Annotated in this window: 93 protein-coding genes and 3 pseudogenes (1 of these 96 only partly in view); 48 read left to right on the top strand and 48 right to left on the bottom strand. The window is 71.6% G+C overall.

The window, feature by feature from the left end:
* Positions 1-448, bottom strand: a pseudogene (locus H180DRAFT_RS18790) (transcription termination factor Rho); the annotation flags it as partial.
* A gap of 378 nt (positions 449-826) precedes the next feature.
* Between H180DRAFT_RS18790 and H180DRAFT_RS18785 the strand changes: the two are divergent.
* The 4 genes from H180DRAFT_RS18785 (at position 827) to katG (ending at position 5,864) form a co-directional block, all read left to right on the top strand.
* Complete coding sequence (locus H180DRAFT_RS18785; protein ID WP_079100221.1) at positions 827-2,350, top strand: MFS transporter; 1,524 nt, start codon at positions 827-829, stop codon at positions 2,348-2,350.
* A gap of 70 nt (positions 2,351-2,420) precedes the next feature.
* Entirely contained in the window at positions 2,421-3,044 is a 624-nt protein-coding gene (locus H180DRAFT_RS18780) for a LysE family translocator (protein WP_055487237.1), read from the top strand.
* A gap of 149 nt (positions 3,045-3,193) precedes the next feature.
* On the top strand, positions 3,194-3,598 hold the full coding sequence (locus H180DRAFT_RS18775; protein WP_302622448.1) for a Fur family transcriptional regulator: 405 nt from the start codon (positions 3,194-3,196) through the stop codon (positions 3,596-3,598).
* Positions 3,599-3,626: 28 nt separating this feature from the next.
* Positions 3,627-5,864 (top strand): catalase/peroxidase HPI, encoded by a 2,238-nt coding sequence (gene katG / locus H180DRAFT_RS18770; protein ID WP_055487235.1) that lies wholly within the window; start codon positions 3,627-3,629, stop codon positions 5,862-5,864.
* 122 nt (positions 5,865-5,986) lie between these two features.
* Here katG and H180DRAFT_RS18765 read toward each other — a convergent pair whose 3' ends face one another.
* On the bottom strand, positions 5,987-6,961 hold the full coding sequence (locus H180DRAFT_RS18765) for a GNAT family N-acetyltransferase (RefSeq protein ID WP_055487268.1): 975 nt from the start codon (positions 6,959-6,961) through the stop codon (positions 5,987-5,989).
* Between the two features lie 413 nt (positions 6,962-7,374).
* Here H180DRAFT_RS18765 and H180DRAFT_RS18760 point away from each other — a divergent pair, with 413 nt between their 5' ends.
* Positions 7,375-7,953, top strand: coding sequence for a DUF1707 and FHA domain-containing protein (locus H180DRAFT_RS18760; protein WP_055487267.1), 579 nt, complete (start codon positions 7,375-7,377; stop codon positions 7,951-7,953).
* Here H180DRAFT_RS18760 and glgX read toward each other — a convergent pair.
* A complete protein-coding gene (gene glgX, locus H180DRAFT_RS18755; protein ID WP_055487234.1) occupies positions 7,901-10,147 on the bottom strand; it encodes a glycogen debranching protein GlgX in 2,247 nt (748 codons plus the stop codon). The two genes, H180DRAFT_RS18760 and glgX, sit on opposite strands and share 53 nt — an antisense overlap.
* 211 nt (positions 10,148-10,358) lie before the next feature.
* On the opposite strand from glgX, the gene H180DRAFT_RS18750 reads away from it, so the two are divergent.
* The 3 genes from H180DRAFT_RS18750 to H180DRAFT_RS18740 all read left to right on the top strand — a co-directional run bounded on the left by H180DRAFT_RS18750 (position 10,359) and on the right by H180DRAFT_RS18740 (position 13,822).
* Entirely contained in the window at positions 10,359-11,621 is a 1,263-nt protein-coding gene (locus H180DRAFT_RS18750; RefSeq protein WP_055487233.1) for an SAV2148 family HEPN domain-containing protein, read from the top strand.
* 72 nt (positions 11,622-11,693) lie between these two features.
* On the top strand, positions 11,694-12,221 hold the full coding sequence (locus H180DRAFT_RS18745; RefSeq protein ID WP_055487232.1) for a DUF1697 domain-containing protein: 528 nt from the start codon (positions 11,694-11,696) through the stop codon (positions 12,219-12,221).
* A gap of 365 nt (positions 12,222-12,586) precedes the next feature.
* On the top strand, positions 12,587-13,822 hold the full coding sequence (locus H180DRAFT_RS18740) for a S8 family peptidase (protein WP_055487231.1): 1,236 nt from the start codon (positions 12,587-12,589) through the stop codon (positions 13,820-13,822).
* A 261-nt stretch (positions 13,823-14,083) separates the two neighbouring features.
* Here the strand turns inward: H180DRAFT_RS18740 and H180DRAFT_RS18735 are convergent, their stop codons facing one another.
* From H180DRAFT_RS18735 to H180DRAFT_RS18680, 12 genes are all read right to left on the bottom strand, one after another.
* Entirely contained in the window at positions 14,084-14,848 is a 765-nt protein-coding gene (locus H180DRAFT_RS18735; protein WP_055487230.1) for a sirohydrochlorin chelatase, read from the bottom strand.
* 160 nt (positions 14,849-15,008) lie between these two features.
* Complete coding sequence (locus H180DRAFT_RS18730) at positions 15,009-15,941, bottom strand: ABC transporter permease (protein ID WP_055487229.1); 933 nt, start codon at positions 15,939-15,941, stop codon at positions 15,009-15,011.
* A complete protein-coding gene (locus H180DRAFT_RS18725; protein WP_055487266.1) occupies positions 15,928-16,686 on the bottom strand; it encodes an ABC transporter ATP-binding protein in 759 nt (252 codons plus the stop codon). The genes H180DRAFT_RS18730 and H180DRAFT_RS18725 overlap by 14 nt, the downstream gene beginning before the upstream one ends.
* Before the next feature lie 136 nt (positions 16,687-16,822).
* Positions 16,823-17,953 carry an aliphatic sulfonate ABC transporter substrate-binding protein gene (locus H180DRAFT_RS18720; RefSeq protein ID WP_055487228.1) on the bottom strand — a complete coding sequence of 377 codons (1,131 nt, stop codon included), beginning with the start codon at positions 17,951-17,953 and terminating at the stop codon, positions 16,823-16,825.
* 92 nt (positions 17,954-18,045) lie between these two features.
* Complete coding sequence (locus tag H180DRAFT_RS18715) at positions 18,046-19,446, bottom strand: sulfate adenylyltransferase subunit 1 (protein ID WP_055487227.1); 1,401 nt, start codon at positions 19,444-19,446, stop codon at positions 18,046-18,048.
* A gap of 2 nt (positions 19,447-19,448) precedes the next feature.
* A complete protein-coding gene (cysD, locus tag H180DRAFT_RS18710; protein ID WP_055487226.1) occupies positions 19,449-20,384 on the bottom strand; it encodes a sulfate adenylyltransferase subunit CysD in 936 nt (311 codons plus the stop codon).
* The gene (gene cysC / locus H180DRAFT_RS18705; RefSeq protein WP_055487225.1) at positions 20,381-20,938 is read right to left on the bottom strand and encodes an adenylyl-sulfate kinase; all 558 of its coding nucleotides are present in this window, start codon (positions 20,936-20,938) and stop codon (positions 20,381-20,383) included. Before cysC ends, cysD begins: the two co-directional genes overlap by 4 nt.
* A gap of 28 nt (positions 20,939-20,966) precedes the next feature.
* Entirely contained in the window at positions 20,967-21,677 is a 711-nt protein-coding gene (locus H180DRAFT_RS18700) for a phosphoadenylyl-sulfate reductase (RefSeq protein ID WP_055487224.1), read from the bottom strand.
* Entirely contained in the window at positions 21,674-21,946 is a 273-nt protein-coding gene (locus H180DRAFT_RS18695; RefSeq protein ID WP_055487223.1) for a hypothetical protein, read from the bottom strand. The genes H180DRAFT_RS18700 and H180DRAFT_RS18695 overlap by 4 nt, the downstream gene beginning before the upstream one ends.
* Positions 21,947-22,061: 115 nt before the next feature.
* A complete protein-coding gene (locus H180DRAFT_RS18690; RefSeq protein WP_055487222.1) occupies positions 22,062-23,759 on the bottom strand; it encodes a nitrite/sulfite reductase in 1,698 nt (565 codons plus the stop codon).
* A 484-nt stretch (positions 23,760-24,243) separates the two neighbouring features.
* Entirely contained in the window at positions 24,244-24,882 is a 639-nt protein-coding gene (locus H180DRAFT_RS18685) for a GNAT family N-acetyltransferase (RefSeq protein ID WP_055487221.1), read from the bottom strand.
* Between the two features lie 19 nt (positions 24,883-24,901).
* On the bottom strand, positions 24,902-26,791 hold the full coding sequence (locus tag H180DRAFT_RS18680) for an ABC-ATPase domain-containing protein (RefSeq protein WP_079100219.1): 1,890 nt from the start codon (positions 26,789-26,791) through the stop codon (positions 24,902-24,904).
* A gap of 312 nt (positions 26,792-27,103) precedes the next feature.
* Between H180DRAFT_RS18680 and H180DRAFT_RS18675 the strand changes: the two genes are divergently transcribed.
* Positions 27,104-28,081 carry a carbohydrate kinase family protein gene (locus H180DRAFT_RS18675; protein WP_055487220.1) on the top strand — a complete coding sequence of 326 codons (978 nt, stop codon included), beginning with the start codon at positions 27,104-27,106 and terminating at the stop codon, positions 28,079-28,081.
* A gap of 10 nt (positions 28,082-28,091) precedes the next feature.
* Here H180DRAFT_RS18675 and H180DRAFT_RS18670 read toward each other — a convergent pair.
* Positions 28,092-28,334, bottom strand: a pseudogene (locus H180DRAFT_RS18670) (Uma2 family endonuclease); the annotation flags it as partial.
* A gap of 196 nt (positions 28,335-28,530) precedes the next feature.
* Complete coding sequence (locus tag H180DRAFT_RS18665) at positions 28,531-29,976, bottom strand: NCS2 family permease (RefSeq protein ID WP_055487219.1); 1,446 nt, start codon at positions 29,974-29,976, stop codon at positions 28,531-28,533.
* Positions 29,977-30,235: 259 nt separating this feature from the next.
* Here H180DRAFT_RS18665 and H180DRAFT_RS18660 point away from each other — a divergent pair, with 259 nt between their 5' ends.
* Entirely contained in the window at positions 30,236-30,910 is a 675-nt protein-coding gene (locus H180DRAFT_RS18660) for a helix-turn-helix domain-containing protein (RefSeq protein ID WP_254666077.1), read from the top strand.
* An 81-nt stretch (positions 30,911-30,991) separates the two neighbouring features.
* Here H180DRAFT_RS18660 and H180DRAFT_RS18655 read toward each other — a convergent pair whose 3' ends face one another.
* A complete protein-coding gene (locus H180DRAFT_RS18655; RefSeq protein ID WP_055487218.1) occupies positions 30,992-32,692 on the bottom strand; it encodes an acyl-CoA dehydrogenase family protein in 1,701 nt (566 codons plus the stop codon).
* 18 nt (positions 32,693-32,710) lie between these two features.
* On the opposite strand from H180DRAFT_RS18655, the gene H180DRAFT_RS18650 reads away from it, so the two are divergent.
* From H180DRAFT_RS18650 to H180DRAFT_RS18630, 5 genes are all read left to right on the top strand, one after another.
* A complete protein-coding gene (locus H180DRAFT_RS18650) occupies positions 32,711-33,838 on the top strand; it encodes a YihY/virulence factor BrkB family protein (protein WP_055487217.1) in 1,128 nt (375 codons plus the stop codon).
* Positions 33,839-34,450: 612 nt separating this feature from the next.
* Positions 34,451-35,563 (top strand): ribosome small subunit-dependent GTPase A, encoded by a 1,113-nt coding sequence (rsgA, locus tag H180DRAFT_RS18645; RefSeq protein WP_055487263.1) that lies wholly within the window; start codon positions 34,451-34,453, stop codon positions 35,561-35,563.
* A 477-nt stretch (positions 35,564-36,040) separates the two neighbouring features.
* Complete coding sequence (locus tag H180DRAFT_RS18640) at positions 36,041-36,598, top strand: hypothetical protein (RefSeq protein ID WP_254666079.1); 558 nt, start codon at positions 36,041-36,043, stop codon at positions 36,596-36,598.
* A gap of 241 nt (positions 36,599-36,839) precedes the next feature.
* The gene (locus tag H180DRAFT_RS18635) at positions 36,840-38,210 is read left to right on the top strand and encodes an MFS transporter (RefSeq protein ID WP_055487216.1); all 1,371 of its coding nucleotides are present in this window, start codon (positions 36,840-36,842) and stop codon (positions 38,208-38,210) included.
* A gap of 91 nt (positions 38,211-38,301) precedes the next feature.
* A complete protein-coding gene (locus H180DRAFT_RS18630) occupies positions 38,302-39,906 on the top strand; it encodes a DNA-3-methyladenine glycosylase 2 family protein (RefSeq protein ID WP_079100218.1) in 1,605 nt (534 codons plus the stop codon).
* A 105-nt stretch (positions 39,907-40,011) separates the two neighbouring features.
* Here H180DRAFT_RS18630 and H180DRAFT_RS18625 read toward each other — a convergent pair whose 3' ends face one another.
* Complete coding sequence (locus H180DRAFT_RS18625; RefSeq protein ID WP_055487215.1) at positions 40,012-40,401, bottom strand: PPOX class F420-dependent oxidoreductase; 390 nt, start codon at positions 40,399-40,401, stop codon at positions 40,012-40,014.
* 148 nt (positions 40,402-40,549) lie between these two features.
* Between H180DRAFT_RS18625 and H180DRAFT_RS18620 the strand changes: the two genes are divergently transcribed.
* On the top strand, positions 40,550-42,307 hold the full coding sequence (locus H180DRAFT_RS18620; RefSeq protein WP_107097694.1) for a protein phosphatase 2C domain-containing protein: 1,758 nt from the start codon (positions 40,550-40,552) through the stop codon (positions 42,305-42,307).
* A 252-nt stretch (positions 42,308-42,559) separates the two neighbouring features.
* On the opposite strand, the gene H180DRAFT_RS18615 is transcribed toward H180DRAFT_RS18620, so the two are convergent.
* Together H180DRAFT_RS18615 and H180DRAFT_RS18610 are read right to left on the bottom strand one after the other, a co-directional pair.
* A complete protein-coding gene (locus H180DRAFT_RS18615) occupies positions 42,560-43,588 on the bottom strand; it encodes a DUF2637 domain-containing protein (RefSeq protein ID WP_055487213.1) in 1,029 nt (342 codons plus the stop codon).
* A gap of 160 nt (positions 43,589-43,748) precedes the next feature.
* Complete coding sequence (locus H180DRAFT_RS18610; protein WP_055487212.1) at positions 43,749-44,609, bottom strand: (2Fe-2S)-binding protein; 861 nt, start codon at positions 44,607-44,609, stop codon at positions 43,749-43,751.
* 114 nt (positions 44,610-44,723) lie between these two features.
* On the opposite strand from H180DRAFT_RS18610, the gene H180DRAFT_RS18605 reads away from it, so the two are divergent.
* Complete coding sequence (locus tag H180DRAFT_RS18605) at positions 44,724-45,617, top strand: GntR family transcriptional regulator (RefSeq protein ID WP_055487211.1); 894 nt, start codon at positions 44,724-44,726, stop codon at positions 45,615-45,617.
* A gap of 126 nt (positions 45,618-45,743) precedes the next feature.
* Here H180DRAFT_RS18605 and H180DRAFT_RS18600 read toward each other — a convergent pair whose 3' ends face one another.
* Positions 45,744-46,586: a hypothetical protein gene (locus H180DRAFT_RS18600; RefSeq protein WP_254666076.1), complete on the bottom strand. Its 843-nt coding sequence runs from the start codon at positions 46,584-46,586 to the stop codon at positions 45,744-45,746.
* 171 nt (positions 46,587-46,757) lie between these two features.
* Positions 46,758-47,336 carry an HhH-GPD-type base excision DNA repair protein gene (locus H180DRAFT_RS18595; protein WP_055487210.1) on the bottom strand — a complete coding sequence of 193 codons (579 nt, stop codon included), beginning with the start codon at positions 47,334-47,336 and terminating at the stop codon, positions 46,758-46,760.
* Between the two features lie 138 nt (positions 47,337-47,474).
* Here H180DRAFT_RS18595 and H180DRAFT_RS29895 point away from each other — a divergent pair, with 138 nt between their 5' ends.
* The 3 genes from H180DRAFT_RS29895 to H180DRAFT_RS18585 all read left to right on the top strand — a co-directional run bounded on the left by H180DRAFT_RS29895 (position 47,475) and on the right by H180DRAFT_RS18585 (position 49,629).
* The gene (locus tag H180DRAFT_RS29895) at positions 47,475-47,636 is read left to right on the top strand and encodes a hypothetical protein (RefSeq protein WP_159033588.1); all 162 of its coding nucleotides are present in this window, start codon (positions 47,475-47,477) and stop codon (positions 47,634-47,636) included.
* A 143-nt stretch (positions 47,637-47,779) separates the two neighbouring features.
* Positions 47,780-49,021 carry a 4-hydroxybenzoate 3-monooxygenase gene (locus tag H180DRAFT_RS18590; RefSeq protein ID WP_055487209.1) on the top strand — a complete coding sequence of 414 codons (1,242 nt, stop codon included), beginning with the start codon at positions 47,780-47,782 and terminating at the stop codon, positions 49,019-49,021.
* 170 nt (positions 49,022-49,191) lie between these two features.
* Entirely contained in the window at positions 49,192-49,629 is a 438-nt protein-coding gene (locus tag H180DRAFT_RS18585) for an SAM-dependent methyltransferase (protein WP_055487208.1), read from the top strand.
* Positions 49,630-49,745: 116 nt separating this feature from the next.
* On the opposite strand, the gene H180DRAFT_RS18580 is transcribed toward H180DRAFT_RS18585, so the two are convergent.
* Positions 49,746-50,324 carry a Uma2 family endonuclease gene (locus H180DRAFT_RS18580; RefSeq protein WP_079100225.1) on the bottom strand — a complete coding sequence of 193 codons (579 nt, stop codon included), beginning with the start codon at positions 50,322-50,324 and terminating at the stop codon, positions 49,746-49,748.
* Positions 50,325-50,441: 117 nt separating this feature from the next.
* Positions 50,442-52,220 (bottom strand): PucR family transcriptional regulator, encoded by a 1,779-nt coding sequence (locus H180DRAFT_RS18575; RefSeq protein ID WP_055487206.1) that lies wholly within the window; start codon positions 52,218-52,220, stop codon positions 50,442-50,444.
* 351 nt (positions 52,221-52,571) lie between these two features.
* Between H180DRAFT_RS18575 and H180DRAFT_RS18570 the strand changes: the two genes are divergently transcribed.
* The 5 genes from H180DRAFT_RS18570 to H180DRAFT_RS18550 all read left to right on the top strand — a co-directional run bounded on the left by H180DRAFT_RS18570 (position 52,572) and on the right by H180DRAFT_RS18550 (position 59,714).
* A complete protein-coding gene (locus tag H180DRAFT_RS18570) occupies positions 52,572-53,483 on the top strand; it encodes an FAD binding domain-containing protein (RefSeq protein WP_055487205.1) in 912 nt (303 codons plus the stop codon).
* On the top strand, positions 53,474-54,133 hold the full coding sequence (locus H180DRAFT_RS18565; protein ID WP_055487204.1) for a (2Fe-2S)-binding protein: 660 nt from the start codon (positions 53,474-53,476) through the stop codon (positions 54,131-54,133). Before H180DRAFT_RS18570 ends, H180DRAFT_RS18565 begins: the two co-directional genes overlap by 10 nt.
* A gap of 2 nt (positions 54,134-54,135) precedes the next feature.
* Positions 54,136-56,550 carry a xanthine dehydrogenase subunit D gene (pucD, locus tag H180DRAFT_RS18560; protein WP_055487203.1) on the top strand — a complete coding sequence of 805 codons (2,415 nt, stop codon included), beginning with the start codon at positions 54,136-54,138 and terminating at the stop codon, positions 56,548-56,550.
* Between the two features lie 325 nt (positions 56,551-56,875).
* Positions 56,876-58,366: an NCS2 family permease gene (locus H180DRAFT_RS18555; protein WP_055487202.1), complete on the top strand. Its 1,491-nt coding sequence runs from the start codon at positions 56,876-56,878 to the stop codon at positions 58,364-58,366.
* A gap of 127 nt (positions 58,367-58,493) precedes the next feature.
* Positions 58,494-59,714 carry an XdhC family protein gene (locus H180DRAFT_RS18550; RefSeq protein WP_055487201.1) on the top strand — a complete coding sequence of 407 codons (1,221 nt, stop codon included), beginning with the start codon at positions 58,494-58,496 and terminating at the stop codon, positions 59,712-59,714.
* Between the two features lie 89 nt (positions 59,715-59,803).
* On the opposite strand, the gene H180DRAFT_RS18545 is transcribed toward H180DRAFT_RS18550, so the two are convergent.
* The 3 genes from H180DRAFT_RS18545 to H180DRAFT_RS18535 form a co-directional block, all read right to left on the bottom strand.
* Entirely contained in the window at positions 59,804-60,247 is a 444-nt protein-coding gene (locus tag H180DRAFT_RS18545) for a hypothetical protein (protein WP_055487200.1), read from the bottom strand.
* 207 nt (positions 60,248-60,454) lie between these two features.
* Positions 60,455-61,543, bottom strand: coding sequence for an endonuclease/exonuclease/phosphatase family protein (locus H180DRAFT_RS18540; RefSeq protein WP_254666075.1), 1,089 nt, complete (start codon positions 61,541-61,543; stop codon positions 60,455-60,457).
* A 234-nt stretch (positions 61,544-61,777) separates the two neighbouring features.
* Positions 61,778-63,214: an MFS transporter gene (locus H180DRAFT_RS18535; protein WP_055487199.1), complete on the bottom strand. Its 1,437-nt coding sequence runs from the start codon at positions 63,212-63,214 to the stop codon at positions 61,778-61,780.
* A gap of 191 nt (positions 63,215-63,405) precedes the next feature.
* Here H180DRAFT_RS18535 and H180DRAFT_RS18530 point away from each other — a divergent pair, with 191 nt between their 5' ends.
* On the top strand, positions 63,406-65,094 hold the full coding sequence (locus tag H180DRAFT_RS18530; RefSeq protein ID WP_055487198.1) for an AMP-binding protein: 1,689 nt from the start codon (positions 63,406-63,408) through the stop codon (positions 65,092-65,094).
* 87 nt (positions 65,095-65,181) lie between these two features.
* On the opposite strand, the gene H180DRAFT_RS18525 is transcribed toward H180DRAFT_RS18530, so the two are convergent.
* Complete coding sequence (locus tag H180DRAFT_RS18525; protein WP_055487197.1) at positions 65,182-66,072, bottom strand: hypothetical protein; 891 nt, start codon at positions 66,070-66,072, stop codon at positions 65,182-65,184.
* 465 nt (positions 66,073-66,537) lie between these two features.
* Here H180DRAFT_RS18525 and H180DRAFT_RS18520 point away from each other — a divergent pair, with 465 nt between their 5' ends.
* Complete coding sequence (locus H180DRAFT_RS18520) at positions 66,538-68,184, top strand: BCCT family transporter (protein ID WP_055487196.1); 1,647 nt, start codon at positions 66,538-66,540, stop codon at positions 68,182-68,184.
* Between the two features lie 205 nt (positions 68,185-68,389).
* Here the strand turns inward: H180DRAFT_RS18520 and gcl are convergent, their stop codons facing one another.
* The 3 genes from gcl to H180DRAFT_RS18505 all read right to left on the bottom strand — a co-directional run bounded on the left by gcl (position 68,390) and on the right by H180DRAFT_RS18505 (position 72,017).
* On the bottom strand, positions 68,390-70,108 hold the full coding sequence (gene gcl, locus H180DRAFT_RS18515; protein ID WP_254666074.1) for a glyoxylate carboligase: 1,719 nt from the start codon (positions 70,106-70,108) through the stop codon (positions 68,390-68,392).
* Positions 70,109-70,111: 3 nt separating this feature from the next.
* Positions 70,112-71,017, bottom strand: coding sequence for a 2-hydroxy-3-oxopropionate reductase (locus tag H180DRAFT_RS18510; RefSeq protein WP_055487194.1), 906 nt, complete (start codon positions 71,015-71,017; stop codon positions 70,112-70,114).
* Positions 71,018-71,180: 163 nt separating this feature from the next.
* Entirely contained in the window at positions 71,181-72,017 is an 837-nt protein-coding gene (locus H180DRAFT_RS18505) for a TIM barrel protein (protein WP_055487260.1), read from the bottom strand.
* Between the two features lie 244 nt (positions 72,018-72,261).
* Between H180DRAFT_RS18505 and H180DRAFT_RS18500 the strand changes: the two genes are divergently transcribed.
* Positions 72,262-72,576 (top strand): YkoF family thiamine-binding protein, encoded by a 315-nt coding sequence (locus H180DRAFT_RS18500; RefSeq protein WP_074466866.1) that lies wholly within the window; start codon positions 72,262-72,264, stop codon positions 72,574-72,576.
* Positions 72,573-72,992: a helix-turn-helix domain-containing protein gene (locus H180DRAFT_RS18495; RefSeq protein WP_055487193.1), complete on the top strand. Its 420-nt coding sequence runs from the start codon at positions 72,573-72,575 to the stop codon at positions 72,990-72,992. Before H180DRAFT_RS18500 ends, H180DRAFT_RS18495 begins: the two co-directional genes overlap by 4 nt.
* A gap of 384 nt (positions 72,993-73,376) precedes the next feature.
* Here the strand turns inward: H180DRAFT_RS18495 and H180DRAFT_RS18490 are convergent, their stop codons facing one another.
* The gene (locus tag H180DRAFT_RS18490; protein ID WP_055487192.1) at positions 73,377-73,859 is read right to left on the bottom strand and encodes a MarR family winged helix-turn-helix transcriptional regulator; all 483 of its coding nucleotides are present in this window, start codon (positions 73,857-73,859) and stop codon (positions 73,377-73,379) included.
* A complete protein-coding gene (locus tag H180DRAFT_RS18485; protein WP_055487259.1) occupies positions 73,856-74,242 on the bottom strand; it encodes a nuclear transport factor 2 family protein in 387 nt (128 codons plus the stop codon). Before H180DRAFT_RS18485 ends, H180DRAFT_RS18490 begins: the two co-directional genes overlap by 4 nt.
* Before the next feature lie 283 nt (positions 74,243-74,525).
* On the opposite strand from H180DRAFT_RS18485, the gene uraD reads away from it, so the two are divergent.
* From uraD to H180DRAFT_RS18460, 5 genes are all read left to right on the top strand, one after another.
* Positions 74,526-75,128, top strand: coding sequence for a 2-oxo-4-hydroxy-4-carboxy-5-ureidoimidazoline decarboxylase (uraD, locus tag H180DRAFT_RS18480; RefSeq protein WP_079100216.1), 603 nt, complete (start codon positions 74,526-74,528; stop codon positions 75,126-75,128).
* Positions 75,118-75,528 carry a hydroxyisourate hydrolase gene (gene uraH / locus H180DRAFT_RS18475; RefSeq protein WP_055487191.1) on the top strand — a complete coding sequence of 137 codons (411 nt, stop codon included), beginning with the start codon at positions 75,118-75,120 and terminating at the stop codon, positions 75,526-75,528. The genes uraD and uraH overlap by 11 nt, the downstream gene beginning before the upstream one ends.
* A 6-nt stretch (positions 75,529-75,534) precedes the next feature.
* The gene (pucL, locus tag H180DRAFT_RS18470) at positions 75,535-76,455 is read left to right on the top strand and encodes a factor-independent urate hydroxylase (RefSeq protein ID WP_055487190.1); all 921 of its coding nucleotides are present in this window, start codon (positions 75,535-75,537) and stop codon (positions 76,453-76,455) included.
* A 211-nt stretch (positions 76,456-76,666) separates the two neighbouring features.
* Positions 76,667-78,061, top strand: coding sequence for an 8-oxoguanine deaminase (locus tag H180DRAFT_RS18465; RefSeq protein WP_055487189.1), 1,395 nt, complete (start codon positions 76,667-76,669; stop codon positions 78,059-78,061).
* Between the two features lie 314 nt (positions 78,062-78,375).
* Positions 78,376-79,803 carry a nucleobase:cation symporter-2 family protein gene (locus tag H180DRAFT_RS18460; RefSeq protein WP_055487258.1) on the top strand — a complete coding sequence of 476 codons (1,428 nt, stop codon included), beginning with the start codon at positions 78,376-78,378 and terminating at the stop codon, positions 79,801-79,803.
* A 90-nt stretch (positions 79,804-79,893) separates the two neighbouring features.
* Here the strand turns inward: H180DRAFT_RS18460 and H180DRAFT_RS18455 are convergent, their stop codons facing one another.
* The gene (locus tag H180DRAFT_RS18455) at positions 79,894-80,337 is read right to left on the bottom strand and encodes a DUF6174 domain-containing protein (RefSeq protein WP_139151408.1); all 444 of its coding nucleotides are present in this window, start codon (positions 80,335-80,337) and stop codon (positions 79,894-79,896) included.
* A 125-nt stretch (positions 80,338-80,462) separates the two neighbouring features.
* Between H180DRAFT_RS18455 and H180DRAFT_RS18450 the strand changes: the two genes are divergently transcribed.
* The 6 genes from H180DRAFT_RS18450 to H180DRAFT_RS18425 all read left to right on the top strand — a co-directional run bounded on the left by H180DRAFT_RS18450 (position 80,463) and on the right by H180DRAFT_RS18425 (position 85,495).
* A complete protein-coding gene (locus tag H180DRAFT_RS18450) occupies positions 80,463-80,966 on the top strand; it encodes a metallophosphoesterase family protein (RefSeq protein ID WP_055487257.1) in 504 nt (167 codons plus the stop codon).
* Between the two features lie 95 nt (positions 80,967-81,061).
* Complete coding sequence (locus tag H180DRAFT_RS18445) at positions 81,062-81,712, top strand: MOSC domain-containing protein (protein WP_055487187.1); 651 nt, start codon at positions 81,062-81,064, stop codon at positions 81,710-81,712.
* 441 nt (positions 81,713-82,153) lie between these two features.
* On the top strand, positions 82,154-83,020 hold the full coding sequence (locus H180DRAFT_RS18440; RefSeq protein ID WP_055487186.1) for a hypothetical protein: 867 nt from the start codon (positions 82,154-82,156) through the stop codon (positions 83,018-83,020).
* A gap of 175 nt (positions 83,021-83,195) precedes the next feature.
* Positions 83,196-83,777: a putative glycolipid-binding domain-containing protein gene (locus tag H180DRAFT_RS18435; RefSeq protein ID WP_055487185.1), complete on the top strand. Its 582-nt coding sequence runs from the start codon at positions 83,196-83,198 to the stop codon at positions 83,775-83,777.
* A 106-nt stretch (positions 83,778-83,883) separates the two neighbouring features.
* Positions 83,884-84,798, top strand: coding sequence for a helix-turn-helix domain-containing protein (locus H180DRAFT_RS18430; RefSeq protein ID WP_055487184.1), 915 nt, complete (start codon positions 83,884-83,886; stop codon positions 84,796-84,798).
* A 412-nt stretch (positions 84,799-85,210) separates the two neighbouring features.
* A complete protein-coding gene (locus tag H180DRAFT_RS18425; protein WP_055487183.1) occupies positions 85,211-85,495 on the top strand; it encodes a DUF1540 domain-containing protein in 285 nt (94 codons plus the stop codon).
* A 99-nt stretch (positions 85,496-85,594) separates the two neighbouring features.
* On the opposite strand, the gene H180DRAFT_RS18420 is transcribed toward H180DRAFT_RS18425, so the two are convergent.
* The 3 genes from H180DRAFT_RS18420 to H180DRAFT_RS18410 all read right to left on the bottom strand — a co-directional run bounded on the left by H180DRAFT_RS18420 (position 85,595) and on the right by H180DRAFT_RS18410 (position 86,866).
* Complete coding sequence (locus H180DRAFT_RS18420) at positions 85,595-85,783, bottom strand: DUF397 domain-containing protein (RefSeq protein WP_055487182.1); 189 nt, start codon at positions 85,781-85,783, stop codon at positions 85,595-85,597.
* A gap of 61 nt (positions 85,784-85,844) precedes the next feature.
* On the bottom strand, positions 85,845-86,033 hold the full coding sequence (locus H180DRAFT_RS18415; RefSeq protein ID WP_055487181.1) for a DUF397 domain-containing protein: 189 nt from the start codon (positions 86,031-86,033) through the stop codon (positions 85,845-85,847).
* Positions 86,030-86,866: a helix-turn-helix domain-containing protein gene (locus H180DRAFT_RS18410; protein WP_055487180.1), complete on the bottom strand. Its 837-nt coding sequence runs from the start codon at positions 86,864-86,866 to the stop codon at positions 86,030-86,032. Before H180DRAFT_RS18410 ends, H180DRAFT_RS18415 begins: the two co-directional genes overlap by 4 nt.
* A gap of 157 nt (positions 86,867-87,023) precedes the next feature.
* On the opposite strand from H180DRAFT_RS18410, the gene H180DRAFT_RS18405 reads away from it, so the two are divergent.
* The gene (locus H180DRAFT_RS18405; protein ID WP_055487179.1) at positions 87,024-87,470 is read left to right on the top strand and encodes an ATP-binding protein; all 447 of its coding nucleotides are present in this window, start codon (positions 87,024-87,026) and stop codon (positions 87,468-87,470) included.
* 72 nt (positions 87,471-87,542) lie between these two features.
* Here the strand turns inward: H180DRAFT_RS18405 and H180DRAFT_RS18400 are convergent, their stop codons facing one another.
* From H180DRAFT_RS18400 to H180DRAFT_RS18390, 3 genes are all read right to left on the bottom strand, one after another.
* Entirely contained in the window at positions 87,543-88,787 is a 1,245-nt protein-coding gene (locus H180DRAFT_RS18400; RefSeq protein WP_055487178.1) for a BtrH N-terminal domain-containing protein, read from the bottom strand.
* Between the two features lie 234 nt (positions 88,788-89,021).
* Entirely contained in the window at positions 89,022-90,650 is a 1,629-nt protein-coding gene (gene aceB, locus H180DRAFT_RS18395) for a malate synthase A (protein ID WP_055487177.1), read from the bottom strand.
* 431 nt (positions 90,651-91,081) lie between these two features.
* Positions 91,082-91,717, bottom strand: coding sequence for a nucleotidyltransferase family protein (locus H180DRAFT_RS18390; RefSeq protein WP_055487176.1), 636 nt, complete (start codon positions 91,715-91,717; stop codon positions 91,082-91,084).
* A 396-nt stretch (positions 91,718-92,113) separates the two neighbouring features.
* On the opposite strand from H180DRAFT_RS18390, the gene H180DRAFT_RS18385 reads away from it, so the two are divergent.
* Entirely contained in the window at positions 92,114-92,413 is a 300-nt protein-coding gene (locus H180DRAFT_RS18385) for a DUF5955 family protein (protein ID WP_254666073.1), read from the top strand.
* Positions 92,414-92,494: 81 nt separating this feature from the next.
* Here the strand turns inward: H180DRAFT_RS18385 and H180DRAFT_RS18380 are convergent, their stop codons facing one another.
* A complete protein-coding gene (locus tag H180DRAFT_RS18380) occupies positions 92,495-92,815 on the bottom strand; it encodes a hypothetical protein (protein WP_055487174.1) in 321 nt (106 codons plus the stop codon).
* Between the two features lie 533 nt (positions 92,816-93,348).
* Complete coding sequence (locus H180DRAFT_RS18375) at positions 93,349-94,167, bottom strand: IclR family transcriptional regulator (protein WP_055487173.1); 819 nt, start codon at positions 94,165-94,167, stop codon at positions 93,349-93,351.
* Between the two features lie 222 nt (positions 94,168-94,389).
* On the opposite strand from H180DRAFT_RS18375, the gene allB reads away from it, so the two are divergent.
* The 3 genes from allB to H180DRAFT_RS18360 all read left to right on the top strand — a co-directional run bounded on the left by allB (position 94,390) and on the right by H180DRAFT_RS18360 (position 97,549).
* Positions 94,390-95,829 carry an allantoinase AllB gene (gene allB, locus H180DRAFT_RS18370; protein WP_254666072.1) on the top strand — a complete coding sequence of 480 codons (1,440 nt, stop codon included), beginning with the start codon at positions 94,390-94,392 and terminating at the stop codon, positions 95,827-95,829.
* Complete coding sequence (gene alc / locus H180DRAFT_RS18365; RefSeq protein ID WP_079100213.1) at positions 95,826-97,058, top strand: allantoicase; 1,233 nt, start codon at positions 95,826-95,828, stop codon at positions 97,056-97,058. Before allB ends, alc begins: the two co-directional genes overlap by 4 nt.
* A gap of 62 nt (positions 97,059-97,120) precedes the next feature.
* The gene (locus H180DRAFT_RS18360; protein ID WP_055487172.1) at positions 97,121-97,549 is read left to right on the top strand and encodes a guanyl-specific ribonuclease; all 429 of its coding nucleotides are present in this window, start codon (positions 97,121-97,123) and stop codon (positions 97,547-97,549) included.
* Here the strand turns inward: H180DRAFT_RS18360 and H180DRAFT_RS30505 are convergent.
* The 5 genes and pseudogenes from H180DRAFT_RS30505 to H180DRAFT_RS18340 form a co-directional block, all read right to left on the bottom strand.
* Positions 97,513-97,840: pseudogene (locus H180DRAFT_RS30505) on the bottom strand (glycoside hydrolase family 30 beta sandwich domain-containing protein); the annotation flags it as partial. The gene H180DRAFT_RS18360 and the pseudogene H180DRAFT_RS30505 sit on opposite strands and share 37 nt — an antisense overlap.
* 133 nt (positions 97,841-97,973) lie before the next feature.
* Positions 97,974-99,311 (bottom strand): GH1 family beta-glucosidase, encoded by a 1,338-nt coding sequence (locus tag H180DRAFT_RS18355; RefSeq protein ID WP_055487256.1) that lies wholly within the window; start codon positions 99,309-99,311, stop codon positions 97,974-97,976.
* A 253-nt stretch (positions 99,312-99,564) separates the two neighbouring features.
* Positions 99,565-100,551, bottom strand: coding sequence for a carbohydrate ABC transporter permease (locus H180DRAFT_RS18350; protein ID WP_055487171.1), 987 nt, complete (start codon positions 100,549-100,551; stop codon positions 99,565-99,567).
* Complete coding sequence (locus tag H180DRAFT_RS18345; RefSeq protein ID WP_055487170.1) at positions 100,544-101,545, bottom strand: carbohydrate ABC transporter permease; 1,002 nt, start codon at positions 101,543-101,545, stop codon at positions 100,544-100,546. The genes H180DRAFT_RS18350 and H180DRAFT_RS18345 overlap by 8 nt, the downstream gene beginning before the upstream one ends.
* Positions 101,542-102,873 carry an ABC transporter substrate-binding protein gene (locus tag H180DRAFT_RS18340; protein WP_055487169.1) on the bottom strand — a complete coding sequence of 444 codons (1,332 nt, stop codon included), beginning with the start codon at positions 102,871-102,873 and terminating at the stop codon, positions 101,542-101,544. Before H180DRAFT_RS18340 ends, H180DRAFT_RS18345 begins: the two co-directional genes overlap by 4 nt.
* Before the next feature lie 139 nt (positions 102,874-103,012).
* Between H180DRAFT_RS18340 and H180DRAFT_RS18335 the strand changes: the two genes are divergently transcribed.
* From H180DRAFT_RS18335 to H180DRAFT_RS18325, 3 genes are all read left to right on the top strand, one after another.
* A complete protein-coding gene (locus H180DRAFT_RS18335) occupies positions 103,013-104,287 on the top strand; it encodes an ROK family transcriptional regulator (protein ID WP_055487168.1) in 1,275 nt (424 codons plus the stop codon).
* 95 nt (positions 104,288-104,382) lie between these two features.
* The gene (locus H180DRAFT_RS18330; protein WP_055487167.1) at positions 104,383-105,312 is read left to right on the top strand and encodes a sugar kinase; all 930 of its coding nucleotides are present in this window, start codon (positions 104,383-104,385) and stop codon (positions 105,310-105,312) included.
* Between the two features lie 169 nt (positions 105,313-105,481).
* Positions 105,482-106,090: the 5' portion of a bifunctional 4-hydroxy-2-oxoglutarate aldolase/2-dehydro-3-deoxy-phosphogluconate aldolase gene (locus H180DRAFT_RS18325; RefSeq protein WP_055487166.1), read on the top strand. 42 nt of this gene lie beyond the right edge of the window; only the first 609 of its 651 coding nucleotides appear in the window; its start codon is at positions 105,482-105,484; its stop codon lies beyond the right edge, outside the window.

The raw sequence follows: 106,090 nt of genomic DNA, 5'->3' as shown, positions 1-106,090 counted from the left end.
CGATCGGCGAGACCAGATCGATGATCCGCGAGGTGAGCTGGTTCGGCTCCGTCTCCAGCCGCAGCCGCTCCTGCGGATACAACGGCGTCAGCTTGTTGAACTCCGCCCGCGACCTGCCGCCCTCCGGCGAAGTGCCGTTGACCGAATCCAGCCGCACCAGAGCATTGAACTTCTCCCGCCGCTCCCCCTCACGCGGCTGCCGCACCGCACCCGTGACGTGATCACCCTTGCGCAGCCCGTTCTTGCGGACCTGCGCCAGCGACACATACACATCATTCGGCCCCGGCAGATACCCCGACGTCCGCACGAACGCATAGTTGTCGAGAATGTCCAGGATCCCGGCCACCGGAATCAGCACATCATCCTCAGCGATCTGCGGCTCGGCATCCTCACGCCCACCACGACGCCCACGACGATCCCGATACCGACCCCGACGACCACGACGGCCGTCACGCTTGGACTGCCGGCCCTGTTCGGCGCCTGGGTGGGCGGACGTTTCGGTGGTGTCGTTCTTCACAGAGGGCCTTCCGGACGGCGGATACGTACCTGCGTCCTCGCCTGCTGAAGCGGAGAAGACGGGAGCCTCTGCCGTGCCCCGCAAGGCGCTCCGGCGGTCCGGGCGGACGGGGAGACGGCCGCAGGCTCTGGACGGTGGACGGACCACACCGTCATGCGTGCACTTCCCCCGCTGGCCGCCGGGAAACACGGCCTTGCCCGCCTGCTCGCCCTTCCCACGGCCCGGAGCGGAACAACCGGGCAGGGTACGGCGGTTCGCTTGTACGTTACAAGTGACCCGAACAGCCGTCCGTCACGCAACGGAGTCCGCATGACCCATGCCCGCAGCGCCGCCTCGTCCTCCTCCGCCGAACCGCGTCCGCGGAGCCCCTGGACGGACGGCACCGGCGGCGGGACGGGCGCCGGTGCGGGGACGGCGGCCACCGGCCCGCCCGGAGAGGCAACCAAGGGCGCCGGCAGGGGAGTCGTGGCGGTACTGGCCTTCGCCGGTATCTCGGTCGCGGTCATGCAGACGCTGCTCGTCCCCGTCGTGGCCCGGCTGCCGCAGCTGCTGGGCGCCACCTCGCCCGACGCCGCCTGGGTCGTCACGGCGACGCTGCTCTCCGGTGCCGTCGCGACGCCCGTCATGGGACGGCTCGGCGACCTGTACGGCAAGCGCCGGCTCATCCTCGTCAGCCTCACGGCGATGGTGGCCGGTTCGCTGATGTGCGCGCTGACCTCGTCGCTCGTGCCGATGATCGCGGGGCGCGCGGTCCAGGGGTTCGCAATGGGCGCGATCCCGCTCGGGATCAGCATCATGCGGGACGAACTGCCTGCCGACAGGCTCGGTTCGGCCATGGCGTTCATGAGTTCGTCGCTCGGCGTCGGCGGTGCCCTCGCCATGCCCGCGGCCGCGTACATCGCCCAGCACGCCGACTGGCACGTGCTGTTCTTCGGGTCGGCCGGTCTCGGCGTCCTGGCAATGCTGCTGGTGGCCGCCGTCGTTCCGGAGTCCGCGCATCGCACGGGAGGCCGCTTCGACGTCCCCGGAGCGCTGGGGCTGACCGCCGGGCTCGTCCTGCTGCTGCTCGCGATATCGAAGGGCGGCGACTGGGGCTGGGGCAGCGGGACCACGCTGGGCCTCTTCGCCGCCGCGCCGGTGGTCTTCGTCCTGTGGGGGCTGATGGAGCTGCGCGTGCGCGAGCCGCTGGTCGACCTGCGCAGCACGGCCCGCCGCCAGGTGCTGCTGACCAACCTCGCCTCCATCACCGTCGGTCTGGCCTTCTACGCCGCGACGCTGGTGCTGCCGCAGCTGCTCCAGCTGCCGCGCTCGACCGGGTACGGCCTCGGGCAGACGATGGTCGTGGCGGGTGTGTGCGTGGCACCGATGGGCCTCGCCATGATGCTCGTCTCCTCGCTCTCGGCACGCATCTCCGAGACGCGCGGCCCGAAGGTCTCACTGATGACGGGCCTGGTGGTACTCGCCGTCGCCTATCTGGCCGGAACGGCACTGATGGATGCCGTGTGGCAGGTCGTGCTGACCGCCGTCCTGATCGGTGTGGGCATCGGCATCGCCTACTCGGCGATGCCCGCGCTGATCATCGGCGCCGTCCCGCAGTCGGAGTCGGGGGCGGCGAACGGGCTGAACACGCTGATGCGTTCGATCGGCACGTCCACCTCGAGCGCCGTCGTCGGCGTGGTGCTGGCACGCATGAGCATCCCGGCCGGCGGCACCGCCGTGCCCAGCCAGGAGGGCTTCCGCGTCTCGTTCCTCATCGCGGCGGGAGCCGCCCTGACCGGTCTGATCGTCGCCTCGTTCCTGCCGGGGAAGTCCGGACGCGACGCGCACGTCTGACCCGCGGACCTCGGCCGCGCCGGTTGAAATCCGTTCGCCAACTCCCGGACGTGCGGCCAGGATGACTCGCATGCACACGACTCTTCTGCCGTTTCTGGGCGCATGTCTCCTTATCGCCATGTCGCCGGGCCCCAGCACTGTGCTGATCATCCGCAATTCCCTGCGCAGCCGCCGCTCGGGGTTCATGACGGTGCTCGGGAACGAGACGGGGGTCTTCCTCTGGGGCCTCGTCGCCGCGTTCGGGCTGACCGCGCTGCTCGCGGCGTCCGAACTGGCCTACGGCGTACTGAGGTTCGGGGGAGCGGCCGTCCTCATCGTCTTCGGTGTGCAGGCGATCCGCGCGGCGCGCCGGGGCGGCAGCTTCGAGATGGCCGCGGCTTCCGGGCCGGCGCAGGAGGGCGTCGGGCGGTGCTACCGCGCCGGGCTGCTGCTGAATCTCGCGAATCCGAAGGCGGCAGTGTTCGCAATGTCCTTTCTGCCTCAATTTGTCCCGGAGGGTGCGCCGCAGTTGCCGCTGATGGTGACGCTGGCCGCGGTCTGGGCGGTCTTCGAGGTCGGCTACTACGGCATCTACGTGTGGTTCGTCGGGCGGATGCGGCGTGTGCTCTCCCGCGCGGGAGTACGGCGCAGGCTGGAGCAGATCTCGGGCGGTGTGCTGCTGGTGCTCGGCGTCCGGCTGGCGCTGGAGGGTTAGGGAGGAGCCGGGGTGTGTGGGGGCAGCCCGTGTGCCCGTCGGTCGGGCGGTTTCGCTTCGGGCGGCAGCCGATTCAGGTGTCTTTCTTGATTGATTCCAGTTTTTGCGGCAGGCTTCGGACCGTGCCTACCACCTCGGACGTCGAGCGCATGCTGCGCGAGGCCGAACTGCGAGTCACGCGGCCCCGTGTGGCAGTGCTGCACGCAGTGCACGAGCATCCGCACGCCGAGACCGAATCGATCACCGGTTTCGTGCGTGAGAATCTCGGCGCGGTCTCCCATCAGGCCGTCTACGACGTGCTGCGCGCGCTGACCGCCGCGGGTCTGGTGCGGCGCATCCAGCCGCCGGGCTCCTTGGCGCGCTACGAGGCGCGGGTCGGGGACAACCACCACCACGTGGTGTGCCGGTCGTGCGGCACCGTCGCCGACGTCGACTGCGCGACGGGTGAGGCCCCCTGCCTGACCGCGTCGGACGACCACGGCTTCGCGATCGACGAGGCCGAGGTCATCTACTGGGGCCTGTGCCCCGGCTGTTCCGCCGTACCAAGCTCCTGATCATCCTGATCCATGTGGAAGGAATTCCGTGTCTGAGAACCATGAAGCAGTCGTCGACGAGGCGAACACGGAGAGTGGAGGCTGCCCGGTCGCGCACGGCCGCGCCCCCCACCCGACCCAGGGCGGCGGGAACCGCGGCTGGTGGCCGAACCGCCTCAACCTGAAGGTCCTCGCCAAGAACCCCGCCGAGGCCAACCCCATGGGCAAGGACTTCGACTACGCCGAAGCCTTCAAGTCCCTCGACCTCGCGGACGTCAAGCGCGACATCGAGCAGGTGCTCACGGACTCGAAGGACTGGTGGCCTGCCGACTTCGGCCACTACGGCCCCTTCATGATCCGTATGGCCTGGCACAGCGCGGGCACCTACCGCATCAGCGACGGCCGCGGCGGCGCCGGCGCGGGCCAGCAGCGCTTCGCGCCCCTCAACAGCTGGCCGGACAACGGGAACCTCGACAAGGCCCGCCGGTTGCTGTGGCCGGTGAAGAAGAAGTACGGCAACAAGCTGTCCTGGGCCGACCTGATGGTCCTCACGGGCAACGTCGCCCTGGAGACCATGGGCTTCGAGACCTTCGGCTTCGCAGGCGGCCGCGAGGACGTCTGGGAGCCCGAGGAGGACGTCTACTGGGGCCCCGAGACCACGTGGCTCGGCGACGAGCGCTACAGCGGGGACCGGGAGCTGGAAAACCCCCTCGGCGCCGTCCAGATGGGCCTCATCTACGTCAACCCGGAGGGCCCCAACGGCAACCCGGACCCGATCGCCGCCGCCCGCGACATCCGCGAGACGTTCCGCCGCATGGCGATGAACGACGAGGAGACCGTCGCGCTGATCGCCGGTGGCCACACCTTCGGCAAGACCCACGGAGCGGCTCCCGACTCCCACCTCGGCCCCGAACCCGAGGCCGCCCCGCTGGAGTTGCAGGGCCTGGGCTGGAAGGGCAACCACGGCACCGGAGTCGGCGGTGACGCGATCACCAGCGGACTCGAGGGCACCTGGACGAACACCCCGACGACGTGGGACAACAGCTTCTTCGAGATTCTCTTCGGCTACGAGTGGGAGCTGACGCAGAGCCCCGCCGGTGCGCACCAGTGGCAGCCGAAGGACGGCGCCGGCGCGGGTACCGTCCCCGACGCCCACGACTCCTCGAAGAGCCACGCCCCGACGATGCTGACGACGGACCTCTCGCTGCGCATGGACCCGGTCTACGAGCCGATCTCGCGCCGCTTCCTCGAGCACCCCGAGGAGTTCGCGGACGCCTTTGCGCGGGCCTGGTTCAAGCTGACCCACCGTGACATGGGCCCGATCGAGCGCTACCTCGGTCCCGAGGTTCCGAGCGAGCGGCTGATCTGGCAGGACCCGGTTCCGGCCGTGGACCACGAGCTCGTCGGGGCGGACGACATCGCCGCCCTCAAGACCCGGATCCTCGAGTCGGGTCTGACGGTCTCCGAGCTGGTCTCCACCGCGTGGGCGTCGGCCGCGTCGTTCCGCGGCAGCGACAAGCGGGGCGGCGCCAACGGCGCGCGCATCCGCCTGGAGCCGCAGAACCGCTGGGAGGTCAACAACCCCGACCAGCTCTCCGCGGTCCTGCGCAAGCTGGAGGAGATCCAGGAGAGCTTCAACTCCGCCCAGACCAGGAACAAGAAGATCTCGCTGGCCGACCTGATCGTCCTCGGCGGCTGCGCGGGCGTCGAGCAGGCGGCCCGGAACGCCGGCCACCAGGTCGAGGTTCCCTTCACGCCCGGACGTACGGACGCCTCGGCCGAGCAGACCGACGTGGAGTCCTTCGAGGCGCTGGAGCCGACCGCGGACGGCTTCCGCAACTACCTCGGGAAGGGCAACCGGCTTCCGGCCGAGTACCTGCTCATCGACCGGGCGAACCTGCTCACGCTGAGCGCGCCCGAGATGACCGTGCTCATCGGCGGTCTCCGCGTGCTGGACACGAACTTCGACAAGTCGTCGCACGGCGTGCTCACCGACAACCCGGGCGCGCTGACCAACGACTTCTTCGTGAACCTGCTCGACATGGGCACGAAGTGGGAGCCGACGTCGCAGCCGTCGGAGACCTCCGAGACCTTCGAGGGCCGCGACACGGCCACGGGCAAGCTCAGGTGGACGGGCAGCCGTGTCGACCTGCTCTTCGGTTCGAACTCCGAACTGCGCGCTCTCGCCGAGGTCTACGCGTGCGACGACGCCGAGGACAAGCTCGTGCGCGACTTCGTCGCGGCGTGGGACAAGGTCATGAACCTCGACCGGTTCGACATCGCCTGATCGTCCGAGCACAACCGTACGGACCGGGCCACCGGTCCGGACGACCGGGCCGGGTGCCCGGGCTCCGCTGCGGAGCCCGGGCACCCGGCCCTTTTTATGCGTCCTCTTTCTGTGCGTCCTTTCTATGCCTCCTCCGGGCCGTGCGGCGGCGTCATGCAGAAGCGGTGCTGGATGACGCGGTATCCCGCCTTCGCGAACGCGGCGGCCATCGGCGCGTTGCCCAGATCCGTGGCGGCCGCGATCGAACGGGCGCCCTCGGCGGCGAGCAGGCGCGTGCACGCGACGAGCAGGTCGTGGGCGTAGCCGTTGCCGCGCTGCCCGGGCACCACGCCGATGAACCCGACCGCGTAGCCGCTGGGGATGAGCCCCGGCACGTGCAGACCGGCCAGCTCGCCGTCGGGCGTGTACGCCAGTCGCCACCACTCGCGCCCGCCGAACGTCGCCATCCACTGCAGGTGTTCCAGGTCCTCGCGGGCGGCCCGTTCGATGCCGGCGGCGGCCGTGTCCCCGGCGGCGAGGGCGTGCCGGGCGTGTGCGTCGAGTGTGCCGTGCTGCACCTGGCGCAGCACGTCGAGGATCACCTCGTCGTCCGGCTCGGGGCGGAAGTGGAGACGGCCGGGGCGCTCGGGCAGCCCCTCGGGGTCCTGCGCCGCCGGGGGAGTCCAGTCGTAGCGGAAGCGCTCGACGAGGGGGGTCCAGCCCGCCGCCGTGGCAGCGCTGATGCGTGCCTCGGCCGCTGCCCGCACGGCGGGGTCGGTCCGCCAGCCCGGCGGCAGTACGAGTTCGAACGCGACCTTGGGGGTGAGGGCGCGCAGCAGCCGCAGGGCGGCCTCGTCCTCACCGGGCTCGAAGTCGAACCAGTCGAGCAGAGCGGGCTGTTGGGCGCCCGGCCCTGCCCAGCACGCCGCCCGGGCGACGACGCGCCCGTCGCGCTCGGCGACCCACGTCCACTCGGGGCGGTACTCCCCGCCCTCGGCGACGGTGCTGTAGGGACGGCCGAGCAGGGGCCTGCCCACAAGGCCGGGGTCGTGCAGGGAGGTGAAGACGTCACGCGCCTCGGACTCCGCGAGAGTGCGGACGACGAGGTCTCCGGTCATGCCGGTCATGGTCAAGTGGTCCTTCCGGAAGGAGCGTTGCGCTCCCCGGAGGTACACCACCTACCTGTGCCGGTGCCTCCTCATGGACGAGGCGCCGCCGAGGGCGGGAGGCCCCCCGCGCGGGCAGGGCCCGGATCCAGGGGGTGGGGGTACCACCCGGGCCGCAAGGCCCGGGGGGAGGAGCGCGTGGGTGTGGGTGTGCCGCACATCGCCTCTCGCCTCCTCTCCTGTGCCGTCGGGCCCGCCGGCCGTGGGCCGGCTCGGTGAGGGCACCGTAGCGGCCGCTGCCGTGTCCGTCCACCGGGTTTCCGCCGGGGCGGTTCCGGAGGGCGCCCGGATGCGGATGTACTGGTTCGGCTACTGCTCAAGGGCAAGCCTGGACAGGGGGTTTGTGTGTACTCAGAATGCAGTGCATGACCTCACTGGAGTTCGGTGCCCACCCTCCGCGGCTTTCCGACGCGGACCGGGAGCGGGCTCTCGAGGTGCTGCGTGAGGGCGCGGCGGACGGACGCATCTCGCAGAACACGTTCGAACGGCGTATGGATGTGGTCCTCAAGGCGCAGTGGCACGGTGAGTTGCAGGAGGTGCTGCACGACCTGCCGACGCGACGGGCGCGCAAGCGGTGGTTCGCCGAAGGCATCGCCCGTCTCCACTCCTTCCACCGTGCGCTGCGGCACGCGTGGCAGTCCGAACGCCTGCCGGAGCTGCTGCTGCCGGGGCCCGGCTCGCACCCGTACTCGATAGGCCGCGCGCCGGGTTCGATGCTGCGGCTCAATCACTTCACCGTCTCCCGTACGCACGCGCAGCTGCGGGCGACCGGCGACGGCTGGAAGCTGCGCGACCTGGGCTCCAGCAACGGCACGTGGGTCAACGGAAGCAGGGTGACCGGTTCGGTGAGGGTGCGCCCCGGTGACGTCGTGAGATTCGGGCAGACCGGCTTCAGGCTCGCCGTGGCGCAGCCGCCCTCCCTCGAGCCGCCGCCCCGGGCCTGACGCACCGCAGCACGACGAGGCTGCGGTCCGCCAGCGTGATCCGGTCTCCCGTCCCGGCCTTGCGGATCTCCTGGGCCGACGGCGGCAGTTCGTCGGCCGTGTCCAGGACGAGCTGCCACTGCCCCCCGGAGTCCCACCCTTCGGGACCGTCCGGGACGGTGAAGTCCACCGGGATGTTCCGCGCGTTGAACAGCAGCAGGAACGAGTCGTCGGTGACGGGCTCGCCGCGGGTACCGGTCTCGGAGATGGCGCCGCCGTTGAGCAGCACCGCCAGCGAGTGGGAGTCCTCCTCGTGCCAGTCGTGCGGGCGCATGGCTTCGCCCCGCGGAGTGAACCAGGCGATGTCGGCGGACCGGTGGGCCTCCTCGCCGCTGCCCCCGGACGCGGGCCCCCGGAAGAAGCGACGCCGCCGCAGGACGGGATGTTTGCGGCGCAGCGCGGTCAACTCCGCGATGAACGCGCACAGTTCAGCTTCCGGGCCGAGTTCCTGCACGCCGGTCGCCGTCGTTGCGCCGGCCGGACCTTCCGCGGCCGTCGCTCCGCCCGCACCGTCCGGCCAGTGCACCCAGGCCAGTTCGCCGTCCTGGCAGTAGGCGTTGTTGTTGCCGTGCTGCGTGCGTGCGAACTCGTCGCCGTGGGAGATCATCGGCACGCCCTGCGAAAGCATCAGCGTCGCGAGGAAGTTGCGCATCTGCCGGCGCCGCAGCCGCAGCACGTCAGGGTCGTCCGTGGGGCCCTCGGTGCCGCAGTTCCACGAACGGTTGTGGTCCTCTCCGTCACGGTTGCCCTCGCCGTTGGCCTCGTTGTGCTTGCCGTCGTAGCTGACGAGGTCGTGCAGGGTGAAACCGTCGTGGCATGTCACGAAGTTGATGGAGGCCAGCGGACGTCTGCCGTCCCGGTACAGGTCCGAGGACCCCGTCAGCCGGCTGGCGAACTCCGCGAGCGTGCCCGGCTCGCCGCGCCACAGGTCCCGCACCGTGTCGCGGTAACGGCCGTTCCACTCCGTCCACAGCGGCGGGAAGTTGCCGACCTGGTAGCCGCCTTCACCCACGTCCCACGGTTCGGCGATCAGCTTGACGCGGCTGACGACCGGGTCCTGCTGCACCAGGTCGAAGAAGGACGAGAGACGGTCCACTTCGTGGAACTGCCGGGCCAGCGTGGCGGCCAGGTCGAAGCGGAAGCCGTCGACGTGCATCTCGGTCACCCAGTAGCGCAGCGAGTCCATGATGAGCTGCAGGACGTGGGGGCTGCGCATCAACAGTGAATTACCCGTGCCCGTTGTATCGGTGTAGTAGCGCGGGTCCTCGCTCAGCCGGTAGTACGAGGGATTGTCGAGCCCCCGGAAGGAGAGCGTGGGACCCAGGTGATTGCCTTCGGCGGTGTGGTTGTAGACGACGTCGAGGAGGACCTCGATGCCCGCCGCGTGCAGGGCGCGCACCGCCTGCTTGAACTCCAGCACCTGCTGGCCGCGGTCGCCCCACGAGGCGTAGGCGTTGTGCGGGGCGAAGAACCCCACGGTGTTGTAGCCCCAGTAGTTCGCCATCCCCGCGTCGGCCAGCCTGTGGTCGGTGACGTACTGGTGTACCGGCATCAACTCCAGTGCGGTGACGCCGAGTTGCGTCAGATGGTCGATGACTGCGGGATGCGCCAGCGCCGCGTAGGTGCCGCGGAGCTCGGGCGGCAGTCCGGGATGGAGCATCGTGAGGCCCTTCACGTGCGCCTCGTAGATGACGGTGCGGTCGTAGCCGGTGCGGGGCGGCCGGTCCTCGCCCCAGTCGAAGTACGGGTTGACCACGACCGACGCCATCGTGTGCGGCGCCGAGTCCAGATCGTTGCGCCGGTGCGGGGCGCCGAAGCGGTAGCCGTAGACCGCCTCGTCCCAGTCGATGCGGCCGCTCATCGCCTTGGCGTACGGGTCGAGCAGCAGCTTCGCGCTGTTGCAGCGCAGCCCGCGTCCCGGGTCGTACGGGCCCTCGACGCGGAATCCGTAGCGCTGCCCCGGCATCACGCCCGGCAGATAGGCGTGCCGCACGTAGCCGTCGGACTCGCGCAGCTCCACCGCCGTCTCCCGCCCCTCGTCGTCCAGCAGGCACAGCTGGATGCGGCGGGCCGCCTCGGAGAAGACCGCGAAGTTGGTTCCGGCGCCGTCGTAGGTTGCGCCGAGGGGGTACGCCTGTCCCGGCCAGACCTGCATGCGATGCTCTCCTTCCGCAGTTGCCGTCCGGCTGCTGCCGCCGCACCGGGGCATCCTTGCCCAGGTCACGCGAAACGGACGGTGCGGCGAGCTGCAATCCCTCGTACGGGCGTACGGGCAGGGCAAGTTGATGGGGGTTCAGGGTGCGGCTCTTCCAGGGCCGCAGTAGTCTTCCTTGATCGCTCAACAGGGTCAGGAAGGCGGTGCGCGGGTGGGTGCGGGCGGGCTTGAGCTCCCCCCAGGTGAAAGCGGCGACGACGGTGACGGGGAGGCCGCCGGCGCACCGGCCGGTGCGGTGTCACTGGCACGTCCCATGGAGATCGGCGCGGACCTCGACTGGGACGCGGACGCGTGGGCCGAGGTGCGCACCCGGGCCAGGCGGGCAGGGCGCGCGTACATCTGGCTGAATCTCGTCGAGCAGCGGCTGCGGGCCGTCGTCTCCGCCGTGCTGCGGCCCATCTACGAACCGGTGCACGGCGACGAGTGGGTCGTCGCCGCGGCCGGTCCCGCCGGGCAGGAGTGGGTCCAACGGGCCGTGGCGGTACGGGAGGTGAGCCGCCGCAAGGGCTATCTGCTCGACCCCGCCGACGACAACGTTCTCTGCTTCCTGACGCTGCCGCAGCTGCGTGAGCTGATGGTGCAGCACTGGCCGTGCTTCGAGCCGTACTTCGACGACCGCCGCGAGGTCGAACTCGCCCTGGACGAGCTGGAGGTGGCGCGCAGCGCCGTCGCCCGCAACCGTGCGCTGTCCGAGACCGTGCTCGCACAGGCCGAGCGGATGTGCGCCCGGCTGCTGGAGATGCTGGGCGCCTCCGGGGACGACGCGCCCTCCGCGCACCGGCTGCCCGTCGACGCGGTGGAGGACCTCGTCGGTGACCGTTTCGCCGACGTGGTGGGAGTCCACTCCGACCGCGTCCGCCTCCAGCGGCGCCTGCCCGCCGAGGACCTCTTCGGCGGTGCCCGGCGGCTGGACGCGATGGGCATAGGTCTCAATCTCCTGGTGCAGAACTACTCGGGCCGCCGCCTGGTGCGGCTGGCCGCCTCCGGGTGCCGGCTGCGGTTGCTCTTCCTCAACCCCGCCAGCAGCGCCGTACGTCGCCGGGAGCGCGAACTGGGCATAAAGAAGGGTGAGTTGAGCCGCACCGTGGAGATGAACATCCTCCACATGCGCCGCGTGCGGGCGCGGCTGCGCGACACCGGCGCGTTCGAGATCCATGTCTTCGACGAGACGCCGCGCTTCTCCGCGTACATGGTCGACGGGGACGGGGCGGACGGCCTGGCCGTCGTACAGCCGTATCTGCGGCGGGTCCGCGGGATGGAGGCGCCGGTGCTGGTCCTGCGCGGCGGAGGGAGGGATCTCGTGCAGCGGGGCGGGGAGCACGGCAAACCTCAGGACGAGGGTGTGCACGGGCTGTTCCAGACCTACCGCGAGGAATTCGAGTCGGCGTGGACGGACTCGCGCCCCGTATCGTGAACGTGGTGCCGTCGGTGTCAGGTGCACACAGCCTCCGGACCGCCCGCACGCCCCTCTTCTAAGCTGCCGCACATGACGACCTATGCGGCGCTACTGCGGGGGATCAATGTGGGCGGACACAAGAAGGTGCCCATGGCCGAGCTGAGGGACCTCATGGCCGGCCTGGGGTGGAGCGACGTCCGCACCTACTTGCAGAGCGGCAACGCGGTCTTCACCACCGGCGACGCCGACCCCGGCGACCGCCTGGAGCGCGCCGTCGCGGACCGCTTCGGCTTCGAGGTCCGCTGCCTGGTCCGTACTGCCGCGGAGCTGCGCGCCGTTGCCGATGCGTGCCCCTATCCGGCCGCGGAGCTGGACCCGGCCAAACTGGTGGTCCTGTTCCTCGAAGAGGCTCCCGGGGAAAGCCACTTCGGCTCACTGGACGGGGCGAGGTTCGCCCCCGACACCTTCGAGCACGTGGGCAGCGCCGTGTACTGCTACTTCCCGGACGGGATGGGCCGGAGCAAGCTCCCGTCCGCTCTCGAGTCCGTGTCCCCCAAGGTGGTGATGACCGGCCGCAATTGGCGCACGGTCCAGCGGCTCATCGAACTCGCGAGCTGAACCCGCAGCCCCGGGCCCGTCCGGAACCCGCCCACGATCTGTCCTGAATTCGCCCCGAGATCAGGTCCGCGAGGCGGCGCGGTGTCCGTCAAGGGACGCAGTCCGCCGAAGAGTTGAACATCGGTGAGCAGTTCGGTCGGATCGCCGACCGAACTGCTGCCCTGTCAGGGCGGCTTGAGACGGTACGGGCCACTTTGCCGTGGCGCTCCGAGAGTTGTGTATGTCACACCCGCTCATACGGGTTGAGGTGAGCGGATCAATCAGACAGTGTTTCGAGTCCCCCGGTAGCGGATCGACGCTGCCCTGCGAACCGGGGGCGAAAACAGACATACAACCCCCCACACCTCACGAGGAGGACCCTCGTCATGGCAACCAACACGCCGAGAAGCCCCCAGAAGTCCGCGAAGCGCCGCCGCATCACCATCGCCACCGGTGTCACCGCGGCGGTGATCGGGGCGGCCACGCTGCTGACCCTGCCCGCAGGTGCCGCACCGGCCGAGGGCCACGTGTACGGCACCAAGGCCAAGGGCGCCGTCGACGGCAGCTACATCGTCATGCTCAAGGACGGCAAGGGTGCCAACTCCGTGAAGGCGACGGGGAACGACCTGGCCGAGCAGTACGGCGGCAAGGTCAAGAACACCTACACCTCCGCGATCAACGGCTTCTCCGCCAAGGGGCTCAGCGCCAAGGAGGCCCGCCAGCTGGCCGGTGACTCCCAGGTCGAGAAGGTCGTCCAGAACCACACCTTCACGGTGAACGAGACGCAGTCCAACCCGCCGTCGTGGGGCCTGGACCGCATCGACCAGAAGGAAACCGAGGGCGACAAGAAGTACACCTTCCCGGACAGCGCCGGTGAGGGCGTGACCGCGTTCGTCATCGACACCGGTGTCCGCATCACGCACAAGGACTTCGGCGAGCGCGCCGAGTCCGGCTTCGACGCGGTCGACGGCGACGACGACGCCGACGACGGCCAGGGCCACGGCACGCACGTCGCGGGCACCATCGCCGGCAGCGACCACGGCGTCGCCAAGAAGGCCAAGATCGTCGCGGTGCGTGTGCTGGACGACCAGGGCTCCGGCACCACCGAGCAGGTCGTCAAGGGCATCGACTGGGTGACCAAGAACGCCAAGGGCCCCTCCGTCGCCAACATGTCCCTCGGCGGCCCGCAGGACGAGGCGCTGGACGCCGCGGTGCAGAAGGCCATCGACGCCGGCATCACCTTCGCCGTCGCCGCGGGCAACGAGGGCCAGGACGCCGACAACAGCTCGCCGGCCCGGGTTCAGGACGCCATGACCGTCGCCGCCAGCGACGACGCCGACAAGCAGGCCGACTTCTCCAACTTCGGCAAGATCGTCGACATCTACGCGCCGGGCGTGGACATCGTCTCCGCGACCAACACCGGCGACGACGCCACGGAGACGCTGTCGGGCACCTCCATGGCCGCCCCGCACGTCGCGGGTGCCGCGGCTCTCTTCCTCGGCGAGAACAACGACGCCAAGCCGGCGGACGTCGCCAAGGGTCTGAGCGAACAGGCCACGAAGGACGCGATATCCAACCCGAGCGAGGGCACGAAGAACGAGCTCCTGAACGTCGGCAAGTGACCGGCGGGCCCGCCCGCTGAGCAAGGACGGGCGGCACCCCAGGGCTCCATCAGCACAACGGGCCGCCCGTCGCGCTCCCCAAGGGGCGCGGCGGGCGGCCTCATTGGCGCGGCGGCCGTGCCGGTCCGTGCCGGTCCGTTCTGGTCCGGGTGCTCTGTGCCGGCGGCGCCCGGCGCCCGATCCCCGGCGCCCGCCCGGCCTCCGGCCGGGCCGTCAGGCGCTCAGCGCGCGCTCCCGTCAGGCGCTCAGCGCGCGCTCCCGTCAGGCGCTCAGCGCCAGCGGCCCGTGCGCCGCCGCCTCGTCGTAGCGCAGCGCCAGCAGCTCCGCCAGTTCCGGCGCCGCGCCCAGCACCGGCGCGAGCACGTCGGCCCCGGCCTCCAGTGCGCCGCTGCGGATGCGGTCGGGTAGACGGCCGGGCGCGATGACGTACGGGGCCACCGCCACATGCCGGACGCCGTCGGCGCGCAACCCCCGCACGGCGTCCTCCGTACGGGGAAGAGAGGCGGAGGCGAACGCAGGACGCACGGCACACCAGCGACCGGTGCGCCGCCACTCCCGCGCGGTCTGTGCGATCACTGCGATCGCCTCCGCGTCCGAGGAGCCCGCCGAGGCCAGCACGACCCCGGTCGAGCGGTTCATCGCCGGCCGCAGCCCGGCCTCGTGCAGGCGCCGCTCCAGCGCCCCCACGAGCAGCGGATGCGGACCGAGCACGTCCGCCTGCCGCACCCGCAGCCGCGGCAGCCGGGACGTCGACTCGTGCAGCACGGAGGGGATGTCGGACTTGGCGTGAAAGGCGCGGCCGATCAGCAGCGGCAGGGCGACGACGTCGCGGACGCCCTCCGCGTGCAGCCTCTCCAGGAGGTGCGGCACCGAGGGGGCGTTGAAGTCCAGATGGGCCGCCTCCACACGCAGCGCGGGACGCAGCGCCCTCACGCGCGCACAGAGCGCCGCGACGGTCGCGGCGTGCCGCGGGTCGCGGCTGCCGTGTGCGATGACCACGAGAGCGGGTCGTGTCGCATCGTGCATGGCGGTCGTCCGTTCCTTGTCGGCTGCTTGCCGGTTGCGGTTGCGGTTCCGGTGTCGGTTCCGCTTCCGGTTCGGTCCGGCTCCGGGTCCGGATCGGCTTCCGGAGCTCCGGTCTGTCGGTTGTCGTTCGTTCCCGTCGGGCCGCATGCGGCGCCGGCGTTCAGTGGGCCGTCGCGAGGAGGCCGCGGTGGCGCAGCACCCTGCGCTCCAGCGGCGCGAAGATGAGCAGTTCGATGCCGATGCCGACGAGGAGGATGAGGAGGATCGCCCCCAGCACCAGCGGCATGTCCTGATAGGCCCGTCCGGTCTCCAGCAACTGCCCCAGCCCCGCACCCAGTTCGGGCGAAGTGGCGATCAGCTCGGCAGCCATCAGCGACCGCCACGAGAAGGCCCAGCCCTGCTTGAGCCCCGCGATGTAGCCGGGCAGCGCGCCCGGCAGCAGCACGTGCCGCACCCCGCGGAACCCCGTCGCGCCGATGACGTGCCCCGCGCGCAGATGCAGCGGCTGGATGCGGTCCACGCCCGCGACCAGCCCGTTCGCGATGGACGGCACCGCGCCGAGCAGTACGACCGCGTAGATCGTGGCGTCCGTCAGCCCGAACCAGATGATCGCGGCGGGCACCCACGCCACCGACGGCAGCGACTGCAGCCCCGAGAGGATCGGCCCGATCGCCGCACGCACGGGCTTGACCTGAGCGACCAGCAGCCCGAGCAGCGTGCCCAGCACCAGCGCGACGGCGAAGCCGAGCGCACCCCGCGAGACGCTCTGCCAGACGATCGACAGGATGGTGCCCTTGTACCACTCCTCGGCCAGGGCGTCCCACACCATCAACGGGCCGGGCAGCTGGTACGGCTCCTTGATGCGCAGGGCGAACGCCAGCTGCCACAGCGCCAGTACGAGCACGACCGCGACCGCGGGCGGCAGCGCCTTGCGCCGCAGCACCTGCGCCAGCGGCAGCCGCGTGGCGGTGCGCGTGTCGAGCGCGTCGAGACCGGCCTCCAGGCCCGCCAGGTCCCCGGCGTCGTCCCGCTTCGCGCGCTGCGCGGGCCGGGCGCCGTCCGCCTCGACGGGCCGGGAGTCAGTGCTGGCCATGTCGGCGGATCTCTCCCCTCAGCTCTTCGGTGATCTCGGCGGAGAGGTTCGCCACGTCGGCGTCCTCGATGCGCCGCGGGTGCGGGATGTCCACGGTCCACTCGCGGGCGACGCGGCCCGGCCGGGAGGAGAGAAGCACCACGCGCTGCGCGAGGCGCACGGCCTCCCGCACGTTGTGCGTCACGAACAGGACGGAGACGCCGGTCTCCGACCAGATCCGCGTGAGCTCCTCGTGCAGCACGTCACGCGTGATCGCGTCGAGCGCGGCGAACGGCTCGTCCATCAGCAGCAGTCCGCTGTCCTGGGCGAGCGCCCTGGCAAGCGCGACGCGCTGACGCATGCCGCCCGACAGCTCGTGCACCCGCTTGCGGTGCGCGCCCGTGAGCCGTACGAGCTCCAGCAGGCGCTCCGCCTCGGGCCGCCGCTCCGGCTTGGGCACGCCCCGCAGTTTCAGGGCCAGTTCGATGTTCCGGCCGGCGGTGAGCCACGGGAAGAGCGCGTGCTCCTGGAACATCAGCGAGGGGCGGCCGCCGGGCACGTCGATGGTGCCGGCGGACGGCTTGTCCAGCGCCGCGACGAGATTCAGCAGCGTCGACTTGCCGCATCCGCTCGCGCCGAGCAGCGTGACGAACTCGCCGGGGCCGACGTCGAGTGCGATGTCGTCCAGCACCAGCTGCTCCGCGCCCGCGCGTCCGAAGGTCTTGGAGACGTGGTCGAGGCGGACGGCGTAGCCCGCCTCGTCCATGGCGGGGCGCGCATCGGCGACGCCCGTGCCTGTCGCCGCGTACCCGGTGCCGGGCGCGGGCCCGGCGGTCAGTGTCGTGGTCATCGCGCTCACCTCCGTGGGTGTGGTGCGTGGTGGTGGAAGGGGCCTGCGGGCGTCAACTGCCGAGCCCCGCGTCGTCGACGGCGGGTCGGCCCTCGCCCTTCAGCACCCGGTTGAGGATCGAGAGGTCGTAGATGCCCCGGAGGTCGGCCTTCTTCATCAGGCCCGTCTCGACGCCGTGTTCGGCCTCCTCCGCCAGCGTGGCCGCCAGCGGGTCGTCGGTGACGTCGATGTCGTCGAAGGAGGAGTCGAGTACGTCCTCGGGCAGCGGCTTGCCGGAGTCCCTCTCCAGGGCGGTGTTGATGTGCTTCTTCGCCTCGTCCGGGTGCTCGCGGATCCAGGCGTTGGCGCGCACCGAGCCGCGCACGACGGCCTCGACGGCCTCCGGGTGCTTCTTCAGGAACTCCTGCCGCACGACAAGGTTCGTGGTGACGAACTCGCCGTGCTTCCACAGCTTCTTCTCGTTCAGCAGGACCTTCCCGCCGCCGGCGACGATGGTGGACGCCGTGGGCTCGGGCACCCATGCCCCGTCGATGCCGCCCTGCCGGAAGGTCGTCGGGATCTCCTTGTTGTCCTGCCGGAGGACGGAGACGTCGCCCTTCCCGGTGTCCGGGCTGACCCGCAGGCCCTTCCCCGCGAGGAAGTCGAGAAGGGCGACGTCCTGCGTGTTGCCCAGCTGCGGTGTGGCGATCCGCTTGCCCTCCAGGTCCCCGAGCGAGCGGACCTTCTCCGGGTTCACCACGAGCGACGCCCCGCCCGAGGTGGCGCCCGCGACGATCCGGAGGCTCTTGCCGCCGGACCTGGTGAACCCGTTGACAGAGGGGGAGGGGCCGACCCAGGCCATGTCGACGGCCTTGGCGTTGAGCGCCTCGATGGCCGCCGGCCCCGCGTTGAAGACCTGCGTCGAGGCCTTCGTGCCGCCCAGCTCGCGCGGGATCTCACCGCCGTCCCGCAGCCCCACCAGCGCGGTCGCGTGGGTGACGTTGCCGAAGTAGCCGACCTTGACCTCGTCGAGGCCGCCGACTTTACTGCCGCCCGCGGCCGCCGGTCCGCCCCTGTCCTCGGGTGCCTTGGAGCCGTAGCCGCACGCCGTCGCCAGCACGGGCAGCGCGACCAGCGCGGGCAGCGCGACCAGCGCGGCGAGCGCGCAATGCCTTCGCCGCTGTGCCGGTCTGCGGACGGACATGGGGCGGGTCCTCTCGTAAGGCTGTCAGGCGTGGCAGGGCTGGTGCCTGCCGATGGCAGTTCGGTGCAGGTGATGCGGTGGCGGGCCGCCGGCTAGAAGTCCCAGCCGTCGTCCTCCGGTGTCCCTCCGGCCTCTGCCTGAGCGGTCTCCCGCACGGCGTCGGCGAAGGCGTTGCCGGCCATGCCGGCGGTGAGGGTCGAGCCGTCCGCGGGGTCGATCAGGACGAACGAGCCGGTGCGGCGCGAGTCGGTGTAGTCGTCGACGGGCAGCGGTTCGGACGTGCGCAGCACCACGCGTCCGATTTCGTTGGCGACGAGGCGCCCCGGGTCGGGGTGCTGGGAGAGGCCCTTCGTCCCGTCGGAATCCGTCAGTGCCAGCCGCGAGGGAATCTCCTTCACGATCGCCTTGACGGTGCGCGTGGTGTGCTTCAGCAGCACACGGGCACCGGGCGTCAGCGGCGTGTCATGAAGGTGGCAGACGGTCGCCGTCAAGTCCTGGCTGGGAGTGACCGTCGCGTCGGACGGCACGATCATGTCGCCGCGGGAGATGTCGAGATCGTCGGCGAGCAGCACCGTCACCGACTGCGGCGCCCAGGCGACGTCCACGGACCGGCCCAGCACGTCCAGGGCCTCGATGGTGCTGCTGAGTCCCGAGGGATACACCGTCACGCGCTGCCCGACGCGCAGCAGACCGGAGGCGATCTGGCCCGCGTAGCCGCGGTAGTCGGGATGTTCGGCGGTCTGCGGGCGGATGACGTACTGGACGGGGAAGCGGGCAGGGTCCTCGCCCGGATCGTCGGTGACGGCCACGGTCTCCAGGTGCTCCAGCACCGTCGGGCCGCCGTACCAGTCCATGTGGGCGGACGGGGTCACGACGTTGTCGCCGACGAGGGCGGAGACCGGGATGGCGGTGATCTCCGGAACACCGAGGGAGGCCGCGTAGCGGGTGAACTCCCCGGCGATGCCCGCGAAGACGTCCTCGTCGTAGCCGACGAGGTCCATCTTGTTGACCGCGAGGACGACGTGCGGGACGCGCAGCAGCGCCGCGACGGCGGCGTGCCGGCGGGTCTGCTCGACGACGCCGTTGCGGGCGTCGACGAGGACGACGGCCAGTTCGGCCGTCGAGGCGCCGGTGACCATGTTCCTCGTGTACTGCACGTGGCCCGGGGTGTCGGCGAGGATGAACCGCCGCCGCGGCGTGGCGAAGTAGCGGTAGGCGACGTCGATGGTGATGCCCTGCTCCCGCTCGGCGCGCAGACCGTCGGTCAGCAGCGCCAGGTCGGGGGTGTCCTGGCCGCGGTTGCGCGAGGCGGACTCCACCGCCTCCAACTGGTCGGCCAGCACGGACTTCGAGTCGTGCAGCAGCCGGCCCACCAGCGTCGACTTGCCGTCGTCGACGGAGCCGGCGGTCGCGAAGCGCAGCAGCGAGGTCGCCGACAGCGCCGCGTCGGCCGCGGCTTCCAGCGGGTCCTGGCCGGAGAAGGGGGTGGTCATGATCAGAAGTACCCCTCGCGCTTGCGGTCCTCCATGGCGGCCTCCGAGAGCTTGTCGTCCGCCCGTGTCGCGCCGCGCTCCGTCAGCCGGGACGCGGCGATCTCGGCGATGACCTTCTCGATGGAGTCGGCGTCGGAATCGACGGCACCCGTGCAGGACATGTCGCCCACCGTGCGGTAGCGCACCTTGCGCCGCTCCACCCGCTCGCCGTCGCCGGGGCCGCCCCACTCGCCGGGGGCCAGCCACATCCCGGCGCGGGAGAAGACCGTGCGCTCATGTGCGTAGTAGATGCCGGGGAGTTCGATGTTCTCGCGGGCGATGTACTGCCACACGTCCAGCTCGGTCCAGTTCGACAGCGGGAAGACGCGCACGTGCTCACCCGGCGCGTGACGCCCGTTGTAGAGCTGCCACAGCTCCGGGCGCTGACGCCGCGGGTCCCAGCCGCCGAACTCGTCGCGCAGGGAGAAGACACGTTCCTTCGCCCGCGCCTTCTCTTCGTCGCGCCGCCCGCCGCCGAAGACCGCGTCGAAGCGGTTGCCCTCGATGGCCTTCAGCAGGGGAACGGTCTGCAGCGGGTTGCGGGTGCCGTCCGGGCGCTCCTTCAACTCGCCGCGGTCGATGAACTCCTGCACCCGGGCCACGTGCAGCCGCAGCCCGTGCTGCGCCACCACACGGTCGCGGTACTCCAGCACCTCGGGGAAGTTGTGCCCCGTGTCCACGTGCAGCAGCGTGAACGGCACCGGCGCCGGGCGGAACGCCTTCAGCGCCAGATGCAGCATGACGATGGAGTCCTTGCCGCCGGAGAAGAGGATCACCGGGCGCTCGAACTCGCCCGCGACCTCACGGAAGATGTGCACACCCTCCGACTCCAGCGCGTCCAGGTGCGAGAGCGCGTACGGGTTCTCCCGCTCTTCCAGCGTCGTGACGGCCGTCCTCACAGCAGTCCCCTCTCACTCAGCAGCGCGCGCAGCGCCGCAGCGGATTCCTCCACGCCCTGCCGGTGTGCCTCGATCCGCAGATCCGGCTCCTCGGGGGCCTCGTACGGGTCGTCCACGCCCGTCAGCCCGGAGATCTCCCCCGAGGCCTGACGCGCATACAGTCCCTTCACGTCGCGCTGCGAGCACACCTCGACCGGAGTGGCGACGTGCACCTCCAAGTAGCCGGTGCCGGCGGCCTGATGACGCTTGCGCACCGCCTCCCGGCTGTCCGCGTACGGCGCGATGACCGGCACGAGGACGGTCACGCCGTGCGAGGCGAGCAGCTCCGCGACGAAACCGATGCGCTGCACGTTCAAGTCGCGGTCCTCGCGGGAGAAGCCGAGACCGGCGGAGAGGAAAGTACGGATCTCGTCCCCGTCGAGCACCTCCACGCGGCGGCCATTTGCGGCGAGTTGTTCCGCAAGCGCGGTCGCGATCGTCGTCTTGCCCGCGCTCGGCAGGCCGGTGAGCCAGACGGTGGCCCCGCTCTCCCGCCGCGTTGTCGCTGTCGTCATCTCCCGCTCCCTGTCACGGAGTTCACGCTCACAGATGGATCCCGCACTCGGTCTTGCCCTGACCCGACCAGCGTCCGGCGCGGGCGTCCTCGCCCTCAAGAACGCGCCGGGTGCACGGGGCGCAGCCCACCGAGGCGTAACCGTCGGAGAGCAGCGGGTTGGTGAGCACGCCGTGTTCGGCGATGTAGGCCTCGACATCGGCCTGATTCCAGCGGGCGATCGGCGAGATCTTGACCTTCTGCCGGCGCTCGTCCCAGCCGACGACGGGAGTGCCCGCCCGGGTGGGCGACTCGTCCCGGCGCAGGCCCGTCGCCCACGCGTCGTACTGGCGCAGACCCTCCTCGAGGGGCGCCACCTTCCGCATCGCGCAGCACAGATCGGGATTCCGGTCGTGCAGCTTCGGACCGTGCTCCGCGTCCTGCTCGGCAACGGTCCGCTGCGGCGTCAGCGTGATCACCTCGACGTCCATGACGGCGGCCACCGCGTCACGCGTGCCGAGCGTCTCGGGGAAGTGGTAGCCGGTGTCGAGGAAGACGACGCGGACGCCCGGTGCGACGCGGGAAGCGAGATGCGCCACCACCGCGTCCTCCATGGAGGAGGTGACGCAGAAGCGGTCGCCGAAGGTGTCCGTGGCCCAGCGCAGCACCTCCAGCGCCGGTGCGTCCTCCAGCTTCCGGCCCGCGTCCTCCGCGAGCCGCCGCAGCTCTGCCGCGGAGCGCCGTTGCGCGGCTGTGGTCATGGCGTGGCCCCTCCATCCTGAGTGCTGCCGTCCCGGTCTCCGTCCCGGCCCGTGCCGGTGCCGTTGCCGGCCGCTGCGCCCGCGGCGCCGCCTCCGCGCTGCAGGCCCCTGGCCAGCAGCCCGAGGAACGCGAGCCTGAACGCCCGGTTGCACGCGGCGCACTCCCAGGCCGCCCCCTTGCCGGCGGCCGCCCCGCCCGTCTCCTCGGAGGGGCGAAGGTCCTCGTCACCGCAGTACGGGCAGTAGAACGGCGCGGCCCGCTCGCTCACTGTGCCCCCCGCTCAGCCCTGGCGCGCTTTGACGCGTCGGCTTCCCTCGTCACTGCTCGCTCCTTCGTCGCTGCGCGGTTCCTCGGTCCAGCCGACGCCGCGCGCCCGGGCTCGCTCATTTGAGGGCACCCTCTTCCGCGCGCGCCGCCCACTGGGCGAAGCGCTCGCCGTCCTCGCGCTGCTCCTGGAAGTTGAGCAGCACGCGCTCGATGTAGTCGGGCAGTTCCGTGGCGGTGACCTTCAGGCCGCGGACCTTCCGGCCGAAGCCGGGCTCCATGCCGAGGGAGCCGCCCAGGTGGACCTGGTATCCCTCGACCTGCTCGCCGTCGGCGTCCGTGACGAGCTGGCCCTTCAGCCCGATGTCCGCGACCTGGATGCGGGCGCAGGAGTTGGGGCAGCCGTTGACGTTGATGGTGACCGGCTCGTCGAACTCGGGGAGGCGGCGCTCCAGTTCGTCGATGAGCGACGAGCCGCGTGCCTTCGTCTCGACGATGGCCAACTTGCAGAACTCGATGCCGGTGCAGGCCATGGTGCCGCGGCGGAAGACCGACGGGCGTGCCGTGAGGTCGAGCGCCTCCAGCGCCCGGGTCAGGGACTCCACCCGGTCCCCGGCCACATCGAGGACGATCATCTTCTGCTCGGCGGTGGTGCGGACGCGGCCCGAACCGTGCGACTCGGCGAGGTCCGCGATCTTGGTGAGCGTGCCGCCGTCGACGCGCCCCACGCGCGGCGCGAAGCCCACGTAGTAGTTGCCGTCGCGCTGTTCGTGCACGCCGATGTGGTCGCGCCACTGCTGGACGGGCGCCTCGGGTGCGGGTCCGTCCGCCATCCTGCGCAGCAGGTACTCGTCCTCCAGCACCTGACGGAACTTCTCCGCGCCCCAGTCGGCGACGAGGAACTTGATGCGGGCGCGGGTGCGCAGCCGCCGGTACCCGTAGTCGCGGAAGACCGAGACGATGCCCTCGTGCACGTCCGCGACGTCCTCGACCGGCACCCAGGCGCCGAGCCGTACGCCCAGCTTGGGGTTGGTCGACAGGCCGCCGCCGACCCACACGTCGAAGCCGGGGCCGAGTTCGGGGTGTTCGACGCCGACGAACGCGACGTCGTTGATCTCGTGCGCGACGTCGAGCAGCGGAGATCCGGACACCGCGGTCTTGAACTTCCGCGGCAGGTTCGAATACGCGGGGTTGCCGATGACCCGGCGGTGGATCTCGTCGATGGCGGGGGTGCCGTCGATGATCTCGTCGGCCGCGATGCCGGCGACGGGCGAGCCCATGATGACGCGCGGAGTGTCGCCGCAGGCCTCGGTGGTGGAGAGGCCGACGCCCTCCAGGCGGCGCCAGATCTCGGGCATGTCCTCGATGCGGATCCAGTGGAACTGGATGTTCTGCCGGTCGGTGATGTCGGCGGTGCCGCGTGCGAAGTCCTGCGAGATCTCGCCGATGGTGCGCAGCTGCCGGGTGGTCAACTGGCCGCCGTCGATGCGCACCCGGAGCATGAAGTACTCGTCGTCCAGCTCCTCCGGCTCCAGCACCGCGGTCTTGCCGCCGCTGATCCCGGGCCTGCGCTGGGTGTAGAGGCCCCACCAGCGCATGCGGCCGCGCAGGTCGGCGCCGTCGATCGAGTCGAACCCGCGGTGCGCGTAGATCGTCTCAATGCGTGTCCGCACATTGAGACCGTCGTCGTCCTTCTTCGTCTGCTCGTTGCCGTTGAGGGGAGTGAAGTGACCGGCGGCCCACTGCCCTTCGCCGCGGTGGCGTCCGGTCTTGCGGCGGCTCGGTGCGGAAGCGGGACGCTTGGAGGTCTCGGCCATGGCAGTTGTCCTTCGGGTCCTTCAGGTGTCCTTCGGGCGGGGCCCCGGGCAGGCCGGCCGGGCAGCCGGAGGCGGCCGGCCGTCGATGACGGGTACGGGTCACCGGGTGATTGCGCGCACGTCACACCTGGTCGGGTCCGTTCGTGCGGCAGGTTGCGCACGCGCGGAAGGCAGGGGGGACCGCGGCGACGGTTCAGCCGGAGGAGAGCGCACTTCCCCGGGGGCAGTCCGCCGGGGGTGCCCCCACGTGACGGTGAGGGCGGCTCGAGATCGGTGGTGCTGGGACTGTCAGCCCGCGCGACAGATGGCGCTGGACATGCGGCCGAAGTCGACGTGGCGTCGACTCACCAAGGCAATTCCAGCGCGAGACATGACGGAAGCGTCGCACGGCGCCGAACGGGCAGTCCACCAATATCCAGGATGTGGACAGTCCTGTCCCGAATAGCGGGACGATGCACTCTTGACAGTCAGCGGGACGACGCCCTCACTCCGCAGCCGGACGTTGCGCCGGCGGCCCGGAGACGCCAGGCGCGTCCCCCTTGTCCCCGGGTGTTTCCAGGGTCACGTCCTTCGCGTAGACGCCGAAGCCGCGCCGCCGGTAGTTGCGCAGCGCGTGCGGCCCGTCCTTGCTGCATGTGTGCAACCACACGCGGGAGGTCGGCGGCCGGCCCTCCCACCGGTCGCCCATGTCCCAGGCGCGGCGGGTGCCGAACGCGAGCAGCCGCCCTCCGATGCCCCGACCCCGGAAGGCGGGAAGAAGGCCGAAGTAGCTGATCTCCACCGTGGCGCCGGGGCGGGTGGCCCGCCCCGAGGTGTCCTCGGTCGCGCCGTCCAGCTCGATGTACCCGGCGGGAGTGCCCCGTTCCCAGGCCACCCAGGTCTCCACGCCCGGACGGTCCAGCCACCGGTGCCACTGCTCCCGCGTCCACGGCAGCCGGTCGACCCACTCCACGTCCGCGCCGACCTCGCTGTAGAGGAACCTGCTGAACGCGGCGGAGACCACCTCGGCCCGCACGATGCGCAGACCGGACGCCTCCTCCACGGGGGGTTCGCCCGTCAGATCCCCGGGAGCCGTCTGCTCCAGGAACCACGTGGTGACACTCCGCGTCGCGTTCTCGCTCAACGGTTCTCTCCGTACTCGCTCAAGGTGTGCTTCCCGCTCTGCGGACGCGCAGACCGCGCACCCGGTTGAGTGCCGCCGCCGTCTCGAAGCGGCGCGGCACGGCGAAGTCCTCGTCGCGCACGGCCAGCAGCGCGTCCGCGCCCCCGGCCGCCAGTTCGGCGTCGAGCAGGTCCAGGGCCTCCGCGAGTGTACGGGTGCCGTCCACATGCCCGCGTCGCACCATCAGGTCGAGTGCGAGGCCGATTCCCGCCACCTGACGGGCGTCCGCGATCTGCTCCACCGAGCGCAGATCCACCTCGTACTCCCCGAACGTCAGCGCGTCCTCGCCGCGCGAGCGCACGCGCCTGCGCCCCCGCGCCTCGGACTCCAGCGACGCGGGGTCGGGGCTGCGGTGCACCACTGCCGGGAAGCTCTCGGCCTCGGCGTGCCGTCCCGTCGGTACGGACGCGACCTCCCGCGCCCGTTCCGTCACGTCGGAGGGGCGGTAGGCGTCCAGCATCAGCACCAGGTCGGCGACTTCCAGATAGTCGCCGGAACCGCCCATGACCAGCACCGTCGAGACGCCGTGGTCGCGGTGGAGGGAGCGCACGGAGTCCACCAGCGGCGTCAGCGGCTCGCGTTCCTTGGCCACGAGGGCCTGCATGCGGGCGTCACGGATCATCAGGTTGGTCGCCGCCGTGTCCTCGTCGATGAGCAGCACCCGCGCCCCCGCCTCGACTGCCTCGCACAGCGACGCGGCCTGTGAGGTGGAGCCGGAGGCGTTGTCCGTCGAGAAGTCGGTGGTGTCGGAGCCGTCCGGAAGATGGCCGACGAACGCGTGCACGTCCACCCTCTCCACCCGGCGGCCGTCCTCCGCACGCAACTTCACCGTCTCAGGGCGTGAGACGACGAGTTCGCGCCCGTCGCCGGGCACGTGGTCCCAGATGCCCGTCTCCAGAGCGCGCAGCAGCGTCGACTTGCCGTGGAAGCCGCCGCCCACGATCAGGCTCACGCCCTCGCGCAGCCCCATTCCCGTGACCTCGCCCCCGTTCGGCAGCGCGACCGTGACCCGCAGCCCCTCCGGCGAGGAGAACGGCACGACGCCCTCGCCGCGGGCCGGACGGTCGTCCACGCCGCTGCCCCGCGGCAGCACAGCCCCGTCCGCGACGAACGCGACCAGACCGAGTCCGGGCAGCGCCTCGCGCAGGGCGTCGGAGTCCTCGACCGTCTCTACGAACTCCTCCACCGCCTCCGCGTCCAGCGACGCGTAACGCAGCGCACGTTCGGCGATGTCGGGCACGGCCCGGCACAGCAGACGCTGCGCGGTACGGGCATCGATGCGCCGGCCCTTGCCGGGCAGGGCGAGACCGAACCGGAGCGTGACCGCGCCGTCGTCCGCCGAGACCTGGCACGAACCCCGGTCGAGCACTTCCTGGCCGCCCGCGTCGATCCGCAACGCACGCTCTCCACCCGCGACTTGGGCCGCACGGCGGGCGATGAAAGACGCGAGGGCGCGGCGGCGGACGGGCGTGCTCCACAGCGCGGACGGAAATCCGGCACGCTCCGCGGGCACCCGCACGGCCACACGCGCCGGCGGAGCGAACGGGTCGGACTGGCCGCGCACGAGCCGCAGCGTCTCCCCGGTCGCCTCCGCGCCCGGCATCTTCCACGTCCCGACGAGACCCTTGTACCGGCCGTACGAAGCGCCCTCCAGGCCCGCGAGTTGCTGCTCCAGGCCGCCGCGCGGAGCGCCGTGTGCGTGCGGCGGTCCGTCCTCGCGCGGTTCCCCGCCGCCGGCACCTCCGTCGCCGCGGTCGCGCCGGGCGTGCGGTCCGTGCCCGTCGCGCCGTGCGTACGGTCCGCCGCGGCCGCTGCGTGCTCCGCGGTGCGCCCGGTGGCCGCCGGGGCCGCGGCCCTGCTCACGTGGCACTGCGCCCTCCCTCTCCGCCGGAGACTGTCTGCGTCCGGACGATACATACCGGACGCGGCAGGCACCGGCGCCGGGGACCGGCTCACCCCGGCCGGGCGGGCCACCGGCACGCACCGCGCCCGGCACGACCCCGCCGCTGCCCGCATCCCGCCCGTGTGCGCGATGCCGCGTTGACAGGGTCACGGGCTGCTGCTGGACTCCAGCGCGAAGCCGTGCGCCGGGGCGGGGCCCCGGTGGCGCTGTCCTGTAGCCGCACCCGAACCGGAACCCGCACACCCGCACTCGCACCTGCACCCGAACCGTGAGGTCCGCATGACCGCGCCAGTCCCCGCCGCCGACGACGCCGCCGTCCCCGTCGCCGTGCTCGGCGAATGCGTCGCCGACGCGTTCGTCCGGCCCCCGGCCACGGATACCGGAACCCCGGCCGTCGGACTGGACGTGCTCCCCGGCGGCGGGCCCGCCAACACCGCCGTCGCACTGGCGCGGCTCGGCACCCCCACCCGCTTCCTCGGCCGCATCTCCGGGGACGTCTTCGGGCGGCTCTTCCGCGACCATCTGGGCCGCTCGGGCGTCGACTTGAGCCGCACTCTCACCGCGCGCGAACCCAGCACCCTCGCCGTCGCCGACGTCGACGAGGAGGGCCGCGCCGACTACTCCTTCCACGCGGAGAACACCGCCGACTTCCAGTGGACGCCGCGAGAACTGACCACCGCCTCCGACGGGCCGCTCTCCTGCCTGCACACCGGTTCGCTGGCGCTCGTCCGGCCGCCCGGCGGCGAGGCGATCGAGGCCCTGCTGACGGACGTCCGGGAGCGGGCGACGGTGTCGGTCGATCCCAACATCCGCCCGCTGCTGGTCGATCCGGGTGTCTACCGCGGCGCCCTGCCGCGCTGGTGCGCCGCCGCCGACATCCTCCGCCTCTCCGACGACGACCTGGCGCATCTCGCGCCCGAGGGCACCACCCCGGAACAGGCCGCCGACACCTTCCATGCGGACGGCGCCCGTCTCGTCGTCGTCACGCTCGGCGCCGACGGCGTCTTCGCCTCCCTCGACGGCGAGCGGCTGCACGTGCCCGCGCCGTCGGTGGACGTCGTCGACTCGGTCGGCGCGGGCGACTCCTTCATGGCGGGCTTCCTCCACTCCCTCCACGGCGCCGGCGCACTGGGCGGCCGCCTGGACACCCTCACGGCCGAACACCTCGCCGCCGCCCTGGACTTCGGAACCCGCGTGGCCGCCGCGGTGTGTGCGGTGCGGGGGGCGAATCCGCCGTGGGCGGGGGAGTTGCAGTGAGCCGGCTGGGTCAGTCCGCGTAGCGGGGCAGGTCCCGGGTCGAGATCGTCCAGTCGGCGATCGTGACGTCCTCGCCGTACACGAAGTCCTTCCTCGTCGCGTAACGAGGTCCGTGAGCGGTGGGGTGGATGTCCGAGAACACGGCGCCCTCTCCGCCACGTGGGTCGAAGACGGCGTAGACAGGGATGCCCAGCAGCGGGTAGTCGCGCATCTTGCCCGTCCAGTCGTTGTCCGGGTTCGAGCGGGACACGACCCACGCTAGCGGGGCGTGCTGCCCGTGCGCAGGTGGCGATCACTGCAGGTCGGCAACAGTCCGGGTCCGGGCGACGGGCGCAATCCGTCTCCGTTCGCAAACGGGGCGCGCGGCAGCGGACGCGCCCCGTACCGCACGGACGGGGTGGCCCCGGCATCGCGCGCCGGGACCACCCCGTCCGTGAAGCTCCGTGCGGCTACTGAGCGCCCAGGAGGGACTTCACCGGCTCGATGGCGAAGTAGACGGTGAAGAGCAGCGCGCTTCCCCACAGCAGCCAGTGGACCTCGCGGGCCTTGCCCGTGCACGCCTTGATGACCACGTACGCGATGAAGCCGGCGCCGATGCCGTTGGTGATGGAGTACGTGAACGGCATGACCGCGATGGTCAGGAAGGCGGGGATGGCGAGCTCGTAGCGGTCCCAGTCGATGTGCTTGACCTGCGTCATCATCAGGAACCCGACGACGACGAGCGCAGGGGCCGCGGCCTGGAGGGGCACGAGGGTCAGGACGGGGGTGAGGAAGAGTGCGAGAGTGAACAGGCCGCCCGTGATGACGCTGGCGAAGCCGGTACGGGCACCTTCCCCGACGCCGGCCGCGGATTCGATGTAGGTGGTGGCGGACGAGGCCGACGACGCGCCGCCCGCGACGGCGGCGGCACTGTCGATGAGCAGCACACGGCCCACGTTGGGGACCTGGCCGCGCTCGTCGAGGAGCCCCGCTTCGGCGGTGACGCCGACGACGGTGCCCATCGTGTCGAAGAAGTCGGTCAGGATCAGCGCGAAGACCAGCAGGACGACGGTCAGGATGCCGACCTGGCCGAAGGCGCCGGCGACGTCGAAGGCGCCGATGAGCCCGAAGTCGGGGAGGGCGACGGGGTTGCCGGGAAGCGAGGGAGAGGTCACGCCCCAGTTCTTCACGTCGGCGAACTCGTTGACGGCGATGGCGACGGCCGTCATCAGGAGGATGCTGATGAGGATCGCGCCCTTGATCTTGCGGGAGACGAGAACGATCGTCAGGAGCACGCCGAGGCAGAAGACGAGCATGGGCCAGCCGGTGAGGGTGCCGTTGCCGAGCTGCACGGGAACGGTGGTCTTCGCGGCGTCCGGGATACGGGTGACGAAACCGGCGTCCACGAAGCCGATGAAGGCGATGAACAGGCCGATGCCGACGCTGATGGCCTGCTTGAGAGGTTGCGGGATGGCGTGCATGACGGCCTCGCGCAGCCCTGTCACCACCAGCACGCAGATCAGCAGGCCCTCGATCACGATGAGGCCCATCGCGTCTTCCCAGCGCATGAGGGGAGCGATCTGGTGGGCGACGATGACGTTGAGGCCCAGTCCCGTGGCGAGGGCGAGCGGCAGATTGCCCCCCACGCCCATGATCAGAGTCATCACTCCGGCCACCAGGGCCGTGGCGGTGGCCAGTTGGGCGCCGTCCAGCTGCTGGCCGAACTTGTCCTCGGCGCTGCCGAGGATGATCGGGTTGAGCACGAGGATGTAGGCCATCGTGAAGAACGTGGCGAAACCGCCGCGTATCTCCCGTGCGAACGTCGAGCCGCGTTCGCTTATGCGGAAGAACCGGTCGAGGGGGCCGCCGGCTGTGGACTGCGGCGCAGCGGGCGTTCTTGTCGTGCTCGTCTGCATGTCTGCGTCTCCTGGACCAACAGGTATGAGGGGGAGCCGGGAGCGTGCGACGGTCAGTTGCCCCACCCCCGTGCGGTGCCTTGCCGAGCGGATCATACGCGGCCGGGAGAATTTCACAATTGTTGTGCCGCATCCGAGGTTTAAAGCAGCGAACGCCTCTCGTGGGTTCCTACAGAATCACCCCGGAACTATCTCCCAAAAAGGGATGCAGGGACTGCGGCCCATGGAGTCGCGGTGTGTAACCCCCTACTCTCTCCCCGTGCATCCACCGATCTCCTTCAACGCGCGCGCCGCCCGAACCATGCGCGAGAGACTGGGGATGGCCCCTGGCCACGTCGCTTACGGCATGCGCGCCTCGTACGGCATGAGTCACGTCAGCCCCGATCACGTCACCGCATGGGAACGCGGCGACGCCCTGCCCACCGCGAACGAGGTGACGGCCCTGGCGGGCGCCCTGTGGTGCCACCCCGGTGAACTGATGGGCCGCCCCCGTACGTTGCTCGAGCACCGGCTCGCCCGCGGCATGTCCGCCGAGGACGTCGCCCGGCTCATAGGCCTGGACCTCGACACCTACCGGCGCATGGAAGAGACGGGCCGGTGGACGGGCGACAAGCGGCAGACCGCCAACCTCGGCAGCGTCCTGAAGCTCCCGCCACGCGACTTCATAGCGGTCACCGGCCATGAGGAAGAACTCGCGCGCCTCCTCACCGAAGCCGTCTCGACCCGCTGGCAGGCGCACGTGCGTGCCATCGCCAAGCTGGTCGCCATCGACCGCCGCGAGCTGCAAGGCCCCCTGCGGGACATGCAGCAGGAGTACCAGGCGCTCATGGCGGCCACCCTGGGCTGGGCCAGCACCAACGCCACCGGTGAGGAGGGGCGGCGCTATCTCGAGCACATCGTCGAGCACTTCTGGGAGCGCCTGCCCGAGTACTGACACAGCCGCCCCCGGGGTTTCCCCTTCACCGCGCGGCGCCGGCTGTCCGCCGGCGGGAGGCCCGGCACCGGCCCGACAGGCCTACGGGACCTCCGGCCGCGCCCGGTCGGCGATCGCGGCCAGGTCCAGGGTGTGCGGCAGTGTGCCGAAGGCCGCCCCCCAGTCCCCGCCCAGACGCGAGGCGCAGAACGCGTCGGCCACCGCCGCGGGCGCGTACCGCACCAGCAGCGAACCCTGAAGGACCTGCGCCATGCGCTCCACGAGGCGACGGGCGCGGGCCTCGATGCCTTCCAGGTCCGACAGTTCGGTCAGCAGGTCCTTCATCGCCGCGTCCAGCCGGTGGTCCGCGCCGCGCGCGTGTCCGGTCTCGACGAGGAAGGCGTTCAGTGCCTCCGGCGAGCGCTGCAGAGCACGCAGCAGGTCCAGCGCCTGCACGTTGCCCGAGCCTTCCCAGATCGAGTTGAGCGGCGACTCACGCAGGAGCCTGGGCATCCCGGACTCCTCCACGTAGCCGTTGCCGCCGAGGCACTCCAGCGCCTCGCCCGCCAGGGGTGTCGCCCGCTTGGTCACCCAGTACTTGGCCGCCGGAAGGGCCAGCCGCAGCAGTTGACGCTCCTGTTCGGCGTTCTCACCGCCGCCGTGCGCGGCGTCGAACGCCGACGCGAGCCGCATCGTGAGCACCGTCGCCGCCTCCGACTCCAGCGCCAGGTCCGCCAGCACGTTCTGCATCAGGGGCTTGTCCGCCAGCAGGCCGCCGAACGCGCTGCGGTGCGCCGCATGGTGGGAGGCCTGCGCGACGGCCTGACGCATCAGCGAGGCCGAGCCCGTCACACAGTCCAGACGGGTCGCGGCGACCATCTCGATGATCGTGGCCACGCCGCGGCCCACTTCGCCCACGCGCCTCGCCCACGTCGTCCCGTCGAACTCGACCTCGCTGGAGGCGTTCGAGCGGTTGCCGAGCTTGTCCTTCAGACGCTGGATGCGGAAGGTGTTGCGGGAGCCGTCGGGCAGCACGCGCGGCACCAGGAAGCACGTCAGCCCCTCCTCGCCGCCGTCTGCGCCGCCCTCACCCGTGACCTGCGCCAGCACGAGGAAGACGTCCGACATCGGCGCCGAGCAGAACCACTTGTGGCCCCTCAGCGTGTACTCGCCGCTGCGGGCGCCCTCACCGGTCAGCGGCACGGCGACCGTCGTGTTCGCCCGTACGTCGCTGCCGCCCTGCTTCTCGGTCATGCCCATCCCGGCGATCGCCCCGGCCTTCGCCCGCGCCGGGCGCTCCAGCCCCGGCTCGTAGACGTGCGAGGCGAGCAGCGGCTCCCACTCGGCCGCCACCTCGGGCTCCCTGCGCAGCGCCGGCACCGCCGCGTGCGTCATCGAGACCGGGCAGCCGTGGCCCGCCTCGACCTGGCTCCACACGAAGAAGCCCGCAGTGCGGCGCAGTTGACCGTCCGGCCGGGACCAGGCGTCGGTGAGTCCCGCACCGACGGCGCGGTCCATCAGCCGGTGCCAGGCGGGGTGGAAGTCCACCTCGTCGATGCGGTTGCCGTAGCGGTCGTGCGTGCGCAGCACCGGCGGCACCTCGTTGGCCTGCCTGCCCCACTCCTGGGCCTCGGCGGAACCGGCGCCGAGGCCGAGCTCGCTCAGTTCGGCACGCACCGCTTCGGAATGCTCCGGCGATACGTGCCGGTCGACCGCCTCGGTGAGGGCGGGGTCCGCCGCGAAGATGTCGTAGCCGACAAGGGGCGGCGGCTGATTGGTCACGGTGTGAGTCGAGGCTGGCATGGCAGATATGTTAAGGAGGTGCAGCCAGCCGACGAAACCCCAGCGCGCCAGGGCGGACGCTTCCGCAGGGCGCGCGTCATCTACCGGAACGTTCCCAAGCGCAGGGTGACGTGGCTGTTGCTCAAGGACACCGTGAACTCGTGCATCGAGTACCGGGTGCTCGGTCTCGCCGCGGAGGCGGCGTTCTTCACGCTGATCTCCATCCCGCCCCTCATGCTGGGCCTCATCGGAATGCTGGGCTATCTGGACGCCTGGATCGGCACCGACACCATCGCGTCCATCAGGCAGAACTTCCTGGACGCCTCCGCCGCGGTGCTCTCCGACCGGGGAGTGCGGGAGCTGGCCCGCCCCCTCATCGACGACGTCATCCGCGGCGGGCGGCCCGACGTGATCTCGCTGGGGTTCGCGCTGGCGCTGTGGTCCGGGTCGCGTGCCGTGAACGTCTTCATCGACACCATCACCGTGATGTACGGCCTGGACGGGCAGCGCGGCATCGTCAAGACCCGGCTGCTGGCCTTCCTGCTCTACCTCGTGGCTCTGCTCGTGGGCGCGGTGGTGCTGCCGCTGATGGTGGCGGGGCCGGACGCGGTGCTGCGGCTGGTGCCGCAGGCGCAGTGGGCGGTGTCCGTCTTCTACTGGCCGACGGTGCTGCTGCTGTCCGTGGCCTTCCTCACGACGCTCTACCACGTGTCCGTGCCGGTGCGTTCGCCGTGGCGGGAGGACATTCCCGGCGCGTTCGTGGCGCTGGGGATGTGGGTGCTCGGCAGTTTCCTGCTGCGTCTCTACATCAGCAACACCGTCGAAGGGCCCACGATCTACGGGTCGCTGGCGGCTCCCGTCGCCGTGCTGCTGTGGATCGGCGTCTCCGCGTTCGCCGTTCTGGTGGGTGCGGCCGTCAACGCCGCGATCGACCACGTGTGGCCGTCGGTGGCGACCGCCACGGCCCGGCGCATGAACGAGCGGGCACGTGAGGAGGCCGCCGCGGAGGTCGTCGCGGCGGCGGCCGCGCGGCGCGCGATGCGCACCGCCGAGAGCACCGGCGGCGACGACGAGATGAACGCGCCCGCGGAATTCCCCGAGCGATGGACGAAGTTCCTCCCGCACGCCGACTTCAGGGCCCGGCTGCGCTCGCGCCGCCGCCGCTGAACCGCCCGAGCGGGCGCTGCTCCCCGGCAGGCGCCGCTCCCGCGGGGCACGGGTGTCCGAGGGGTGTCCGACGGGTGTACGGGCGTCGCCGCCGCGGAGGACTTGCCGAAAAGGGCGCAGACCCGGAGCCGCGCGGTCCGTTCGAGGACGTCGAGGCCGTTCGAGGACGTCGGGGCCGCGGAGAAAACCGTTCGCGATGCGGTGCACCCCTGGCTAAGCTCGCCCGCGAGTGACGAACGGTCCGTGCGAGACGGGCAGTTCGTGAAGCCGCGAGTGAGCAGGAGGTGAGGACCGATGGCCGTCGTCGTGGCGGGCGCTGCCCGCATCCCGAAGTCCGTTGACTCCACCTCCGTGGTCGCCGGCTGACATTCGGCGCCGCCGTCCCGCACGCCGCCCGAGCCGTATCGGGTCCGTGGCGGAGGCGCGCACAGCCGGAGCCACCCTTCGCGAAGGGTCACTCCCGTGAACTCTCTCAACGGTTCAGATCTCCACGGCTCCCTCAACTCCCCGCACTCGCCGGGGTCACAGAGCTCGCCGGATTCCCCGGGCCCGCTCGGCCCGTCCGGATCCACGGCGTCCTCACTTTCCGTTCCGGGCCCGCCCCCGCACCCGCTGCGGCGCTACGGCTGGGACAGCCGCGTCGCCGACGCCTTCGCCCCCTACGAGGACGAGGGCCTGCTTCCCGCGCGCGTCGTCCGCGTCGACCGCGGCCGGTGCGACGTCGTCACCGCCGAAGGCATCGTGCGCGCCGGGACAGGCCCCGTCGCGACCGGCGATCCGACCCGCGCCGTGTGCACCGGCGACTGGGCCGCGCTGAGCCCGGCCGCCGCCGCGGACGCGTCCGGCTCCGGGGCAGGAGCGGGCGCCGTGCCGGAGGTGCGGGCGGTGCTGCCGCGACGCACCGCCTTCGTACGCTCGACTGCCACCAACCGCTCCGAGGGCCAGGTCCTCGCCGCCAACGTCGACGTCGCCCTCATCGCGGTGTCGCTCGCCGAGGAACTCGAACTGGCGCGCATCGAGCGGTTCGTCGCTCTCGCCTGGACGAGCGGCGCCCGGCCGCTGGTCGTCCTCACCAAGGCCGACCTCGTCGGCGGCCGGGACACGCTCGCCCAACTCGCCGCGGACGTCGAGGCGGCGGCGCCCGGCGTCGAGGTGCTGTGCGTGAGCGCCGCTGGCGGCGACGGGCTCGACGCGCTGGCCGCGGTCCTCGGCGGCGGCACGTGCGTGCTGCTGGGCCGCTCCGGTGCGGGCAAGTCCACACTGGCCAACGCGCTGCTGGGGGAGGAGGTGCAGGACGTACGGGCGATCCGCGACAGCGACGGCAAGGGCAGGCACACCACGACGACCCGCGATCTGCTGCCGCTGCCCGGGCCCGCCGGCGGCGTGCTCATCGACACGCCGGGGCTGCGCGGCGTCGGCCTGTGGGACGCGGAGGCCGGCGTCGGCAGCACCTTCTCCGAGATCGAAGCGCTCGCCGAGGAGTGCCGCTTCCACGACTGCGGGCACGCGTCCGAGCCCGGATGCGCGGTCCTCGCCGCCGTCGACGACGGCACGCTGCCGCAGCGCCGGCTGGAGAGCTATCGCAAGCTGCTCCGCGAGAACGCCCGACTCGCCGCCCGCACGGATGCGCGACTGCGGGCCGAGCAGAAGCGGCGGTTCAAGGAGATGTCGGCGATCGGACGGCACAACGCGGAACGCAAACGCGGACCGCGTCGGAAGCCCTGACGAAGCCCGGGGTCAGGACGAGCGGCAGGGCGGGGGCCGGGCGGTTGCCGGTGCTGTGACCGGGAAGGTTCGCCGGGAAGCTCGCGGCGTCCGGCGCACGAGGCCTCACCCGCGAAAGCGAGGGGGCGCATCGCAAGGCGAGGATCGTCCTCATGAGGATCGTCCTCATACTGGGGCGGGACTGGGGCCCCGATACTGAGGTTCCCCGTGCCGAGGGCCCGGGGTCACCCCTGCGAAGCGAGGGGCGGGAGGATTCGGGCGAGACCGACGACGCTGAAGGCACCGCCCGGCGAAGCCAGGGGGAGAGGTGCCGTGCCGGGCGTCGCGAGCCGGTGAACCTTTCCGGTCCGGTCACGGCACCAGCGTTCGCCGGTGCTCCGCCCGCCCCGCCGGTGCCGTCACCGGCGGGACACCGACGAAGGGCTGCCGTTGACCGCGTTCGGACCCCGCGAGTTCCAGCTCGTACTGCTGCGCCGCATGGCCGACTTCCAGCAGGACCTCGTTCTGGAGGCCCTGTCCCGACTGGGCTCCGGGCGGGCCGAGATGAGGGAGGCCAACCGGCGCTGGCAGGCGATGCTGCACGCACAGCGCGGGCGGCGCAGCGCGGCCGGCCGCTACCGCTCCGTGCTGGGCCCGCCCGAACGGGCCGAGCGTCGCGCACTCGGCGACCTCGACTGCGAGGTGCTGACCTGGCCGGTGCCGCTCTGGCCGGACCTGCGCTTCGAAGTGCTGACGGTGCCGGGCGGCGGCGTCAACACGGAGTGGCTGGTGCGCGCCGCCGGGGCGGCGGCTCCCGCTCTCCGCACGGTCGAGGATCTGCGTCCCTGGTCCTGCACCGTCGAGGAGGTCGCGCGCGCGTTCGCCCCGGCGCAGCCGCTGGAGGGGTCGGCACCGACGCGCTGGCGGCTCGGCTTCGCCGCGCCGGACGGGGCGGGGGAGAGGTACGACGTGATCGCGGAGTTCTCGTGGGGGCTGCTCCAGCGGCTGCCGCGGATGGAGCGGACGGAGCGCACGGAGCGGCCGGAGCAGGGGTGAAGTGCGGGACGGGACCGCCTCGCGGCTCGCCGCACGGGCTGCGGTCCGGCGAGAAGGCCCGACGGCTGTTCCACCGAGCAGGCCGGTCCGCTCCGGCGGAGGAGACTCTGTCCACCGGCCCCGGGAAAACGGCGTGCCGTGACCGTCCGCGAGGGCTTAGGCTGAACGCATGACCTGGCGACATTGAGCCTCATCCGGAGTCTCCGCGACAACTGCGGCGAAGGCAGCACCCGCCGCCGCAGTGACCGGGCTTGCCCGGCGGCTCTGTGCCTATGCGTTCCTCGAAGACCTCATCCTGCTCTACCCGGTCTATGCGCTGCTGTTCGCCGGACACGGGCTGTCCGCCGCCGAGATCTCCACGCTGTTCATCATCTGGTCGTGCGTCACGTTCGTCGTGGAGATCCCTTCCGGCCTGTGGGCCGACCTCTTCTCCCGCCGCCTGCTGCTGACCCTCTCCCCGCTCGTCACGGGGGCGGGCTACGCGCTGTGGACGTGGCTGCCCTCCTATCCGGCGTTCGCCGCGGGATTCGTGCTGTGGGGCGTGGGCAGTTCGCTGTGCTCCGGGACCCTTCAGGCCCTGGTGTACGAGGAGTTGGAGCGCTGGGGGAGGGCGGGCTCGTACGCCCGGCTCATGGGCCGCTCCCAAGCGCTGGGCACCACCGCGGTGATGGCCGCGACCGCGCTGGCAGGGCCCGTGCTGCATCTCGGCGGCTACGCGGCGGTGGGAGCGGCGAGCGTCGCGGTCTGCGTGCTGGGTGCTCTCGTCGGCCGGTCCTTCCCCGAGTCGCGTGGCGGGCGCGACCAGGCGCGGACGCCGGACGGTTCCGTGCCCCGGGACGCTTCCCGGGCCGGCTGCCCCGCCGGGGCCGCCGGCCCCGACGGACCGGACGGACCGGGCGGACCGGGCGGGTCCACCGCGTCCCCCGCGTCCCCCGCGTCCCCCGCGTCCGACGGGTGGGACGAGCCCGACGAGCCCGACGAGTCCGGGTTCCTCACGGTGCTCCGCGCGGGACTCGGGGAGCTGCGGGGGTCGCGACCCGCCCGTAACGCCGTGCTGCTGACCTCTGCGGTTACCGGTGCGCTGATGATCGACGAGTATGTGCCGCTGCTGATCGGGTCCATGGACGTCGGCGTCTCGACCGTGCCGCTGCTGATCTTGCTGGTGACGGTTGGCGTGGCCGTGGGCGGCTGGTGCGCCGGGCGAGGTGCCCGCCTGCTCGGTCCGGCGCTGGCGGTGGGGGCCCTCGCGCTGGCGGCGGGTGCGCTGACCGGTCCCGCGGGTGCGGGGCTGCTCGCGCTCGCCTTCGGCGTCTTCCAGTGGGCGACGGTCACGTGTGACGCGATGCTCCAGGGCCGTCTCTCCGACCGGGCCCGGGCCACGGTCAGTTCCGTCGCCGGTTTCGGTGCGGAGGTCGTCTCGGTGCTGCTGTGCGCGGGTTACGCACTCGGCTCGCAGCTGTGGGCCCACAGCACGCTCTTCGTGCTCGCGGCGGTGCCGTATGTGCTGATCGCGCTCGTTCTGCTGTGGAACGGAAGCGGACGCAGACGCGGAAGCGGAAGCGGAAGCGGGCGTGAGCGTGGCCGTGAGCGCGGTGCGGGAACGGAGCGTTGACGAGGCGCGCAGGGCAGGGCTCCAGGCTCGGGCCGTGGTGTCCGATTTCCGCGAGTGAACTCTTCTGAGCAGGCGCACACTGGGCACCGTGATGACGGATGAGAGCAGGTACGAAGCGGTACGCAGCCGGGACGCCCGCTTCGACGGGGTGTTCTTCCTCGGAGTGCGCACCACCGGCATCTACTGCCGTCCGAGCTGCCCCGCGGTGACGCCGAAGCGGGAGAACGTGCGCTACTACCCTTCCGCGGCGGCCGCGCAGCGCGCAGGCTTCCGCGCCTGCCGGCGCTGCCGCCCGGACGCCTCTCCCGGTTCGCCCGAGTGGAACGTGCGGGCAGACCTCGTGGGGCGTGCGATGCGCATGATCGCCGACGGCGTCGTCGACCGGGAGGGCGTCGAGGGCCTCGCCGCCCGCCTCGGGTACAGCGCCAGGCAGGTGCAGCGTCAGCTCACCGCCGAACTCGGCGCCGGGCCGGTCGCGCTCGCACGCGCGCAACGCGCGCACACCGCCCGCGTGTTGCTGCAGACGACGCCGCTGCCCGTGACAGAGGTCGCCTTCGCCGCGGGCTTCGCGAGCGTGCGGCAGTTCAACGAGACGATGCGCGAGATCTACGCCCGTACCCCCAGCGCACTGCGTGAGGCGGCGGCGCGCGGCGGTCACGGCCGGCTCACCCGGCATGCCCGCGGGGCGGACGGTCCCGTGCCCGGCGGCGTGCCGCTGCGCCTCGCGCACCGCGGGCCGTACGCGTACGGGCAGGTCTTCGGCTTCCTCCAGCGCCGTGCGATCCCCGGCATGGAGGAGGTGACGGGCGAGCCCGGTGCGCGCACCTACCGGCGCACGCTGCGGCTGCCGTACGGAAGCGGAATCGCGGAGGTCGACGAGCTGCCCGCCGGAGCGGGCGGCACGAACAGGGCCCTCGGTACGGAGCGGTCCGGCGGCTGGCTCGACTGCCGCCTCCACCTGACTGACCTGCGGGACCTGACGACCGCCGTGCAGCGCGTCCGGCAGTTGTTCGACCTGGACGCCGACCCGTACGCCGTCTCCGAACGGCTCGCCGCGGACGAGGCGTTGCGCCCGGTCGTCCAGGCCGAACCCGGTCTGCGCTCCCCCGGGGCCGCCGACCCGCACGAACTCGCGGTACGGGCGGTACTCGGGCAGCAGATCACCGTCGCCGCGGCGCGCACGCTCGCGGGGCGTCTCGTCGCCGCGTACGGCAAACCCCTCGCGGTGCCCGACGGCGGCCTCACACACCTCTTCCCCGAGGCCGGCGCGCTCGCCTCGGCGCCCCTCGGCGAACTCGGAATGCCGGACAGCCGGCGGGCCACGCTGCGGGCCGTTGCGGAAGCGGTCGCCGACGGGACCGTCGCCCTCGGCCCCGGAGCGGACCGCGACGAGGCGGAGCGGGCGCTTCTCGCCCTGCGTGGCGTCGGTCCGTGGACAGCGGGCTACGTGCGCATGCGCGCACTCGGTGACCCGGACGTCTTCCTCGGCGCGGATGTGGGCGTGCGGCACGGCCTGGCCCGCAGCGGCACCGACGCGGGGCGGTCGGAGTCGTGGCGGCCCTGGCGCTCGTACGCGCTGCATCACCTGTGGCGGGTCGCCTCGGACGGCGGACCGGAAGCGCGGGACGGACGGGACGGGCGCGAGGGACGGGTCGGGCGCGAGGGACGGGTCGGGCGCGAGAGCCGGAAGGCGTAGGCAGCGGGACTTGCGGAGGGACCGGACGGCGGGACGGGGCCGCACGGGCCGAAGGGCCCTCGTGGTCACGGCGTCACCGGGAGGTCCGGTGGGGGCGCCCGTCCGTCAGACGCCGATGAGGCCCCAGCTGTGCACCCAGTGCGGATGCACACGGATCAACTCGTTGCTCATGCCCGGCGCCAGGTCGTGCGGGCCGACGAGCAGCTCCGCCTCCCCGCGGATCTCCACGCCCCGCACCGTCCACGGGTCGATGCTCACCAGGTCGTCCACGACCAGTGCCAGGCGCGGGTTGGAGTGGAGGTTGCGCCAGCGCTTGGTCTCGGCGAGGGCCAGGCCGCCGGAGAGGATCGTGCCGTCGTCCTGGAGGAAGAAGCCGACAGGGTTGACCTGCGGCTGGCCCGAGGGATCGACAGTGGCCATCCGGCACAGCCGCTGACTCGCGAGATAGGCGCGTTCGGCCTTGTTGAGGCCGCGTTGGCGGGTGGTAGCGCTCATGCCGGAAGGCTCACACGCGCCGGGCCGCCGCGCATCGGGCGCCGGTCCGATCAGGGGTGCGGCCTTCGGCCTGCGCCGCCGGACGCGGGGCGGCCCGCGGAGCGGGAAGTGGTCATGTACGGGTCGGAGGCGGGGCAACAATATGGGCATGAGTCAGCAGGGGTGGTCGCGTGGCCCGAATCCCGGCCAACAGGACGACTGGTGGAGCCAGTTGTACGACCCGGGATCCCCCGACACGGGCCGCGGAGGCTCCGGGGACACCCTCGACGACCGGTACGCGTCCGTGCGCCGCACGGTGGGCCCCGCCACCGCCCACGGCGGGACGGGCGCAAGGCGTTCCTCGCGGCCGGACGAGCGCGACACGGAGGGGGAGACGGGCAGGCGGCAGAAGGCCGAAGAGCCCGAGAAGGCCGAAGAGCCGGAGGGGGAGGGGGAGGACGAGCCGGAGCGGGAGGCGGGCAGGCCGGAGGAGTCCGGCCCCGGGCCCGACAGGGGGAAGGACCCCGGACCGGCTCCCGCGAGCGCGGGGGAACCGGGCGGTGAGCGCGGACTTCTGGGAGGCGGACCGCCGGCCGAGGAGCAACCGCCCGGCCCCCGCCCGGCCGGACCGCCGTCGCAGATACCGCCCGCTCAGAACCCTCGTCAAGTGCCCTCCGGCCCGCCGCCGCAACCCGGGGGCCCGCAACCGACGACCGCTGACGTGCCGCCCGCGCCGTCCACGGCCGCCGGCCCGGCGGCCCCCGCCTGGCCGGCCGGGCAGGTCGACGCCCCGGCCGTCGACGAGGGCGGCAGCCCGGGGGAGCCCGGAGCCGCCCTCCGTCCGGAACACGTCGGTGACCGCCCGCCGACCTACGAGGCCGAACCGGCCACCTTCCCCGCCGCCGACCCCTCGTCAGTGGCCGAACTCGTCCCCGACACCGTCCTCGACGGCGCCCACTACGGCGGGCTCACCCTCCGCGCCGCCTCGATACGCGGCGACTCCGCGCGCCACCGGGGCGCCCTGCGCCGCGACGCCCTGCTGACGGCCCGGTTCGGCTCCGGCGAGTCGGCGCTGCTGCTCGTCGCCGTCGCGGCCGGGGGCCGGGCCGCCACCGGCGGGCACCGGGCGGCCCGCGAGATCTGCCACTCCATGGGCGGGGTCGTCGGCCGGAGCCACGCACGTCTGGCCGAGGACATACGCGCGGACCGCCGTGCCGAACTCAAATCGGGTCTTCAGCGGCTGACGGACCGTTGCTACGGCAAGCTGCGCGCCCAGGCCGCCGCCTGGGAGATGCAGCCCGAGGAGTACACGGCGGATCTGCGCTGCATGCTGCTCTCCGCGGACCCCCGGTGCCGCACGCGCGTGTTCTTCGGCGTCGGCGCGGGAGGCCTGTTCCTGCTGCGTGCCGGTGCGTGGCGCGAGATCGAGCCGGGTGCGCGCCCACGGGGCGACAGCCGCCCCCGGGACGCGGGCCCCGGCACGGACACCGCGCTGGACGCGCTCGACCCCTCGGAGCTGGGCGATCCCGCGGCGCTCAGCGTCCCTGTGGGCCGGCAGGGAGGAATCCGGCAGCAGGGGACGGCGGACGGCTTCGGCACCGTCGGCCGAAGCGAGTCGGACCCGCCCACCATGGACCTGGCCTCGGCCGCGGAGCGGGCCCGGCCGAACCTCCCGCCCCCGGCCCGGCCCGATCCCGAACCGTTCCGCTTCTGCGCGACCAGGGCCCGGAGCGGGGACACGCTGCTGCTGTGCAGCCCGGGGCTCGCCGAACCGCTGCGCTCGGAGCCCCCGTTCGCGCGGCGGCTGGCCCGGTCGTGGCACGAGCGGGACGAACCCCCGGGCCTGGCCGCCTTCCTGGCCGACGTCCAGCTCCGTGTACGCGGCTACGCGGAGGACCGCACGGCCGTCGCCGTCTGGGAGGCGTGACCCGCCACGGACCGGGAGCGCCGCGAGGCTCCGCATGACCGAACCGGCACGGACAGAACCGCCGTGGCCCGAACCGGCACGGACAGAACTGGCGCGGCCCGAAGCGGCGAACCGAGGCGGCGCGGACAAAACCGGTGGCCCGAACCTGCGGACCGAACCTGCGGACCGAACCGGCCGCCCGAACCGGCCGCCCGAACCGCCGCGGTCAGCCCGTCCGGCTGCCGCGGACGGAGGGCCGCACACTGCGGAAGGTCAGCCGAACTGCCGCTCGATCTCGGCGAGTTTCTCCTCCAGCGAGTCCAGCCGAGGACCCGCGGTGCCGGCCGCGGGGTCGTCACCCCGTCCGCCCGCGCCCTGTGCGGGCAGCGACGGCACCGCCAGGGACGGGTCCGCGCCCGGTGCCGTGACCTGGGACGGGGTGACCGCGGCCGGGAACTCCGCACCCGTGCGGTCCGGCTTGCGGTGTTCGCGCCGGCCGTGTCCCCTGTGCTGCCTGCCCAGGGCCTTCACCTTGGCCCGGTCGAGTCGCTGCTGTTCCTTCCGGCGGAGACGTTCCTGCTCGTGCCGGCGGCGCTCCTCCCGCACCTCCTCAACCGCTTGGTCCAGCGTCCGTACACCTTCGAGCAGCATCAGCGACCAGGCGCGGAAGGTCTCGCGGGGAGCGCGCAGCCACCGTACGACGCGGATCTGCGGCAACGGCCGTGGAACGAGGCCCTGTTCGCGCAGCGCCGCGCGGCGCGTCTGCTTGAGCGCACGGTCGAAGAGGATCGCGGCGGAGAGCGACATTCCGGCGAAGAACTGGGGCGCGCCGGCATGGCCGGCGCCGCGTGGTGCGTGCACCCAGTTGAACCATGCGGCCGCACCCGCGAACGCCCATACCAGCAGCCGCGATCCGAGCGACGCGTCGCCGTGGCTCGCCTCCCGCACGGCGATGACGGCGGAGAACATCGCCGCCCCGTCCAGCCCGAACGGGACGAGGTACTCCCAGCCGCCGGACAGCCGCAAGTTCTGCCGCCCGAAGCCGACGAGGCCGTGGAAGGAGAGCGCCGCGGCCACCGCGGCGCAGCAGAACAGCAGCAGATAGGCAGCCGTCGCGTAGACGGTCTCCTTGCGGCGGCGGCGCTGTTCCATCTGCTCCCAGGAGTCGGCGTATGCACTGTCGCCGCTGTCGTTCCTGTCCGCCCGTCTTCCGCGTGCCATCAGCACGACCGCCGCCAGGGCCCCGGCGAGCAGGACCGCGCCCGCCACCACCCCGCTCAGCGGTAGATCCGTCATTGTCATCCGATGCCCCTCGCCGCCCGTCGGCCGCCGTTGCTCCGGCCTGGTCCGCTCTGACGCGAGGCATCCTGGCGCAGGGGGCCGCCGGTCAAGGGGAATTCGGCACAACTTGACGCCAACGGGGGTCAGCGGGTGCCGAGTTGGGCGTTTGCGGTCGAACTCCTCAGCGAGTCGCGGACAGCCGCGCGATGCGTTCGGCGTCGCACGTGCGGGGGCACGTCACACAGGTGTCCTCGGGGCGCAGCGTGTAGTAGAGACAGCAGCTGGCCCTGTCGCGGGTGGACAGCAACTCGCCGTCCTTTCCGCTCAGTTGACGGAATCCCGCGGGGACGGCGTACGGAAGGACGCCGCCGGGCAGCAGCAGGCCCGCTTCGTGCACGGCCCGCTTCTCCTCGCCGAGAAGGTGCCCGAGATACCAGAGGCCCTCGGTGATCTCGTCCGTCGCCAGACCCCACAGGGCTCTGGGGCCCCGCCGTATGCGGGGGCGGAAGGCGTCGAGCACCGGCGTGAGGTGTTCCGCGAGTGCGGCCCGGACCTCGGCGCGCAGCGCCTCCTCGTCCGGGACGACGCGTGCGCCCGGAGACGACGCGGCCGCATCGTCCGGGAGGCACGCGAACTCCTCGACGCGCACCGCCAGTTCGCCGAACGTACGGCTGCACGCCACCGCCTCGACCGGCACCCGGGGGACCCGCCGGTGCAGGAACCACGGGATGGTGACGAGCAGACACAGCGGCCACGCGTACCGGTGCAGACCGAAGGTCGCGGCGACGTCGGGGCGAGGCCGGCGACCGTGGTCGCGAAGAGCCTGCTCGGCGTCCTGGGCGATGAAGTCGTCGAGAACGGGCCCGCCTTCTGCAAGCCGGGTGGCGAGGAGCCAGTCGGGGCCCGCAGGAAGAGCCTCGCCGGGTGCCGCCTCATGCACGCGCAGCCCCTGGAACACCTCGGTCAGCCGGGTGTACGCCGCGGTGAGCGGCGAGATGCGGGCGGGCTCTGTGGGGGCGGGGGCGAGCGTGGGCACAGCCATGGGCGGACCACCGATCGACGAACATCAGCAGGTTAGCCTTACCTTAGCCGATGTCGCGAAGGTTTGATCTCGCGCCGGGTCCGCCTATGGTTCACAGCGAGACCTGGAGGGCACATGGAGCAGACCGCAGCGGATGCGCCCGTACCCGCGGGAGATGCCGCACTCCAACCCCAACGCCCCCCTCTTCCGGCCCCGGCCGGACAGCAGCACCCGGCGGGGGCCGGTGACCAGGGGGCACGGGGCGAGCATGTGCACAGCGAGCCGGCGCCGCCGGCGACGGGCGCCGTCACGCCCGGTGAACCGGAGGGGTCCGGTGCGGCCGGGCAGGTCCCGGAGTCCCGGCTGCCCGGCGGGCGCCCGTCCCGCTTCCGGCGTGCCCGCCCCGTGAAGCAGCCCGAGCGGTACTCCGTGCGCGCGCAGGTGCTCAAGGCCCTGCGCGAGGCCCTGCTTTCCGGGGAACTCGCCCCCGGCGAGGTCTACTCGGCGCCGGGGCTCGCGGAACGGCTCGGCGTCTCGGCGACGCCCGTACGGGAGGCGATGCAGCGCCTGGCGTGCGAGGGAGCCGTCGAGACCGTGCCCAACCGCGGCTTCCGGGTGGCGGTGTGCAGCGACCGGGACGTGGCCGAACTCGCCGAGATACGGGCCCTGTTGGAGATCCCGTCGGTGTTGGACACGGCCCGGGGGATGCCTCCCGAGTGCTGGGAGAGCCTCCGTCCGTACGCCGACGAAGCCCTGACGGTCGCCCGGCGCGGCGACCGGGCCGCCTATGCCGATGCGGACTGCGCCTTCCACTGCGCGCTGCTGGAACTGACCGGCAACCGCCAACTCGTCGCCGTGGCCGCCGACATACAGCGCCGGGCCCAGCGCCGCCCGGCCCCCGCCGCCCGTTCACTGCGCGCCGAGGAACTGCTCCGGGACGCCTCCGACCACATGGTTCTGCTGGACGCGCTGTGCGACCGGGACCTCGCCGCGGTCGAACATCTCATGCGCGCACACGTGACCGCCTGACGGAGACGCGTTCGGCCGGGCCGTCCCGCGAGGCACCGGCGCCCGCTTCGTGTCGCGTCAGTGCCCGTGCGGGGAGGGCGTGTTCAACCCACGGGCGGGTCCAACCACGGGCGGGTCCAACCTCGTTCAGGCCGGAGGTACCGGGGGAACCGGCGGAACGGACGGAAGCTGTCCGGCCAGCCATGTCGGAACGCCGCCGAGCAGCCGGAAGAGACGTCCGGCCTCCGCGCGCAGCCGCGTCGCCTCCGGTTCCGGCTCCACCTCCGCCAGCGCCGTGAGCGCCGGCGCCATGCCGACCAGGAAGCCCAACTCCTCACGCAGCCGCAGCGATTCGGTGAAACCGTGCCGCGCCTCGGCCACTTCGCCCTCCCGCAGCGCGAGCCCGGCCAGATGCCGCCAGGTGAAGGAGCACAGCAGCAGGTCGTCGAGGGCGGCCGCCGCGGCGTGCGCACGCCGGTACGCGGCCAGTGCCGACTGCGGTGTGTCACTGAGGTGTTCGGCGAGCAGCCCGCGCCGGTAGTCCAGCATGGCCCGTCCGCGTGCGGTCGGAGGCAGCAGAGCCGCGGCCCTGCCCAGCGCTGCGCGCGCCTCGTCCGAGCGGTCGCGGACACCCAGAACCGTTGCCGTGTAGGCGAGTTGGCCCCGTTCGCACGCGGCGGCACCGCGCTCCTCGTCGTCCTGGGCGAGCGCCTCCGCCGCCCGCAGCGCCGACTCCGCCGCGTCCCAGCCGACGCTGGTGAACATGCACGCTTCCACCAGGAGCGCCGCCCGTCGCAGCGAGGCCGCCGTGTCCGTCGCCGCGTACGGCTCCAGGAGTGCGGCCGCGTCCTCCCAGCAGCCGCGTGAGCGCAACCGCCACACCGCCCCGTCCACCGGCGAGACCCTGCCCGGCCCTTCCGGCGGTGCGCCAGCACCGAAGACCGGAGACGGTTCGCCGCCCTCGGTCTCCAGCCGTACCGAACGTGACATGGCGGTTTCCGCCACAGTTGCCCTCCCAAGCGCACCGTTGAGCTTCGAGCCGGATGTGAGCGCATCTCAGCACGGAGTGCGGGACCCGGCCAAGGGTTTACTGTGAATCAGTTCACAAAGTTTTACTCGGTGCCCCTGATTGCCAACCGCGGGGCCACCGGAGCCCGCCATTTACGTATTCTTCCGGGCCCGCTTGGCCTCCTGCTTGAACGCCCGGACCTGATCCAGCGTCTCCGGTCCCGTGATGTCGGCGGCCGAGCGGTGTGCGTCGGCGTCGCCGTACGGGCCTGCGGCCTCGCGCCAGCCCTCGGGGGTCACGCCCATCTGCTTGCCCAGCAGGGCGAGGAGGATCTGGGACTTCTGCTTGCCGTAGCCGGGCAGGGCGTTGAGGCGCTTGAGCACTTCGGCGCCGGTGGGCACGTCGCGCCACACCGCGCTCGCGTCGCCGTCGTAGTGGTCGACGAGGTACTGGCACAGCTGCTGGACACGTCCGGCCATCGAGCCGGGGTAACGGTGCACGGCCGGCTTCTGCGACAACAGCGCCGCGAACTCCTCCGGGTCGTGCGCGGCGATCGCGTGCGCGTCCAGGTCGTCCCCGCCCATGCGCCGGGCGATGGTGTACGGCCCCGTGAACGCCCACTCCATCGGCACCTGCTGGTCGAGCAGCATGCCGGTCATGACCGCGAGGGGGCTGCGGCTGAGCAGCTCGTCGGCTTCGGGCTGCTGTGCGAGGCGAAGGGTGATGTCCATGGCCCGATGATCGCGCTCCCGTGGCGGTATCGCACATGCTTCGCCCGGTTGGCCCAGAGTCTCCTGTACGTACCGGTCCCCTCGCGGAGACCCTTGGACGGGTGCACGGGGCACCAGGCCGATACCGAGGGGAGGCCCGTGGACGGTGAGCACCGGATGCCCGGGGACGGCGGTCCGGAGAATGGCAGCCGAGGCAGTAACGGTGGCAGTGGCAGGGCTGTGGCAGTGGGGATGCTCGTACTGACCGTGCTCACCGTCGTGATGGCGGCGGCCGCGGCCTGGCGGCTGCTGCTGACGTAGGAGTGGGGTGCGGCCCGCCGCGGCGTGGCGACGGCGCTTCCGCGGGTCCTGCCGCACCTTCCCGGTGCCGCTGTACACCAAGATCACGCTGCTCTAATCTTGGGCGCCTGCCCGGTGGTTGACGCTTCGTTCGGGAGGTTCGCGTGGTTCCGGAGCAGCAGGACGCGGGTGCCTCCACGCCCACCTCCTCGCCGGGCGGCGAGAGGACTTCCGTCGTCATCGTCGGCGCCGGGCCCGCGGGGCTCACTCTCGCGAATCTGCTCCACGCCGAGGGCGTCCCCTGCGTGCTGCTGGAGGCCGAGAGCCGGGAGTTGATCGAGGCGCTGCCGCGGGCGGGCTTCCTGGAGGAGTGGGCCGTACGGGCCTTGGAGCGGCGAGGCCTGGCCGGGCCAGGTCTGCTCGGGGCGGAGGCGCAGGGCGACTGCGAGTTCAGGATGGACGGGACGCGCCACGTCTTCCGCTACGGGGAGCTCTCCGGAAACCGCCACATCGTCTACCCGCAGCAGTTCCTCGTGACCGACCTGGTGCGTGCCTTCGCCGACGAGGCGGGCGGCGACGTACGGTTCGGCGCCGGGGACGTCGAGGTGCACGGCATACGCACCGACCGTCCCTCCGTCTCGTACACCGATGCGGAGACCGGGCAACAGCGCACCGTGGCCTGCGACTTCGTCGCCGGCTGCGACGGCGCCCGGGGCTCCTCGCGGGCTGCGATACCGGAGGGCGGCGTCGAGATCTTCCGGCACGATCTGGGAGTGGGCTGGCTGGCGCTGCTGGCCGAGGCGCCGCCGTCCGCGGAAAGGGTCGTCTTCGGGCTCCACCCGCAGGGGTTCGCGGCGCACATGGCCCGCGGACCGCAGGTCACCCGCTACTACCTGGAGTGCCCGCCGGGGGACTCCCCGGACAACTGGCCGCACGAGCGCGTCTGGAGCGAACTGCGCACCCGGCTCGGCGCACGGGACGCTCCGCCGCTCAACGAGGGGGAAGTGGTCGAGCGCCGCGTGCTCGACATGCACAACTACGTCGTGGAACCCATGACTTACGGCCGGCTGCATCTCGCCGGTGACGCCGCGCACCTCGTGGCGCCCGTGGCGGCGAAGGGCATGAATCTCGCGCTGAACGACGCGCTGCTGCTGGCCGACGCCTTCCGCGCGTACTACCGGGAGGGCGACGAGAGCGGCCTGGAAGGCTACTCCGACGCCTGCCTGAGGCGGGTGTGGCAGTACCAGGACTTCAACCGGTGGGTCTCGGAGATCGTGCACGGCCCGTCCTCCGGCGACCCGTTCAAGGCCGGGACGGCGGCGGCCAGGCTGCGGCGCATGACGCGGTCCGCGAAGGCGGGCCGCGCCGTCGCCGGGCTCTACATCGGCAGCGACGCCGACCACTGAGGGGCTGTCCCCGACGGCCCTCCGCCGCGGTGGACGCGGTCGCCCCGGAACGGCAGCCGCGGGGCCCTTCGGCGCAGATGCGCCGGGACCGGACCGCAGCACGGCCGATGACGGTCGCAGCCCGGATTCCGGGACCGGCTCACCCGACGAACGAGGCGTAGCGTGGAGATATGGGAGCAGATCTCTCACCCCGCCTCGCCGAGATCGTGGACGCACTGCCGCTCACGCCGCAGATGCGAGTGCTGGAGATCGGGTGCGGACCGGGAGCGGCCGCGCGTGCCGTGGCCGCACGGTTGACCTGCGGGCACATCCTGGCGATCGACCGTTCCGCCAAGGCGATCGGCCAGGCCGAGGCGGCCTCGGCCCAGGAGATCGCCTCCGGCCGTATGACCGTCCGGCAGGTCGCGGCGGAGGACTTTGTGCGGGAGCCCGGCGAGGCCCCCTTCGACATCGTCTTCGCGGTACGTGTGGGCGCACTCGACGGCCGCCATCCGGCGGCGGGGCGACGGGCGCTGGAACGCATCGCCGCCGCTTTGGCGCCGGACGGGCGCCTGTTCATCGACGGCGGGCAGCCGTTGCGGGAGATCCCGGTGACGCCCCGGCAGTAAGCAGGGGCGGGAGCGAGTGCCGGGGCGCCGGGGCCACGCCGTTGCGCCGTTGCAGCCGTGTCGGCGTGCCCGAGGGCGCCTATGGCTCGCCGCAGCGGACCCGGACCGCCCGTCCGTCAGTCGCGGGGGAAGTTCTCCGTCGAGAGCGTCAGGCCCACCCACGTGTCGGACAGGTCGATCTCCTCTCCGAAGTCGACGGAGAGGTCCCGGCCGTATTCGCCGTCCTTCGGGTGCGTGAAGAGGCGGCACCGGCCGATGTAGGGGTCGACGATCAGATACGCGGGCACGCCCGACGAGGCATAGGTCGCCAGCTTGGGCCCGTAGTCGTTCGCAGCGGTCGACTTGGAGATGACCTCCATCACGAACTCGACGTCGTGGGGTGAGAAGAGGCCCCGGGCGTCCCGAGCGGCTCCGTCAGTGATCTTCACGAGGTCGGGGGCGAAGCCGTTGAGGTGGCCCGGGAAGTCGATGCGGACATCCGACCCGGTCACGATTCCCATGCCGAGATGGTCTTCCAGTTGCCGCACTACCCAGCGGATGATTTCCCAGTGCGTCCAGCGCTGTGGCGACATGTGCACGGACCCCTCGACGATCTCGACCTTGTAGCCCTCGGGGACGGGCATCCGCTCCAGTCGCTCGAACAGTTCGTCCAAGGTGAGCTCGTCGGGCTCTGTCATCTCGATCCTGTCGGTCATGACGGTCACGGTGACGCTCCTCCCCGCCGCGCCGGATCGCGCAGCCGCGCGGTACAACGATACGCACGGTTCGGAGGTTACGGACGGCTCGTCCCAGTGCCGGGCGCCGCCGAACACTCAACTCAGCCGCAGCGCAAGGAAGAAGTCGAGCCGGTCCTCCAGGCGGGACAGGTCGCGGCCGGTGAGCTGTTCTATTCGGCTCATGCGGTAGCGGAGGGTGTTGACGTGCAGGTGGAGCCCGTCGGCGCAGCGCGTCCAGGAGCCGTCGGCGTCGAGGAACGCGGCGAGGGTGGGGAGCAGTTCGGCGCGGTGGCGGCGGTCGTAGTCGCGCAGCGGTGCAAGGAGGCGTGCCGTGAAGGCGCGGCGCACGTCGTCGGGGACGAAGGGGAGGAGGAGCACGTGCGACGCGAGTTCCTGGTGTCCGGCCGCGCACACCCGTCCCTCGCGCGCGGCGGCGACGCGCCGTGCGTGCCGGGCCTCTTCGAGCGCGCCGTGCAGCCCGTCGGCTGAGTGCACGGTCGCGCTGACGCCGAAGGTGAGCCGTTCGCCGTCGCCCAGTCCCTGTTCGAGGGGTTCGCGGATCGCGGCGAGCAGGGTCTCCGCGTCGAGGCCCTGCCCGGCGGAGTGGGGCCGGTCCGGGCTCTGCGGTGTACGCGGCTGCGGCGTCTCGCCGTCGTCGGCCGTCTCGCGGGCGGACGCGAGCGCGGGCAGCGGCACCAGGGCGACGGCCTCCTCGCCGGTGTGGGCGACAGCGGTGCGGTCGGCCGTCTCCGCGCCGGTGACACGGGGGTCGAGAAGGATCTCCTCCAGCAGCGAGCGGCATGTCCGGCCGTCCCCGTGGCGCGGGCCCTCCAGACGCGCCGCGACGACCTGCCAGTGCGGGGCGCCGCCCAGGCCCGGCAGCAGCACCGGGGCGGCGACGCGCAGGCGTGCGGCGATCTCGGCGGGCGGTGCTCCGGCGTGCAGGAGCTCCAGCACTTCGGTGGCCAGACGGCGGCGGACCGTACGGGCCGCGTCGCGGCGTTCACGTTCGACGGCGATCAGCTGCGTCACGCCGTGCAGGAGGTCGAGCCGTTCGTCGGGCCAGTCGGCCGCGTCGTCGTCAACGGCGAGGAACCAGTCGGCCAGACCGGGGGGTTCGTGCGGTGCGGGCTCGCCCGCGGGACGTGGCGGCGGGCCGGTGCCCTGGACGGGGAAGAGCGAGTACGTCGTGCCGGCCGCGCTGACACGGTGCGGGCGGAGGCCGGGCCGCCTCCCTCGTGCGGCGGTCAGGTGCGCGGCCGCCAGGCGGGAGCGGACCTGCGGTGGCAGGGGGCGCCGGCGCGGACCGCCGCCGGTCCCGCAGTTCTCGGAGCCGCTGCCGCCCGGGCCCGCCACCGTGCGGCCCGTCACGGACAGCACCCACGCCCGCAGGTCCAGGTCCGAGCCGAGCAGGTCGAGTACGACGTCGGGGCCGCCTCCCGACGGGCCGGACGACATCATCCGGCGGTGGCGTTCCACCACGGCGGCCAGGTCACCGGCCCGTTCCGTGGAGACCTGCCGAAGTACGTGTTCGGTGACGGTCGCGAATGCCACGTCCTCCGTCACCGCGAACAGCGGCAGCCCCTGCTCGGCGCAGGCCGTCACCAGGGCCTTCGGGACGTGGCCCATTTCGGCCTCGCCTGCCGCGAGCCCGGCGACTCCGGCCGCGACGAGGATGCGGACGAAGGGCGCGGCGTCCTGCGGCGCCCGGTACCAGGCGAGGCCCGTCAGGACCAGCTCGTCCCCCGACAGGTAGCGGCCGGGGTCGCGCAGGTCGGTGGTCATGACGCCGCCGACCGTCCGGTCCAGCTGATCCTCCCCGTTGAGGAGGCGCAGGCCGAGAGAGCCCGTGTCCAGAAGTGCGCGCAGGCGCATGGTTGTTCGCCCCGTTCTGTGGATGTCGGTCTTGGCTCCGCACAGGTACCGGCCCGATCCGGCCGCGGCCCCGGGAGCGAAAGAGGCGGTGCGGGGCGGTGCTGGAGCCGGGTGCCGGTCCGATCCGTGCGATGCCGCGAGCAGCGTGCTCCACGGTGTTCGTACGAATCTACAAGACGGCGGACGCGACCGGGCGGGAGCTTCATGGTTTCCGTGACTGCCCGCGGCAGGGCAGGCATCGGTGTACTGAACCGGAATCGCCCGCACGGCACGTGCGCCGGCGAGCCGAGCACGTCGGAAACTCCCGCGTACGTCAGCGACCCGAAGCGAACAGCGAATAGAGAAGAGCCCATGGACTTCCTGCGTCCCGCCCGGTGGGAGGAGGCGCTCGCCGCGAAGGCCGAGCACCCGGCCGCCGTGCCCATCGCGGGCGGCACCGACGTCATGGTCGAGATCAACTTCGACCAGCGCCGTCCCGCACAGCTGCTGGACCTGAACCGCGTCACCGAGCTGCACGAATGGGAGACGGGGGAGGAGGACGTGGCCCTCGGAGCGTGCGTCCCCTACGCGCGGATCATCGAGAACCTCCGGCGTGAGCTGCCGGGGCTGGCGCTGGCTGCGCACACGGTCGGCTCCCCGCAGATCCGCAACCGGGGCAGCGTCGGCGGCAACCTCGGCGCCGCGTCCCCCGCCGGCGACTCGCACCCCCCGCTGCTCACGGCGGGCGCGGAGATCGAGGCCGAGTCCGTGCGCGGTTCGCGGCGCATCCCCGTCGAGGAGTTCTTCACCGGCGTCAAGCGCAACGTGCTCGCCGACGACGAACTGATCAAGCGGGTGCACATCAAGAAGGCGGGCGGACCGCAGCAGTTCTCCAAGATCGGAACCCGCAACGCCATGGTCATCGCCGTGTGCGGCTTCTCCGTCGCACTGCACCCCGAGCGGCGCGAGGTGCGGGCCGCGGTCGGCTCCGCGGCGCCCACCCCGTTCCGCGCGTCGGCGGCCGAGGACTTCCTGAACGCCGCCATGGCGGACGAAGGGCTGTGGGAGAGCGGCAAGGCCCTTCCGCCGTCGGTGGCGCGGCGGTTCGCCGAGCTGTGCTCCGGGGCGTGCAACCCCATCGACGACGTGCGCGGCAGCGCCGCATACCGCCGGCATGCCGTGGGTGTGATGGCCCGCCGGACGCTCGGCTGGGTCTGGGACAGCTACCGGGGAAGCGGCGCGGGCGGCGCCGGAACCGACGAAGGAGGCGCCCGATGCGCGTGACATTCACGGTCAACGGCCGGCGGCACGAGGCCGACGACGTGTGGGAGGGCGAGTCGCTGCTGTACGTCCTGCGCGAGCGCATGGGCCTGCCCGGCTCCAAGAACGCCTGCGAACAGGGCGAATGCGGTTCCTGCACGGTGCGGCTGGACGGGGAGTCCGTGTGCGCCTGCCTGGTGGCCGCGGGACAGGTCGAGGGCCGGGACGTCGTGACCGTCGAGGGGCTCGCCGATTACGCACGGATGCGCACGGAGGCCGCCTCCGCACCGGCGGCGGATCCCTCGTCCTCATCGTCCGGCCCGTCCTCGGTGCCCGGGCCCACGTCCGCCGCCGACGAGCAGCGCTGGCAGGCCATGCCCCCCTCGGAGGCGGGCGTGCGCCTCTCGCCCGTGCAGCAGGCGTTCATCGACGCGGGCGCCGTCCAGTGCGGCTTCTGCACGCCAGGACTGCTCGTCGCCGCCGACGAACTGATCGAGCACAACGCGCGGCCCTCCGACGCGGACATCCGCGAGGCCCTGTCGGGGAACCTGTGCCGCTGCACGGGCTACGAGAAGATCCTCGACGCCGTGCGACTGGCGGCCGCGCGCACGGACCACGCGGAAGGAGCCGACCGGGGCCCCGGAACGGGCCCCGCGCAGGGAGAGGTGGTCTGACGATGGCAGGCGCGAACCCCACCCGCATCCCCACCGCCCTCACCCAGGGCAGCGCCACCAGGGGCGGCATCGGCGAGTCCACGCTGCGTCCCGACGGGACGCTGAAGGTCACCGGCGAGTTCGCCTACTCCTCCGACCTGTGGCACGAGGACATGCTGTGGGGCTGCACGCTGCGCAGCCCGTACTCGCACGCCGAGATCCGCTCCGTCGACGTCTCGGAGGCGCTGAAGCTTCCCGGCGTCCACAGCGTGATGACGCACGACGACCTGCCCGCCATGACGCACTTCGGCCTGGAGATCAAGGACCAGCCGGTGCTGGCGAAGGACCGCGTGCGCTACCACGGCGAGGCCGTCGCGATCGTCGCCGCCGACCATCCGGAGACCGCCCGCCGCGCCGCGGCGAAGATCCGCGTCGAGTACGCCGAACTGCCGCCCGTGCACGACGAGGAGAGCGCCACCGGGGCCGGCGCCCCGGTGCTGCATCCCGGACGCGACGACCACCACGCGCCGCACGTGAAGCACCCCAACATCGTTCACCGGCAGCCCATCGTGCGCGGCGACGTGACGGCCGCGAAGGCGAAGGCCGATGTCGTCGTGCGCGGCGACTACGAAGTCGGCATGCAGGACCAGGCGTTCCTCGGCCCCGAGTCGGGTCTCGCCGTGCCGGCGGAGGACGGCGGCGTCGACCTGTACATCGCGACGCAGTGGCTGCACGTGGACCGCGACCAGCTCGCGCCCGTCCTCGGACTGCCGCACGACAAGGTGCGGTTGACGCTCTCCGGGGTCGGCGGCGCGTTCGGCGCGCGCGAGGACCTGTCGATGCAGGCGCACGCATGCCTGCTGGCGATGGCCAGCGGCAGGCCCGTCAAGATCGTCTACAACCGCTACGAGTCGTTCTTCGGGCACGTCCACCGCCATCCCGCCAGACTCACCTACGAGCACGGCGCCGACAGCGACGGCAAGCTGCTCTACGTGAAGTGCCGCATCGTGCTGGACGGCGGCGCGTACGCCTCGTCCTCGCCCGCCGTCGTCGGCAATGCCGCGTCGCTCGGCGTCGGACCGTACGAGGTGGACAACGTCGACGTCGAGGCGCTCGCTCTCTACACCAACAACCCGCCGTGCGGCGCCATGCGCGGCTTCGGCGCCGTGCAGGCCTGCTTCGCCTACGAGGCGCAGATGGACCGCCTCGCCGCCGAACTCGGCATGGACCCGGTCGAGTTGAGGCAGCGCAACGCGATGTCGCAGGGTTCGCTGCTGCCGACGGGACAGCAGGTCGACGCCCCCGCCCCGGTCGCGGAGATCCTCCGCCGCGTCAAGGCGATGCCGATGCCGCCGGAGCGCCAGTGGGAGACCTCCGCGGCGCCGGGCGGCGGCACAGGTGTGGACGTACGGGCCCTGCCGGGCGGCCTGTCCAACACCACGCACGGCGAGGGTGTGGTGCGCGGCGTCGGGTACGCCGTAGGCATCAAGAACGTCGGCTTCTCGGAAGGTTTCGACGACTACTCGACGGCCCGCGTCCGCCTCGAAGTCGTGGGCGGGGAGCCCGTCGCCGTCGTGCACACCGCGATGGCCGAGGTGGGTCAGGGCGGCGTCACCGTGCACGCGCAGATCGCCCGCACCGAACTGGGCGTCTCGGGCGTGAGCATCCTGCCCGCCGACACCCAGGTCGGCTCCGCCGGTTCGACGTCCGCGTCGCGTCAGACCTACATGACGGGCGGCGCGGTGAAGCAGGCGTGCGAGGCCGTGCGCGAGCGGGTTCTCCGGCTCGGCAGGGAGAAGTTCGCCGACGGGCATCCCGCGTGGGCGGCCGGCGGTGAACTCCTGCTGGAGGGCGGCAAGGTCGTCACAGGAGGGGGCGAGGTCCTCGCGGCGCTCGCCGACGTCCTCGGTGACGAAGTCGTCGAGGAGGAACTGGAGTTCAGGCACCGGCCGACCGAGCCGTTCGACCTGAGGACCGGCCAGGGCTTCGGCCACGTCCAGTACTCCTTCGCCGCGCACCGCGCCGTCGTCGAGGTCGACACCGAACTGGGCCTGGTGAAGGTCGTCGAACTCGCCTGCGCACAGGACGTCGGGAAGGCCATCAACCCGCTCTCGACCGTCGGCCAGATCCAGGGAGGCACCACGCAGGGCCTGGGCCTGGCCGTCATGGAGGAGATCCTCGTCGATCCCGGCGGCAAGGTACGCAACCCCTCCTTCACCGACTATCTGATCCCCACCATCCTGGACACCCCGACCATCCCCGTGGATGTCCTGGAACTCGCCGACGAGCACGCCCCGTACGGGCTGCGCGGTGTCGGCGAGGCGCCGACGCTCTCCTCCACCCCGGCAGTCGTCGCCGCCATCCGCGACGCGACCGGTCTCGCCCTGAACAGGGTCCCGGTGCGTCCCGAACATCTGACAGACACGCAAGCGATCTAGGGCCTGACCGGCCGATCTTCGCGGGCTCGCGACGCCCGGCACCGCACCTCGCTGCGTTGTCGGGATCGCCCGAATACGCCCAGTATGAGGACGACCCTCCGCCTTGCGATGCACGGCGCCGGACGCCGCTCGCTGATCCACGAAGATCCGCCGGACAGCCCCCAGCGCCGGGCCGGTGCGGAACCCCCGCACCGGCCGCAGGCACCTTCCGTACCGTCTCGGGCCGTCCCCCGGGTCGTGCATCCCAAATCCCCGCAGCGCCATGGCACTTCGCAGTGCCACGGTACTCCGGGGTGCCCCAGCGAAACTTGGGAGAACGCACACCATGACCCAGTCCAGGACCGCAACCCACGGCCCCGCGGGAGACGCGGGCTCCGCCGCTCCGCAACCACAGCCGGCACAGGGCCGCTCCCGGCTCGACCGGTACTTCCGGATATCCGAGCGCCACTCCACCGTCGCCCGCGAAGTGCGCGGCGGCGCAACGACGTTCATGGCGATGGCCTACATCGTCCTGCTCAACCCGGTCATCCTCTCCGTGCCCGACGCGGGGAAGGCCACGCTCGACGCGGGACAGGTCACCACGGCCACCGCGTTCGCCGCCGCGGCCACCACCCTGGTGATGGGCGTGCTCGGCAACGTGCCGCTGGCCCTGGCTGCGGGACTCAGCGTCTCCGCAGTGCTCGCCTACCAGGTCGCGCCCGAGATGACCTGGCCCAACGCCTTCGGCATGTGCGTCATCTACGGCGCGGTGATCATCCTGCTCGTCGTCACCGGGCTGCGACGGCTGATCATGGACGCCATTCCGCTTGCGATGAAGCACGCCATCACCATGGGCATCGGACTGTTCGTCACCCTCATCGGCCTCGTCCAGGCGGGCTTCGTGACGGGCATGCCCGGCCCCGGCGGAGTCGCCGGCGCGAAACCGCTGCAGCTGGGCACCCGCGACATGCTCACCGGCTGGCCCGTGCTGTGCTTCGCCGTCACCGTGCTGCTGGTCTTCGTGCTCCAGGTGCGGCGCGTCCCCGGAGCGATCCTCACCGGCATCGTCGGCGGCACGGTCGTGGCGGGCCTCGTGCACCACTTCGCCGGGCTGGACGCGAAGGACTGGGGCGGGCGGAACGCACCGGAGATCACCGGAAGCATCGTCAGCACCCCGGACTTCGGCCTGTTCGGCAAGGTTTCCTTCGACGGCATCACCGACGTCGGCGCCGTGACGGTGGGCGTCATCGTCTTCACGCTCGTCCTCGCGGGCTTCTTCGACGCCATCGGCACCATCATCGGAATCGGCCAGCAGGCGGGTCTCGCCGACGACGAGGGCCGCATGCCGGGCCTGAACAAGGCCCTGGCCATCGACGGTGCGGGCGGCGTCGCCGGCGGACTCACGGGTGCGTCGGGGCAGACCGTCTTCGTGGAGTCCACGGCCGGAGTCGGCGACGGCGCCCGCACGGGCCTGGCCAGCGTCGTCACCGGGCTCGGCTTCACCTTCTGCCTGTTCTTCACGCCGCTGGCCCGGATCATCCCCACGCAGGTCGCCGCGGCTGCGCTCGTCGTCATCGGCGCGATGATGATGAGCAACGCACGGCACATCGACTGGAACGACGTCGCCACCAGCGTCCCGGTCTTCCTGACGACGGTGCTGATGCCCTTCACGTACTCCATCACCGCGGGCATCGCCGCCGGCAGCATCTCCTACGTCGTGATCAGGACGGCCCAGGGAAGGTGGCGCGACGTGGGTGCGTTGATGTGGGGGCTGGCCGCCGTCTTCCTGGTCTACTTCGCGCTCAGCCCGCTCGAGGGGTGGCTCGGCGTGAGGTGAACGTGGGGTGCGGCGGCGTCGTGAGGCATGAATGACACAGGGAAGGCCGGGCCGCCCGGGCCGCCGGGCGTAGGCTCGCAGGCCGCACCCCAGTGCATGCGAATGAGTGCGAGTGAGGAGCCCGTTGATGCTGGACATCGCCGCCGAACTGCACCGTTGGTGCGAGGAGGAGCGCGACTTCGCCGTCGCGACCGTCGTCGCCGTCAGCGGCAGCGCCCCCCGCCGGCCGGGAGCCGCGCTCGCCGTGGACGCAGCCGGTGAGGCGGTGGGCAGCGTCTCCGGGGGATGCGTCGAGGGCGCCGTCTACGAGCTGTGCCAGGAGGCGATGGAATCCGGGCGCAGCGTGGTCCAGCAGTTCGGCTACAGCGACGAGGACGCCTTCGCCGTCGGGCTGACCTGCGGCGGCGTCATCGACATCCTCGTCACGCCCGTCCGCTCGGGCACGGACGCCTACGCGATGTATGCGGGAGCGGTCGCCGCTGCCGCGGACGGCCGTGCCGTCGCACTCACCCGCGTCGTCGAGGGACCGGAGGAACTGCTCGGCGGTGCCATGTTCGTGCCGGCCGGCGGCCCGGCCTCCGGCACCCTCGGCGGCTCCGCGTCGCTCGACGAGGGCGCCGCCGCCCAGACCCGCGCCCTGCTGAACGCCGGCCGCACCGCCACCGTCGAGACCGGCACGGAGGGGGGCCCGCCCGGTGCCGGCGGACGCGGCGCCGCGGGCGAGGGCGACCCGCTGTGCGGGCCGGCGGTGACGCTGCTGGTCGAGTCGAGCGCGCCGCCGCCGCGGATGCTCGTCTTCGGCGCGATCGACTTCGCGAGTGCCCTGGCCCGCACGGGGGCCTTCCTCGGCTACCGGGTCACCGTGTGCGACGCCCGTCCCGTGTTCGCCACAAAGGCCCGCTTCCCCGACGCCGACGAGGTCGTCGTGGAGTGGCCGCACCGCTATCTCGACTCCCAGGAACTGGACGCCCGCACGGTCGTGTGCGTCCTCACCCATGACGCCAAGTTCGATGTGCCGCTGCTGGAGCGCGCGTTGCGGCTGCCCGTCGCGTACGTGGGCGCCATGGGTTCGCGCCGCACCCACCTCGCGCGGCTGGAGCAGCTGCGCGAGGCGGGCGTGAGCGACGCCGAACTGGCGCGACTGCATTCGCCGATCGGCCTCGACCTCGGTGCCCGCACCCCCGAGGAGACGGCACTGTCCATCGCCGCCGAGATCGTCGCGGTCCGTTACGGCGGCACCGGCGTTCCGCTCACCGGCGCGCACACCCCGATCCACCGCGAGCCGGGGACGGGCGCCCGTACGGAAACGGCCGCACGCACCGGACGGGGGTTCGGGGAGGTCGCGTAGGCCGCCTTGTGCGGCTTTCGGTGAGAGCCCTCATGCGGGCCGATTCCCGGTCCGGGGGCCGGATCCCCGCGGTACGGGAAGGGACGAACTCAGGCCTCCCCACCGGTGAGCGCTGCCGCCCAGCCGCCCTGGATCATGGTCTGGAAGTACCATTCGCCGTCCCGTTTGACGAGGATGTCCGCGTAGTTCATCGACTGGGTCTGTGAACCCGCCGTCATCGTCGACTCGGTGAACACCACGGCGAGGCTCCGCGACAGGAAGTGCGGTGAGCGCCGGGAGTCGAAGTGGACCTCCTCGCCGCCGCCCTCACCCATGACCGCGGACATCGTGCGTACGAACTCCTCGCGGCTCCACTGCCTGGCCACGCCGGACCCGGGGTCTGCGCCGTCCGTGACGAGGTTCAGCGGGAACAGCGCCATCGACGCCATGGCCTCGACGTCGGCCTTCGCGGCGTGGGCGTCGTAACGCGCGAACCATGCCTCCAGGTCCCGGTGGTCCTGCTCGGTTGCTGTGCTGGAAGTGGTGTCCGGCACGAACCCTCCTCGATATTGGTCCAATTTGACTACTCGGTTTCGGAGTCTCTCTCCCGCGAGGCAATTAGTCAAATTTGATTAACTGCCCGGTGCGAGTGCCGGGACGGTCTGTGGGTGCGCGGTCTCGAGGACGTCAGCCTGTGTGCGCGGGGCCGGCCCGGGGCCCGTCGGCCGGCCGTGCTCGGCGACTGCCCCGGCGCGCGGCGCTCAGAGCAGGTTGAGGTCCGCCAGCACGGCCAGATGGTCGGAGCCGTCGAGTTCGAGGAACCGGGCGTCGACGGCCGTCAGGGGGTCGCTGACCAGGACGTGGTCGAGCTGTGCGCCCATGAAACGCAGAGGAGTGTCGTTGGGCCACGTCGGTGTGCGGGACTGGCCGGTGAGGCGGGCGGCGTCGTTCAGTCCGGTCCGCAGCAGGGAGCGGAAGGCGGCGTGGTCCTGGGAGGAGTTGAAGTCGCCCGCGACGATCGTCGGTGTCCGGCCCCGCGACGCACCGTACGAGCGCAGCGTCCTGAGCTCCTTGCGCCAGGTGTCCAGCGATTCCGGATTCGGCGGCATCGGATGGGCGACCTGGATGTTCACGCTCGTGCCGGAGATGTCGGCGACGGCGTTCGGCATGGCCATCCGCCCCGGCAGGGAGGACTCCTTCGCCAAGGGGAACGTGCTCAGCAGGGCCGAGCCGTTCGCGCCGCCGCTCTCGACGATGTTCCGGTAGGGGTAGTTCTCGTACATCCGCGCGCTGCGCAGCGCTTCGACGCACCGGGTGTCGCACTCCTGGACGGCGACGAGGTGCGGGCGCTCGCGGCGCAGCGTCCGCACGAGCGCGCGCGTCGCCTCGCCGTAGCGCACATTGGCGGTCAGCACGCGGAAGCGTGCCTTCCCGGTGCGTTCGGATGCATCGGCCGGCGCCTCCGGCCCCTGGGGCAGGGTGTATCCGACGGTGGCGGCGAGCACGGCGAGCGCCCAGGCCGCGAGCAGGACCCGGCGTGCCAGCACCGTGTACAGCAGCGCCAGCCATCCCGGTACGAGGAACCAGGGGAGGAAGGCGAGGAATTGGGCGATGGGCGTCGGCCCGTCGTCGTTCGTTCCGCGGAAGGCGAGCGGCACGCTCAGCAGCGCCAGGACGAGGCAGGCGAACCAGGCCATGGGGCGGCGGCGCGTCCGCCGCGGCCGCTGTTCGCGCCGTACCCGCTCATGGCGGGCACGGACGGGCCGCGCGGTGCTGCGGAGCTGATGCTCCGTCACCGTGCCGCGGCTTCCGTCCCGCTTGATGCGATGGTTCCGGTCCCCCGTCAACACGTTCTTGATGGTGCACCATCGCACGCGCAGCGGGGTGCACGTCCTTGCGATCTTTTCTTCGTCCGCGCACTTCCCTACGAGACCTGCCGGTCCTGTGGCGCAACCGTCAAAGTTCTCCACCCGCATGTGCGGCGAGGCGGGCGCCTTTCACCGCTTTTGCCTGCGTCAGGCCCTGTCGGGGAGGTGAATTCCGGCACCGGCGGGTCCGGGGCGGACGCCGGCGGCCCACGCCCGTCAGCCGGACGACGTCTTCGAGGTGTCCGCCGGTTCCGGGGGGAGGCAGGAGGCGACGCGTTCCGCGCTGGCCCGGGCCCGGGGCCCGGTGGTGAGGAAGGCCAGCAGCAGTACGACCGCGCCGCATCCGGTGAAGATCCACCACGCCGTCACATCCGAACCGGCCGCGAGGGCCGCGCCGATGACGGCGACGCCCAGCGCAGAGCCGATCTGACGGCTCGTGGAGGCGATGCTCGCGGCCACTCCGGCGCGCGAGAGCGGCATCCCGGAGACCGCGGCGTTGGTGATGGGTGCGTTGACCAGGCCGAAGCCGATGCCGAAGACGACGTACGCGGTGAACAGCAGCCCGTCGGTCCGCTCGGCGTCGAAGAGCGCGAACAGCAGACCGCTCGCCGTCATGAACACACCGGCGAACAGCAGCGGCAGCCGTGCGCCGCGTACGGCCACCAGGTGCCCGGAGAGCGGCGCGAAGACGGCCGTCATCAGGGCCATCGGCAGCAGATGCAGACCGGCCTCGAACGGCGAGAGGCCGCGGTCGTTCTGCAGATGCAGGGTGCTGAGGAAGAGGAATCCCGTCAGCGCGGCGAACGACGTGACCGCGGTGAGCGTGGCGCCGGAGAACGGGACGCTGCGGAAGAAGCGGAATTCGACGAGCGGTTCGGTGCGGTGCCGTTCGTACAGCGGCAGGGCCGCCGCGGCGCACGCGCCGGCGAGGAAGCAGCCGAGGATCAGCGGGGAGGTCCAGCCGGCGTTGCGGCCTTCGATGATGCCGAAGGTCAGCGTGCCGAGCGCCGCCATCACCAGAAGCTGGCCTCCCGGGTCGAGCCTGCGCGGGTGCGGCGCCCGGGACTCCGGTACGAACAGGGCGGTCAGCAGCAGCGCCGCGAGACCGATGGGGAGGTTCAGCCAGAAGATGGCACGCCAGTTCACCGCCGTGACGAGGACACCGCCCAGCAGCGGCCCGGCCGCCATGGAGATGCCGACGACGCCGCCCCACACCCCGATCGCCCGTGCCCGCTCCCGCGGCTCGACGAAGGTGTTGGTGATGATCGACATCGCGACCGGGTTGAGCATCGAACCGCCGACGGCCTGGAGCGCGCGGAACGCGACGAGCCAGCCGAGGCCGGGTGCGAGGGCGCACAGCAGCGAGCCGACCGTGAAGAGCACGAGCCCCGTCTGGAAGACGCGGCGCCGCCCCACCCTGTCCGCCGTCGAGCCGGCGAGCATCAGCAGGGAGGCGATGACGAGGGTGTAGGCGTCGAGAGTCCACTGCAGACCGGAGACGGAGGCGTTCAGGTCCCGCTGGAGGGACGGCAGCGCGACGTTCAGCGCGGTGTTGTCGAGACTGACGATCAGCAGGCTCATGCAGCAGATCGCCAGCACCAGCATGCGCCGGGGAGTGCTCGCACTCGCCGCGTCCTCGGTGGCGGGGGACATCCCTCCAGCATCCACGGAGCACGGACGGACTGCCGCTCGGGGGTGGTGCCCGCGCGTTCGGTGACCCAGGATGATCCGCAGTGTGACCAGCGGCGGACCGCCGGCGCCGCCCTCGAAGGGCCCGGCCCGGAGGGAACCGGCGGCCCCGCGTCGCACCGGCAGCAAAGTGAGCGGCATCCGAGGAGTTGACGATGACGGCGACCGAGCCCACCAGCCCCACCGAGGCCTTCCGCGCCGCCCGGGACACCCTGCTGCGGCACCGGACCGACTACGACGCGGCGCGCGCGGCCTTCTCCTGGCCCCGCCCCGAGCACTTCAACTGGGCGCTGGACTGGTTCGATTCGGTCGCCGAGGACAACGACCGCACCGCGCTGCACATCGTCGAGGAGGACGGCAGCGCCGCCCGCTACTCCTTCGCCCGGATGCGCGCACGGTCGGCGCAGGCCGCCAACTGGCTGCGCGCTCAGGGCGTCGGGCCCGGCGACCGCGTCATCGTGATGCTCGGCAACCAGGTCGAGCTGTGGGAGACGCTGCTGGCCTGCATGAAGCTGCGCGCGGTCGTCATCCCGGCCACGCCGCTGCTGGGCCCCGCCGACCTCGCCGACCGCATCGAGCGCGGTGAGGCCCGCCACGTCGTCGTACGGGCCCAGGACACGGCCAAGTTCGAGACCGTGGAGGGCGGGTACACCCGCATCGCCGTGGGCGGCGGCGGGAGCCCGGGAGAGGGCTGGCTCGCCTACGAGGACGCCTACGGGGCCTCCGAGAGCTTCGAGCCGGACGGTCCCACCCGTGCCCAGGACACGCTGCTGCTCTACTTCACCTCCGGCACGACGGCCCGGCCCAAGCTCGTCGAGCACACCCATGTCTCCTATCCCGTCGGCCACTTGGCGACGATGTACTGGATCGGGCTGCAGCCGGGGGACGTGCACCTCAACATCTCCTCGCCCGGGTGGGCCAAGCACGCGTGGTCGAACGTCTTCGCGCCCTGGAACGCCGAGGCGACGATCTTCATCTACAACTACACGCGCTTCGACGCGGACCGCCTCCTAGCCGAGATCGAGAAGGCCGGCGTCACCAGCTTCTGCGCGCCGCCCACGGTGTGGCGCATGCTCATCCAGGCCGACCTGAGCAAGCTGACGGCCGTGCCGCGCGAGGTCGTCGCCGCGGGCGAGCCGCTCAACCCCGAGGTCATCGAGCATGTGCGGCGGGCCTGGGACAGGCCGATCCGCGACGGCTTCGGCCAGACCGAGACGGCCGTGCAGGTCGCCAACTCGCCGGGCCAGCCGCTCAAGCCGGGCTCCATGGGACGGGCCATGCCGGGATTCGAGGTGACGCTGCTCGATCCGGTGACGGGGGAGGCGGGCGCCGACGAGGGCGAGATCTGCCTCGACCTGTCCGCCCGTCCCGTCGGGCTGATGACGGGCTACCACGGCGACGTGGAGCGCACCGGGGAAGCCATGGCCGGCGGCTACTACCGCACCGGCGACATCGGTTCGTGCGACGAGGACGGCTACATCACCTACATCGGGCGTTCCGACGACGTCTTCAAGGCGAGCGACTACAAGATCTCGCCGTTCGAGCTGGAGAGCGCGCTGCTGGAGCACGAGGCCGTCGCGGAGGCCGCGGTGGTGCCCTCGCCTGACGAGCTGAGGCTGGCCGTGCCGAAGGCGTACGTGGTGCTCGCGGAGGGCTGGCGGCCGGGAGCGGAGACGGCGAACGTGCTCTTCGCGCACTCGCGGGAGACGCTCGCGCCGTACAAGCGCGTCCGCGTCATCGAGTTCGCCGAGCTGCCGAAGACGATCTCCGGCAAGATCCGCCGCGTCGAGCTGCGCGCGCACGCGGCGCAGGAGCCGGGGGAGGAGTTCCGGGAGGAGCGCTGAGGCACCGGGTCCGCCCGCGCCCGGCGGGGGCGGGCCTTGCGCCGGTACGCGCGGCTGCCCGTTGGCGGCGCACGGATCTGCCCCGTGTCAGTACACGGAGCGCACCAGGTCGTCGGCCGGGTCGTTCACGGCCTGCGGCATGCCCGTCAGATCGAGGACGAACAGCGGCACGGACAGCGAGTCCGCGCGGGTGCGGGCCTCACGCGAATACCCCGCCAGGGAGAAACAGGCCGTTCCCACCCCTTCGTTGAGGCCGTTCAGCCAGAGCGTCTCGACCTCCCGCAGCGTCGTCGGGGCGGTCGTCGGGTCGACGTGGGCGATGATGCCGGAGCCGCGCACGTCGACGCCGGAGGCCGGGCGCCTCTCCGTCACACGCACCTCCGGGAATCCCAGCCAGCGCAGATACTCGGCCGCGGCCGTGCGGGCGTCCTGGGCGGTGCGGATCGTGACGGGACGGAAGGCCGGGCGCGCAGCGTGCCGAGGCTGCTTCTGCGCGTCGTGCGCCTTGAGCGGTGCGGGAGCGGTGAAGGGGCCCGCGCTGCCCGCGGGTGTTCCGGCGGACGTGGACGGTGCTGCCGTGCCGTCGGCGTCTCCGGCGACGGGGACGCCGCCGGTACCGGCCGGGTGGCCGGCCTCCGCTGCGGTGCCCGGGGCCCGGTCCGCGGCGGTGCCGGGCAGGTCGCCGGCGGGGGGCGGGGGCTGCCGCGGCGACGGCTGCGGCGGCACGACGGGCATCCGCAGCAACGTGCCGCAGCGGCAGCCGAGTTCGGGCTGAGGCCACTCCCTGGACGTCCCGCACGACGGGCAGCGCACCTCGACCCACGACCCCGCCCAGGTGCGGTGCCGGATCTGCGCGGGTGTGCCGTCGCGCAGCATGGGCAGCGTTACGGGCGCCCCGCAGTCGCACGGGTAGACCGGGGGCGTGTAGGTGTGCTCGCGGCGGCACTCGGGGCAGCGCACGGGCACGCTTTCTGCCATCTCTTCGGCTCCAGCGGCATCAGCGGGACGGGGACGGTCGGCGGAATCGGGGGCCACGCACGTCGCGACCCTGCTCATATCGTCGCCGAAAGGACGGGGTTTCCGAAGAGGAACGGAACAGAAAGGGGTGTGAAGAGGCGCTCGCCGCGGAGCGTCCGGCAGCCACCTCTCGTTCGGGCCTGTGCCGCCCGGGCACGGGCGGGAGCAGCACCTTTTCGGCCCGTCCCGCGAGTGACCTGCTGATTCCACTTCTTTCCCGGACAGATCGTTGCCCCTCCGTGACACATGGCGGGGCGTCTTGCGGGCAGGGTTTGTCGCCGGGTCCGACAGGGCCCGAAGCGCAAGCCCCTTTTCCTGATCCCTACTCCCGAAGGACTGGCAGTGGCAGCTCAATCAGCTGGTACAGAGAAACCGGCCGCACCTGCGTCTCCCGAGGGAGGTGGGAAGGGGAAGGCCGCGAGTTCCGTGGCCCCCGGGGTCTTCTACCCCTCGGCCGTCATCATCGTGGGGTTCGTGCTCTACGCGGTGATCTTCCAGAAGTCCGCGGCGAGCCTGGTCAGTACCGTCCAGGACAGCATCGTCGGCGGCCTCGGCTGGTATTACACCGCCATCGTCTCCCTCTTCGTGATCTTCTCCCTCTGGGTGGGCATCGGCCGCTACGGCGACATCAAGCTGGGCAAGGACGATCAGAAGGCCGACTTCGGCCTCATGTCCTGGCTGGCCATGCTCTTCGCCGCGGGAATGGGCATCGGGCTCGTCTTCTGGGGCGTCGCGGAGCCGCTGAGCTTCTACCACGACCCCAAGCCGGGAGTGGGCGACAGCGCCGCCGCCAAGGCCGAGTTCTCCATGATCCAGACGTTCCTCCACTGGGGTGTCCACCCCTGGGCGATCTACGTGGTCGTGGGTCTCGCGGTCGCCTATGCGGTGCACCGCAAGGGCCGTCCGGTCTCCATCCGCTGGGCGCTGGAGCCGATCTTCGGCGAGAAGGTCAAGGGCCGCTGGGGAGACGTCATCGACACCGTCGCCGTCGTCGGCACCCTGTTCGGAGTGGCGACCTCCCTCGGCTTCGGCGTGATGCAGATATCCGCCGGCATGGGCTTCACCGGCTGGGTGGACAACCCCGGCACGAGCCTTCAGGTCGTGCTGATCGCCTGCATCACCGCAGTCGCCACCGTCTCCGTGGTGACCGGAGTCAGCAAGGGCATCAAGTGGCTCTCCAACATCAACATGGTGCTGGCGGCCTGCCTGCTGCTCTTCGTGCTCATCGCCGGACCGACGCTGTTCATCATGAACGGGTTCGTCCAGGACATCGGCGCCTATCTGCAGAACGTGCTCCGTCTCAGCTTCGACACCGGAGCCGTCCACGGAAGCGACGGCACCGACTGGGTCAAGAGCTGGACGGTCTTCTACTGGGGATGGTGGATCTCCTGGGCGCCGTTCGTGGGGATCTTCATCGCCCGTATCTCCCGGGGCCGGACCGTGCGTGAGTTCGTGTGCGGCGTGCTGCTGGTGCCGACGCTGCTGACGTTCTTCTGGTTCGCGGTCTTCGGCGGCTCGGCGCTGCACCGTGAGATGTTCGGCGGGGGCGGCCTCATCGGCAAGGACGGTCCCAGCACTGACAACGCGCTCTTCGAACTGCTCGACACCATGCCGGGCGGTACTTTCGTCGCGGGCGTGACCATTCTGCTGATCGTGCTGTTCTTCGTGACCTCTTCCGACTCCGGTTCGTTCGTGGTCGACATGCTCGCCTCCGGGGGAGACCCCAATCCGCCGACCTGGAGCCGCGTCTTCTGGGCGCTGGCCGAAGGCGCCGTCGCCATCGCGCTGTTGACGGCGGGCGGAAGCGCGACCGACTCGCTCACCACCCTCCAGACCACGGCGATCATCATCGCGCTGCCGTTCAGTCTCGTGATGCTCGCCATGTGCGTCGCGACCCTGAAGTCCTTCCGGAGGGAACGGCAGGCGTACCTCGACGCCAAGAGGGAGGCACAGCAGGACCGGATGATCGACAAGACCATCCAGGTCATCGAGGAGAACCTGGAGCGGGGCACGCTGGACGTCCCCCGCCAGGCCGCGCCCGGCGACCGCCCGGGAGGGTCCTCGAAGGGCTGACGGCCCCCGCCCTCCGGTGCTGCCGGGCAGCCGAGCCAGGTGACGGCAGCACCGGGCGGGGTCCGGCTCCGGGCAGGCGGGTGCCGGCCGGCTGAGCACAGCCGGCCGGCATCCGCGGAGCCGGGGGCTGTCCGGCGGATCCCCGGCGACCGCAGCGAGGTGCGGTGCCGGGATCGCGAGCCCGCGAAGATCCGCCGGAGCGGCCCTACGCCTCCTCGAACTCCCGCACGGCGTCGATGTCCGGCCCGTGCGGCGTGTTCGCCTCGCGTTCGATCATGATCTCCACGAGGACGGGACGCGAGGTGGCGACCGCCTCCTTGCGGGCCCACTGAATCGCGCCGGCGATGTCCTCCGGCTCCCGCACTCGCCGTCCCGAACAGCCGTAGGCCTCCATGACCTTGACGTTGTCCGTGCCGAACTCGTCGTAGTGGATGTCGACCTGGTAGTTCATGCCGTAACCGATCTCGGCCTGACGGATCAGGCCCAGATACTCGTTGTTGAGCATGATGAGCACGTACGGCACGTGGTACTGGGCGGCCACCGCCAGCTCCTCCACCAGGTACTGGAAGCCGTAGTCGCCGACGATGCCCACGACTTCGGCGTCCGGCCTGCCCATCCCCTCCAGCGCCTTCTTCACGCCGATCGCTGCCGGCACCTCCCAGCCGAGCGGACCCGCCTGCCCGCAGACCTGGTAGTGCCGCGGCAGGTACGCCTTCTGGTGCTGCCCGCCCCAGATCTGGTAGAGCCCGATCGCGGTGACGAAGTAGGTGTCCTCGTCGAAGGCCTCGTTGATCTCCTTGTAGGCGCGGGGCGCCTTCACCGGAGTGGAGTCGAAGTCCTCCCTGCGCACCAGGGTCCGCTTCAGCTCCTTGCAGCGCTCGACCCAACTGCCCACGTCAGCACGCGCCTTGCGCTTGCGGGCCGCCGCGAGCAGCGCCGAGAGGAAGAGGCCGGCGTCGGAGACGATGCCGAGGTCCGGTTCGAAGACCCTGCCGATCTGGCCCGGTTCGATGTCGACGTGCACGAAGGTGCGCTCGCCGCGGTAGATGTCGAGGTTCGCGCCGGTGTGCCGGTCGCCGAAGCGTGCGCCCACGGCGAGCACGAAGTCGGACTCCAGGAAGGAGGCGTTGGCATAGCGCTGCGAGGTCTGGATGCCGGTCGTGCCGAGATTCAGTTCGTGATCGTCCTCGATGACGCCCTTGCCCATCAGGGTGACCTGGAAGGGGACCCTCAACTCCTCGACGAGCTCACGCAGTTCGGCGCCGGCATCGGCGAGGATGACGCCGCCGCCCGCCAGGATCAGCGGCCGCTCGGCGGCCAGCAGCATCTCCAGCGCCCGCTCCACGCGCGGCAGATGAGGTTCGACGGCGGGCACCGGCAGGCGGGTGTCGATCTCCGCGTCGTAGGTGATCTCCCGCTTGGCCAGGTCCAGCGGCAGATCGATCAGCACCGGTCCGGGACGGCCGGTACGGGCGATGCGGAACGCCTCCCGGAAGGCCCACGGGATCTGCGCCGGCTCCTTGATCTGCACGGCCCACTTCGTGACGGGCTTGGCGATCTCCACGATGTCGACGGCCTGGAAGGCCTCCTGGTGCAGCTTCGGCGAGACCGCCTGGCCGGTGAGGCACACCATCGGGATGGAGTCGGCCTGGGCGGTGTAGAGGCCGGTGACGAGATTGGTCGCGCCGGGGCCGGAGGTGGCGATGGCGACGCCCACCTTGCCGTTCGTACGGGCCCATCCGTCGGCCATGTGGGTCGCGCCCTCCTCGTGGCGGACCGTCAGGTGCTCGATGCGGCCGTCCTCCTCCATCGCCTTGTACAGGGGAAGGATCGCGGCACCGGGGCAGCCGAAGGCGATGTCCACCCCCTCGTCGACCATGATGGAGACGGCGGCGTTCATTGCGGGCATCCTCTTCGGGGCCATGCGTCAGTCCTCCGTCTTCTCGCCGGACAGCCGCCTCACTCCGCGCACCAGCGCGGAGTGGTCGAGACCGCCGTCGCCCTGCTGCCGCAGTGCCGCGACGAGCTGCGCCGCGAGCGCGCCCGCGGGGACGGCCGCGCCGACATTGCGAGCGGCGTCCGTGACGATGCCCATGTCCTTGTGGTGCAGGTCGATCTTGAATCCTGGGCGGAAGTCGCCCGCGAGGATGCTCTCCTTCTTGCGGTTCAGCACGGTGGAGCCCGCCAGTCCGCCGCCGAGCACCTCCAGTGCGGCCGGGAGGTCGACGCCGGACTTCTCCAGGAAGACCACGGCCTCCGCAAGGGCCTCGATGTTGACGGCGACGATGAGCTGGTTGGCCGCCTTCACCGTCTGGCCCGAGCCGTGCGGGCCGCACAGCACGATCGTCTTCCCGAGCACTTCGAGGACGGGCCGCGCCGCCTCGAAGGTCTCCTGCTCGCCGCCGGCCATGATGGACAGCGCGCCTTCCACCGCTCCCGCCTCGCCTCCGGAGACGGGTGCGTCGAGCACGTCGACTCCCTTGGCAGCGGCGGCCCTTGCCACCTCCACCGAGGTCTGCGGAGTGATGGACGACATGTCGATGAGCAGGCCGCCCGGGCGGAGGTTCTCCAGGACGCCGCCCTCGTGCAGCACGACCTGCTCGACCTGCGGTGAGGCCGGGACCATGGTGATGACCACATCGGCCCCGCGCACGGCCTCGGCGACGGACGAGGCTCCCTTGCCGCCGTCCTCGACGAATGCCTCGACCTTGGAGGCGGTGGGGTTGAAGGCGGTCACGTCGTAACCCGCTTTGAGGAGGTTGCGCGCCATGGGCGCGCCCATGATGCCGAGGCCGATGAAGGCGACCTTGGTGTTGTCCGGGGTGTGGCTCATGGGGCGTCATGCCTTTCGAAGTCTGTTGCGTACGGGCGTACTTGGCACAGAGCCGGGCACGGATGCGCGGGTGCCCGGCGGCGAAGTGCCGGGTGCGGGGCCGGTGTCGGGCGGCAGGGCCGGGCGCCGGGCACGCGTCCGGGGCCGGTACCGGACCTCGCGCTCAGGCGCCGCGCAGCGAGCGCGGCAGCCAGCCGAAGCTCTCGGCGCTCGGCTGGTCCCCGGGCTTGTACTCCAGGCCGATGCGGCCCTCGTAGCCCGCCTTGGAGAGGCGTTCGAGCAGGTCGGGGAAGTCGAGTTCGCCGGTTCCGGGGGCTCCGCGTCCCGGGCAGTCGGCGATCTGGACGTGTCCGGTGCGGGCGGTGTGCTCGTCGATGACCTTGTGCAGGTCCTCGCCGTTCATCGCCAGGTGGTAGAGGTCCATCAGGAACCTGGCGTTGTCCAGTCCGGTTGCCTCGTTCACCTTGTCGGCGACGGAGACGGCCTTCGGGGCGCTGACGATCGGGCAGTGCGGCGACTCGACGGCGTTGAGGGCCTCGATGAGCAGCACCGCGCCGATGCCGTCGGCCGCGCGTGCCGCCGACGCCAGGTTCTCCAGGGCCAGTTCGTCCTGCTCCTCCGGTGTGGCCCCGGAGACGCGGTTGCCGTAGAGGGCGTTGAGCGCGGTGCAGCCGGCCGACTGCGCGAAGTCCACGGCGACGTCGATGTTGCGGCGGAACTTCTCCGACTCCTCGCCCGGCACCGACAGCGCGCCCCGGTCCGGTCCGGGCAGCTTCCCGGCGTAGAAGTTCAGGCCCGTCAGCCGGGTACCGGCGTCGGTCAACGCCCGCCGCAGGGCGTCCAGTTCGGCCCGTTCCGGTACGGGCGCGTCCACCCACGGCCACCACAGCTCGACCGCGGTGAAGCCTGCCTCGGCCGCCGCGGCGGGGCGTTCCAGCAGCGGAAGCTCGGTGAAGAGGATCGACAGGTTGACGGTGTAGCGGTGATCGGTGCCGCCGATGCCGGCGAGCTCGGACTGGGGCGCCACGCGGATCGCCTTCCCTCCGGTCGGTGCCTATTTCGTATCGTGAAAGTTGCTTTCTACTTCATGGAAGAGTGCTCCCGAATCCCGGAAGCTGTCAAGAGGTCTGCCGCAGCACGGAACCGCGTACCCCGGCCGCAGGCCGCCGTCCCGTCGCCGTCCTGCCGCCGTCCTGCCCCCCTTCGGATGGCCGCTCCCCGTGACGTTCGCGTAGGTTGACGACGTGCGATTGCGAGCCGAGTTCACGACGGAGCCCTTCGACCTGGACGAGCCGCCGCGGCATGCCCTGGTGGCCCGCGACGTCGTGCACAGCGCACCGCTCGACTCCGTCGACGTGGGCCCCTTCGGCAACACGGTCGAGGGCCGGGCCGAGGACGTGCTGGAAGCCGTCCGGGCCGTGCTGAACGACTCGCTCGGCGCCGGCGCGACCCGCATCTCGCTCCAGCTCAACGTCCTCACGGACGAGGACGAGGACGCGGGCACGGACGCGGACGCGGACACGGACACGGCCCCGGGTACCGCCGGGGGCGGGGCATGACCGCTGCCGACGGAGACCAGGGCCGCCGCTTCGCCGACGCGGTCAAGCCCCTCGTCGACGCGATGGGCGCGGAGATGGTCGCTCCCGAGGAGGCCCGGGGCGACGACGTGGTCCTCGCGTGGGAGGGCAGGGACGTCGTCGCTGTGCGGCTGCCCCACCTGTCCGACTCCCTCGACCACATCCTCGCCGAACTGGAACGCCGCCACGGAATGCCGCTCGCCGAACTGGACCGCAGGACGAAGCAGTCGGTAGTGCGCGTGCTGGAGAGCCGTGGCGCCTTCTCCGTGCGGCACGGTGTCGAGACGGTCGCGAGCGCGCTCGGCGTCAGCCGCTTCACCGTCTACAACTACATCAACTCCCAGGAGGAGAAGCGGGCCAGGCAGCGGGGTACGGGAGCGGGCGGTGATCCCCGGTGACCGGGTGCGCGCTTGTCCTGCCGGTACCTGCTTCGGCCGCCGCCCGGGACGAGCTCTGCGGGCGCCGGCCCTTCGGCTGTGACGCGGAGAGGCGGAGCGCGAGCCGCCGTCCCTGCGCTCCCGGGTGACCCTGGTGGGCCGCACGGAGGCACGTACCTCGGCGTGGTGAACTGCGACACCTGCCCGTCGGCCTGCGAGAACCTCCGGCATCCCGCATCCCGCATCCCGCATCCCGCATCCCGCATCCCGCATCCCGCGTCCCGCATCCCGCGTCCCGCATCCCGCGTCCCGCATCCCGAGTCCCGCATCCCGCGTCCCGCGTCGGCCACGTAAGGCGCGACGCGACGACAGCCCTCGTTGCGGCGGCCGGTTCGTGACGTGACGTCACGAACCGGCCGCATGTGACCGTTCCAGCAGGCTCAGCATCGCCTGACGGAAGCCTGCGCGCTGCTCCTCGCTCCACCCCTCGGTGAGCCGGTCGAAGACGGCTTCCTGCCACCGGTGCGCCTTGTCGAGCATGGCGAGGCCCGCCGGCGTCACCGACAGTTCGCGGCGCCGGCCGTCGGCGTCGGCCGCCCGCATCCGCAGGTGACCGGCGGCGATTGCGCTCTTCACCAGGCGGGACGCATTGCTCTGGTCGATGCCGATCTCGCGGGCCACCGCGTTGACCGTCGCGGGCCCCCGCCGCGTCAGCGAGTGGACGGCCTCCGTGACGAGCACGAGACGCCCCTGTTCCGCCCCCTGGGACTCACCCGCGTGAGGGCGGCGCGACCAGTGGCGGACGAACTCGAAGAGCACCTGGCCGGGGCCGCGCCCGGTGCCGGGCTGCTCCGCGTCCTGCCGTCCGGTGTCGCGGTTCCCGCTCACTCGGTGGCAGCCATCTCGCGGCAGATGCGGGCCACTTCGAGTGCGGACTCGAGATCGGGCAGCCGCAGCGAGGCGGACACCCGCTCGCCGGTCACCCGGAAGACCGTGGCCACGCGGGCCGGGGTGCTGCTCCCGGGCCAGGTGGCGTCCTCCTCGACCACCACCAGCCGCTCACTGACCGGATGCCAGGTCTGCGGGACCAGCCTGATCCCGGACCGCTGGACCCAGTCGGCGAACTGGGCGGCGGTGATCGAGCCGGCGCCCTTCGGGCCCAGCACGACGACCGGGTCGGTGACCGCGTCCGCGGCCGCCTCCGGATCGCCGTCGTTGACCGTCGTGTGCCAGCGGCTGACGGCTGCTTCCAGCAGGGTTTCGGGCTTCATGGAGGCACTGTATGCGAATCGCATGTATTTGGGAGCGGGGCGGCGGCAGCGGAAGTCCTGGCAGTTCCGCCGGTGACGGTCACGCTCCGCCGGTGACGGGCCCGCTTCGCCGGTGACAGTCACGCTCATCCGGGCGCTCCGGGCCGGGAGTTCGGGCTGTGGCCGGACTCGAACCGACCGTGCCGGGGCCGTCGTCGACCGGATCAGAATTTCAACAAACTGTTGACGTTGTCCTCCTCCGGGGTTTAGCTGTTCCCAGTCCGAACACTCTCCGGAGGCATACGTGACGCCTTCCCCTTCCCCCGCGACGCCGGGTCTGACCTGGCTCAACTCCGCCCAGGAGAGCGAGGCCCGCGCTGCGCTCCTCGGGGTGTGCGCCGCCCGGGCGTGGGCGGGAGCACTGCTCGAGGGCCGGCCGTACGCCACCCCGGAACGGCTGCTCGCCGCCAACGACGCGGCGATGGCGGAGCTGACCGCCGTCGACCTCGACGAGGCCATGGCGGGCCACCCGCCCATCGGGCGTCCACGTCCCGGCGATCCGTCCTCCGCGCGCGAGCAGCGCGGCATGGCCGGGGCCTCCGAGGCGCTGAAGGCGGAGATGCTGGAGCTGAACCTGGCTTACCAGGAACGGTTCGGACACGTCTTCCTGATCTGCGCGACCGGTCTGAGCGGCGAGCAGATGAGGGACGCCGCACGCAGCCGCATCGGCAACTCACCCGAGGAAGAGCGGGAGATCGTCCGCACCGAACTGACGAAGATCAACCGGATCCGGCTGACCTCACTGGCGAAGGCTGCCCGACCGGCGCAGGCGGCCCGACCGGCGCAGACGGGAGCACCATCGGGGCCGGCAGGCCCAGGAGAGAAGGCGAGCGAGCATGAGCGGTGACAACCCCGGCGGCGCGACCGCGTCGGTCTCCACGCACATCCTCGACACCAGCGTCGGGCGTCCCGCCGCGGGCGTCGGCGTGGAGCTGTCCGTGCGCACGGACAGCACCGCGGAATGGAGCGCGCACTCCGTCTCGGTGACGGACGCGGACGGACGCTGCAAGGACCTTCCGGCGCTGCCGGAGGGCACCGCACACGCCCGGCTCACCTTCGCGGTGGAGCCGTATCTCAGCGCGCACAGGACGCACAGGACGCACGGGGAACAAGGGGAGCACGAGACGGGGGAGCGGGGGAGCTTCTTCCCCGAGGTGACGGTGGTCTTCGCGGTCGCCCCCGGCGAGCACTATCACGTGCCGCTGCTGCTCAACCCGTTCGGCTATTCCGTATACCGAGGGAGCTGACAGCGAATGACGGTGCCGACCACGACTCTCGGCCAGAACCAGTACGGCAAGGCGGAGAACCGCGTCGTCAAGATCACCAGGGACGGCGCGACCCACCACATCAAGGACCTCAACGTCTCCGTCGCCCTCAGCGGCGACCTCGATGAGGTCCACTACTCCGGCTCCAACGCGAACGTCCTGCCCACCGACACCACCAAGAACACCGTCTTCGCCTTCGCCAAGGAGCAAGGCGTCGAATCCGCCGAGCAGTTCGGCCTCGCGCTCGCCCGGCACTTCGTCGACGCGACCGAGCCGATCCGCACCGCACGCATCCGCGTCGAGGAGTACGCGTGGGAGCGCATCGCCACGTCCGGGGGCGAGGCCTCGCACTCCTTCGTGCGGCGCGGCCAGGAGACCCGTACGGCGCAGGTCACATACGACGGCTCCACCGTCGAAGTCCTCGGCGGGCTCAAGGGACTCACGGTCCTCAACTCCACCGACTCGGAGTTCTGGGGATACATCAAGGACGAGTACACGACGCTGAAGGAGGACTACGACCGCATCCTCGCCACCGATGTGAGCGCGGTGTGGCGGCACTCCTGGAGCGGCGACGACGGCACTGCGGCGCCCGACTGGAACAGCTCCTACGAAGAGACGAAGGCACTGATGCTGCGGGCCTTCGCGGAGACCTACTCGCTCTCCCTCCAGCAGACCCTCTACACGATGGGCTCCCAAGTCCTGGAGGGCAGGCCCGAGTTGGAGGAGATCCGTTTCTCGATGCCCAACAAGCACCACTTCAGGGTGGATCTGGAGCCGTTCGGCATCAAGAACGAAGCGGCCGACGGCGCCGTCTACATCGCCGCCGACCGCCCCTACGGACTCATCGAGGCGACGGTGCTGCGCGAGGGCGCCGAGGCGCGCATACCCGTCGACATGACCAACCTGTGAGAAGCCGACGGGGCCGACCTGCCAGAACGGGCCCGGAAGCGGCGGGCCGCGGCAACCGGCTGCCGTCCCCGATCCTCCGCCCGGCCCGCACATGTTCCCGAACCCGAATCCGGTCCCGAACCCGTATCCGAACGCGGTCCCGTATCCGTACCCGATCCGTATCCGTACCTGAACCCCTACCCTGCCCACCGGCATCGAGGACTCCCCAGCCATGACTGATCCGGCAGACCGCACAGAGCGCATCGTCATCGAGAACTGCGCCGTCGCCACCGTCGACGCGCACGGCACCGAGCACGCCCGCGGCCACGTCGTCGTCGCCGGCAACCTGATCGAGTCGGTCGGGGAGGGCGGTGCACCGGCGGGGCTCGGCGACGTCGTGCGCCGTGTGGACGGTACGGGGCACCTCGTCACGCCCGGCCTCGTCAACACCCACCACCACTTCTACCAGTGGCTCACCCGCGGACTCGCCCAGAACGCCAACCTCTTCGACTGGCTCGTCGCCCTCTACCCCGTGTGGGCACGCATCGACGAGGACATGGTGCGCGCCGCCGCCCGCGGTTCCCTGGGCATGATGGTGCGCGGCGGTGTGACCACGGCGATGGACCACCACTACGTCTTCCCGCGCGGCTCGGGCGACCTCCTCGGCGCCGAGATCGGCGCCGCCCGTGACATCGGCGTGCGCTTCAACCCCACCCGCGGCTCGATGGATCTGGGCACCTCCGACGGCGGACTGCCCCCGGACTTCGCCGTGGAGACCACCGACGACGCCCTGGCCGCCACCGAAGAGGCCATCGACACCCACCACGACCCGTCCTTCGGTTCGATGCTGCGCGTCGGCGTCGCACCGTGCTCGCCCTTCTCCGTGACGACCGAACTGCTGCGCCGGGCAGGCGAACTGGCCCGCCGCAAGGGCGTACGGCTGCACACGCACGGCTCGGAGACCGTCGAGGAGGAGAAGTTCTGCCACGAGCGGTTCGGCATGGGCCCCACCGACTACCTGGAGTCCGTGGGCTGGCTCGGCGACGACGTGTGGATGGCGCACTGCGTCCACATGAGCGACTCCGACATCGCGGCCTTCGCACGCACCCGCACGGGCGTGGCCCACTGCCCGTCCTCCAACGCCCGCCTGGCAGCGGGCATCGCCAGGGTGCCGGACATGCTCGCCGCCGGTGTCCCGGTCGGCCTCGGCGTGGACGGCACCGCGTCGAACGAATCCGGCGAACTGCACACCGAGTTGCGCAACGCCCTCCTCATCAACCGGCTGGGCGCACACAAGGAGCAGGCCCTCACCGCACGCCAGGCGCTGCGGCTCGGGACGTACGGCGGAGCCGAAGTCCTGGGCAGGGCCGAGGAGATCGGATCGCTGGAGCCCGGCAAGCTCGCCGACCTGGTGCTGTGGCGCATCGACGGCATCGGGCACTCCTCCATCGCCGACCCGGTCGCCGCGCTCGTGCTCGGCGCCGCGGCACCGGTCACGCTGTCCCTCGTGAACGGCCGCGCCGTCGTCGAGGACGGCCATCTCACCAACGCCGACGAAGAGTTGATCGCACGCGAGACGCGGGACGAGGCCCAAAGGCTCGCGCGCATCGCCGCGGACGAGGGCTGAGCAGCCCGGAACGCGGCACCCCATGACTCCGGCCGGGAGGGACGGCTCCCGGCCGGACACCACACAAGCCGTTCCCGGGACGTGGCCCAACCCCTCACGTCCCGGGACGGTCCGGCACCACCGGGCGTAGCGGCGCAGAAACGACGTCGAACGAACGTGACCTGTGAAGAGCGACAGGAGGATCCGCCGTGACCGAGACGCCCGCACACGACGACCAGCCGCAGGACGGCAGCCACCGGCAACCCGCACCGGACCCGGAGCACGGGCCCGACCCGGAGCAGAGGCAGGAACAGAGGCAGGAGCAGGGGCCGGACCTGGACGAGGGGCCCGACCCGGAGCAGGGACCGGACCCGGCGCCGCCGGGCAAGCACCCCGTCGACCAGTCCCTCCCGCCCCTGAAGCTCCTCACCACCGGCATCCAGCACGTGGCGGCCATGTACGCGGGCGTGGTGGCCCCGCCCCTGATCATCGGCTCGGCCGTCGGGCTGTCCGTCACGGAACTGACGTTCCTCACCGGCGCCAGCCTCTTCCTCGCGGGCATCGCCACGCTGCTCCAGACCATCGGCGTGTGGCGGATAGGCGCACGCCTGCCCTTCGTCAACGGCGTCACCTTCGCCTCCGTCGCGCCGATGCTGGCGATACACAAGTCGGAGGGGAGTGAGGACGCGCTGCCCGTCATATTCGGCGCCTGCATGGTGGCGGCCGCCCTCGGCTTCCTCCTGGCGCCGTACTTCAGCAAACTGGTGCGCTTCTTCCCGCCCGTGGTCACGGGCAGCGTCATCACGCTCATCGGCGTCTCGCTGATGCCGGTCGCCTTCAACTGGGCGCAGGGCGGCGACCCGCAGGCACCCGGATACGGCGCGACGAAGAACATCGCCATGGCCGGCGTCACCCTCGTCGTCGTCCTGCTGCTCAGCCGCTTCACCCGCGGGTTCGTCAAGCAGATCGCGGTGCTGCTCGGACTCGTCGTGGGCACGCTGATCGCCGTGCCCGTCGGCATCACGGACTTCGGCGCGCTGCGCGACGCCGGGATCGTCGGCTTCCCCACGCCCTTCCACTTCGGTGCTCCGCAGTTCGCCGTCGCCGCCGTGATCTCGATGTGCATCGTCATGCTCGTCTCGATGACGGAGTCCACGGCCGACATGCTCGCCCTTGGTGAGATCGTGGACCGGCCCGCCGACGAGAAGACCATCGCCGCGGGGCTGCGCGCCGACACCCTCGGCTCCTTCATCAGCCCGTTCTTCAACGGCTTCCTGGCCACCGCCTTCGCCCAGAACATCGGCCTGGTGGCGATGACCAGGATCCGCAGCCGCTACGTGGTCGCCGCGGGCGGCGGCATCCTCATCCTGATGGGCCTGTGTCCGGCGGCAGCGGCCCTGATCGCGACAGTGCCGCAACCGGTGCTCGGCGGGGCGGGCGTCGTCCTCTTCGGTTCCGTCGCCGCGAGCGGCGTGCGCACCCTGGCGAGGGCCGACCTGGCCGACGACCGCAACATCGTGATCGTCGCGGTGTCGCTGGCCGTCGGTCTCATCCCCGTCGCCGCCCCGGAGTTCTACGGCGTCTTCCCGGCCGGCGCGCGGATCATCCTGGACTCCGGCATCTCGACGGGGTGCGTCACGGCGGTCGTCCTCAACCTGCTCTTCAACCATCTGGGACGCCGGCCCCGCGCCGCCGGCGAGGCCGCGGTGCCGGAGCCGCGGGCCGGCGACGTGCCGGCGGAGCAGCCCTCGCGCCGACCCTGACCGGCGCACCGGGCCGGGGCCGCCCGGCCCCCCGTGTAGGACGCCGCCGCGCGCGGCCCCGTGGTCGCTCGACGCCGCAACCCGATGCCGTCACCCGATCCGGTAGTCGCGCATCCTGTACGAGGCCTGGTCGTCGGAGGCCTCCTCGTACGGGTCGAGTTCGATGCGTGCGGGACGGTGGTCGCCGTCGTACGCCACATCGGCCCGGTGTGCGTCCACTTCCCGCGCGTCCTCGACCCGCTTCAGCAACTCCTCGACGGAGTGGACCCGCTCCTCCAGCCGCCCGGCAGGCATCCTGCTTCCGTCGAGGAGCCGCGCCCGCACGACCTTGCCGTCCCTGACACGGACCCGGAAGGACCCGGTCACTGCCATGGTGCTCGTCTCCAGCGTGTAGCTGTAGCGGCGGGGCGCCTTCCAGTCGGTCCCGCCGGAGTACTCGCTCCCGGTGCCGCAGCCGTTGAGCAGTGCCCCGGCCAACGTGACTCCAGCGGCGGCCCCCAGCGAGGTGCGTGCGTTCCCCCATGCATGGCTCATGCGAATGCGACGCGGCCATCGGCCTCCGGGTTCCGCGGGACGGTCGGAGACGACGCCCCCGACGAGGCACGGACGTGCGGCTCCACCGCGACTCGCGGGATGCCCCGGGCGCTATCGTCACCGGCGTGCGACTGCTGCTTACCACGGACACCCACCTGCCCAAGCGCGCCAAGCGACTCCCGGAGGCGCTGCTCGGAGAACTGGACGCCGCCGACGTCGTCTTCCACGCCGGGGACTGGGTCGACACCGGCACCCTCGACCTGTTCGAGGCACGCGCCCGGCGGCTCGTCGGCGTCCACGGCAACAACGACGGACCCGCTCTGCGCGCACGCCTGCCGGAGGTGGCGTACGCCGAACTCGCCGGGGTGCGCTTCGCCGTGGTCCACGAAACAGGTGAGGCGCGGGGCCGCGAGCGCCGCTGCGCCGAACGCTTCCCGGAAGCGGACGTGCTGGTCTTCGGCCACAGTCACATCCCCTGGGACAGCACGGCCCGGGGCCGGCTCCGGCTGCTCAACCCGGGTTCGCCGACGGACCGCAGACGCCAGCCGAACTGCACCTACATGACTGCCGCGGTGACCGACGAGGGCCTGTCACAGGTGCAGCTCCACCGCCTGCCGCGCCGCAACTGACCACCGGTCCGTTCCGGCGGGGGCGTTCGGTCGCTGCGGAGCGCTCCCCGAATTGCGTTCGCGGAAGAGGGCCGGCGCCCGTAGCGTCGTGCGGCATGGAGCTGATTTCCGTCAACGTCGGCCGTCCTCGCCCCAACCCGTGGAAGCAGCAGGCCGCGACGGGGATCGACAAGCAGCCTGTGGCCGGGCCCGTATCGGTCACCGCGCCCGGGCCCAAGGGGGACGGCGCTGTCGGCCTGGCCGGCGACAGGGTCTACGACGTGAAACACCACGGCGGCCGTGACCAGGCCGTGTACGCCTATGCCCGGGAGGATCTCGACGGCTGGGAAGCCGAGTTGGGCCGGACACTCCCGAACGGCGTGTTCGGGGAGAACCTCACCACCCTCGGCCTGGACGTCAACGGAGCCCTGATCGGGGAGCGTTGGCGCGTCGGCTCGGATGTCGTCCTCGAAGTGTCCTGCCCGCGGGTTCCGTGCGGGACATTCCAGGGCTGGCTGCAACGCGACGGGTGGATCAAGCAGTTCACTCTGGCCGCGATTCCGGGTGCGTATCTGCGCGTGATCGAGCCCGGTCAGATCCGGGCAGGCGACGGTGTCGAGATCCGGCACCGCCCCGATCACGACGTGACCGTGGCTCTGGCCTTCCGTGCGCTGACACGTGAACCGGGGCTGCTGCCGAGGCTTCTGGCTGCCGACGCACTGCCGGAGGAGGACATGGAACACGTCCGCAGGCGAATCGGCTCGTAGCAGGCGGCCGGCGGCAGGCAGCAGGCGGCAGGCGGCAGACGGGAGACGGGAGACGGGTGCCGAGTGGCGGCAGCCGCCAACGCTCGCGTGACCGGCCGCTCCTCAACGGTGACGCCCTCACCCCCGGTGCCGCCAAGCGAGGCCTGGAGGCGAGCTGGCCGGGACAACCGTGAGTGGTTACTCGTCCTCTGGTGCGATCTCGGCGGATTCGGCTGATTCTCCCGGCGTGCCGGAAATCCGGGGAGCGTCCTGACGAGGTCTTTTGCTGATGGCTCATCCTTCCCGTACGGCCCGCCGCGGACGAGTACGGTGACGTCTCACCGACGGCCCCGCGTGGAGCGACTTCCCGGGGGAGACATGGAGCCGGCACCCCCGGCTCCGCGGCTGATGCAGTGAAGGAACGGTGTTTCGGTGACTGCGGACCATCAACAGGAAGATGTCATGCCAGGGGCCTCACTTGAACGCGGCAGCGACGAGGCGGCCGGTGTGCCGCCCGAGGCCCGCACGCTCTCTCCTCCGGAGGACCCGCCGGCCCCCGTGGGCCTTCCGGAGCGTGCCGTCCCGCTCAGACGTGAGGTGCTCTGGGCGGTGGCGGCCGCCGCCTCCTACGGGATGACGCTCTTCCTGGGCAGCGGCGGTCTCGTCCTCCTCGCGATACCCGGGTTCCTGGGGCTCGCCGTCCTCGAGGTCATGGCGGTGCGGTACGTGCTGCGCCGGCCGTCGAGAGGCACCCCGGCGCCGTACCCCACGGACGGCAGCGATCACCGGGGCCCGGTGAACTTCCTGTACGCGGCCCTCCTGAAGCGCTACGCCGTGCTCGTCGTCTCCAGCCTCGTTCTCATGGCCGTGCCGCTGGTGACCAGGGCCGCCTCCCTCATACCGCTGATGGGTGTGGGGCTGCTCGGCATCGCGCTGGCGACGGTCTTCTGGTTCGACCAGCTGCGCTGGGTGCGGCAGTGCGCCCGCGTCCTGAGCGTCTACTCCTTCGAATTCCGCGCCCCGGTCTACGGGTTGGAGCTGTGGCGGCACGGGAAGCGCGTGGTGGTACTGGGCTACCAGGGCCTGAAGTCGCCGGACATGGTCGCCCGCGAGCCGATGGGTCATCCCCGCTGGCCCGACGCGATCGCGGACGGGGGCTGGTTCGCCGGGGACGAAGTCTTCGGCGGCGTGCTGCTCGTCCCCGGAACGGGTGAGCTGATGTGCATGCAGCCACTGGACTGGGACGACTTCGAGCAGTGGCGGAAAGAGGCGGGGGAGGAGCGCCGCGCGCAGGCGAAGCGGGCAGGTTTCGACAGCCGCGTCGTCTGACGCACCCCGGCCGCCTCCCGGTCCGCCGCCCGGATTCGGCCAGTTCCCGTCGCAGCCCCGCCCGGCACCCGGACGCCCGTGCCACCGCTCCCTCCCGGCGACCGGCGAGCCGCCTCGGCGTGCCCCCGGGCGCGGGTAAGGATGGTGCCCCCGACCCTGGAGGAGGGCGCCGGCAATGGATTTCCGTGACCCGCCGAAGACCGCAGCATGGCAGCACATCAAGGCCAGAGCCGGCTTCGAGGTCGTGTACTTCCGGACCACCGGCGAAGGCTGGCGCATCCAGGGCTGCACGACGGCCGTTGAGGACGGCAGCACCTGGATCGTCGACTACGAACTCGAACTCGACAGCGCCTGGGTCACCCGCTCCGCGCACATCTCCGGCCGCTCCGCCGCCGGCCGCGTCACGAGGTCGATCATCAGCAGCGGAGAGGGACACTGGCTGGTCGACGGCGTCGTGGCGTCCGAACTCGACGGATGCCTCGACATCGACCTCGAATCCTCCGCCATGACCAACGCGCTGCCCGTGCGCCGGCTGTCTCTCGCAGAGGGGGAACGCGCCGAGGCGCCCGCCGTGTATGTGCGTGCGGGGGAACTCGCCGTGGACCGGCTCAACCAGAGCTATGAACTCGTCCGCGACAAGACGGGCCGGAAGCGCTACGAGTACTCCGCCCCCTCCTTCGGCTTCGAAGCCCGTCTCGCCTACGACAGCTCGGGCCTCCTCCACGACTACCCGGGCATCGCCATCCGCGTCACCTGACGGGCGGCCACCGCGCCGATGTTGCCCCGCTGCCGTGGCGGCGGCCTGTGTCCCGGCGCGTGCAGGGACTTGAGTCTCCAGCCGCTGGAAGGTCCAGACTCCCGGCATGAGTCACGAACCCCCGGAATCTCTCACCATCGGGCAGCTCGCAGACCGTGCGGGCGTCGCGGTGCGCACCATCCGCTACTGGTCCGACGTGGGCGTGCTGACGCCCGAGCGCCGGTCGTCCGGCGGCTACCGGCTCTACGGCGCGGAGGCCGTCGCCCGTCTCGAACTCGTACGGACTCTGAGGGAGTTGGGGCTCGGCCTGGAGGAGGTGAGCCGGGTCGTGCGCAGCGAGACCACGGTCGCCGAGGTCGCCGCGACCCATGTCGCAGCCCTGGACGCACGCATACGGGCCCTGAAGGTGAGCCGGGCGGTTCTGTCCACCGTCGCGAAACGCGGTTCCACCGCGGAGGAGACAGCACTGATGAACAAGCTCGCACGGCTTTCCGTGGACGAACGCAGGGCAGTCATCGAGGACTTCATGAAGGAGGTGGCCGACGGAGTCGACGGGGCCCCCGACATGGAGGAGCGGCTGAGGCGTTCCCCCGTCGAACTTCCCGACAGCCCCACGCCCGAGCAGGTCGACGCCTGGCTCCGGCTCGCCGAACTCATCCAGGACCCGGACTTCCGCGCCGGGATGCGGAGGATGCTGGAGTTGAGCACCCCCGCCGGGCGGCGGCACGGCGGGCACATCTGGTTCACCGGGCATGTCGTGGCGGCCGTGCGAGAGGCGCGGCAAAGCGGCGTCGATCCCGAAGGGGCGGACGCTTCGGGGGTGTTGGCGGAACTGTTCGGCGACGCGGACCGCTCCGAGGTCCTCGAAGCCCTGCAGGCCGGCCTCGACGCGGGAGCCGAGCGCTTCCGGGAGCTGCTGCGCACCGTCAGAGGCCACGACCCGCAGCCTTCACGCGCCGAGGAGTACACCTGGCTGCGGCAGGCGCTGCGGGCGGAGCTCCAGCGGGTCCCGGGGGTGTGACCGCTCGCCGTGGCGCCTCGGGCTGCGCGGTCGGCCACGCCCGCCCTCCGGGTGCGACGCTTCTGCCCTGCCCTGTCGGCGCGAGGGTTCGGCAACGTCCGGTCGGCACACGAGCGTTGGCGCTCCTCTACGCACCGGAAGCCGGAGGCAGAGCCGGGGTGCCGCGCGGGTGCACGCCGCGGCGTTCCGGCGGCGGTACAGCCTGAGCGACGAGCCCGGCAGAGCGGTTCGTGTACGCCACCCGGCGGTCCCCCCGGCCTGGTGCAGGGCAGCCGATGGGGCCGCGTGCGATGGTCCCCGCGGAACCCCGTCCGGCTCCGTCCCGGTGCCTGGCCGTTCCCGGCGGCACAGCCGAGCGACCGTCACCGGGGCGCATCCGCGACATGTCGATGAACCGATAGGGAGATCGCCCATGGAAATGCCCGTCGTACAGGAATGCAGCGTGGATGCCTGCGCCTACAACAGGGAGCGTTCCTGCCACGCACTGGCCATCACGGTCGGCGACATGCAGCGCGCCCGCTGCGACACCTTCTTCACCGCCCAGTCCAAGGGCGGAGACCCGTCCACCACGGGCCGGGTCGGTGCCTGCAAGGTCTCCAGCTGCCGGCACAACACGCAGTTCGAGTGCCGGGCGCCCGGAATCACCGTCGGGTATGTGCAGGACGAGGTGGACTGCATGACGTTCGAGCCTGCGTGAGCGGTCTTCCGGCCGAGAGACCGATCCCGGCCTCCGGGGTCCCGGAACCGGCCCCCGCCCGAGTCCGGGCGGGGGCCGGTTCCGGTTCAGCCGGCGGGCTCACCGGGCCGCGGTGTGGGAGAGGAAGGTCTTCCAGGTGGTGGGGGAGAGGATCAGGTGCGGGCGTGCGGTGTCCTTGGAGTCGCGGACGTGGACGGTGTCCGGGAGCGTCGCGACCTCCAGGCAACTGTCCCCCTGTGAGCCGCTGTAGCTGCTCTTGGTCCAGGTCGGCTCGTCCGTGCTGCTCATGGCTCTCCTCGCATTCGCGTATGCCGCCTCCGGCCGGACGCTGATTCCGGGCTGCGGGCCGTCAGGTGCGGGCGGCGTGGGAGACGAAGGTCTTCCAGGTGGTGGGGGAGAGGATCAGGTGGGGGCGCGTGGTGTCCTTGGAGTCGCGGATGTGGACGGTGTCCGGGAGCGTCGCGACCTCCAGGCAACTGTCGCCTTCTGAGCCGCTGTAGCTGCTCTTGGTCCAGGTCGGCTCGTCCGTGCTGCTCATGGCTCTCCTCGCATCCGCCTCAGCAGGCTCACGGAGTCCTCGGGGGTGAGAGCCTGTGAACGCATCCTGGCATACCGCTGGAGCAGCACGCTCACGTCTCTGCGGTCGAGCAGCAGTTGGCCGGTCTTCTGCCCCTCCGTGTATCCGAGCCACTGGTGGTCGGGGGTCTCCAGGAGCTGCATCGGCCCGTCGTGGCCCGCGTGGCACGGCTGTTGGAGCGGCATGAGCTGCAGCTCCACGTTCCAGAGCTCCGCGACCTCCAGCAGGTGGCCGATGAGCTCTCTCGTGACCTCGACCCCGCCCGTACGGCGCTCCAGCAGGGCCTGCTCGATGATGAAGCTGAAGGCGACGGGCCGCTCCCGGCGCAGGAGTTGCTGGCGTTCGAGGCGGGTGGTGACACGCTCCCGCACTTCCTCGGCGGAGGGCGGCGGCGGCACGTTCAGCGTCACAGCCCGCGCGTACGCCTCCGTCTGCAACAGGCCCGGGATCACCCGGCATTCGTAGGTGCACAGGCTCACCGCCTCCTCCTCCAGCTTCGCCCACTCGCGGAACCAGGACGCGATCCCGGGCCTGCGCACGGCGTGCCGTGCGGCGGCCCTGAGCGCGCCGAAGGCGTCCAGCACCTCTTCCGCCCGCTCGACGAGGTCGGCCGGCGGCAGTCGCCGTCCCTGCTCGACGGAGGCGATGGTCTGCACCGAGTACCGTACGCGCGCGGCCAGTTCGTCCTGGGTGAGCTGTGCGCGTTTCCGGAAGGCCTTGAGCACTGCTCCGAACGCCCTGAGGCTGTCGGTGCCCTCCGGCTCGCCGCCGAGCGCGCCTTCGTTCCCCGTCATTTCCGGCCACCTCCGGTGCTTGCGGTCCGCCGCCGATCCGGCTGGGTCCATGATTACCGTCGGTGATGCGTACCGTCCACGGATGAAGCCCGTACGCATGGGTGCGTACGGGCGGAGGTGCTGGTCAACTGCCGTGTTCAGGCGGCAGTTTGGGGCCATGTCAGCCCATGCCTCGGCCCCGGAATCCATTACCGTACGTGCGTTCGCCCAGCGGTTCAGCGCCACCCGGCGCGGCGCAAGACTCGCCCGGTACCTGACCCTGCAGCAACTGGACGCGTGGGGCGTGCCGTACGGCAGCGAACCGTCCGACGACATCGCCTCGGTGGTCGGCGAACTCGCCGCGAACGCCGTCCTGCACGGCCGGGTGCCCGGAAGGGACTTCGCCCTGGTGCTGCGCTTCGGCGGCGACCACGTCCGCGTGGAGGTCACCGACGCCAGGACCGGCGGCCGCCCCACCGCGCCGGGTCAACTGGTCGCCCCCGCCGACGAGTCGGAGTCCGGGCGCGGGCTGCTGCTCGTCTCCGCTCTCGCGTCCCGCTGGGGGATCACCGACAACGCGCCCGCCCCCGGCAAGACCGTGTGGGCCGAGATCGGTCTGCGGTGAGGCGCGTGCCCGGCCGCGACGTGCTGCCCTCGGGCAACGGTGACGGCCGGACACGCGGCGCCCGTACGACCGTTACGTCTTCATGAGGACCTCGACCGCCGTGCGCTCGAGTGCGGTACACGAGTCGACCACGTCCGCCATCTCGTCGAACAGCCGCCGCCGGGTGCTCTCGTCGGGAGCGCCGTACTCGTGGGCGAGAGCGCCGGCCCGCTCTCCCAGGGCGCGGATCTCCGCGGCTGCCGCCCTTCCCTGCGACATGATCAGCTGCATCCGCTGCTCGCAGAGCTCGGTGTAGTCCCCCAGTTCCGAGACCGTCTCCAGCGCCAGACCAGCCAGCTTCTCCCAGCCGCGTCCCGACTCGCGGAAGAGTTCCGCGGCTTCGGTGTGGCCGGCCAGGTCGAGGAACCGCGCGTACAGCGGGCGGGTCGCCCCGGGCGCGGTGTACTCCAGCTCCAGGCACTCGTAGATCCGGCGCACCCCGTGGAAGAACGCGACCGGGTCCCCGAAACGCCGCTCCCACCCCGACTTCGTTCTGGTGTCGCGCAGTTGGGCGGCCAGCTTGTCCATGCCGGAGAAGCCGAAGTTCACGTCCCAGTTGCCGCCCATGACAGGACCGGTCAGATGGGCGCAGGTGGTCGCGATCGCTCCGGCCGTGTCCGGGGCGCCGGTGGGCGGCCCGGACGGCACGATCATCTGGTGGCGGCCCTTCTTGTGCGAGGACCACGCCTCGCCGAACTCCTCGGTGCCGATGGCGTGCGGGGTCACCGACTCGTCGTCGACGTACAACGTGTCGCCCTCGTACCCGGCGATCGTCACGGTGTACGGGTCGTTTCCGAAGCCGGGCACCATCCCGTGCCACGGCAGCCGGGACCTGTCCACGGTGCAGAAGACGGGACGCCCCTCGTCCAGGGCCGCACGCACGCGCTCCCAGCGGGGCTTGGTGCTGTGCTGCTCGGTCCAGGGGACGCCGAGCCGGTCCAGTGCCGCAGGCACCCACGGCTCCGGGTGGTGCTGCGCGACGATCGTCATCATCGGCGGCATGTCCTTGTACTCGAACACGAAGTACATGAACCCGATGCCGCCGGCCAGACCGGCGATCAGCGCCTCGTCGTGGACGCTGCCCAGCGCGTGCCGGACGAGGGACGCCTCGTGGTGCTGGTCGGTCCCGAACTCCCCGTAGACCAGGTCGGTCGGGAGGGCCGGGGCCTCGGCGCGGGCCGCCTGAGCCAGTACGTGCCGCCGGGCCGTCGTGTACGACTCTCCGGTACGGGCCATCCGCCGCCGTACCAGCTTCTTGAGCGCTCGCTGCTCCGTCACCGTCGATCCTCTCAGGGCACACGATGCGAGCCCCTCACGCGGGCCCGCCACCGTCGCCACGAAAGGACAGGCCGACAAGGCAGACAAAGGACCACGCCCGCGATGACAAGAAGATCACCTCTGCCTCCGCGCCGCCCGGCAGCGTGAGGGCCGGGTCAGGAGGTCGGGCGCGCAGGCGGCGCCGGAGGCGCATTCTAGCCCTTCATCTCCTGACCCGGCACTGGGCTGACGGGCTCAGCCCAGCAGTTCGTACGCCGGAAGCGTCAGGAACTCCTCGTACTTCTCGTCGAGCGCGACCCGCAGCAGCAGGTCGTGGGCCCGCTGCCACTCGCCCGCCTCGAAGGCCTCGTCGCCCAGCTCCCGGCGCAGCTCGGCCAGATCCATCTCGGCGACCTGGCGCACCAGCTCCGGAGTGACGCGCTGCTCGCCCTCGGGGGTGTCGGGCAGCACCACGCCGGCGTTGACCCACTGCCAGATCTGCGAGCGTGAGATCTCCGCGGTGGCCGCGTCCTCCATGAGGCCGAAGATGGCCACGGCGCCCATGCCGCGCAGCCACGCCTCGATGTAGCGGGTGCCGACCTGGACGGCGTTGCGCAGGCCCGCGTACGTCGGCTTCGCGTCGGTGGAGCCGACGGCGAGGAGTTCGGCGGCGGTGACCTCCACGTCCTCGCGCAGCCGGTCCTTCTGGTTCGGACGGTCGCCCAGCACCGCGTCGAAGGATTCCTGCGCGACGCTCACCAGGTCGGGGTGCGCCACCCAGGAGCCGTCGAAGCCGTCGGCGGCCTCGCGGTCCTTGTCGGCCCGTACCTTGGCGAACGCCTTCTCGTTGGCCTCGGGGTCGCGCCGGTTGGGGATCTGGGCGGCCATGCCCCCTATGGCGTGGGCTCCGCGCTTGTGGCAGGTGCGCACGAGGAGTTCGGTGTAGGCCCGCATGAACGGGGCGGTCATCGTCACCGAGTTGCGGTCCGGCAGGACGAACTCGGCGCCGGCGTCACGGAAGTTCTTCACGATGGAGAAGAGGTAGTCCCAGCGGCCGGCGTTCAGCCCCGAGGCGTGGTCGCGCAGTTCGTAGAGGATCTCGTCCATCTCGTACGCCGCGGTGATCGTCTCGATCAGCACGGTGGCCCGGACGGTGCTCTGCGGGATGCCGCAGTGGTCCTGGGCGAAGACGAAGACCTCGTTCCACAGCCGCGCCTCGAGGTGCGACTCCAGCTTGGGCAGGTAGAAGTAGGGGCCCTTGCCCATGTCGATGAGGCGCTGGGCGTTGTGGAAGAAGTAGAGGCCGAAGTCGACGAGGGCGCCCGGCACTTGCTCGCCGTCCACCCGCAGATGCCGCTCGTTCAGGTGCCATCCGCGCGGGCGCATCACGACGGCGGGCATATCCTCGGCCGGGCCGAGCTTGTAGGACTTGCCCGAGTTCTCGTCGGTGAAGTCGATGGTGCGCTCGTAGGCGGAGATCAGATTGAGCTGCCCGCCGACGACGTTCTCCCACGTCGGGGCGGAGGCGTCCTCGAAGTCGGCGAGCCACACCTTGGCGCCGGAGTTGCACGCGTTGACGGTCATCTTGCGGTCGGTGGGACCGGTGATCTCGACGCGGCGGTCCAACAGCGCCTCGGGGCACGGGGCCACCTGCCAGTCACCCTCGCGGATGGCGGCGGTGTTGGGGAGGAAGTCGAGGGCGGAGGTGCGGGCGATCTCCGCCCGGCGCTCCGCGCGCTGGGTCATCAGTTCCTCGCGGCTCGGTGTGAACCGGCGGTGCAGGGCGGCCAGGAACTCCAGAGCGGGCCCGGTGAGCACCTCCTCCTGGCGCTCCACGGGAGGCGCATCGACGATCTCGACGGCTGAGGACGCTCCTGCGGGCATGGTGGTCACTCCTTAGGGCGGCGTGCGGTCACGGCCGCCGGTCGCGTGCGTTCGGCACGGAGTGCCGCGGGCCGAGCGGCGCTCGTGGAAGCGGTCCGGGTCTCGAACGCGAGAGCCCAAACACTTTCTGAACAGTGGAGACTAGTTTCCTTATGGCGGAATAATCAAGGGTCTGTTGATGTCGAGACATCTCTCACCCGTTCCGCGCTCCGACCGGTGGCCCGGAGTGCCAAGCCGGAGCCGGTGCCTGTGCCGCCCGTCGGTGAGGCGCTGACGGAGGGTGGGTTCCGCGGCTCCGCCCCGCGAAACCCGCGGGTCGCCCGGCGCTCCGGCACTCGCCTTGTGCCCCCGACTCGCCGCCGGAATGCGGTCGGTGGGTCCACGCCCGTATCGAGTCCGCCCGGGCACGGGCCGGCCCGCGTTCCGCCCGTTCACGGGCCCGAGTCCTTCAGGCGTTCCAGGTCCACGGGAGTGTCGATGTCCGCCGGATCGGCGATGTCGCCGCACTCGACCAGCTCGATCTCGTCCGAGCGCGGGCGCAGATACGCCCGAGCGCCCCGGTCGCCCTCCGCGCTCGCCGCGATCCCCGCCCAGTGGTCCGCCCCGAACAGCACCGGATGGCCGCGGCGCCCGCCGTACGACGCGGCCGCCAGCGTGGCGGGCGAGCGGCAGACCGAGCGCACGCGGGAGACGGCGCCGGCACCGATCCACGGCTGGTCGACGAGCAGCACAACCGCCGCGTCCGTGCCCGTACCGGTCAGGGAGTCGAGGCCGAGCCGCAGCGAGGAGCCCATCCCCGACTCCCAGTACGGGTTGTCGAGCACCGTGCAGCCGGAGAGTTCGGCCCGCGCGCGTACCTGTCCAGCGGCCGCGCCCAGCACCACGTGTACGCGGTCGCAGCCGCCCGCGCGCAGCGTCCGCACCGCGTGCTCGACCAACGGCCTCCCGTGCAACGGCAACAGGGCCTTGGGGCGGCCGCCCAGGCGCCGTCCCCCGCCCGCCGCGAGCAGCAGCCCGGCCACCGCTGGGGCGGCCCGGTCCTCGTCCTCGTACCGCTCGCCAGTCATCCTGACCTCTTCTCCTGCCGTGCCCGTCCCGGGCCGGTCCCACGCCGGGCCGGTCCAATGCCGGGCCCGCCTCTGCGCCTGCCCGGCTGCTTCCCGCAGTCTCGCCGCCCGTCGCGCACCCCGGCGGTGGTGCACCTTTGCCGGAAGGCGGCGTGTCGGCGACCGGAAGCCGGCGTACCTCCATAAGGCACGATTGCGCACGAGTTGCGCAAGGCGTTGCGAACTTGGTGCTTCACGCCCCGAATTTCGCGCTCTGTGTGGCGTGATGTGCGGAGAGTGGCGTTTAATTGTGGGCAGCCGGTCGCGTTCGATCCTGTGGGGGGCGGGTGCGCGGCATCATCACTGTGGGGGCGAATCGTGGCGCGAAGCGATGCCGTTGAGCAGCGTGCGATACCTGTGGCCGACACCGGGGATGATCCCCGGGTCGCCGGGCTGAGCGCTGCCATTGCCCGTCTGCGGGCCGAACTGGACGCCTACCCGGCCCGGTTGTACGACAGGCATGCGGCCGAGGACGAACTCACCGCTCTCGCCGCCCGGGTCGCCGAGGGCGCTCCGACGGCCGACGAGCTGCGCAACTCCCTGCTCCAGATCCTCGCCGCCATAGGCTCGGTGAGCGCTCTCGCGGATGCGCTCACGGCCCTGCGCAACGCGATGGAGCTCTTCGGCGAACCGCTGGGCTTCCAGGGCGCCAACTGAGCTCTGTCTACCGGGAGTTCGCCGGGCCGCCCCGTACGGACGAGGCTGCCGGCGAAGCCTTCGACGCGGCCCGGGCCCGCGTCAGGCTTGACCGACGGTCATGATCATCCAGAGGACCAGGGCGAGGGCGGACAGGATCGCGCCGGTCATGGCCAGCGGCTTGCCGCGGCTGTGCCCGCGGTAGGCGACGATCGCGAGGATGATCCCGCCCACCCCGGACGGCAGGCCGACATAGGCACGCACGCCGGTCAGGTCCATCGGGAGGAGCGGCAGCACACATCCGGCAAGGCCGAGGACGACCGCGGCAACCGCCGCCCCGAACCCCTTGGGGCGGTCCGCGGCAGCCCCTCCGCCCGGATGCGGGACCGAGGCGTTCGGTTCGGGGGGCGGGCCGTAGCTCATGAGGACTCCTCACGCTGATGAGTTCGGTCGTCCGGGGGTTGCCGCCCGGCGGGGTGATCGGAGCGTACAGCCTGGGACGGGCCGGCGGCCCCGCCCGTCGGCCGCAACCGGTGCAGTGCACGAGCGGCTCGCGGGTTGCCGTAAGGGAATCGTCCGACTCCTTACATGCCGATGACGTGCGGGCCCAACCGGTGGCCGGTGAGGGGCGGTTGGGGCGAGCTTTGAGGCGGCCCGGGAAGCCGAAAGCCTGTCCGGGCCCACACCCGGACAGGCCGGCGCTTCACGGACGCCCGCGGCTCGCGCACCGGAAGCCGACCCGGAACGCGGTGCGGGGGGACCGTCAGGGACGGCGTTCGCGGTGACGCGCAGCCGCAGCGACGACAGAACGGGCACCGGTCTGCGCAGGAAACGGCAGAGGCGCGGCAGGGACGGCAGTCCCCGGACCGGCTGAGCCGGGCACCGGTCTCAGGCCGGGCCAGGTCCGTCGGCGCCCGGTCGCCGTCGGCCGGTACGGCCCCCGGTGGCAGGCGCCGTCAGCCCCCCGTGGCGCCGTTGCTCGCGAGGGCCTTCGAGAGCTGCTCGGCCACCTCGTGCATCAGCGGTACGAACTTGTCGGTCGCGGCCTCCGTGACCCTGCCGGCCGGCCCGGAGATCGAAATCGCCGCCGCCGTCGGGGAATCGGGCACCGAGACGGCGATGCAGCGCACCCCGAGCTCCTGCTCGTTGTCGTCCGTCGCGTAGCCCACCTCGCGGACGTGTTCCAGCGCCGCGAGGAAGCCCTCCGGCGTGGTGATGGTCCGCTCGGTCGCGGCGGGCATGCCCGTGCGGGCGAGCACCGCGCGCACCTCGTCCGGTGAGCTGCCGGCCAGCAGCGCCTTGCCGACGCCCGTGGAATGCGGCAGCACGCGCCGTCCGACCTCCGTGAACATCCGCATCGAGTGCCGCGAGGGCACCTGCGCCACGTAGACCACCTCGTCGCCGTCGAGCAGCGCCATGTTGGCGGTCTCGCCCGTCTCCTCGACGAGCCGCGCGAGGTGCGGCCGCGCCCATGTGCCCAGCAGCCGGGAGGAGCTTTCGCCGAGGCGGATGAGGCGGGGGCCGAGTGCGTAGCGGCGGTTGGGCTGCTGGCGTACGTAGCCGCAGGCCACGAGGGTGCGCATCAGCCGGTGGATGGTGGGCAGGGGCAGTCCGCTGGTGCCGGAGAGTTCGCTCAGCCCGACCTCGCCGCCGGCGTCGGCCATCCGCTCCAGCAGGTCGAAGGCGCGCTCGAGGGACTGGACGCCGCCCGACTGCCCCGTGGAGGCAGAGGTGCTGGCGGCGGTGGCGGGGTTTCGCCGGTCGGACGACGGCACGTCGCGTTCCTTTCCTGCGGGTGGGGCGCATGCTACCGGCACACGATCACCGGGCCCCGTGACCGCCGGCCCTGCGTGCACCCGGACCGGAGACGGCATTGCTTCTGCAATGCGGAATAGTACTTCCATTGAGCGGAATCCGCCATGGCTGACGTCTTGACGTGGCAGGGATCTGCCAAGAGGATCTGGCATCAACAGAATGTTGAAGAGAGGGGTGGTCAGGTGCCCGGCGTCCAACTCGTCCTGCGCTCGGCGCGCGTCGTCACACCCGAGGGTACGCGGGCGGCGTCGGTGAGCGTCGCGGACGGCAGAATCACCGAGGTCGGACCGTACGACGCGCGGGTGCCGGACGGGGCGCAGCTGGTGGACGCGGGTGACGACGCGGTGCTACCCGGACTCGTCGACACCCACGTGCACGTCAACGACCCGGGGCGCACCGAGTGGGAGGGCTTCACCACCGCCACCCGCGCCGCCGCGGCGGGCGGCATCACCACGCTCCTCGACATGCCGCTCAACTCCCTCCCGCCGACCACCACGGTCCCCCACCTCCGCACGAAGCAGGAGACCGCATACGCCCAGGTCCACGTCGACACCGGCTTCTGGGGCGGCGCGATCCCGGGCAACGTGGCGGACCTGCGTCCCCTCCACGAGGCGGGCGTCTTCGGATTCAAGTGCTTCCTCTCGCCCTCCGGCGTCGAGGAGTTCCCCGAACTCGGCCCGGCCGAGCTGGAGTCGGCGCTCACCGAGATCGCGGGCCTCGGCGGCCTGCTCATCGTGCACGCCGAGGACCCCGGGCGGCTGGCCTCGGCGCCGCAGAGCGGCGGCCCCGCCTATGCCGGCTTCCTCGCCTCCCGTCCGCGCGCCGCGGAGAACGATGCCGTCGACCGCCTCGTCGGCCTGGCGCGGAAGCTGGACGCACGCGTGCACGTGCTGCACCTGTCCTCCGGCGACGCGCTGCCCGTCATCGCGCGGGCGCGCCGGGAGGGCGTGGCGCTCACCGTCGAGACCTGCCCCCACTTCCTCACCCTCAGCGCCGAGGAAGTCCCGGACGGCGCAACGGAGTTCAAGTGCTGCCCGCCCATCCGCGAGCGGGCCAACCAGGACGCCCTGTGGCAGGGGCTGGCCGACGGGACCGTCGACTGCGTGGTCTCCGACCACTCGCCCTGCACCGCCGAGCTCAAGGACGGCGACTTCGGTACGGCGTGGGGCGGCATCTCCTCGCTCCAGCTCGGCCTCCCGGCGGTGTGGACGGAGGCACGCAGACGGGGACACACGCTGGACGACGTCGTGCGCTGGATGTCCTCGGGGCCCGCCCGGCTCGCCGGGCTGGACGGGCGCAAGGGCGCCGTCGCGCCCGGCCACGACGCGGACTTCGCCCTCCTCGCGCCCGAGGAGAGCTTCACCGTCGACCCTGCGCGGCTGCACCACCGCAACCCCGTCACCGCCTACGCGGGCCGCACGCTGCACGGCGTCGTACGGGCGACGTGGCTGCGCGGGCAGAAGATCGCCGAGGACGGCCGCCCGCTGAGACGGACCGGACGGCTGATCGAGCGGACCGGGCACCCCGGCGCGGGCGGGTACCCCGGCTCAGCCGAGCGCCCCGCCGCCACCGGACCCGGGCGGCCCGGAAGGACCGAGAGGATCGAGAGGCCCACGGCATGACAGACACGCGGCACCCCGGCCCTGCCACCGCTTCCGGCCGCCCCCCGGCTTCCGCCCCCGCCCCCGCCACCGGGGCCGCGCCGGCCACGGGCCCCGACGCCCGCCCCGGCGAGGGACTTCCGCGCTTCACCGGCGACGCGAACCCGTACCGGGGCGGCGACCCGTACGCCGACTACCGCACCGCCGAATTCCCCTTCGCCCACCTCCCGGATCTTGCCGACCGCCGGCTCGGCGCCGGAGTCACCGCCGCCAACGACGAGTTCTTCGCCGAGCGCGAGAACCTGCTGAAGCCGGACCGCGCCGAGTTCGACCCCGAACGCTTCGGCCACAAGGGCAAGATCATGGACGGCTGGGAGACCCGCCGCCGCCGCGGCGCCGGTGCCGCGGCGCCGCACCCCGCCGCGGACGATCACGACTGGGCGCTCGTGCGGCTGGGAGCTCCCGGCATCGTGCACGGGATCGTCGTCGACACCGCCCACTTCCGCGGCAACTACCCGCGAGCCGTCTCCGTGGAGGGTGCCTGCGTGCCCGGCGCGCCCTCGCCGGAGGAACTGCTCGACGAGGCGACCGACTGGACGGTCCTCGTCCCGGAGACCGTCATCGGGGGTCACGCCGCCAACGGCTTCACCGTCGACGACGACCGCCGCTTCACGCATCTGCGCGTCAACCAGCACCCCGACGGAGGGATCGCGCGGCTGCGCGTGTACGGCGAAGTCGCCCCCGATCCCGCGTGGTTGGCGGCCCTGGGCACGTTCGACCTGGTGGCCCTGGAGAACGGCGGCCACGTCCAGGACGCCTCCGACCGGTTCTACTCGCCGCCCGGAAACACGATTCTGCCCGGCCGTCCGCGGCAGATGGACGACGGCTGGGAGACGCGCCGCCGCCGCGACTCCGGCAACGACTGGATCCGCTACGCCCTGACGGCTCAGGCCACCGTCCGCGCCGTCGAGATCGACACGGGCTGCCTCAAGGGCAACGCGGCGGGCTGGGCGGCGCTTTGGGGCAGGGACGGCGAACAGGGTGACTGGTGCGAGATGCTGCCGCGCACCCGGCTCCAGCCGGACACGGTGCACCGCTTCCTGCTCGACGGCACTCCGCCGGTGACCCATGTGCGGCTCGACATCCATCCCGACGGCGGCATCGCCCGGTTGCGGCTGCACGGGTCGCTCACCGGACAGGGCGTGCGCGACCTGGAAGAACGCCACCGACGGACGACCGGGGACGGGTGAACTCCCGCTGAAAATCCCGAACTTGGCGTTGACATGTCATCTACGCGCATCAGCATGGGTGTATGAGATTCCCCCCACGAATCGCGCGCGTCAGCGCCCTCGGTGCCCTGTCCCTCTCCCTCCTCGTCGGCGGTCCCGCCGCGATCGCCCAGGCGACCGCGGACGCCCCGAAGGCCTCCGCTCCGGCGGCGGTGTCCCTCGCGGACGTCGGAAAGATATGCGAGTCGAAGCTGCCGGAGGAGGCCCACGAAACCCTCGACCTCATCGACAAGGGCGGCCCCTACCCGTACCCGCAGGACGGGACCGTCTTCGAGAACCGCGAAGGAATCCTCCCCGACCAGGACACCGGCTACTACCACGAGTACACCGTGGAGACGCCCGGTTCCCCCGACCGGGGAGCCAAGCGCATCGTGACCGGTGAGGAGGAGCAGGAGGACTACTTCACCGAGGACCACTACGAGTCGTTCGACAAGGTCGACTTCAGCTGCTGACGACCACCGCCTCCGTCGGCCGGCCGGTCCCCGGCGGGTGCCGCCGGGCAGGTGAAGGTTGCCACGGCACCCGCCGGAAGTCCGTACGCCGGCGACCGGCCGGCCTCGGTGACGGAGAACTTCCGTGGCCAACCGGCAGAGTTGAGGACCGGCGGAGTCGAGGACGACGGCTGCACGGGAGCCGTCCGGGTTCCCGAAGACCACCTCCTCGACTCCGCCCGGCTGCTGGGTGCTCGACCGGATGCGGTGGGCGCCCCGCTCCACGAACTCGGAGACGTGACCGAGCGTGTAGCTGCTCGGCGCTCCTCGCCACGTCGCAGCCGTCGAACGCGACATCGTCGCCCCGCTCCAGGCACTCGCTCCCGTCGGCCGTGGTCACCCGGCCCGGGTGACGGGACGCGGGGACCGGCGTTCCGGCGGCCGGCTACGCGGCCCGGCGGGCGCGGCGCCGGTGCCTGCGCACGATGTCCGCGTAGTGGTGCCCGCTGCTCTTGATCGTCCGCCGCTGTGTCGCGTAGTCCACGTGGACGAGCCCGAAGCGCTTGTCGTAGCCGTAGGCCCACTCGAAGTTGTCCATCAGCGACCATGCGAAGTAGCCCGCCAGCGGCACTCCTTGGTCGACGGCGTCGACGCAGGCGGCCAGGTGCTCGTCGAGGTAGCGGACCCGCTCCGGGTCGTGGACCTGACCGTCCGGGCCCACCACGTCCGGGTAGGCGGAGCCGTTCTCGGTGATGTAGATGCGGCGGGCGCCGTAGTCGTCCGTCATCCGCCGCAGCGTCTTCGCCAGGCCGGGCGGGTGCACCTCCCAGTCCATGTGGGTGCGCCGCGCACCGGCCGGTACGACCTGACGGGCGCGTGGGAGGGGGCCGTCGGGGTCGTCGGCCACGAGGGCGCGGAAGTAGTAGTTCAGGCCCAGCCAGTCCAGCGGTTCGGCGATTGTCCTCAAGTCGCCCGGCCGCTCGGGCAGTTCGACCCCGTACAGCTCCAGCATGTCCTGCGGGTGGCCGCGGCCGTGCAGCGGGTCCATCCACCAGCGGTTGGTGTGCCCGTCGGCGCGCCGCGCGGCGGCGACGTCGGCCTCCTTGTCGGACGCCGGTTCGCAGTGGGTGAGGTTGTTGACGATGCCGACCTGCGCGTCCGGCACAGCCGCGCGTACGGCCTGCACGGCCAGCCCGTGCCCCAGGTGCAGGTGGTACGAGGCGCGGACCGCCGCTTCGATGTCGGTCAGCCCCGGGGCCATGGCCCCCTCCAGGTGGCCGATCCACGCCGAGCACAGGGGTTCGTTGAGCGTCGCCCAGTGCTTGACGCGGTCACCGAGACGCTCCGCGACCGCCGCGGCGTACGCGGCGAAGTGCTCGGCGGTCTCCCGTGCGGGCCAGCCGCCACGGTCCTGGAGCGCCTGCGGCAGGTCCCAGTGGTAGAGCGTCGGGAAGGGCGTGATGCCCTCTTCCAGCAGCGCATCGGTCAGCCGGTCGTAGAAGGCCAGTCCGGCCTCGTTGGTCCTTCCGCTGCCGCCGGGGACGACGCGAGGCCAGGCGACGGAGAACCGGTAGGCGTCGACGCCCAGTTGCTTCATCAGGGCGATGTCCTCGCGCCACCGGTGGTAGTGGTCGCAGGCCACGTCGCCGTTGTCCCCGTTCGCGACCGCGCCGGGAACGCGGGAGAAGGTGTCCCAGATGGACGGCTCGCGGCCGTCCTCGGCCGTGGCACCCTCGATCTGGTACGAGGCGGTTGCCACGCCCCACAGGAAGTCGGCGGGCAGCGGGAACGGCGACGTGGAGGGGGTATGGAAGGCTTCGGTCGCTTCGGTCGCTTCGGTCGCTTCGGACACAAGGTTCCTTACGTTGTTGGTGAGTTGAGGGCAGGCAGGTGGCAGGTGGCAGGTGACGAGTGACGGGATACCGGTGGTGGGGCACGGGCGGCGTCCGGGCGGTGCCCTGCTCGCACGCACCCCGGCACGGCACCGCCCGGCCCGGTCACACGCGAACGGCCCTGCTCACCGGCTCACTTGACGCTCACTTCACGGCGCCCGCCGTCAGCCCGGTGACGAGATAGCGCTGCAGCAGCAGGAACCCGGCGACGATCGGCACGCTCGCGACGAGCGAGGCCGCCATGACCTGGTTCCAGTAGACCTGCGTCTGCGTGGCGTAGCCCTGGAGCCCGATGGCGAGGGTTCGCGTGGTCTCGTTCGTCATGACGGACGCGAAGAGGACCTCGCCCCACGCCGTCATGAAGGAGTAGACGCCGACGGCGACGATGCCGGGCACGGCCGCCGGCACCACCACGCGCATCAGCGCGCCGAGCGGCCCGCAGCCGTCGGTGAGGGCCGCCTCGTCCAGGTCGCGGGGAATGGAGTCGAAGTAGCCGATCAGCATCCAGATGGAGAAGGGCAGGGTGAAGGTCAGGTAGGTGACGATCAGCGCCCCGCGGGAGCCGTAGAGCGCTATGCCCGTGGCGTTCCCGAGGTTGACGAAGATGAGGAAGAGCGGCAGCAGGAAGAGGATGCCGGGGAACATCTGCGTCGAGAGGATCGTGACCGTGAACAGGCGCTTGCCGCGGAAGCGGTAGCGGCTGACGGCGTAGGCCGCGAACGTGGCGATGACCACCGAGCAGCCGGTCGCCGCACCCGCCACGATCAGCGAGTTGAGGAAGTAGTCCGCCAGCGGCACCGTGCTCCAGATGTCGACATACGGACTGATCGTCAACGAGCTCGGAATCCACCGGAACCGGTCGGAGACGTCCTGCAGCGGCTTGAGTGAACTGCTCACCATCACCAGCAGCGGAGTCGCCGCGAAGAGCGTCAGCAGGGTCAGGACGATGCGCCGCGTCCACACGAAGGACGGCGGCGGAGCCAAGGGGGAGACGGCGCGTGAGCCGCCCCGCGGGCGGGTGCGGGGCCCGGCGCCCGGGCCGGCCGCCGCGGCCGTGCCGCCGCCCCCGCGTGAGGTGCCGTCCGCCGTGTTGCCCGTCCTGCCCGCCGGGGCCGTCGTCGTCTCAGACATCGCGCTTCCTCCCCGTGCCGGTCGCCAGCAGATAGCCGCCCGTCACCAGGAGCAGGAAGAGCAGCAGCAGAACGGACATGGCCGAGCCGGAGCCGAAGTCCCAGGTGACGAAGGACGATTGGTAGATGTGGATCGAGATCAGGTCCGCCGCCTCGGGTGCCGACTTCCCGAAGAGGATGTACGGCACGTTGAAGTCGTTGAACGTCCACAGGAACAGCACCAGCACGAGCACCTGGTTGACCGGGCGCAGCGACGGAAGCGTGATCCTGCGGATCTGCTGCCGTATGCCGGCACCGTCGACCTGGGCCGCCTCGTACAGCTCCTTCGGGATGTTCTGGAGCGCCGCCATCAGGATGAGGAAGGCGAACGGCCAGGTGCGCCACACGGCGACGACGACGAGCGCGGCGAAGCTGTTGTCGCCGATCAGCCAGAACGGCTCGGAGTCGGTGAGCCCCAACTGGTCGTGTATGACGTGGTTGACCATGCCGCCGTCGCGCTGGAGCAGGAAGGACCAGGTGATGACGGCGGTGTAGACGGGCAGCGCGTAGGGCGTCAGGAACAGCGCCCGCAGCAGTCCGCGTCCGCGGAAGGACTCCTGCATCAGCACCGCCGCCGTCACGCCCAGCAGCCACGCGAGTGAGACCGCCAGCACGGTGAAGGCGCACGTGACGAGGAACGAGTGCAACAGGGCTTCGCCGACGGGGGCGTTGACGTCCACGGCGACGCGGAAGTTGTCCGCGCCGATCCACGGCGCCGCGTCCCAGGTCCGGATGTATTGCTGTGTCAGTTCCTTGAAGCTCATCGCCACGCCGACGGCCATCGGCGCCAGGTGGATGAGGATTTCCAGGACGAGGGCGGGCAGCAGCAGAAGGTAGGGCAGTCCGGCCCGGCGCAGGCGGTCGGGGAGGAGACGCCTGCGCCGGGGGAGTGAGGGACCGTTGCCGGACGGTGCCGCGGGTGCCGTGCCGCGGGGTGGGGGGCTGAGAGTCGTCATCGGCGCGCTTGACTCCGCATCTGCTGCTGCGCGGCGGACAGTTCCTTCTTGACCGACTCGGTCGTGACCTTGCGCCCGGCGGCGGCGTCGGCGAAGAGGTCCTTGGTGGCCTTGCCGACGAGCGTCTCGAACTTCGACTCGTCCTCCACCTGGGGCAGCGGCGCGGAGGCGGTCGTGAGCACATCGCGCAGGACCTTCAGGTCGGGCGTCTCGAAGGCCTTGTCGGACTGTGCCGACCTGACCGGCGGGATCGATCCGTACGCCTTGTTGAGGTGGCGCTGCTGTTTGTCGGACGTCATGAACTTCGCGAACTTCAGGGCACCGTCGATGTTGTCCGTGTTCTTGAAGACCGCAAGGTTGATGCCCGCGACCATCGACCTGGTGCCCTTCTCCCCAGACCCGCGCGCCTGCACGGGAATGGGTGCGACGCCGTACTCGGAGGGCTTCATGCCGTTGGACTTCAGGCTCGTCGCGGCCGCCTGCCACATGAGCATGGCCGCCTTGCCCGTCGCGAAGTCGCGTACGGACTCGCGCTTCGCGTACTCGGCGTTGCCGGGCGGGGCGATCTTCTCGGCGGCGATCAGGTCGACGTACTGCTTGACGGCCTTGACGGCGCCGGGCGAGTCGAAGGTCGGCTTGCCGGAGGGGTCGAAGAAGTCGGCGCCGTGCTGCTTGCCGAGGATGAACGCGTGGTGGGAGTTCTCCACCGGGTCGCCGCCCTCGACGGCGATGCCGTACTTGCCGTCACGGGTGAGCTTCTTGCCGTCCTCGATCAACTCGTCCCAGGTGGCGGGCGGTTCGTCGATGCCCGCGTCCTTGAACATCTTCTTGTTGTAGTAGAGCCCGTAGGCGAGGGAGTAGATCGGCAGCGCCGCGGGGGCCTTGTCCGGTGCGCCTGCGGCGGCCAGCGCGGAGGGCGTGAAGCGCTTGGCTCCGCCGACCGCGGCCATGTTCTTCTTGTCCCAGGGCAGCAGGGCTCCCGTCGCCTGGAGGGACGCGGACCAGGTGTTGCCGATGTTCAGCACGTCCGGGCCCTGGCCTGAGGACGTGGCGCCGAGGATGCGGTCCAGGAGGCTGTCCCATGGGATGACTTCGAGCTTGACCTTGATCCCGGTCTGCTTCTCGAAGCGCTTCAGCTCCGGCGTGAGCACGCGCTTGTCGTGGGCGATGTTGGTGCCCTGGTTGCTGGCCCAGTAGGTGAGCTCCTTCGGGTTGTCGTTGGTGCCCTCGCTGTCGGTGGAACTGCCGCCACCGCACGCGGCGGTGACGGCCGTCAACGCGACGGCGAGTGTGACGGTGACTGCGGTGCGTGCCCGGCTTCTGCTCATGGCGGCGGCCCCTCCCCGAGGCGGCTGTGTTCGGACCCTGAATGGTTCGAACCATTAATTTCACGCCGTGAGTTAAGTAGTGAAAGAAGGGGGCGTCAAGACCTCTGACAAGAGGTAGGTTGGCAGAGGAGGGCAGCTGATGGGCGGAAAAGACAGTCGAACCGTGCGCGACCTGCGTCGCAGCAACCGCGCGTCCGTGCTGCGCCATCTGTATTTCGAAGGGCCGCTCAGCAGGCAGGAGTTGGGCCCGGTCACGGGGCTCAGCTCCGGGTCGATAAGCAATGTCGTCACCGAACTCCTCGCCGAGGGCGTCCTGGAGGCGGCCGGGTCCGTCGGCTCCGACGGCGGCCGCCCCCGGACGCTGCTGCGCGTCGCGCCGCGCAGCGCCTGTCTCATCGGTGTCGACGTCGGTGAAACGCGGGTGCGGGTCGAGTTGTTCGATCTGAATCTCGACGAAGTGGCCCGCAGCGAACAGCCGTTGGACGACGGCCGGCACGACGCGGCTCTCGTCGTGCAGCTCGTCGAGAAGGGCCTCGCCTCGGTGCTCGCCCGAGTGGGGCCGCCCACCGGGCCGTTGCTGGGAGTGGGCGTCGGCGTGCCCGGCATCGTCGAGCGGCGATCCGACGTGGGGGCGGTGGTGCACGGCCAGACCATCGGCTGGGACGCCGTGCCGCTGGAGGCCATGCTGCGCGAATCCGCCGGGCTCCCGGAAGGCGGAGCGCAGGGAGGAGGGCATCGGGTCCCGCTCCACATCGACAACGGAGCGAAGACCCTCGGCCAGGCCGAGATGTGGTTCGGTGCGGGCCGCGGAGCGCGGGACGCCGTGATCGCGCTGATCGGCTCCGGGGTCGGAGCGTGCGTGGTCACCGGCGGTGAGCCCTACGGCGGTGCCTCCAGGGGGGCCGGGGAGTGGGGCCACACCGTGCTCTGCGTGGGCGGCCGCCGCTGCCGGTGCGGGGCGCGCGGCTGTCTGGAGGCGTACGTCGGGGCGCGCGCCGTGATCGAGCGCTGGCGGGAGGCGGGCGGCGAACCCGGCGCCGACGACGAGGAGTCGGCCCTCGCCGGACTGCTGGCCGCCGCGCAGGGCGAGGGGGCGCGGGCACGTGTCGCCGCGGAGGTGCTCGCGGAGACCGCCGAGTACCTCGGAGCCGGCATCGCCGACCTCGTCAACCTGTTCAACCCGGAACGGATAGTGATCGGAGGCTGGGCCGGACTGTTGCTGGGGCCACAGTTGCTTCCTGCTGTGCGGGAGGCGACGGACGCGTACGCTCTGCGGTACCCGGCGGCCCGTACGGCCGTCGAGATGTGCAGGCTCGGCCCCGACGCCGTGACCGTCGGCGCTGCGACGCTTCCGCTGCGCCGCTTCCTCGACGGGGGAGGAAGTCCGCCTCCGGGGGTGGCATTGTCCGTGTGAACGGGTAACGTCTCCACTGAGAGTGATGCCTTGGTGGCAGATGTGGGGAGAAACCGGTGGTAAACGGACCGGAGGCCATTACCTGCGGTGAGGCGATGCTGTTGATGCTCGCCGAACCCGGTATGCCGCTCGACCGCGCGGCCTCCTTCCGCCGTTCCGTCGCGGGCGCCGAGTCCAACGTCGCCCAGGGCCTCGCCCGCCTCGGTCACTGGGCCCGCTGGATCGGCCGCGTCGGCGACGACCCCGCCGGCGAGGCCGTGCTGCGCGAGCTGCGCGCGGACGGAGTCGACGTCTCCGGCGCCGAGAGGGACCCGAATGCGCCCACCGGTCTGCTGCTGCGCGACAGCCACGCGCAGCGCGTGATCGATGTGCAGTACTACCGCGCCGGCTCCGCCGCTTCGCTGCTCTCCGCCGACCAGATCCGCCCCGAGATGCTGGAGGGGGCCCGGGTTGTGCATGTCTCGGGCATCACGCCCATGCTCTCGGAGTCGGCGGCACAGGCCACTTGGGCGCTGGTCGAGCGCGCCCGGCAGGCGGGCGCCGCGGTCTCCTTCGACCCGAACGTGCGGCGCAAGCTGGGCACCGAGCACGACTGGATCCGCACCGTCGGCCCGCTGCTGCGCGAGGCCGACATCGTCATCGCGGGGGAGGACGAGCTGGAACTGCTGCTGGGAGGGGGCGCGGAGGAGACGTCGAAGGCACTGCTGACGATGGGCCGCGCCCGCACCGTCGTCGTCAAGCGCCGTGACCACTCGGCGGCCGCCCTCGGAAGGGACGGGGAGTGCACGCAGGAGCCGTTCGACGTTCCCGTGTGCGACCCGGTGGGCGCGGGCGACGCGTTCGCCGCCGGCTGGCTCTCGGCCTGGCTGCGGGGGAAGAAGCCCGAAGAGGCCCTGGCCGAAGCGGCGTGCGTCGCCGCCCTGGTCGTGCAGGCGCCGGGCGACACCGACGGGCTGCCCACGGCCCACGCCAGGGACCGCGCCCTGGCGGGGTTCCTCGGCGGAGCCGACTCCGTTCACCGCTGACCACGGGTACGGAGCCGTAGGGCGGCAACAAGAAGGTCCAAGCGAAGACCGAAAGACCGAACGATCGACAGACCGAGCGCACCGCGAGGGGCGGAGCGTGGCGGGGGAACGGACCACAACAGCCGTACCGCTGCCGCTCTGCCGGACCAGAAGAGAGGCGGCCACAGCCGTGTACCGATGGGAGATCACCCGAACCGCCCTTGAGCAGCGCATGTTCGCCATCATCCGCAGTGACGGCTACGAGGGCGTCACATCGACGGCGGACACGCTCCTCGGCGCGGGCATCAACAGCCTGGAGATCTCGCTCACCACCCCTTACGCCCTCGACGCCGTGTCCACCCTGCGCCGCGAGACCGGGCCGGAGTGCGTCATCGGCGCCGGCACCGTCCTCGACGCGCCCTCCGCACGCGCCGCGATCGACGCAGGTGCGCTGTTCCTCGTCTCACCCGCGCTTGACGCGGACGTCATCCGCACCGGCCACCGCTACGGCGTTCCCGTCTTCCCCGGCGTCGCCACGCCCACCGAGATGGTGCGGGCTCTGGAACTCGGCGCCGACGCGCTCAAGCTCTTCCCCGCCTCCGGCCACGACCCGTCCTGGCTCAAGGACGTACGGGCGGCGCTTCCGCAGGCACCGCTCCTGCCCACCGGCGGCGTCACCGTCGAGAACGCCCCCGAGTGGATCGCCGCCGGCGCCGTCGCCTGCGGCATGGGTTCGGCGCTGACCAAGGGGGACCGGGAGGCGACCGTGAAGCGCGTCACGGACCTGCTGCAGCGGCTG

It is taken from the genome of Streptomyces sp. WMMB 322 (assembly GCF_900090145.1).
Lineage (GTDB): Bacteria > Actinomycetota > Actinomycetes > Streptomycetales > Streptomycetaceae > Streptomyces.
Note: the sequence above shows the minus strand (reverse complement) of the source record. Positions and strands in the feature narration are given on the sequence as shown.

Coding starts and splice junctions, on each gene's coding strand:
- H180DRAFT_RS18595 (WP_055487210.1), bottom strand. CDS start 47,336: ATGGACATCACCCTTCGCCTCGCACAGCAGCCCGAAGCCGACGAGCTG.
- H180DRAFT_RS18345 (WP_055487170.1), bottom strand. CDS start 101,545: ATGACGACTCTCAGCCCCCCACCCCGCGGCACGGCACCCGCGGCACCG.
- H180DRAFT_RS18730 (WP_055487229.1), bottom strand. CDS start 15,941: ATGGCCAGCACTGACTCCCGGCCCGTCGAGGCGGACGGCGCCCGGCCC.
- pucL (WP_055487190.1), top strand. CDS start 75,535: ATGACGGTGCCGACCACGACTCTCGGCCAGAACCAGTACGGCAAGGCG.
- H180DRAFT_RS18675 (WP_055487220.1), top strand. CDS start 27,104: ATGACCGCGCCAGTCCCCGCCGCCGACGACGCCGCCGTCCCCGTCGCC.
- H180DRAFT_RS18625 (WP_055487215.1), bottom strand. CDS start 40,401: ATGAGCGCTACCACCCGCCAACGCGGCCTCAACAAGGCCGAACGCGCC.
- glgX (WP_055487234.1), bottom strand. CDS start 10,147: ATGCAGGTCTGGCCGGGACAGGCGTACCCCCTCGGCGCAACCTACGAC.
- H180DRAFT_RS18760 (WP_055487267.1), top strand. CDS start 7,375: ATGACCTCACTGGAGTTCGGTGCCCACCCTCCGCGGCTTTCCGACGCG.
- H180DRAFT_RS18765 (WP_055487268.1), bottom strand. CDS start 6,961: ATGACCGGAGACCTCGTCGTCCGCACTCTCGCGGAGTCCGAGGCGCGT.
- H180DRAFT_RS18335 (WP_055487168.1), top strand. CDS start 103,013: ATGGGCGGAAAAGACAGTCGAACCGTGCGCGACCTGCGTCGCAGCAAC.
- H180DRAFT_RS18430 (WP_055487184.1), top strand. CDS start 83,884: ATGAGTCACGAACCCCCGGAATCTCTCACCATCGGGCAGCTCGCAGAC.
- H180DRAFT_RS18565 (WP_055487204.1), top strand. CDS start 53,474: ATGCGCGTGACATTCACGGTCAACGGCCGGCGGCACGAGGCCGACGAC.
- cysC (WP_055487225.1), bottom strand. CDS start 20,938: ATGACGACAGCGACAACGCGGCGGGAGAGCGGGGCCACCGTCTGGCTC.
- H180DRAFT_RS18700 (WP_055487224.1), bottom strand. CDS start 21,677: ATGACCACAGCCGCGCAACGGCGCTCCGCGGCAGAGCTGCGGCGGCTC.
- H180DRAFT_RS18745 (WP_055487232.1), top strand. CDS start 11,694: ATGACGACCTATGCGGCGCTACTGCGGGGGATCAATGTGGGCGGACAC.
- H180DRAFT_RS18535 (WP_055487199.1), bottom strand. CDS start 63,214: ATGTCCCCCGCCACCGAGGACGCGGCGAGTGCGAGCACTCCCCGGCGC.
- H180DRAFT_RS18485 (WP_055487259.1), bottom strand. CDS start 74,242: ATGAAGCCCGAAACCCTGCTGGAAGCAGCCGTCAGCCGCTGGCACACG.
- gcl (WP_254666074.1), bottom strand. CDS start 70,108: ATGGCCCCGAAGAGGATGCCCGCAATGAACGCCGCCGTCTCCATCATG.
- H180DRAFT_RS18330 (WP_055487167.1), top strand. CDS start 104,383: ATGCTGTTGATGCTCGCCGAACCCGGTATGCCGCTCGACCGCGCGGCC.
- H180DRAFT_RS18410 (WP_055487180.1), bottom strand. CDS start 86,866: ATGACGGGGAACGAAGGCGCGCTCGGCGGCGAGCCGGAGGGCACCGAC.
- H180DRAFT_RS18610 (WP_055487212.1), bottom strand. CDS start 44,609: ATGGCTGTGCCCACGCTCGCCCCCGCCCCCACAGAGCCCGCCCGCATC.
- H180DRAFT_RS18340 (WP_055487169.1), bottom strand. CDS start 102,873: ATGAGCAGAAGCCGGGCACGCACCGCAGTCACCGTCACACTCGCCGTC.
- H180DRAFT_RS18575 (WP_055487206.1), bottom strand. CDS start 52,220: ATGCGCCTGCGCGCACTTCTGGACACGGGCTCTCTCGGCCTGCGCCTC.
- H180DRAFT_RS18720 (WP_055487228.1), bottom strand. CDS start 17,953: ATGTCCGTCCGCAGACCGGCACAGCGGCGAAGGCATTGCGCGCTCGCC.
- H180DRAFT_RS18655 (WP_055487218.1), bottom strand. CDS start 32,692: ATGCCAGCCTCGACTCACACCGTGACCAATCAGCCGCCGCCCCTTGTC.
- aceB (WP_055487177.1), bottom strand. CDS start 90,650: ATGCCCGCAGGAGCGTCCTCAGCCGTCGAGATCGTCGATGCGCCTCCC.
- H180DRAFT_RS18640 (WP_254666079.1), top strand. CDS start 36,041: ATGGCCGACTTCCAGCAGGACCTCGTTCTGGAGGCCCTGTCCCGACTG.
- H180DRAFT_RS18715 (WP_055487227.1), bottom strand. CDS start 19,446: ATGACCACCCCCTTCTCCGGCCAGGACCCGCTGGAAGCCGCGGCCGAC.
- H180DRAFT_RS18615 (WP_055487213.1), bottom strand. CDS start 43,588: ATGACAATGACGGATCTACCGCTGAGCGGGGTGGTGGCGGGCGCGGTC.
- H180DRAFT_RS18665 (WP_055487219.1), bottom strand. CDS start 29,976: ATGCAGACGAGCACGACAAGAACGCCCGCTGCGCCGCAGTCCACAGCC.
- H180DRAFT_RS18445 (WP_055487187.1), top strand. CDS start 81,062: ATGGAGCTGATTTCCGTCAACGTCGGCCGTCCTCGCCCCAACCCGTGG.
- uraH (WP_055487191.1), top strand. CDS start 75,118: ATGAGCGGTGACAACCCCGGCGGCGCGACCGCGTCGGTCTCCACGCAC.
- H180DRAFT_RS18440 (WP_055487186.1), top strand. CDS start 82,154: ATGCCAGGGGCCTCACTTGAACGCGGCAGCGACGAGGCGGCCGGTGTG.
- H180DRAFT_RS18380 (WP_055487174.1), bottom strand. CDS start 92,815: ATGAGCTACGGCCCGCCCCCCGAACCGAACGCCTCGGTCCCGCATCCG.
- H180DRAFT_RS18550 (WP_055487201.1), top strand. CDS start 58,494: ATGCTGGACATCGCCGCCGAACTGCACCGTTGGTGCGAGGAGGAGCGC.
- H180DRAFT_RS18530 (WP_055487198.1), top strand. CDS start 63,406: ATGACGGCGACCGAGCCCACCAGCCCCACCGAGGCCTTCCGCGCCGCC.
- H180DRAFT_RS18580 (WP_079100225.1), bottom strand. CDS start 50,324: ATGACCGACAGGATCGAGATGACAGAGCCCGACGAGCTCACCTTGGAC.
- pucD (WP_055487203.1), top strand. CDS start 54,136: ATGGCAGGCGCGAACCCCACCCGCATCCCCACCGCCCTCACCCAGGGC.
- H180DRAFT_RS18510 (WP_055487194.1), bottom strand. CDS start 71,017: ATGAGCCACACCCCGGACAACACCAAGGTCGCCTTCATCGGCCTCGGC.
- H180DRAFT_RS18570 (WP_055487205.1), top strand. CDS start 52,572: ATGGACTTCCTGCGTCCCGCCCGGTGGGAGGAGGCGCTCGCCGCGAAG.
- H180DRAFT_RS18390 (WP_055487176.1), bottom strand. CDS start 91,717: ATGACTGGCGAGCGGTACGAGGACGAGGACCGGGCCGCCCCAGCGGTG.
- H180DRAFT_RS18585 (WP_055487208.1), top strand. CDS start 49,192: ATGGGAGCAGATCTCTCACCCCGCCTCGCCGAGATCGTGGACGCACTG.
- H180DRAFT_RS18690 (WP_055487222.1), bottom strand. CDS start 23,759: ATGGCCGAGACCTCCAAGCGTCCCGCTTCCGCACCGAGCCGCCGCAAG.
- H180DRAFT_RS18740 (WP_055487231.1), top strand. CDS start 12,587: ATGGCAACCAACACGCCGAGAAGCCCCCAGAAGTCCGCGAAGCGCCGC.
- H180DRAFT_RS18775 (WP_302622448.1), top strand. CDS start 3,194: ATGCTGCGCGAGGCCGAACTGCGAGTCACGCGGCCCCGTGTGGCAGTG.
- H180DRAFT_RS18455 (WP_139151408.1), bottom strand. CDS start 80,337: ATGAGCCATGCATGGGGGAACGCACGCACCTCGCTGGGGGCCGCCGCT.
- H180DRAFT_RS18420 (WP_055487182.1), bottom strand. CDS start 85,783: ATGAGCAGCACGGACGAGCCGACCTGGACCAAGAGCAGCTACAGCGGC.
- H180DRAFT_RS18435 (WP_055487185.1), top strand. CDS start 83,196: ATGGATTTCCGTGACCCGCCGAAGACCGCAGCATGGCAGCACATCAAG.
- H180DRAFT_RS18785 (WP_079100221.1), top strand. CDS start 827: ATGACCCATGCCCGCAGCGCCGCCTCGTCCTCCTCCGCCGAACCGCGT.
- H180DRAFT_RS18525 (WP_055487197.1), bottom strand. CDS start 66,072: ATGGCAGAAAGCGTGCCCGTGCGCTGCCCCGAGTGCCGCCGCGAGCAC.
- H180DRAFT_RS18605 (WP_055487211.1), top strand. CDS start 44,724: ATGGAGCAGACCGCAGCGGATGCGCCCGTACCCGCGGGAGATGCCGCA.
- H180DRAFT_RS18555 (WP_055487202.1), top strand. CDS start 56,876: ATGACCCAGTCCAGGACCGCAACCCACGGCCCCGCGGGAGACGCGGGC.
- H180DRAFT_RS18415 (WP_055487181.1), bottom strand. CDS start 86,033: ATGAGCAGCACGGACGAGCCGACCTGGACCAAGAGCAGCTACAGCGGC.
- H180DRAFT_RS18630 (WP_079100218.1), top strand. CDS start 38,302: ATGACGGATGAGAGCAGGTACGAAGCGGTACGCAGCCGGGACGCCCGC.
- H180DRAFT_RS18465 (WP_055487189.1), top strand. CDS start 76,667: ATGACTGATCCGGCAGACCGCACAGAGCGCATCGTCATCGAGAACTGC.
- H180DRAFT_RS18405 (WP_055487179.1), top strand. CDS start 87,024: ATGTCAGCCCATGCCTCGGCCCCGGAATCCATTACCGTACGTGCGTTC.
- H180DRAFT_RS18735 (WP_055487230.1), bottom strand. CDS start 14,848: ATGCACGATGCGACACGACCCGCTCTCGTGGTCATCGCACACGGCAGC.
- H180DRAFT_RS18780 (WP_055487237.1), top strand. CDS start 2,421: ATGCACACGACTCTTCTGCCGTTTCTGGGCGCATGTCTCCTTATCGCC.
- H180DRAFT_RS18600 (WP_254666076.1), bottom strand. CDS start 46,586: ATGTCACGTTCGGTACGGCTGGAGACCGAGGGCGGCGAACCGTCTCCG.
- H180DRAFT_RS18360 (WP_055487172.1), top strand. CDS start 97,121: ATGAGATTCCCCCCACGAATCGCGCGCGTCAGCGCCCTCGGTGCCCTG.
- H180DRAFT_RS18725 (WP_055487266.1), bottom strand. CDS start 16,686: ATGGACGAGGCGGGCTACGCCGTCCGCCTCGACCACGTCTCCAAGACC.
- H180DRAFT_RS18350 (WP_055487171.1), bottom strand. CDS start 100,551: ATGTCTGAGACGACGACGGCCCCGGCGGGCAGGACGGGCAACACGGCG.
- H180DRAFT_RS18620 (WP_107097694.1), top strand. CDS start 40,550: ATGAGTCAGCAGGGGTGGTCGCGTGGCCCGAATCCCGGCCAACAGGAC.
- H180DRAFT_RS18425 (WP_055487183.1), top strand. CDS start 85,211: ATGGAAATGCCCGTCGTACAGGAATGCAGCGTGGATGCCTGCGCCTAC.
- H180DRAFT_RS18495 (WP_055487193.1), top strand. CDS start 72,573: ATGACCGCTGCCGACGGAGACCAGGGCCGCCGCTTCGCCGACGCGGTC.
- alc (WP_079100213.1), top strand. CDS start 95,826: ATGACAGACACGCGGCACCCCGGCCCTGCCACCGCTTCCGGCCGCCCC.